Here is a 112260-nt window from a genome sequence, read left to right as displayed (position 1 = left end):
CCACGAAATATTTCGCGGCAGAGACGAACTGGTGATCCGCTTCCGGTTCGTTGACGACCACCGAGACACCCATGAGGTGAAGCGGATGTGCACGGTGCTCGGCATCCACCGGTCGAGCTACTACAAGTGGCGAGCCGGAAAGGCGGCTCGGCGTGCCCGCCAGCAGGCCGATGCGGCGCTTGTCGACCGAATACGTGCCCACCACCAGGAATGGGACCACACCCTCGGTTACCGGCGGATGACCGCCGAACTGGCCGATGATGACGCGGTGCCGGGCACGGTCAATCACAAGCGGGTAGCCAGGTTGATGCGACAGAACAACATCGTCGGTGTGCACCTGCGTAAACCGAAGAACACGACGATCAAAGATCCTGGGGCGCAGGTCTTCGAAGACCTGGTCAACCGTGATTTCACCGCTGACGAGCCTGGACGAGTATTCGTTGGTGACATCACCTATCTTCCGCACAGCAGCACCGGTGAGTTCCTCTACCTGGCGACCGTGATCGACGTGTGTTCCAAACGGCTCGTCGGCTGGTCGATCGCAGATCACATGCGTACCGAGCTCGTGGAGAACGCGCTCGACAATGCGGCGGCGGCCCGAGGGTCGCTGGAAGGAGCTATTTTTCACTCCGACCACGGCCGTCAATTCACCTCCTCGGACTACCAGGCGACATGTCGCCGGCACGGCGTGCGGCAATCGATGGGCCGGATCGGGTCGAGCGCCGACAACGCGATGGCCGAGTCCTTCAATGCGTCGTTGAAGCGGGAGACGCTTCAGGGCGCGAAACGCTGGATCGACGAAGCGCAATGCCGCACCGAGGTTTTCCGCTGGATCACTCGATACAACACACGCCGACGGCACTCATCACTGCGGAACCGATCACCACTTGACTTCGAGGTCGACCATGGGTCTACCCTCGATCAGGCCGCTTGACGTACACACCCAGTGTCCACTATCCAGGGGCCACGCCCAACCTTGTCGAACCCTTGACGTTCTTCATCGGTTTGACCCGCGTCGTACCGAGGTCCGCCGACGCTGTGAGCATTGATGTGGCATACCTCGGAGACGACCGTCCCAGTAGTGGTCTCGACGATCTGAGTAGTGCATCCGGGAAATGCACAGCGATTCATCGACAGGGCATAGAGTCTCTTGATCACCGAGTCTCGCGGACGGGTGGTTCTGCTGGCCATCAGGATTCAGATCCTATCCGTCGAGTTCAGTTCACCAGAGACCATGTGCCGCAACGTTTGCTGGTGAAGGCAACATCGCTGGGCTGGATCGTCACAACCGCAGGTCCGCTCTCGTTACCGTTCGCGAGAATCTCACCGAATTCACCGCTGGTGCCGCTCGAACGCTGCCAATAGCAGCGTGAACCGCCGCTGTTCCGGTAGGTGCCGGGATTGATGTCGACGCCTACCAGGAAGATGCCGTCGCCCTGGATGATGTTCTTCGCTGCCTCGCGCTCCTTCGGCAGCAACTCTTGCTCTCGACGAGCCAGGTCGGCACCCTTCTCGTCCAGGGTTTTCCGTCTACTGTCGAGCGCTGCGTTCGAAGCCTCTTTGGCATCCACGAAATCTCGTTCACGTTGCTCGATCTCGGCGTCGCGCTGATCGGCCTCCAGTTCACGCTGGTCCAGTGCAGCCGAACGACTGTCGAGCGGATCGGAACCCACAACGAAGCCGATTCCACCGCCAACGAGTAGTGCAGCGACGAGAGCGAGAATGGCCGGCCAACGTCGGCGCTTCCGATGACTCGCCGTCGTCGTTGCGGCAAGGTCGGCAGAAGAAGGGATGTACTCGGACAAGACGGTTTCCTGTCAACGTCGTTACTCCGCGGATACGGGGTGTTCCGTACGGAGTGCACTCGCCTGTACGAGAGCCGGACAGATTGACACAACCCTCCGACAAGTTCGTGACGACTTCTCTACTTGCCGCGGGGAGCCGCAGGCGCGCGACCGTGAGGTGGCGAGATTCGCGTGTCGAAACGTGTGCTGGCGAGTCGGCGCTCGGCCAACCCCACCAAGTCGAGGATCTCTCGCGCAATGTATCCGGTGGTACCGCGCTCGACGCTCTTACGAGAGAGGATGCCGGCTTCGGCGAGTTCCTCCAGGGAACCCCGTGCCGCCGGAAACGAGACTTCGAGAATTCTCTCCACCGTTCTCGCCGTCAGAACCGGGGCCTCAGGGAGACGATCCAGAAGTCGCGAGGTCGCAGAACCTGCACGCGGTTCGGGACGCAATCCCCGACTGGCCCGGAATGCGGTCAACCGTTCGGACCATGCCGATTGAAGCTCTGCCACATCGTCGGCCAACCTTCGCGCCTGCTCGGTCGCGATGTGTGCGGCTTCGATGAAAAGGCTCAACCACACGGAGATACCCTCGATCGCCTCGGGCGCGATGGCTTCACCGAGGTATCGGTACGCGGTGAGACCGTCGACGTACCGTTCGCTGAGGGTGGCCAGCACCAAACTGATCGGGAGCACGGCGTCGGGTGAAAGTCCGCGCCGCGCGAGAACGGTGTGGATCAACGCGCGTCCGACCCGGCCGTTGCCGTCGGTGAACGGGTGGATCGTTTCGAACTGGGCGTGGATCAGACCCGCCTGCACCAACGGTCCGTGAAGCCCGCCGTTCAGGTACGCGACGAGATCCTCCATGAGGCCTGGCACCAGATCGGGAACCGGAGGAACGAACTCTGCGTCCAGCGGATGCCAGTTCGATCCGCCTATCCAGTTCTGGACGCGGCGCAATCCGTGATGTCGTTCGTCGGGTAGCAGCGCGGCGTGGAGCGATTCGATGTCGCCGACTGTCACTGCCTCTGTGGAGACGAGTTCGTTCGAGGCGCGGCGAAGGATCGTGATGTTGTTTGCGACGAGCCGTGCTTGCGCGCTGAATCCGCGCACGTCTTCGCTCTGGGCCAATTCGGCCAATGCCACTTGCTGGGGTGACGGTGCGATTCCCTCGATCATCGAACTTGCGATCGCCTCGGACCGCAGGAGCAAACGAGACAGTCCTGCCAAGCCGGCCGCGCCCGGCCCGGTGCTGAGACTGCGGATCTCTCGCTCTGTGACCGCGGCTCGTGCGGTCACTTCCGGGGGCAACACCACCGCGCGGGTGACGAGGAGGTCCGGTTGGTAGGTCTCGTAGGTGCCACCGCGGCGATCGCGCGCTACCAGACCCGATGCGAGGTCGGGCTCCCAGTAGTGCCTTCGGACGTCGGCCATGGCGTTGATATCCCTACATCGTGACGCGAGCTATCAAAGTTTGATGTATCAAAGTTTAACAGCGTGGGCGTTCGTTGAAGGTTGTGAACGGTGACGGTCTCGCAGAGCATTGTCGGATCTGCCGTGTAGCGTCACCCGGCTCGGCACCGATAGAGGCACGATGGGTCGAACAGGTGCGACCCGACTACAAGGAGGACCAGAGGGCATGGTGGGGAACTTCGACTTCCTTCAGGCCGAGTGGCCACAGCTGCACGCCGAGGCGAAGAAAGCCGAGCGCGACGCCCTGTTCGACCCGCGCACCACCTGTTTCTACGCACGCCGCACCGTCGAACTCGTCGTCAAGTGGCTGTACCGAGTCGAAGAGATCCAGGTCCCCTACAAGAGCGACCTCGCGGCTCGCCTGCACGACCCGGTCTTCAAGACGGTCGTTCCTCCGCAAGTGCTTCCGAAGATGAATCTGATCCGGGAGTACGGCAATAAGGCCGTTCACGAAGCCAAACCGGTTTCGCAGGATGTCGGCCGCCGAGTGCTCGCCGAACTCTTCCATATCCTGTCGTGGCTCGCGCGCACCTATGCCACTCAGCCCAGCAGCAAACCGTCCCCGACCGCGCAGTTCGACCCGGCACGACTTCCCAAGCCCGGCGGCGGGGCAGTGGTGGCGAAGTCACTGGCGCAACTCAAGAAACTTGAAGACCAGCTCGCCGAGAAAGACCAGCAGCTCGAGGACGCCGAAGAGCAGCGTCGCCTGCTCATCGAACAGCTCGAAGGGCGCAACGCCGAGATCGAGGCGAAAGAACTCGTCACCAAGAACCTCGAAGAGCTCGTCGCGCAGCTTCAGCAGCAGGTCGCCGCAGCGCAGGCGGCGGCCCGTGCTGTACCCGACACCCACGACTACGACGAAGCGCAGACCCGCCGCGACATCATCGATCTGCTCTTGGCCGAGGCCGGATGGTCGGACGACAGGGTGGGCAAGGAAGTGCCCGTCACCGGCATGCCCGACGGCAAGAACGGATTCGTCGACTACGTGCTGTGGAGCGCGGACGGTCTGCCCCTGGCTGTCGTCGAAGCCAAGCGCACGTCCAAGGACGCCGTCGTGGGACAACAGCAGGCTAAACTGTATGCCGACCGGCTCGAAGCGCAGTACGGTCAGCGTCCGATCATCTACTACACCAACGGGTTCGAAACCTATATCTGGGACGACCTGCACTACGCTCCTCGTCCGATCGAGGGTTTCCACACGCGCGACGAGTTGACGCTCGAGATGCAGCGCCGTCGTACCCGTAAACCGCTCGCATCCATCGAAATCCCCAAGCATATCGCCGGCCGCCCCTACCAGGAAGCGGCGTTACGGCAGGTGACCGAACACTTCGAGAACGACCGCGAGCGTGCGGCGCTGCTCGTCATGGCAACAGGGTCCGGTAAGACACGAACTGTCATCGCGCTCACCGACATGCTCATGCGCGCCAATTGGGTCAAACGGGTTCTGTTCCTCGCCGACCGTGTGGCTCTGGTCAAGCAGGCCGTGAATGCTTTCAAGACCCACCTGCCCGACTCGGCACCGGTCAACCTGCTCACCGACAAGAGCACCGAAGGCCGCGTCTACGTCGCGACGTATCCCACGATGATGGGTCTGATCAACGAGATGGAGGACGGCCGACGACGTTTCGGGCCGGGGCACTTCGATCTCGTCGTGATCGACGAGGCGCACCGCTCGGTGTATCAGAAGTACCGGCGCATCTTCGAATACTTCGACTCGCTTCTTCTCGGCCTCACCGCCACTCCCAAAGACGAGGTCGACTACAACACCTACAAGTTGTTCAACCTCGAAACCGGCGTCCCCACCGGCAATTACGAACTCGACGATGCCATCGCCGACGGCTATCTCGTCCCGCCGCGCGCCGTGACGGTCCCGCTCGCGTTCCCGCTGAAGGGAATCAAGCGCAGTGAGCTGTCCGAAGAAGAACGTCAGCGGTGGGAATCCACCGACTGGGGCGACGATGCCGACGAAGACGAACTACCGGACGCAGTGGCCGCCGAAGCCGTCAACAAGTGGCTGTTCAACACCGACACCGTCGACAAGGCACTCGAAGTACTGATGACCCGCGGGCACAAGGTCGCGGGCGGGGATCGGCTCGGGAAGACGATCATCTTCGCGAAGAACCAGAAGCACGCCCAGTTCATCGCCGACCGATTCGACCACAACTACCCGCAGTACAAGGGTAGCTTCGCGCGGGTCATCACCCACGCCGTTTCCCACGGCCAGGACCTCATCGACAAGTTCTCGCAGCCCGACCAGGAACCCCACATCGCCATCTCGGTCGACATGCTCGACACCGGCATCGACGTCCCCGAAGTGGTGAACCTCGTCTTCTTCAAACCGGTCCGGTCGAAGTCGAAGTTCTGGCAGATGGTGGGACGTGGCACGCGTCTGTGCCCGGACCTGTACGGGCCGGGACAGGACAAGGAAGACTTCTTCATCTTCGACCTGTGCGGCAACTTCGAGTTCTTCGATCAGTACCCCGATGCCTCCGAAGGCGCCCTTGCGCGTCCCTTGTCTGCGCGGCTGTTCGAAGCACGAACGGAAATGCTCGTCGCGCTCGAGAAAACTGCCGACTATCCGGTTCTCCGGACCGAGACGGCAGACCGGCTCCACCGCACCGTCCTCGGCATGAACACCGAGAACTTCCTGGTGCGGCCCAGGCGCCGCGAGGTCGAGAAATACTCGGATCGCAGCGCCTGGGATTCGCTGAACGAACAGAAGGCAGCGGAGATCGTCGAATCACTGGCCGACCTTCCCACCGCGGTGCGGGACAGCGACGAGATGGCCAAACGTTTCGACCTGGTCATCCTGCGGGGGCAACTCTCGGTGCTCTACGGCGACGGAGCCTTGCCGAAGTACGAGACGTCGATCCGGGAGATCGCGGACGGACTGCTCGAACAACTGTCCATTCCGAAGGTGGCTGCCAAAGAACCATTGCTCCGCGAAGTGGCGTCCGACGAATGGTGGCAGGACATCACCCCGCCGATGCTCGAACACGCTCGTAAGGAGATGCGGTCGCTTGTCGGCCTGCTGGAGAAGAAGAAGCGCACCATCGTCTACACGGACTTCCAGGACACCCTCGGCGAGGTCGTCGAACGCGACATGCCCGAGTTGCGATCGGGGACCGACACCGACCGGTTCAACGCCAAGGTGCGCGACTACCTCCGCTATCAGCCCGACAACCTGGCACTGCAGAAGCTTCGGTCGGGCAAGCCTCTCACCGAAGCAGACCTCGCGTCCCTCGAAGAACTGCTCGTCCGTAGCGGCGCGGGGGAGAAGGAGGACCTCGAGCGCGCAGTCGAGAACGCGAAGGGCCTCGGTCGCTTCGTGCGGTCACTGGTCGGTCTCGACAAGCAGGCCGTTCAGCAGGCGTTCGCGGACTTCCTGGAGGGACGGACAGCGACCGCCAGCCAGATCGACTTCGTCAACCTGATCGTCGCGCACCTCACGAAACACGGGGCGATGGATCCCGGTCTGCTGTACGAGCCGCCGTTCACCGACTACGCCCCACAGGGTCCGGATCAGGTCTTCGAACCCGAGCAGGCTCTGCGCCTCGTCCAGACCATTCGCGCGGTCAACGACTCGGCGGACGTGCAGAGCGCATAGACTGCGTTCCCTGTCCGCAGCTGCCGGGACTACCCACCTCGGCCGGGCATCCCGAACGGCCGCGCGATCGCCGCGACCCACCCCCGCCATGCTGGGCACGGCGGAGGAGGGTGATTGTTCAGGAAGCGGATGGCTGTGTCCTCGAAGGCCGGTGACAACGGAAGGTTGGGGTGGGCAGTCCGGGCCGGACATCCGTTTCGTTCGACGTCGAATTGCCTGTCGCCCGTCAAGGGTAGGTCGGTGACCGACGGGAGGGTGATTGCCCGCACTCTCACGGGAAGAGATTGGGCAAGAATGGATTCGGCCGCTCCCGCGGTGCCGAGCAGTTCCCGGGCGGCCGGTGTCTCGGGGTCGAAATGCAGGCGGAACAGGTCGGTGACGGGGACGGCGGCCCGCAGCAGGTCGCCCACGACCCGCCCCGGCTCGTTCACATGTGGTGGAGGGTATCCGGTCGGGGTGCTCGGAAACGGTCCGATCAGCAGGAGCACGTCGGCGTCGACCCGCCCGGTTGCGACCGCTTCCCACACCACCCATACGGCATGCGAATGCGCCGCGACCGTCAGCGGTCGAGGAAGCGCGGACGCCTGCTGGGCGAACAGGTCGACCTGCTCGCCGAACGGACGCTGGGTATCGCTCGGCCCGTAGGGGGCGCCCGTGCGGATCGGGCAGGTCGCGTTGTGTTGCGGCTGTCCGTCGCCCGGTCCGGCATACGAGAAGTAGTGCACCTGCTCGCAGTCGTAACCGAGGCGGTGGACGTCCGTCGCGTGGATCCTGCCCTGTCCCGAGGCCGAGTTGATTCCGGACAGGATCATCAGCGAACCCGGCTGCGGCGGGCCGGGTTCGGGCCTGCCGGACTCGTGGGTCGTGACGAACGTTATCGACACGGCGACGAGCACCGCGACGAACGCGGCCAGGACCGACCTCGGTCTGCGCAGCGAGGGACGATCCATCATCGCGATCGCCAGGCCGGTCGCGAGGGCCGAGACCGGTACGAGCGGCACCGTGAGGGCGGGAAGCCGGTCTGCCACTACACCCAGCGTCGCGACGACTGCGCAATACGGCACCATCACTTCGATTCGCAGTCCACGACGCCACGTCAGTGCGCCGGCCTCCCGCAACCGGAATCGACCCTGCCAAGGGACCGGTCCGAGGACGAGCGCCATCATCGCAATGAGGGCGACGGCGGGCCAGAACATCCGGGCATAGAGCACCGCGTATGCGGTGGCGTCGGCGCACGCTGCCACCAGCACCGGCCCGAATGCGACCGCATAGAACAGAGCCGCACAGCGCAGACGCCGGACGTCGAGGCCGCCCAGGAGCCACGCCATGAGCACGACCCGGGCTACGGCGACCAGAGCGAACAGGATTAGGAAGGCGGGCCACGACGGTGCCCGTGACATCAGGACCCGCAGGTCGGTGAACTGATCCAGGGGCGGCAGGGCGACCAGGTGGAGCAGTCCGGGCCAGGTCGGGATCGCGTTCGTCGCGGCGAGCAGCACGACGAACGCCGTTGCGACCGCGAGCGGCCACCACCGCGTCCACTGTCCCTGTCGCATCCGCGGGACTCCCGTTGCCGACTGCCTCGAATGTAAGGGATGCGATGGTGGACGAGAGACCGAGGAAACTTCTCGTGAGCACCCGTACTGACAGGAGGACCGCATGGCCGAGGTAGCGAAGGGGTCGAAGACCGATCTCACCGATCTCCGATACGAGGTGAGGCTCGGTGCCGCCGTGGACGGAGCGGTCGACCTGATGGCCGTCCTCCTCACCGACGCCGGCCGGGTACGCAGCGACGACGACTTCGTGTTCTTCAACAACCCGAAGGCGCCGGGCGTCCACCTCACCTCCGACACCTCCGTCACCGTCGATCTGTCCGCGGTGCCGGCGGACGTCCAACGGGTGCTCGTCGCCGCGAGCACCGAGGCGCAGGGACGCACCTTCGGTGAGGTGCCAGGGGTACGCGTCGAGGTTCGCGGCCCGGGTCAGATGCTGGAGTTCGTCCCGCCCGGCCTGGCCACCGAAACGGTCCTGCAGGTCGTCGCGCTGTACCGGCGCGGGAGCGGGTGGCGTCTCGACGCCGTCGGCCAGGGTTATCAGGACGGTCTCGCGGCGTTCGCGACCGACCACGGGATCGTCGTCGACGATGCGGACGACGATCCCGAACCGACCGTGTCCGCTCCGAAGGCGTCCCCTGCGGCGAGCCCGATCTCGTTCGAGAAGGTGCAGATCTCGCTCACCAAGGATTCGCCCACGCAGACGGCCCGGATCGATCTGCGCAAGTCGCAGGGCGATCCGAACTGGGTGCTCACCGTCGGACTCGAATGGGACGGTCGCGGTGCGACATACGACCGGAACGGCAATGTGAAGAAGTACGGCACCGGAGATCTCGACGTCTACTTCTACTGCCGCAACGAGCACACGAACGACTACATCGTCGTCAGTGGAGATCCCGGTCATCGCGGAAGTCTCGACACGTGGCCGCATATCCACCACTACGGCGACAGCAAGGGTCCGGGCAACGGGAAGAGGCCTGCGGTCGAACAGGTTCGGGTACTGCCGAACGAGAACGGTGATCTTCTCGTCAACATCTACCAGAGCATCGACAACGGCGCGGGCGCGATCGACACGTTCGGGAAGCCGCGTGTGGCAATTCGATACGGTCGTGCCGGGCACGACGGTCTGCCCGGGTCCGACGCCGACGAGATCCTCGTGTACGTCGGCAACGGGAAGAACTCGTACTGGGCGACCGTCGCGCACATCGACGTGCAGGACGGTGTGCTGACCGTCGACGGCGAGACCCGGTACAGCAGGTTCGGGAGCGAACGCATGCCCGGGCTCGACTCGTCCGGCAACTGGGTGCGCTCCCCGAAGGGCGGCCCGACCGGTCGCAGCAAGAAGCGGAACAACGGCCTCGGTCTGGACCGCTACGCCGGAGCGTGCCCGAAATAGCCGATCTGCTGCCGACACGCCGTTCTCTCCCTCCCCGACGAACCGCCACCACCGGCCCACCTGGGGAAAGGAGGACGCATGTCCTCCATGTGGCGTCGTTCTGCGCGATATCGGGGGAGAATGACGGCGGGCGGGACGTACCGGAGATGGGAGTGACGGGGCATGAGGGCGACAGCCGAGTCGGGAGAGGCGTGGTCGGCGGAACGCCTGTTCGCGGGGCCGGGAGAATGCCTGGAACGGTTTCGGAAGACCGACTGGTCGGCCACCCCTCTGGGGCCGGTGGAGTCCTGGCCGGCGGAACTGCGCATGGCAGTGCGGACGGTATTGCCGTCCGAGGTGCCGATGCTCCTGTGGTGGGGGCCGCAGCTGGTGCAGATCTTCAACGACGCGATCATCCCCGTCCTCGGCGACAAGTACCCCGCGGCGGTCGCGCAACCGGCGCCGGAATGCTGGCACGAGGTGTGGGACGAGGTGGGCGCGCGCGTCGAACGGGCGATGGCCGGTACGGCCACCTTCGCCGAAGAGGAACTGCTGTTCATGCAGCGCCACGGCTACGAGGAGGAGACCTACTGGACCTTCTCCTACAGCCCGATCTGCGACGAGTCCGGCGAGGTGGCCGGGGTGTTCGTCGCGACCACCGATGTCACCTCGCGGGTGCTCGGTGAGCGTCGTCTGGAGGCCTTGAGCAGTCTCGGCACGGTGGCGATCACAGATTCGGGAATGTCGGTGATCGAGACGTGCCGGAACGCGTTGGACGCGCTCGCTCCGAGTCATCAGGACATTCCGCTGGCTGCGCTGTTCCTCGACAGTCGGGTGGTGGATCCCGATGATCCGCAACCGAACTGGAAGAAGCTCGCCGTAATCGGGACGAAGCCCGGCTTCTCGGGTTCCCTGCTCGGACCGGATGAGGACCAGCTGCTGTCGAAGGCCGCCAGGGCCTCCGAACCGATCGTCGTCTCCGGCGTCGCCGAGCGTTCCCCGGATCTGCTCGACCCGCAGCGAACCCTCGGAGACCATCCGATCGGCACCCTCCTCCTCGTGCCGTTGACGGCGTCGGGACACGACTTCCCGCTCGGTGTCCTCGCCGTCGGATTGAGCCCGTACCGGGTGTTCGACGCTGCGTATTCCACCTTCGTCGAGCTCGTCGCCACCAAGATCTCGGGACTGCTGCGTGATGCGTCGGCGATGGATGCCGAGCGTCGCCGGGCCGATGCGTTCGCGGCGCTCGACGCTGCCAAGACGCGGTTCCTCGAATCGATCAGCCACGAGTTCCGCACGCCGCTCACGCTGCTCCTTGGTCCGTTGCAGAGCGTGCTCGACGAGGCCACGACGTTGACGGACGCGCAGCGGCAGTCGCTGGAGGCCTCTCAGCGCGCCGCGATCCGGTTGCGGCGGCTCGTCGACGCGTTGCTCGAAGCGACGCGTGCCGAGACCGACCCGTCGCGGAAGCCCCTGAGGCCGACCGATCCGGCGGCGCTCACGGCCGAATGTGTGGACCTGTTCGCCGACGCGGCTCAGCGTGCGGGCCTGGACCTGCGCAGCCGGATCGCCGACGCGGCGGCCGAGCAGACCCGGCTCGATCCCCAGACGTGGGCTCATATCGTGCTGAACCTGCTCTCGAACGCGATCAAGTACACCCCCTCGGGAACGATCGATGTGGATCTGGACGTCGAGGACGATCTGCTGGTCCTGAAGGTCGCCGACACCGGTCTCGGCATTCCGGAATCGGAACTCGGTCGCATCTTCGAACGGTTCCATCGCGTCGAGAGCGCCGGCGGACGCAGTCAGGAGGGCATCGGGCTGGGTCTGTCCCTCGTCTCGGACTGGATCCACACGCTCGGCGGAAGTGTGACCGTGTCCAGTGAGCTCGGGGGCGGCAGCACCTTCACCGTGTCCGTTCCCCGTGTCCTCGACCCGACGTCGGAGTCGCCTGCGGGAACCGTCCCGGGGGATCTGAGCGCCATGTACATCGGCGAAGCGCAACAGTGGGACAGGGTCACTTTCGACGAGGACGAATCGTCCACGCAGGGAGAGGATGTGGAATCGTTGCCACGGATCCTCGTGATCGAGGACAACGCGGACATGCGTGACTACCTGACGCAGTTGTTGCGTCGCCAGAGCTGGCACGTGGATGCGGTGGGGGACAGCGATGCCGCACTCGAGCGGATCCGATCGCGACCGCCGCATCTCGTCCTCAGCGACATCATGCTCCCCGGCCGGGACGGGGTGGAGCTGCTCGAGGAGATCCGCCGCGACCCGGCGACCTCCCGTCTGCCGGTCATCCTCCTGACGGCACGTGCCGGCGCGGAGGCCACGATCGGTGGTCTGCGCACCGGCGCCGACGACTACATCACCAAACCGTTCCACCCCGATGAACTCGTCGCCCGCGTTCGCGTGAACCTCGAATTGTCGTGGCTGCGTGAGCAGATGCTCGTCGCGCGGGAACGTGAATCCGACCAGTTGAAGACGGCGTTGGAGACCCGTTCGACGCTGAGCAAGGCCGTCGGATTGATGATGGCTACGTTCAAGTGCGATGCCGACGCGGCCTTCGACAAGCTCGTCGCCTTCTCCCAGCACCGCAACGTCAAGGTGCGTGAGATCGCTGAGCAGATCGTCGGCGACTACACCGTCTCGCTCAGCGATTCGTCGAGGTAGGGCGCGATCAACGGTCCTGCGAACCGGTCGGCGCGGTGACGGATCAGGCTCCCGCGTACAACTTGTCGATCTCCTCCGCGTATTTGGCATCGATGGGCTTGCGCTTGAGCTTCATCGTCGGGGTCAGCTCGTCGCCGGAGGGTTCCCAGATCGTCGGCAGCACCGTGTACTTCTTGATCTGCTCGACCCGCGACAGCTTGCTGTTCGCCTCCTCGACCGACTTCGCGATCGATTCGAGGACCACCCGATGTTGGGTGAGTTCCTCGTGGGTGCCGCTGAGACCGTGCTGTTCGGCGAAGACGGCCAGGGCGTCGGGGTCGAGTGCGAGCAGGGCGACGTTGTAGGGGCGGTCGTTGCCGATGGCGACGGCGCCACCGAGCATCGGGCACGCGGCACGCAGGGCGCCTTCGATGTTGGTGGGCGACATGTTCTTCCCCGCCGCGTTGACGATGATCTCCTTCTTCCGGTCGATCAACCGTAGGTAACCGTCCGCGTCGATCTCGCCGATGTCGCCGGTGTGCAACCAGCCGCCGGAATCGATTGCGTCGGCAGTCTTCTCGGGGTCGTTGCGGTAGCCCTTCATGAGCAGCGGGCCGGAGACGAGCAGTTCGCCGTCTTCGGCGATCCTGATCTGCGCGCACGGCACGGCCTGGCCGACGGTACCGATGCGGATGGCGCCCGGCCGGTTCATCGTGACCACGCACGAGGTCTCCGACATGCCCCACACCTCGGAGCACGGAATGCCGAGGGCGAGAACGAACTCGAGGACCTCCGGCGAGATCGCCGCGGCGCCGGTGACGGCGGCGCGGACCTGGTCGAGACCGAGCTTGCCGCGGATCGCGGACAGCACCAGCCTGTCGGCCACCGTGTGCTGCACCTCGAGGGACCGGGGGACCGGTTTGCCGTCGGACTGCAGCCGGGCGCGCTTGCGTCCGACCTCGATCGCCCACAGCGCGAGCTTCTTCTTGATCGGGCTCGACTCCTCGGCGAGGGTCTTGTCGATCGCGGCCTTGAGCTTGTACCAGACCTGGGGGACGGCGCCGAAGAGCGTCGGTCGCAGGCTCGGTAGCACGGTGATGGCCTGCTTGAGGTCGTCGAGCGTGGTGATCTGCATGCCGCTGTACAGGCTCGAGTAGTGCGAGCCCCAGCGGTTGGCGATGTGCGCGTCGGGCAGATACGACAGGATCCGGTCGTCCGGACCGATGGGCAGATACGAGCTCGTCGCTTCGAGTTCGGCGAGCAGGTTGGCGTGGGTGAGTTCGACACCCTTCGGCGGGCCTGTGGTGCCCGAGGTGTAGATGAGGGTCAGCAGGTCGGGCGGTTGCACGGCCTTCCACGAGGCCTCGAAGTCGAAGGACGGATCGGTGGCGGCCTCGAGGCCGTCGAGGGAGATGGTGCCTTCCGGTGTGCCGTCGATGCACACCAGGTGCTCGACCTTCGTGTCGCCGATCGCCTGCCGCAGGACGGGGACGAACTGTTCCTCGGCGATCATCACGTGGTTGCCGGCATTGCCGAGCACGTACGAGATCTGTTCGGCGGTCAGCGAGTTGTAGATCGAGAACGGCGCCGCGCCGAGGTGGATCGCGGCGGTGTCGAGAAGGTGGAATTCGGGCCGGTTGGTGAGCATGAGGCCGACGGTGTCCCCGCGGTTCACGCCGAGCCCGGCGAGTCCGGCGGCGAGGCGTTCGACGCGCTGCGCGTACTGACGCCAGGTGTAGGAGACGGAGTCGTCGGGGGTGCGCAGCGCGACCTTGTCGGGGTACGCCGCGGCGGTGGTCTGGAAGGCTTCGCAGAGGGTCGACGGTGAGGTGGCACGAGGGGTCATCACTGGCTCCCGAGGTCGAGGGTGGCGAAAGTGTAGGACGAAGTGCGTACATCCGCGGTCGGATCTGCCGGATTGTGTTCCGAGATTTCGCGCGCGTGTCCTGATGGGATGGACTGAGGAACAGGCAGAGTCAGATCTCGGCTGTAGTGACTCCTGTCTGTACGATTCGACCTATTTGACGTTCGTTCCGGTTTCGTGGAACCGGCGAGGGGAGAGGAACCACCGATGACCGGACCGGCAGGAAACTGGGAACCGCAACCGAAGTACCAGAGGGATCTCGAGCCAGGGGAACTCGAGGAGTTGAACCGTCTTCGCGCCTGGAAGGAAGAGCAGGAGCGCGAGGCCGAAGCTCAGTGTCTTCGAGACCACCATCAGCAGATCGCGCTCGAAGAACAGCAACGGAGAGTCGCCGAGCACCAGCAGAACCTGTATGCACAGCAGCAGAATCAGCAGCCGTATCCGCACGCGCAACAGCAGTACCCGCCACAGAATTACGCGCATCAGCAGTTCCACGGGCATCCGCAGTCTGCGTACCCGCCCCCGCAGCCGTTCGCGCCGATCCAGCAGGTCACCGTCAATAATGTGAAACGCGCGGACTGCCCCCCATCTCCTGCATCTCGTCCTCACATTGATCACGTGCGGCGCGTGGCTGCCGGTATGGATCATCCACGCCATCATCGTCGCTGCGAGGAACTGAAGGTCCGGTCGTGTGGGGGTGCAACGTTGGAGCACTCCCACCCCGGGTACTGCCGGGAACATGACCACCGTGGATCGCATCGCGGATCCGTGGGGTTCGCGCACACCCTACGGACGCGGGCAACGCTGGCCCACCCGCGTCGACACCTATCTCGCCCTCTCCGAACGCTGCCATCCGCAGACCCTGCGCCAACTGCGCTGGGCGAACGCGAAACTCGAGGAGATCGCAGCGCAGACGGTCATCACCGACTGAGCGACGGCACCGTCAGGGGCGTTCGAATCTCTCCTCGCGCCCGAGTCTGCGCAACCGGATCCACTCGCGCAGACCGGCCGGGTCGCGGCGCGTGATCAGGAAGTACCAGCCGAACCGCACCCATTCCTGGGGCAGCAACCGGCGCAGTCCCGGCTGCGACAGCAGGTAGCCGCGGTTGCGGTAGGTGAAGAAGCGCTTGGTGTCGTTGTCCGGATACTGCGTGTGCATCCGGCCGCCGAGAATCGGCTTGAACTCGTCGGCACCGTCCGGGTGCAGATAGGCCGTCTGCAGGCAGGTGCCGAAGGGCAGTCCCGAGCGGACGAGACGCCGGTGCACCTCGACCTCATCGCCACGGACGAACAGGCGCAGGTCGGGCACACCCACCGCGTCGATCGCCGCGGCGGTGAAGAGCGCACCGTTGAACAGCGAGGCGATGCCGGGCAACAGGTCCTCGTCGCCGAGTTCGTGCCGCCACCGCCGCCACACCACACCGCGACGCAGCGGGAAGGCGAGGCGGTCGGGTTGCGCGATGTCGCACACGACCGGCGACACCTCGGCCAGGCCGTTGCGTTGCGCGCAGTCGAGCAGCGTCGCGAGCACGTCCGGTCCCTCTGGGCGGCCGTCGTCGTCGGCGAGCCACACCCGGTCGGCTCCCAGCGACAGCGCGTACAGGATGCCGAGGGCGAAGCCGCCTGCTCCACCGAGATTGTGCTTCGAGCCGAGATAACTCGTGGGCAGGTCCACCGCGTCGACGAGCTCACGCACCGCGTCCTCGTCGCCGTTGTCGACCACCACGAGATGGTCGAGCGGACGGGACTGCGAGGCAAGAACTTTCAGCGAATCCGCCAGCAGTTCGCGTCGGCGGTGTGTGACGACGACGCCGATGATCCGTTCGTCAGCCACCGTTCGAACCCGTCGAGGCCGCGGCGTCGGGGGCGGACTTCGCGATCCGCTCACGCTCGAGCTCGTGGAGGATCGTGCGCACGTGATCGCCGGCCTCGTCGCCCTCGTAGGCGCGCACCACGTGCTCGATGTCGCCCTGCTCGCGGATCTGGCCGTGGTCGATCCACATCGCCTGGTCGCACAGTTGGGCGAGGAACTCGTTCGAATGGCTGGCGAACACGAGGATGCCCGAGCGCGCGACGAGATCCTGCAGACGCACCCGCGCCTTCTTCATGAACTCCGCGTCGACCGCGCCGATGCCCTCGTCGAGCAGCAGGATCTCGGGATCGATGCTGGTGACAACGCCGAGCGCGACACGCACCCGCATACCGGTCGAGTAGGTGCGCAGCGGCATGTTGAGGTAGTCGCCGAGCTCGGTGAAGTCCGCGATCTCGTCGACCTTGGCCAGCATCTGCTTGCGGCTCATCCCGAGGAACATGCCGCGGATGATGATGTTCTCGTAGCCGGAGATCTCCGGGTCCATGCCGACGCCGAGGTCGAACACCGGCGCGACGCGACCCTTCACCCGAGCGTGGCCGCGCGTGGGCTCGTAGATCCCGGAGAGCAGACGCAGCAGCGTGGACTTGCCGGCACCGTTGTGGCCGACGAGCCCGACGCGGTCGCCTTCCTTCAACGACATCGTGATGTCGCGCAGAGCCTCGACGACCACGACATCGGAGTCGTTGCGGCCGATCGCCCCGCCCGCCTTACCCAGGAAGGCCTTCTTCAAGGACCGGGTCTTGGCGTCGAAGATGGGAAAGTCGACGCACGCGCCGCGCGTTTCGATGCTGACCCGACTCACGATGCTGCTCCAGACGCTGACACGGGACCCGAGCGTACCCGTCGCGCCGATACCCGAGTCCCGGGGCGTACCCGGTGGGACTACAGGTACTGGCCGGTTCCGGGGTGGGTCTGACCGGGAAACGATTGATCGTTCTGGCCGCGACCGCCCTGCGCGACGCCGGGAGGAAGCGCTCCCTGACGCATCTGCTCGAGCTGGGCACGAGCCGCCATCTGCTGAGCGAACAGCGCTGTCTGGATGCCGTGGAACAGACCTTCGAGCCAACCGACGAGCTGAGCCTGCGCGATGCGCAGCTCGGCGTCGGAGGGCACCGCGTCCTCACCGAAGGGCAGCGCGAGCCGCTCGAGTTCCTCCCGCAGATCGGGGGCGAGGCCCTGACCGAGTTCGCGGATGGACGACAGGTGGATGTCCTTGAGCCGGGTGCGGCTGGCGTCGTCGAGCGGCGCGGCCTTCACCTCTTCGAGGAGCTGTTTGATCATGGTGCCGATCCGCATGACCTTCGCAGGCTGCTCGACCATGTCGGCCAGGGATTCGCCGCCGTTCTCGGTCTTCTCCTCCTCCGGCCGGCCGTCGGCCTCCACGCGGGCCGCCTCCTCGCGGGAGACACGGATGGGCCGGCCGTCGGGGCCGATCACGAGAACCTGGTCGTTGTCCGGATGCGTCATGGCTCCATTCTCCCTTTCCCACCTCGGGGGTGCCCGGTTACCCGAGGGACCCGGAGTGCCGGGTACCCCGATCGAGCCTACCGAGAGGACAACGCCGAGTGCAGGTACGGCGCGTCCCATTGACATCGGGACCTAGAGTGTCTGCCATGGCTTACGACGTTGCCCGGATCCGGGGGTTGATCCCCTCGCTCGGGGACGGGTGGATCCATCTCGATCCACGGGCCGGTATGCAGATCCCCGATGTGGTGTCGCGCACCGTGTCCACTGCCTTCCGCAACTCGGCCGCCTCGTCGACCGGACGGCACCTGTCGTCACGTCGCAGCGCCGCGATCCTCCAGGAGGCGCGCGTCGCGGTCGCGGAACTCGTGGGTGCCGATCCGGACGGGGTCGTCCTGGGCCCGAGCCACGCGGTATTGCTCGCCTGGCTCGCCGAAGCACTCAGTTCCCGCCTCGGGCTCGGCACCGGCATGGTGCTCTCACGGCTCGACGACGAGGCGAACATCGCTCCCTGGTTGCGGGTCGCGAGCCGCTACGGCGCGCAGGTGCGCTGGGCCGAGGTCGAGATCGAGACGTGCGAGCTGCCCACCTGGCAGTACGAGGAACTCATCACGCCCACCACCCGGCTCGTCGCGCTCACCGCGGCGTCGTCGATCGTCGGCACCGCGCCCGACGTGCGGGTCGTCGCGGATCTCGTCCACGAGGTCGGTGGGCTCATGGTCGTCGACGCCGCGGGCGCTGCCCCCTACGCCCACGTCGACATCGACGATCTCGGCGCCGACGTCATCACCGTCGACATCGCCTCGTGGGGCGGCCCGCAGATCGGTGCGCTCGTCTTCTCCGACCCCGCGCATCTCGAACGGGTTCCGGCCATGTCGCTGAACCCGCACGCGCGCGGCGCCGAACGCCTCGAGGTGGGCGGTCACCAGTTCGGTCTGCTCGCCGGTATCCCCGCGTCCATCGACTTCATGGCCTCACTGGACGACGACGCCACCGGTTCGCGCCGCGAGCGTCTCGACATCTCGATCAGCTCGATGCAGAACTACCAGGACGTGCTGTTCGACCGTCTGATGCGACAGCTCGACAGTCTCACCGGCGTGATCGTGCTCGGCCGCGCGTCGAGCCGCGTCCCCACCCTCAGTTTCACCGTCGACGGGGTCCCGGCCGAGAAGGTCGCCGCGCATCTCGCCGACCGCCGCATCGCGACGGTGGCGAGCACCCGCGGATCGAGCCGGCTCCTCGACTCCCTCGGCGTCAGCGACGAAGGGGGAGCGGTGAGCATCGGCCTCGCCCCCTACACCACGAGCTTCGAGGTCGATCAGCTCGTCCGTGAGCTCCGCAACCTCTAGTTCCGTTCGATCCGCAGCACGACCTTCCCGACGGTCTCGGGGCTGTCGAGCAGTTCGTGCGCCTGTGCCGCCTCGGTGATCGGCAGCTCGGCGTGCACGACGGGATGGACCTTCGCCTCCTCGATGAGCGGCCACAGATCGGCGCGCACGGAGTCGATGATCGCGCTCTTGCCCGAGGGCCCCGAGTCCGGACGGCCGCGCAGACCGGTCGCGATGACGTGACCGCGCTTGGCGAGCAACTTGCCGAGGTGCAGTTCACCCTTCGTGCCACCCTGCATGCCGATGACGACGAGCCGTCCGTCCGGAGCGAGGACGTCGATGTTCCGGGACAGGTACTTCGCACCCATGTTGTCGAGCACCACGTCGGCGCCACCGAAGGCAGTGCGCACCTCGGAGACGAAGTCCTGTTCGCGGTAGTCGATCGCCAGGTCGGCGCCGAGTTCGCGGCAGCGGTCGAGTTTGCCGGCCGAGGCCGTCACCGCCACCTTCGCGCCGAGCGCCTTGCCCACCTGGATGGCATGTGTGCCGATGCCTCCGCCGCCACCGTGGACGAGCAGGACGTCGCCGCGCTTCAGGCCGGCGGTCATCACGACGTTCGACCACACCGTGCACGCGATCTCGGGAAGCGACGCGGCGACCGCGATGTCCATGCCCTTCGGGACGGGCAGCAGCTGGGAGGCAGGGACCGCGACCTTCTCGGCGTAACCGCCACCGGTGAGGAGGGCACAGACCTTGTCGCCGATGTTCCAGCCCGTCACACCCTCGCCGAGTTCGGAGATCACTCCGGAGCATTCGAGGCCCAGGATGTCGCTCGCCCCCGGGGGCGGCGGGTAGAGGCCGCGCCGTTGCAGCAGGTCGGCGCGGTTGACCGCGGTCGCCGCGACATCGAGAAGTACGTGCCCGGGAGGCAGGTCCGGGTCGGGCTGCTCGGTCCACCGGAGAACTTCTGGACCACCGGGTTCGGTGGCGACGATTGCATACATGTGTTCGACGCTATCGCGTGCGGGGCAGTGAGGAGACGATCACGCCGCTCGCCGCGCGCTCACCTGCTCGAAGCTACCGTGCGGTAACCGGATCGGGCCGTCGGCATTACACTCCCGGCGTGACCAGCGAACGAGACGAACCCAAGTGGCTGACCGCAAAGGAGCAGGAGGCCTGGCGTCTCTACATGGACGGCAACAACCGTCTCATGAGCGCCCTCAGTCGGTCTCTCAACGACCGACACGACCTGTCGCTGGCGGAATATCGGATCCTGGTCATGCTCTCCGAAGCCCCCGAGGGCGCCCTGCGCATGAGCGATCTCGCCGACGGTGTGCTCTCCTCACGCAGCCGGCTCACCCATCAGATCCGGCGGATGGAGCAGGAGAAGATGGTCGTGCGCAGCTCGTGCCCCGACGACGGTCGCGGTGTGCTCGCCACCATCACCGACGAAGGCAGGCGGCGTCTGGCGGAGGCCGCCCCCACCCACGTCGACGACGTGCGCAACTACCTCATCGACCTGCTGTCGGCCGACGAGCTCGACATGCTGGCGCGGGTCTTCGCGCGCGTCGAGCACACTCTGGCCGACCGCTGAGGTCGCGAATCGGTTATGCCCTGCTTGCGCGGAGCGGTTAGGATCTGCCACGGAAGCGTGGCAGAGCGGCCGAATGCACTCGCCTTGAAAGCGAGCGACGTGAGAGCGTCCGGGGGTTCAAATCCCTCCGCTTCCGCCCTTGCCTCTCATCTGTTTCGGCAGGTGAGAGGCTCTTTGTTTTTCGTGGCCGATCAGGGCCGTGAGCTGCGCGAATGTGGGGTTGCGGCTGAGTTTGTCACCGGTTGTCACAACTCATGAAGAACTCGCGTCGAGTACTGCTGCTGCGCTCTTGAGGCGGTCCGGCGTCGTATGCGCATAGATCGCCAGTGTCACTGCCGCGCTGGCATGTCCCAGCCATGCCGCGACGGTCGCGGCGTCGACACCTTCCGCAAGCAAACGGCTCGCGCAAGTGTGACGAGCATCATGCAATCGAACATGCGGAATTCCATGGCGGGCGAGCATGGCGCGCCACGATTGCGAGAGGTTGCCAGGATGCAACGGCCGGCCCCATCGGTCTGACGCGAGGTATTCACCGTCACCCACCCACGACTCGCCGGCAGCCAGCTGCTCCTCCTTCCGTCGTGTCCGTGCACGGCGCAACAACGCGACGACGTCATCAGGGAGGGGGAGCACTCGCGCCGAGGTTCCCGTCTTCGGAGTGCCCTCGATGACACGGCCACCGACCGAGATGCGATTGCGGGAGATTGTCAGCATCTTCTCCTCGAGGTCGACCGAGTCCCACTTAAGGCCGGCGAGTTCGCCGCGACGCAACCCGAGCAAGGCGAGCCGCCACACGTGCTCCATCCGGTCCTGCTTAATCGCTGTGTTCAGCGCGGACACCTGGGCGTCGGTCAGGATCTTGTACTCGATCCGTTCCTTCCCCAGGGGCTTCACAAGGGCGGCAGGATTCCGAGCCAACGTGCCCTGTGCCTGCAAATCAGCCATGACAGCCCGGAGTCGGGCAAGCATCGGATTGATGCTCGTTGCTTTCCACGTCTTCGCACCGTCGGCCCCGACGCGTAGGTCATGGACGAGTCCTTCGATGTCCGCCTTAGTGACTTTCTGAATTGGGGTATCACCGAACCGCTCGACGACGGGGCGCAGCGCCGCGGTATATGCCGCGAGCGTCGATGGCTTCACGCGTTGGGTCTGCAACCAGTCCTGAACCGCGTGGCCGACCGTGAGTTTCGACGGTGACACGTGCAGACCGCGAGCTACATCGGCGGTCGTTGACGACAGATAGTCCCTCGCCTCCTTCTCTGTGCGGAACCGTTTTCGAGTTTGTCGCCGCCGGCCAGTTTCCGGATCGACCCCGGCGTCGGTCGTCACTTGATACCGGATCGCGAGCTTGCCGCGCTCCTTCGTCGCAAGTTCAATCTTCTTGATTTGCGGCGGTAGCTGTTGTCTTCGTGCCACGTCCTCGTCCTTCGTTCAAGCTCCCCATTCGGGGCCGTCGGGGTCGGGCGCCTCGACCTCGGTATCCCATATATCGCGAGAGTCGGGTTCAAGACGTAGGCGGCAAGCCGTATAGACCTGGTCGCCGTTGAGCTTGGGCCACTCCTTGTTTGGATCCGGCATCTGTTGCGTCACCGTCAGTTCCTCCTGCTCCATGCGTCCCGCCATGCCTGGACGATCCGTGTGGTCACGCCGAGATGGTGTGCGATCGCACCGTCATGCGGGCCGTAGAGGCTCTCGGCCGCCTTGTACTCGGCAGCCGAGATGAGTAGCTCCGCGGCGTACTCATCGGCCTGTCTTTCCTGACGCACCTGGGAGAGATCGTCGGGCGCGCAGCGGTGCCCATAATGGTGGTGGCCGAGCTCGTGTGCGAGCACTGACACGGTCTCGTCGCGGCGCATGCCGGCGCGAAGCACGATGCAGCGGTGCGAGGGGTAGTAGCGCGCAGGCTCGCTGCTGGGGATGTCGCCCTCTACAACGATCAACCCAGCAGCGGCCACAGCCTGGTGTAGCCGCTCCAATTCCGACCTCCTACGGGATGTAGTCGTGGTCGGTCGCGTCGTCATCGCCTCGCTCGTCATCACGCTTCGTGTACGCGACATACTCTTCTCCTTCGAGATCATCGAGAGTGGGAGCCTGCATCCTCGGCTTCAAGGCATGAACCTTGCCCACCCCTCCGGCTGCGTTGCCAAGGAGCATTACTACTTCGGTCATCACTGCGTTGCGCGGTGGCTGAGGAATGGCCTGAATCAGCGGTGCAATGACAGCGATCCACTCGCGGACAAACTCGGGGTACGACTCTTCGGGTTCTGGACCGAGGTCGAGGGCGATCATCAGCTTTCGCAGGTTCGCCGCCTGGGGAATCATGCGGCCGGACTCAATGTTGCCGATGGTGCGGCGGGCAACTCCGGAGAGCTCGGCGAGCTCTTCTTGCGTGAGGTGTTTTGCCATGCGAGCGGGGCGAATCTTGCTCGCCCACTGAGCGCGGGCGGCCTCATCCATGGGTAGATGAGAAACAGATTCTTGCCTGCTTTGGTCGCGATTCATGCCCGAAAATGTATCACCCTTGCCCATTGGTTATCCACCCTCCTGCGCAAGATAACTCCAATTGCTTGCCATTTTTGGGCAAGAATGGTTAGTGTCTTGCCTATGACCACGGCAGCCTCCACCGGACAAGCGTTACGGCGACTCCGCGAAATTGCCGGTCTGACCCTGGACCAAGTGGCAGAGCTGGCGGATGTCAGCCCGACCTATCTGTCTCGGGTCGAGACCGGCCAATGCAACCCCTCGATCAAATGGCTCGGTGTCGTCTCGAAGGCGCTCGCCGCCAGTATTGCCAGCAAGGCGGACGGAGGCAGTGATATGGGGCTGACGGCATGAGTGGAGCCGAAAAGCTTCTCTTGAGTGGTAGCGAAGCCGCTGAACTCCTTGGGATTAGCAAAACGACCGTCCATGACCTCTGGAACTCCGGAGAACTTGCATTCGTGCGAATCGGTCGGGGTCGCAAGGTATCTCGAGCAGAGCTGCACCGGTTCATTGCAATGCACGAGGAAAAGGCGCACTCCGAATAGAGAAGGGCCGTCAGCTGATCCACCAGCTGACGGCCACCGACACCGAATAGACAAGGAAACCCGATGTCGAACACTCAGGCTACCGCCCCCGAACTCTTCACCGTCAACCCCGAACCCAGCTACACCCCGATCTTCGACGAACTCGACGCCCACTACGCGAGCCTCCCGGTCAACGTCTCCTCCGCACCGACCACCATCGACGCGCCTGTCGTCACCGTCCGCGACACCGAGCCCCGCTCGACCGAACCCGCACTCGCCCTCGAAATCCGCGGCGTCCTCTACCTCCTCGCCGTCGGTGGCATCGGCTACGCAGGCCTCCGCGCCGTCAGCTTCCTGCAGTACGGAGCGTGAAAACCATGGCACCTCAGATCCGCACCGTCGGCGAATCGAAAGTCAACGACCTGCTGAGCTGGGCGTCCGCCGTCGTCACCCTCGCCATCAACCCTGACAACCCGGACCGAGCACTCGCCGCGCACGTCCAGCTCGCGCACCGCCCGGCCCTCGCCCTGAACATCCAGGCGCAGATGCTCCGCGACACCGCCGACCAGCTCGACGCCGCCCATGCAGAAGAACGGAGTTGACTGTGGAATCTTCCGACGATGCCCGTCCGGCCGAAGTCACGTTCGCGGACCTTCTCAAGGACAGTGAGTTTCAGCAGCAGCCGAGAACGTCGGAGACGAGCCTGGTGCTCGCCGGCCACTGGTTCGAGGTGCGGCTGAACCAGTGGCCGACTCTCGGAGAGCTCCGAATCAGTGACCTGTTCGGCAACCAGTGGACCCAGCACTCACCGTCCCTCGGGTACCTCAACGGTGGCCAGGGGCTGCAGCCGGGTCCCCTCGCTCCGCGTTTCCGCGAACAGGTCGAGGCGTTTCGGGCTGGTGCCAGCGGGGCGAACGAAGATCTGGCTGACGTCCGACGGACGACCGTCGATGTATCCGCCACTTCCTCCACTGGAGACGGGGTACTCGATCCCGCTGTCGTCGAACAGCCGCATCATCATCCCGTCGAGGGGACCACTGATCCGGCCGCCAACCGCCTTGATCACGTGAGCAGTCACGATACTGTTGAACACTCCGATCGCGACGACGATGTACCTGTCCCGACCGACGTACGTCTCTCGCTGGGCCGGGACGAGAACGTGCTCGACGTCGAGAATCGTGGGCATGAGCGGTTCGTTCATGATGCTTCTCCTTCTGCTGAGGATTGTGGCGATCACAGCGTAGGAGAAAGGCAGGTCGCGGAGCCGTCCCAGAACGGCTCCGCGACCCCCGCCGCCGGACACAGCAACGCAATTCACGGTGCCGTCTACGCCTTCGGGCCATCGCTGATCCTCATCCTGGTGGTGGGACTGCCATGAGCTGGAAAAACGCGAACCTCACGTACGAGGCCGGCACCGGTGGGGCACTGCGCACCGAACCCGTTCAGATCGAGATGTCTGAGATGTTCTCCGGCTACCTCAGACAACGCGATGGATTCCTCCGCGTCCGACGCAACAACGTGATCTCCCACGTCAACGTCGCCCGAATCCTGGCCATCGACGAGATCCCCGACCCCGATCCTCCCGAAGCTGTCCGCGCCGCCGACGGGGAATAAGGCGAGCCGCGGATCCCCCGGGCGCCGAACCCACCCCACCCCCTCGAGTGGGTTCGGCGCCACCCCGACTCCGGTGGCGGCGTGTGACACGGAGTCCTGATCCGGCGCACCAGATGTGCGCACCGCGTCGCCACCGGACTCACCATCTTCGAAAGGACCGACCACGATGACCGAACAGCCCGAACCCAACATCACCGACACGCTCCGCGGCCACCGCGACCTGCTCGCCCTCAGCGGCCACGAGCAACTCGACGCCATCGAAGCCGCCGCCTCCCAGGGCAAATGCAGCGACGTCCACGACGCCGTCGACAAACTCCACACCCTCCTCGACATCCTCGCCGGCATCGTTATCGAGCCCGACTTCGAAGAAGTCACCCGCCGACTCGACCGGCACGCCATCGAACTCGCCGAGAACGACGACTACGAAGGCGCCCGCCTAGTCGTCGAAACCGCCGAGGCGTTTGGCCGGCGCCAGATGCAGCTCGCATACGACGTGTTCCGTCCGCGTGCCGCTACCCGCTCCGATCAGTTCATCACCCCCGCGGCAGACGCAGACCAGGAGTACCGGGACCGGCGGCAGCAGCAGATGCGTACCTACAGGCGGCGGTGACTCGATGAGCCTCCTGCTCCGCCGCCAGCTGGACAACCCCTTCCAGTTCGACAAGGCACTCGAAGGCCAACTAGCCGGAGAAGCCCTGTCCCCGTACGACCGCCGCGTCCTCATCCACGTCCTCCACGAACGCGGCTTGAGCGACCGGCAGATCGCCGCCCACACCGGCTGGACCCTCTACACCACAGCCCGGCTCCGCGACGACATCGGTCTCACCCCCCAACCCCACATCGACCCACCGGAGGTACTCGCCGGATGACCGCGACGTGCAGGGACTGCCACACCGAGATCACCTGGGCCCGCTCGTCCGCGAGCGGCCGCATGATCCCACTCGACCTGTACCCCGACACCGGACTCGGGTCAGTGCGCAAACGCGAAACCCGCGACGAGACCGGCCGCATCTGGGCCGACATCCTCACGGGCGAGTCCCTGCACCACGCCATCGCCAACGGCGAACGCCTCTACGTCCTGCACCGCGAAACCTGCCACGCCCGCCGGCCACCGAACCCGAAACCCGCGCACGTCCAGCTCGACCTGCCTCGTAGACGAGGGCGACGCCGATGAACGCGGCCGACCTTGCGGACATCTGGTGGAACGAACAACCACCGGAACGCCGCATCGCGATCCACGGCTGGCTCTCCAAAGACGCACCCGCCCACCACCCGATCGAAGGCCAACTCGAAATGTTCCCCACCGACACAGACAGGACCAACCGATGAGCATCCGAGACGAACTCGCGCTCGAAATCTGCAAGGCGCAGTGCAACGGAGGCCGACCAGGTGGGATCGACTACGCCGCTGCCGACGCCATCCTCGCCCGCTTCGGCGTCGTCGAACTGCCTGAGCCGGAGAAGGACGAGTGGGGTAACCCCGACTTCTCCAACGAGCACATTCGCCTGGCCGTGTACTCGGACGGCTGCACTCAACTCGAGGTCCCCGAGTACTTCGGCGTCAACGCCGGCGTCCACCCGTTCCAGTTGCGGGACCTGGCTGCTCGGTGTCTCGCCGCCGCGCACCGAGCGGAGGCACAGTCATGAACGACCCATGCCATCGGATAACCCACGAAGCAATGGTATGGCTCGCGCCTGCCCACGGGTTCGCTGATCGAGCGGAGGACCAGGCATGAGCGATCCGACGACACCGGAAGGCCGCGCCGAGATGCGGGCGCGCGCCGAACGCGCTCAGGTAGCTCGGAGCGACATCGCTCGATGTGAGTTTCTCCGACTCACTCCCTCGCGTCATTCGCACCGGCAGGTCGCGGCGAGTCAGTCTGATGTCCCGGCACTCCTCGACGCACTCGATCGGGCCGAGGATTACACGAAGGCCAACCAGCAGATCGTCGATCAATGCGTCGCTGCCCTCGACCGCGTGCGCGAATTGACCTACGCATCCGACGACGGCACCGAATACGAACACGACCATCCGGCAGGACAGGGTTCCCCGGAGTGCCCTGCGTGTTGGGCCACCGCCATCCGCCGCGCCCTGGACGGCACCTCGTGACCCGCCTGCGGGTTTGCGCCGCCCTCGCCGCGCTCTACACCCTCGCGCTCCTGCTCACCGGCTGCCACGACGCGCCGGCCACCTACACCGCACCCACCAGCACCTGGGAGAACCAATGACCGACATCGAAATCACACCGAAGGTTCTTCGGGCGCTCCTCGCGGTCGCGATGAATGACGACAGGCTGTCCGACGATCTGTGCACCGAGATCGCCGTATGGGCCAAGGACCTCGATCCGATCGAGACATGGGCAGAGTTCCTCCACAATGCAGCGGCACCCATCGGCGGCGCTTGGGTCGACTATGAGGAAGCGCCGACGGGAATGCGAGAGACAGCACGCCGACAGGCCCGTGCCGTTCTCGCGAAGCTGGAGGCGGACAGCCTCACCACCCCGTGCGCCGACGACTGCGGCGACCCGAGCCCGCACGATGCTCATCTCGCACCGGGTGCTCTCGACCGGCTCTCCTCCGCATCCGAGGATCGCGTAGGCGAGACGGACTCCGATCCCGAACCGACCTTTCCACCGTGCCTCAAGCTCCGACCCACCGTCCTCGGCGATCCGTTCCGATGCTCACTCCGAGCAGGCCACGCGGGACCCCATGAAGCATGGTTCGGCCCCGCCACCGACCGCACGTTCCTCGCCGCGTGGGAGGACCAGTGACCACCGTCGTGATCGGCACCCACGACCTCCGTGCCGCCCTCACCGCGGTTCGGCCTCACGCCGAGAAGAACGCGGACTTCGAAACGTTCCGCCGCGTCCGCCTCGAGATCACCGCGGAGAACATCACCGTCGTCGCCACCGACCGCGTCTCTGCCGGCCTCGCCGTCGTCTCCGTGTGGGAAACCGAAGACTCCCTCGCTGACGAGTCGATCCTCGATCTCACCCCGGAGCAGGTCGACAAAATCCTTCAGATCTTCAAGGCCCCGAAGGACAAAGGTGACGAGCCGTCCGCCATCCTGCGTCTCGAGGTCGGCGACAATTTCTTCACCCTCACCGACGTGTCCGGCCTGCCCGGTATCGACGGCCAGTCGATGACGCAGCCGCGCACCGCTACCGACGATGCTTTCCCCGACGTTCCGCACCTGGTCGCCCGGTCCCGGTCCGGCGAACTTCGCTGGGTCGAACAGTTCGCCGCCAACGGCGACCGGCTCGCCGCGTTCCGCATCGCCGGAGTCGTCTACCAGCAGCCCGTCATCATCGAAGCCCGCACCACCACCCGCGCCTTGTCGATCACCGTGGGGGAGAGCTTCCTCGGTGTCCTCATGCCCATCACGATCGGCGAGGACCGCGACGTCGAGATGAAGGAATGGAACGCAGCCTGGTCGCGGCGCCTTCCCGACCCGACGCAGCCGCCCCGCGGTGCGATCAAGCCGGAAAACGAGGCGGCATGAGCGAGTCGTACATCCTCACCGGCCGCGCCCGAGACGACATCGACCGCATCCTCGCCGGCACCGACGCCGTCCTCGTCACCGACACCACCCCAGTGTCTCCAGCTTCCGCCAGCGCGAACGTCAGGCAGCTCGAGGCGCTCGCCGACTCGTGGGAGAACGAAGCATTGTCCAGCTCCCACAGCGTCGCCACCGCCTACCGCGTCTGCGCTGACGAACTACGGAAAACACTCCGCGAGCCCAACACCCAGAAGGACCAGAACGCATGACCGACCGCCCGATCGTCTTCCTCGACACCGAAACCACTGGTCTGCATGCTGACCGCCGGCCGTGGGAAATTGCCTGGATCCGCCGCGAACCCGACGGCACCGAAACTGAGAGGCTCCTGCAGATCCGCGACGTTGATCTCTCCAACGCCGAACTCAAAGGCCTGCAGATCGGTGGTTTCTACGACCGCTGGTACGGAGCCCAGCTCTCGCCGTTCGAGTGGGGGAGGGGAGGCCCGGGCATACGCGAAGGGGACCCGACCGAGTTCACGGACGAGTACCACGCCGCTTACGAGGTGGAGCGTGCCACTCGTGGCGCGATCATCGTCGGCGCGGTCCCGAACTTCGACACCGAAACCCTCGCCCCGATGCTCCGCCGGTATGAAATGTGCCCGGCCTGGCACTACCAGCTCGTCGACATCGAGACCCTTGCCGCCGGATGGCTGACCGGGCACCAGACACTCATCCCCGGCACCGAAGCCCTCGACGAAGCGCGCCTTGCTCGGTTCGAAGCAGAGCAGTTCCTCCGTCAGGCCCGAGAACCGTTCTCCGGTTGCTCCACCCGCGAGGCCGAGGCGGAACTCATGCGAGCAACGAGAGCCGAAGCGCACGAACAGCGGAAGGCTGTGGCCGAGTTCATCGCCCCGCCGTGGCGCTCGGACGACCTCTCACGGGCGTGCGGTGTCGAACCACCTACACCGGAGGAACGGCACACCGCGCTCGGTGACGCCCGCTGGGTGAAGCGCTGGTACGACCACCTCATGGGCGGTGCCTGATGGCCTTGAGCACCTGGACCTGCTCCCGCTGCGGTGATCGCCGCAGCGCACCATGCAGCCGCGTCTGTCTCGACGGTGACCAAATCGACCCCGTGACCGCCCGCTCGTGGCAGCGATCCGCCGACCGCGCAGCAGAACTGGAGACGGCACAGTGACCGACACCGAGCCCTTGAGCACCTACGACGCCCCGATTGTCATCGACCGTGACGGCATCACCGTCGGTGGCGAACGCATCCCCGGCATCATCACGGCCGGGGGAGTGGTCGTCCACAAGTCCCGTAGTGTCACCGACCACTGGACCGTCACCGTCCAGCTCATGACCGGCCGCGAACCGATCCTCGGCGACGGTGCGATCCGCGCCGCTGACGGAACCATCTGGAGCGACGTCAACCCGCCCCATGAGACCACGACATGAAGCAATTCCTGACCGTCGCCGCCGCATTCCTCGTCACGGTCGGCGGCCTCACCACCGCCGCCCTCATCGCTCTCACCGTCACCTTCGGAGGAACCCACTGATGCCCAGCAATCCGCACTACCGGGCCGTCCGGAAGACCCGGCGCCTCGCCGCTCAGATCGGCGCAATCAACCAGCTCCACTCCGACCGCGACGGAACATGCGCATATTGCGCAACGCCGTTTCCGTGCGACACCCGCCTCGTGATGCGTACCGCCCGCGAAGCCATCGACACCCCCGCCAGCGACCGCGACGAGGCCATGGCCGCCTCACGCGCCACCGTCGACTCGATCCTCACAGTCCGCGAGGCATACAGGTACAGCGTCCCCGTCCGCTGGGTCGCGGGGACCGACCAGGACGTATTCCCCCACGACAACGGAGAACAGCGATGACCGTCAGCAGCCTGTACGAGGCAGACCAGCGCGAGGACCGTCGCCGCCATCGTGAAGAAGCACGCGAAGCCCGCACCACCACACCCGCGTTCCGAATCGTCGACGACCTTCCTGACAGTGGTGCATTCGCGGGCCGACAGATCCCCGAGCAACGCCGCCAGCTGATCGACTTCGCGAAAGCCAACCCCGGCAAGTGGATCGAATATAGGTCCACCGAAGACGACCCGTACAAGCATGCGTCGCACTTCGTGGGGAACGTGCGCCAGGGCCGGTGCGGCTTCGGTCCGAAGGGATCGTTCGAGGCGGTCACCCGCGACAAACTCGTCTACATCCGCTACATCGGAGAGGACCAGTCATGAAGTTGAACTGGGATTCGAAATACCACCTTGAGAAGCTGGAGTTTTCCTCCGGGCGCAAGTGGCAACCGGTCGTCAGGGAAACCGATCCCACCAAGCTGTTCCACAAACTCGAAGGCGTCCGCCGCCGCCGCGACACCATCGCCGGATATCACAAGTCGTTGGTCGTAACGCGTCGTGCGGGAAGCGCAGCCGTCACTGCCGGACTGCTGCTCGCGGTGATCTCTTCGCTCGTCGGTGTGGACGCAGGAGTCGCGGCCGGCGCACTCATCGTCCCCGGCGTCGTTGCACTCATCATTGGGTTCGTGGCGGGCTTTTCGATCTACCAGCAGTACCTCCAACCAATGGACGTCCTTGTCGTCGAATACGAAAACCTCTACAACGACGCGCTGGACCGATCCGTTCGTGACACAGACCGCACGGAGAAACCATGAAGCGCCTCACCTCGCTCCTCGGCGTGACCTCCATGTGCACCGCCGGACTGTTCACCATCGCCGCCATCGCCTGCGATGCCGCCGGCAAGGCGCTCTACGAATGGAGCGACGATGCCTGACCGATTCGAATCAGCGAAGCTGCACATCGATACCGGAGGCAGCATCGAGGCTGCACTCGGCATGACCGGCGACCAGATCATCAACGCGATCGCCCACCGGGACAAGCTCGATGGGCAGATCCGCGCCATCAACGACGGTCTCGTGAGCTACATCAAAGAGCGCTTCCCGACCATTCCGATCGGAGTCCTGGACGACCGCGAAAGCGGCGTTATCGAGGGACTCTCGATCGCGCAAGAGATTATCCGGAACATCCTGATCGGAGACCGTCCGTGACTGTCGCCGACCTGATCGAGAAGCTCTCCCAACTGCCACTGTCCACCCTCGTCATCGCCGACGGCGAGTTGGACTACCGCGAGGATCCGGCCGTGTACCGGTTCCAAGCCAACGTCCACCGAAACGAGTACGGGCACGTCCACGTCACGGACGACAACGGTCGCGACGACGTCGAAACGGTCGTGCTTATCACCCCGTACGGCCACGACGACAAGGAGGAGCTTTGACCGATAGCCGCAACATCATCGACGAGATCGACGCCCTCGTCGACGAGCAGATGGCCGGCGGCGAACCTGTCGGTGGTTACGACTACGGCGATCCCGACTACCCGCGATGCCCGCACTGCTACGACGACTGGCACGGTCTGCCCATTACGGAGCGGGTCCGCGAGATGCGGATCTTCTACTGCGGGTGCGGGGCATGTGTGGCTCAGCTCGAGAGGTACCGGACCGATGAGGACGACTCGCCGATCTGGTGCCCCGGCTCCGAGTTCATCGGCCCGTGGGCGAACCAGGCGCAACTCAGGCGCATCCGTGAAGGCATGACGAGCGTCGAGTGGGGACCCGCTCTCGGGACTTGGACACTCGACTCCTTGGAGATCACCCGTCGATCGACCGTCGGGAACGCGGCAATTGCAGCGGTGCAGTCATTCGCTCAGAGCGTCGCTGGACTTCCGTACGTCTGGACCTCGTATGACGCTGAGGACGGCGAGCGGGAGGACTTCCGCGTGTACATGCTTCGCGCCAATGGCGAGAGGACAGAGATCGGCGTTATCGACGACGAAGTGACCACCTCGACCGACGAATTCGGCCGGGAAGTGTACTCATTCACGGTGCAGGCGCAGCGCGTAGCCGAGAACCTCGGCGGGGTTGCCGCGTCGGTATCGGAGGCGATGGCGCGTCTGCGGTGCCGATTCGACGACATATCGACCTCGGCCCGGCTCTTGCTTTTTGGTGACCTCACCGAAGCAGCACCTGAGCTCCCTACGCCGCAGGAGCGCGCTCTGCCGCACCCGTCCGAGGAGCGGCCTATGTGGGCCGTCCAACCGAATCGTCAACGACGCAGGAGGAATCGATGAGCGCCGAACCGGCTACACCCGAAGCGCCGCGCAGCATCACCGACAGCATCCCCGTCGCTGCCGCAATCCAACAGGCACAGAACCCGATCCCACCCATCGAACGGTTCTGCTCCGTATGCGACGAGAAACTCCCGGCCGGGTACATCCGCCACCCACAGTGCCGAGGATTCACCACGCCATGACCCACAGACGAGGGCCACCCCTCCTCGCTTACCTAGCCAGCATCACCGCGCTCACAGAAGGACAACCGAATCATGGACACCACGCCCGGCCCCGCGCACCGCCCGGGGCCGCACTAATGCCATGGCTACGAACCGGGGACACCGCCGCCACGCACCCTCGATACCTCGCGCTGTTCGAACTCGATGACGTTGACGCCACCATGCGCATCGCCGCATTCGGGTTCGTGTCCCTGTGCGCGACCCTGTCGGCGGCCCACACCTCGGACTACCTCGTCTCCTTCGGCGTGGCCTGCCAGGTCGGGCACGGCGCCGAGCGTGAACTGATCGACATCTGCGTCCGCGCTGGCCTCATGGAAGAAGTCGAGGTCGACGGCACCCGCATGTGGAAGATCGTCGACGACCCCGAGTTCCTCCACATGCGCACCAGAGACGAAATCGAGTGGGAACGCCAACGCAAGGCCGACAACTCCCGACCCGATCTCGTCATCCCCATTCGGCTCCGTGACGGTGATGCCTGCCGCTACTGCGGCAGAGTCGTCAAGTTCGAACCCGGAGCGCGCAAGGGTGGCTTCGTCGGAACCTACGACCACCGCGTCCCGAAGCAGGCCGCCACCGTCGACACCCTGGTCGTTGCCTGCACCGCCTGCAACGCCGGCCGCAAGGACGACCCCCTCGCCGACGACCGCTATCCGCTGCTGCCGCCGCCCTCGAAGCCCTACTACTCGGCTCACACCCGAAAGTGGATCGCCGAGCATCCCTGGGCCAAGGCCAACGGCTTCAGCATCACCAGCCGCCGCGGGAAGACCCTCCCGCCCGGTACCGTGCCCGACGACCGCAAGCCGGTCGTCGAGCACACCCAGCGACCCGGCAGCCAGCCGGACAACGCGAACCAGCGACCCGACACCCAGTCGGACAACGCGCCCACTTCGACCCGCCATCCCGGCGGACAACGCACTCCCACGAACACCCAGCGGACCGGCAGTCAGCCGGAGAACGCGACCACGCGACCCGACATCCACTCGGACAACGCGAACCCCCAGCGACCCACCAGCCAGGCGGACAACGCGAACACGAAACAACCCGCACCACCAGCACAAACACCCGATCTGCTGAATCCAGCAGATCCAGCAGAACACCAGCCTCCAACTTCTGGAAAGTCCGGGTCGGGTCGGGACGGGTCGGGTCGGGTCGGTGACCAGACCTCCCCCCCAGACCGCAAACCTCCCTCCCGATCTCGATCACTGCCCAACTCTTCTCCTCCCCGCCGCGGACGAAGAGGGAAGAACCGAAAGACAGGTACCTGATGTCGTCCTCACCGACCAGTCACCAGTGCAGAGCAGGAGCAGGCTGCCGCGGCCGCACCCGCGACCCCCACACCCCGCAGTGGATCCCGGCACTGACCATCCGACCCAACTACCTGTGCCCGAGCTGCATCCGATCAGCAGTCGCCGCGGCCGAGAACCTGTGGCACGACTACCTCGAGCTGTACCGATCAGTCGGAGACACCACCGTCACCGCGCCGGCCACGGGTGTGCGCGCACCGTCGCCGGACCCGGCAGCCCCGATCAACATCCACATCGAGGCACTGATGACCGACATCGCCGACTCAGCCCACCGGTGCGCAGTGCTCATCGCTGAACGGCTCGGTGTCGCCGAACCCGACGAACGCGCGGTCACGCTCAGCCTGCAGATGGTCGAGTCGAACATCGATGTGCTCCTCCACGTCCCCGAGCACCCGGCGATGGGGTGGCTTCCCGGGGGAGAGAATTGGGGACCGATCACCCAGGACGGAGTCGGTCTCGCTCTGCGGCTGATCGAACTGCACCGATCCGCACGGGCGACACTCGGCGTCACGCGCGGCCGCGACCGGATGCCGCTGCCGTGCCCGCGCTGTGAGGAACAGCGCCTGGGTCGGTGGCACGGCGCCGACGTCATCGACTGCGGCGCTTGCGGATCGACATGGACCGAAGCCAACTACCGGAGCATGACCTCCATCCTCGCCGACGATTACAAGGAATTCGCATGACAAATCCATCGTCCGACCCGAGCGAGAACCCTTTCCAGTCGGTACTCGACCGACCGGAGCTGTGGACGAAAGTGATTGTTCGGAAGATCTCGGGGTCCTGGATTCCATGGCGGGTATTCGTCCCGATCCTTATCAGGGACGATGGTCCCGTCTGGACCGTGCACAGTTTCTGGTCTTATTCCCTGGCATTGAAGTGCGCTACCGAAGTAGGCAATCCGATGCCCATCGACTTCCGGTGGTCCACCGATGACTGACCCGTGGCCGTGGCCAGCCGACACCCAACTCGACCGTGCCCGTCGCATCGCCCAGTCGTATCGCGATGCCCTCGCCGAGATCGCCCCCGAGTACTGCTCGCAACTCGACGACCGCGCCCGCAAGTTCGGACAGGAGTGGGTCGCCCCGGAACTCGTCACCGTCGACGTCGACGACCTACTCCCTGCAGCAGACGTCGCCAAGCTCGTCGGGGTCCAGCGCCAGACGATCTACCAGTGGGCACACCGACGCTTCATCCCGACACACCACGAACCGAACTCGAACCGGTCGCTGTACCGCGTCGGCGACGTCTTCGACCACATCGCCGCGACCAGGCGGAAACGCGCTGCGAACCGGCGATAGTGCACTCGCCGCTGTCATCTGTTAGATTCGTGCCACTGGCCGAGCTGTGCGCATCGCACACTCGGCCACTGTCATATCCGCCCACCGCGCACCGCATTCGGCACGCGAGCGGACCCCCAGACTTCCCGGGTCAAAGCCCATCCCCGCGCGAGCACGACGGCTCAGGCGTCGCGGGACGGCCAAAGCATTCTCACGACGGGCGAAACGAATCTGGCGCCCGAGGAACAGCTGCCCGGGATCACCATCCCCCACCCCGAGCGAGTCGCCATGGTGCTCCGACTGCGCTACCGCATCCTCATCCGACTCCTGCGCATGCGGAGGTGACACGATGCCCAGCCTGTTCGACCAGATCATCGACACGCTCGCCCAGCTCCGAGCCGCTCGCCGACATGCCCATCCCGATCGGCCCCGCAGCCTTACCCGAGTAGAAGCGCTCGAGGACAACCTCAATCGTCTCCTCGACCGAGTGCCGCGAACGGTCGAAGCGCCTGCTCATCCGACGCGAGGTGGATGGCGTTGACCCGAGCACGCATGCGGGTGTGCAGCGAGCCCGGATGCCCGAACACCCAACGCGAGCACAGATGCCTCGAGCACAGGCGACAGGTCGAACAGGCCCGAGGCACCACCGCCCAACGCGGATACGGATCCGCACACCAGCACACCCGCAAGGCATGGCGCCCCGCCGTCGAGGCCGGCCGAGTCCGCTGCGCCAGGTGCCGGCGACCCATCCGCCCCGGTCAGGCCTGGGACCTCGGGCACGACGACCGCGACCGCAGCCGCTACCGCGGCCCCGAGCATGTGGCCTGCAACCGCGCCACGGCCGGACGAGCAAGCCCCTGACCTGCGGAAACGCAACTCGTTACCTAATGCAACCAACGCTCTGACCTGCGGTTATGCACCCCAGGGGGGTACCCCCGAAGGGGCCCATTCCCCCTGACCGCGGGTGAGGGCTCTCTTTGGTGCGGAGGGTTCAAGACGTCCGGACCTGCAGGTTTGCCGACCCGGACCCGGCGCCCCGATCCGAAGGAGGCCCTCGTGCGAGACGCCCTGCAGTCATGGATCGGCCGCGGCATGTGCCGGACCCTTCGGCGCCACAACGACAGCTGCCGAGGTCGGCGGGACTGCTACGAGGACCTCCGCCGGCGAGCCCATGCGGGGACCAACGCGTGAGCCGGACCGATCGCACACCAGAACAGGTCGCCGCTGACGAGGCACTGACCGCGGCGATTGAACAGACCTGGGCTGCCTACTACCCCGACACCGAGCCTGGGATCCTGCTCGAGTACGTCGTGCTCGCCCGCCGGCGGTCGTTCGACGACGACGGTGAGGCACTGACCGCGCACGCACTGATGCCTCGGGACGGCGACGTTCCCCTCGATCTGATGCTCGGCATCACCGAGTACGCCTCCACACGACTCCGGAAACGAATCGCGGAGGACTGAACGCGCGGCGACCCATGGTCCCGCCGTCGTGGAACAACACCGGCATGTCCGGTCCGGCGCAACGCTGGTCCGGCCTCTCGATGTGGCGCAACGCCGCGAAGGAGATGGAAGATGACAACACATGGTGGAGCCCGCAATCGGTCCGGTCCTCGCGCTGCGATGTTCTCGGCGCGATCGGACCAGCGGCAACTGAAGGAGACCGTCCTCAGCGCCGCGGGATACCTCGGGAAGATCCCGGAGTTTCCGATGCCGGACCCGACAGATCGTGAGATCGAGGTCTGGAAGGAAGCGTGGCGCACTCCGCAGGCAATCCAGTGGATCCAGGAACCGTGGCGGTGGCGCACCGTCGGACTCTGGGTTCGGTGGACCGTGAAGATGGAGGATCCCGAGGCGCCGGCCGCGGTGGCGGCCGCGACGACTCGGCTCGCCGATCAGATCGGACTTACCCCGGCCGGATTGAAGGAGAACGGCTGGGCGATCGGCACCGTCGAGGTGTCGAAGTCCGAGCAGAAGCAGATCACCACCCCTAAGCCAGGGCAGACTGAGGAGCCGACGAACGTCCGTCGGCTCCGTGCGTGAGCGCGCCTCGATCCTCCGATTCGTATCTGGTCGACTTCCCGACGCTGACCGATCTGCAGGACCCGTGGATTCAGGCGCACTGCTCGATCCCGGATGGGTTCGACAAGGGTCAGCCGTTCAAGATGGCCGACTGGCAGTTCTGGTGTACCGCCAACCACTACCGGGTGCGCACCACCGCGAAGTGGCAGCCGCGTAAACCGCTCAAAAGCCAGGCGTTCGTCTACCGCCGCTCGCAGATCATCGGTCCGCAGAAGTCCGGGAAAGGCCCATGGGCTGCAGCGATCACGTGTGTCGAAGCGGTCGGACCCTCGCTGTTCGCTGGCTGGGCCGAACCCGGCGACGGGTATGCGTGCGAGGACTACGGCTGCGGCTGCGGGTTCGAGCACGAGTACATGCCCGGCGAACCGATGGGAATGCCGCATCCGACTCCGCTGATCCAGTTGACCGCGACGTCGGAGGATCAGGTCGACAACATCTACCGGCCGCTCAAGTCGATGATCCTGAATGGGCCGCTGCAACAGCAGATGCTCATCCGCGAAGGATTCATCCGTCTGCCTGGAGACGACAACCGCATTGACCGGGTGACCGTATCGGCGAACTCCCGGCTCGGAAACCCGGTCACATTCGTGATCAACGACGAAACCGGGTTGTACACGAAGAAGAACAAACTCATCGGCGTAGCCGAGACGCAACGCCGTGGTTTGGCCGGCATGCAGGGCCGCGGCATCGAGACATCGAACATGTGGGATCCGTCCGAAAACTCCTACGCGCAGCAAACTTACGAATCGAACGTAACTGACGTGTTCAAGTTTTTGCGACGTCCACCGAAGGGCCTGTCATGGGGTGATCGGCGACAACGCCGCAAGATCCTCAAGTACGTCTACGAGGGCTGTGACTGGATCGACCTGGACGCCATCGAAGCCGAAGCCCTCGAGCTGATGGAGAAAGACCCGGCTCAGGCCAAGCGGTTCTACGGCAACTTCGAAGAGTCCGGTGCCGGCGCGTGGCTGCCAGCGGGCATGTGGGAGTCGGCGTATGCAGGCGCGTGAGATGAAATGGCGCAACAACCCAGCGCGCGGAACCCTCATCACCGTCGGTTTCGACGGATCGGAGAACAACGACTGGACCGCGATCCGGTGCGAGACGAAGGACGGATTGTCCTTCACTCCGCGCTACGGGCCCGACCGCCGGCCGACGATCTGGTCCCCGGATCAGTGGGGCGGCGAGATCCCACGCAACGAGGTCAACGTCGCAGTGTCGGAGATCTTCGACCGGTGGCAGGTCAAGCGCATGTACTGCGACCCGCAGTACTGGACCACCGAGATCGGGGAGTGGGCCGTCGAGTACGGCGAAGAGATCGTCTTCGAGTGGGCCACCAACCGTGTGGTGCAGATGCACGCAGCGCTCGAACGGTTCCGGATGGACCTGAAGAACCGCCGTATCACTCACGACGGTTGCCCGATCACCGCGAAGCACATGGACAACGCACACAAGGTCGCTGCGCGCGGTGACCGCTACGTGCTCGGCAAACCCGCCGGCGCTCACCACCGCAAGATCGACGCCTCGATGGCCACCGTCCTCGCCCACGAGGCCGCGGCCGACACCTCGACGTCGAAGGACGGCTGGAGCGACGACGCGGACACACGCATGTTCTGTTTTGGATAGGAGGTCAGGGTGACTGCACCCGTGCTGCGCACTCAGCTCTCCGACGACGAGCGCACACTGATCAGCCGGTTGAACGCCAAGCTCAGCAAGACGAGCCCGAAGGACAACCTGAACGAGGCGTACTTCGAAGGCGAACACCGGCTCAAGCAGATCGGCATCGCGGTTCCGCCGGAGCTGCAGATGTTCGAGCTGGTCGTCAACTGGAATCGCATGTACCTGCTCGAGATCGCGCGGCGGCAGAAGATCAAGTCACTGATGATGCCCGGCGGGAAGAAGAAGCAGAACCGGGCACTGCAGGAAGGGTACGAGGTCAACAACCTCTCCGCCGAAGTCCCGCTGCTCAACGTCGACACCATGATCTTCGGCCGGTGCTTCGGAACAGTCGGCACCAACGCCGATGATCCGGACCATCCGAGGATCGCGTTCGAGTCGCCCCGGCAGATGTCGTGCCTGATCGACCACGGTCGCCGACGCATGGACGCGGCATTTCGGCAGTTCCTCACCGAGGACGGTCAGCGCGTCGGAACCCTGTTGCTGCCGGACAAGACGATCCAGGTCGTCGCCGGCCGCCGCGGCTGGGAAATCGACCAGGTCGGCGGCGACGACGACATCGACGAGCACGAACTCGGCCGGGTACCGGTGGTGCTGTTCCTGAACCGCCGGCGGTTGGCGCGGTGGAACGGCTCAACCGAGATGGCGGACCTGATCCCGCTCGTCGATGCCGCTGCTCGCGCCTTGACGAATCTGCAGATCGCGGTGGAAACCCACTCGGTGCCGCAGAAGTGGGTCCTCGGCATGTCCAAGGGCGACTTCGTCGACAAGAACGGGCAACCGATCCCGGTGTGGCAGGCGTACTACACCGCCATCTGGGCGAACCAGGCCAAGCCGGACGAAGTCAAGGTTGGACAGTTCTCCCCGTCTGACCTGAAGAACTTTCACGACACCACCAACCACTACGCCGCATTGGCGTCGTCGGTCACCGGTCTTCCGTTCCGGTTCTTCGGACAGAACACGGCCAATCCGGCCGCCGAGGGTGCAATCCGTGCCGACGAGTCGCGGCTGATCTCCAACGCCGAGGACAAGAACGAGTCGCAGGGCGTCGGCATCGGCTGGCTGATGGCACTGTACGAGCGGTTCCGCACCGGCCAGTGGCCGGCCGGCAACCGAGCGATCCGTGTGGAGTGGCGCAACCCGGCCACGCCGACGAAGGCCGAAGAGGCCGACTTCATCCAGAAGCTCAACGGCGGTGTCCCAGTGCTCTCCCGCGAGGGCTCGTGGGACGAGATGGGCTGGGACGATCCCCGCAAGGACCGCGAACGCCAGTACTTCAAGGAAGAAGACCAAGATCCGCTCCTCGAACGGCTGACCCGTCCGCTGAACAATGGCAACGGAGACGACCGTGCTGCCGACAGCATCGGTTGAGTACTACAGCGCCCAGCGTGAGGTCATGATCTCCGTGCTCGGCGCTGCCCGCCGACTGTGGGGGACTCGCCCTCCACGCGACTTCGACGCCTGGTTCGAGAAGAACCTCGACCGGCTCATGGCGGTGGTAGTCACAGGACAGCGAGCTGCAGTGGCCGACGCGAACGAGTACGTGGCGAACGTACTCGACGAGCTCGGCACCCCTGCTGCACCCGAGGTCGAGGTGGTCACCGATCCGCTGATCGGCGTTGCCTCCGACGGCCGCGGCCTCGACTCGCTGATGTACGGCGCGGTGATCACCGCGAAAAGCTCGGTCGCATCGGGACTTCCGGTCGAGGTGGCCTGGGATGACGGGCTGACCGCCTTGATGCTCAGGGCACAAACACAGATCGCGGACGCCTCCCGATCCGCTGTCGGCCTGGGGATCGCATCTCGACGCGACGTCGGCTACGTGCGGATGCTCAACCCACCGTCGTGCCCGAGGTGCGCTGTCCTGGCCGGCAAGTTCTACGCGTTCAACCGGGGCTTCCTGCGGCACCCGGGCTGCGACTGCCGGCATATTCCCAGCAGGGAAAGCCGAGCCGGTGATCTGACCACCGACCCGCAGGCGTACTTCGGCAGTCTCACCGCCGAGCAGCAGGACAAGCTGTTCACCAAGGCCGGTGCCGAAGCGATCCGCGACGGTGCCGACATCACGCAGGTGGTCAACGCCCGCCGCGGCATGTCGACCGCACAGCAGAACGTGGCCGGCTGGATCCCGAAAGGCCGACTGTCCCGCACCGAGGTGTACGGACAACAGATCGCCACAACGACCGAGGGCGTCACTCGCCGCGGTGCCGCCTACCGGGCGATGAGCCAGGCCGGGTATGCCCGGCGACAGACCGACGTCCGCAACGGGCGCCGGTACTTCCGCGCCCGGGCGCCGCGACTGATGCCAGAAGGCATCTACGAGATCGCCGAGGACCGCGAGGACGCACTGCGATTGCTCCGGCTCTACGGCTATCTCGACGACCGGCCGAGTCGATCGCGTGGCCGGGCTGCGTAACCCCTTCCCGACCTCGTCGAGACGACGCGAGGTCACTTCCGAACTTCTCTGCCCGCAAGGGGCAGGGACCGACCTCTCGCAAGGAGAGACGCTCACCATGAAGACCACCCGTGTTCCCCTGTGGCTGATTCTCGGCGCCGGCTTCGGTGTCGGCCCGTTCGCACGAGCACCTCGAGCGACCAGACTGCATCCCCGCCGCGACGACGACGGCCACGACAACGGAACCCGCACCGACAACGGAACCGGCCACGACGATGACGGTGACGATGGCACCGACGACGGCGACGGGACCGATAGCGGTGATGACGGTGCCGACGGCACGGATGACGGGGACGAAGGCGCCGATCAGCTCGGTGACCCCGGGAAGCGCGCGCTGTCGCGCATGAAGGACAAGTGGAAGTCGGAACGAGCGAAGCGTATTGCCGCAGAGCAGCGCGCGAACCAGCTCGAGACTGACGGCGACGACGACGCTCAGAAGCGTCAGATCGAAGCGGCAGCGCTGGCCAAGGCCAACGACCGCATCGTCCGCGCCGAGGTTCGCGCTGCAGCAGCCGGCAAGCTCGCCGATCCCGCCGATGCGATCGGCTTCCTCGACCTGTCCCAGTTCGAGGTCGGCGCCGACGGCGACGTCGACCAGGACGAGATCGCCGATGCCATCGACGATCTGCTCGAACGCAAGCCGTACCTGGCCGCGCAACGCGGCGACAAGAACGGCGAGAAGAAGAAGGCACCGAAACCGGATCGCCGTCAGGGCGGCGGCCAGCAAGTGGCATCGGGCTCGGTCGACTCCGGACGTGCCCTGTACCGGGCACGCAACGCGAAGAAGAACTGACCTCCCGAAGGAGAGGCCCCACCATGGATCTGAAGATCACCACCGAACGGTTCGGGCAGGACGACCAGTCCTGGCTCGCATCCGCCCACGGCACCGACGCGACCCGCTCGATCAACGTCGACGTCTCCACGTTCACCGCCGGCACCCACTACCCCGAGGGTTACCTCAAGTCCGGTTACCCGCTGAAGAAGGTGGCCGACAACAAGTACGGGCTGTGGTCCAACGGTGACACCGACCCCATCGAGGGTCACCTGTTCACCGCGCTGCGGGTACGTCCCGGCACCACCGTCGTCGTCGGCGCGCTGCTGTGGCACGGCGCCGTGGTCGCGGCGAAGCTGCCCTCGTCCGTCAACACCGCGGGACAGGCCACTGCTCGCGACATCCGCTACTTCTGAGGAAGGTCTGAGCAATGGCACTTGTCATCAACAGTGACTACATCACCCCCGCGGACCTGACCGGTTACGTGCGCGAAGCGCTCGCCGATCAGCCCATCAACGACCTCGCACTGATCGACAGCCTGCTGCCCGACACGGTCGTCGACGACGTCGACTTCCGGGCGAACATCACCCAGCACGGTCTGCGCCGGGCGGCGAAGTTCCGGGCCTGGGACACCGAAGCGCGGATCACCCCGCGTAAGGGCGTCGCCCGGATCTCGGGTGAGCTGCCTCCGCTGTCGGAGAAGCGGCTGCTCACCGAGTACGACCGGCTGCGGCTGCGCAACGCCAACCAGGCGATCGTCGATTCCATTCTCAACGACGCGGTCGAGCTCGCCGATGCGCTGCGCACCCGCATGATCGTCGCCAAGGCTCAGGCACTGGTGACCGGTGCGGTCTCGCTGGCCGAGGACGGCCTGCAGATCGAGGCGGACTTCCAGCGCGACGCCGCCCACGAGGTCACCGCGGCGACCCTGTGGTCGGGCGCGGCCGACCCCGTCTCCGATCAGGAGTCGTGGTTCTCGACGTTCCGCACCCGCAACTCCGGCAACCCCGCACGGGCGGTCACCTCGCAGCGGGTGATGTCGACGCTGATGCGCAATCCGCAGATCCGCGCCTACTGCCTGCCGCCCGGCTCGACGCAGGGCATCGTCACCCGGGAGCAGGTCAACGCCCTGTTCACCTCGTTCGGCCACCCGCCGTTCGAGATCTTCGACGCCCAGGTCGAAGACGCCAACGGTGACCCTGTCCGTCTGATCCCGGACGACAGCGTCCTCTACGTCGGCGCGACGGCCAAGCTCGGTGAAACCCTGTGGGGCATCACCGCCGAGGCCATCGAACCGAAGTACGAGATCGAAGCCAGCGAGGCCCCCGGCATCGTCGTCGGCTCGTACATCAACGAGGACCCGGTCCAGCGGTGGACGAAGGCCAGCGGCATCGGCCTCCCGATCCTCGGCAACGCCAACGCCACGATGATTGCGAAGGTGCTGTGATGGCTCGCCTCGCGACGTTCGTGCACGTGCACGGTAAGGACGGCACCTCCCAGGTGTTCGGCCCCGACGACGAAGTCCCGAAGTGGGCGCTCGCGCAGATCACCAATCCGAGGGCCTGGGCCGAGCAGCCCGAGGTCGAGGATCTGGGGCCGGCCTACCCGGAAGGGGAGCCGTCCGAGTCCTGGAAGGTGCCCGCGCTCATCGCGTACGCCCACGACAAAGAGATCGATCTGGGCGATGCCAAGCGCAAGGACGACATCCTGAAGATCATCCTCGAGGAGCACGATGACGGGGCCGGTACAGACACTGATCAGCAGGACTGACGTCGCGAACCTGCTAGGGGAGACCCTGACAGACGTCGAGGTCGGCCAGGTCGATGCGCTGATCGACTTCGCGTCGGAAAAGCTGCGGGCACCCGAGCAGCGGGCGGTCGTCGGTGACATCGACGACCGCCTCGCCGACGGCAGTCTCCGCCCCGGACTGCTGCGAGGCGTCCTGGTCACTGTGGTGTGCCGGGCATTCGACGCACTGCGTGTCGGGCTTCGGGTGCGCTCGGAGCAGTACCCGGAACTGCAGACCACCTACGCCGACAGCCTCCCGGAGTTGGTGTACTTCACCGAGTCCGAACTCGCCGACCTCGCCCCGGAACCGGAGACAGGCGCAACCGGCAGCGGGGCCTTCACGATCCGGATCGGCTGATGCCGAAGCTTCCGGAGAAGTGGACGCTGCTGGTCGACAACCCGGCGGTGCAGGACCCGTCGACGGGCAACTGGTTTCCGGTGTCTCCCACGCCGATCCCGTGGACCGGTCTGCTGCAGCAGCGGCAACTGTCGGCAGCCTCGGTGGACGCCGGCAACACCGAGTTCGCGCCCGGGCACGTCGTCTCGTCCTACGTGTTGCTCCTCGACCCCGGGATACCGGTGATGCCGGGGTCGAAGGACCGGTTCAGGGACGAGGACGGCGTCGTCTATCAGGTCGAAGGCAAACCCCGGCAGCGGAAGAAGACCCGCGGGTCCCGCCGCGTGACCTACATCGCCGCGAACGTGCGGTGCGTATCCGACATGAAGGAGTGAAAAAACCATGGCTGAGAACGAAACCGACGTCGAGACCGAATCGAGTGTCGTCAAGTTCACCGACGAGCATGGCCGCGTCAACTACGCAGGCCGCCACTCGAAGGCCTACCAGAAGCACCTCGCCCGCCAGAAGACCACCGACGCCGAGACGGCCGCACCGACCGAGTCCCCCGAAGCGGCTGCAGAACCGGTGCCCGAGGCGCCGGCCGCGCCCGAACCGGCCGCATCCGTGCGGGTCGTCGGCACCGACCCGGCCGGGCCCGAGGCGTCTCTCGCGGACAAGCCGGCGCGCACCGTGCGTAAGGCCGACCCGAAGAACTGACGATGGCTCGCGTTGTCATCTTCCCTCGTCGGGTACGTGAGCGGGCGTGGCAGATCTCCCGCCAGGAACGCATCGACATCGCCCAGCAGGCGGCCCAGCAGGCGCGAGCCGCGGCGCCGGTGGTCACCGGTGCGTATCGCGACGGAATCGGCGTCGTGGTCGAGGACAACCGTGTCTACCTCGTCGACGACGACCCGGACGCGGTGTTCAAGGAATACGGCACGTCCGACACTCCGGCCATCGCGTCGCTGACCGATGCGGCCCGCCGGCACGGCCGTTACAGCGGCTGGCGGCCGCGCTGACGAAAGGCCCCACCGATGCCCATGCCGTTCGCGCCCGGCGCCATTCGTGAGTTCCTCCTCGCATCCGACGAGGTTCTCGCGCTGGTCCCGGCCGGCAACATCACCACCCGCGATCTGCCCAAGGTGATCGAGGCTCCGTTCATCACACTGCGGGCACCCGGAAACGTCGGTGTCGATCCCATGCTGCGGCGGCCGATGGTGCAGGTCGACGTGTGGTCCCCGAAGATCGAGATCCTCGGTGGCACTACGGATCCGGAAGAACTGTCGTGGAACATTGCGGCATTGGCCGGTGAACTGATCGGTCGTGCCCGGATGCAGTCGTTCCGCAATTCCACGTGGAAGGCCCAATGGACCGACGGGCCGATCACGTTCGTCGACACCCAGCGCGGTGCGGATCTGCCGCTGTATCGAGCGACGATCCGCGTCGAGTTGAAGATGACGGTCCGCTGACGCCCCGGCCTGGGGCGTCTCTCACACGTCCTACCGCGGGTGCCGCGCCGGGCACGCCCGCGGTAGGACATCCCATTCGCTCACGGCGACCGTGAGCTTCTCTCTGGAGGTACATCCGTGAGTAACATTGCCAATCCCGAAAAGGCCTACGTGTGGCTCGACGGCGACGGTTTCCGTGCCGTGCGAGGCACCGGTTTCCCCACCGATCCGCTGTCCGACACGCCCACCAGCGGCACCAGCCCCGCGGTGACGTGGGACGGCTACGGCGGCATCGAGGCCGGTTTCGACATCACCCCGCAGCAGGACGTGAAGGTCCACAAGGTGTGGAACCGCCGTCACGCCCCGTACCTGGTCACCAAGGGTCCGATCGAGGAACGCATCAAGTTCCGCGCGACGGACTACAGCAAGGCCACCGTCCTGACCGCGCTGACCGGCGGCAGCATCGTCGAAACCACCTCGGGTTCGGGGATCTGGCGGTGGGAGCCCGGCGCGGACGAGGACTTCTCGATCTTCTTCCGGGTCGTCGACGAAACCGGCGAGGCCTTCTTCCATTCCGAAGCGGTCACGCTCGTTACTCCGCCGCCGCGCACCTTCGGTGGTGAGAACCTCGACGGCTTCGAGTTCGAGCTGATGGGCCTGTCGCCGATCTACCGCTACACGTCCTTCAACCCCCTGGCCTGATAGGAGCACCACCTGATGCCCGGCACCTCAACTCGTAAACCATCCAGTCGCGCCAAGGCAGCCGCCGCGGCGCCCACCCCCGAGCCGACTCCGCCGGCCGAGCCTGCCGTCGAACGGTTCGACATCGTCGAGGAACTCGCCGTCGACGGCGGACCGCCGCAGCCGATCGTGCTGTTCGGTGTCGAGGCCGACGTCCGGCGCACGTTCACCGGTGAGGAAGCTGCAAAGTTCCACGGTCACCTCGCCAAGAACCACGTCCGCGAAGCTCTCGACGTCATCACCGACGGCGCCGGCCAAGCGCTATGGGATGCAACCAAGCACCTGACGCCTGAGGTCGTGGCACGACTGCTGAACAAGGTCATCGCGCTGTCGGGGCTGAACGCGGGGGAACTGCGGCCGCTCTCGCCTCCCTCGTCCGCGAGGATGGCTGGCGCGGTGCGCTCACAGGCTTACGCCGATGGTATGGCCTCGATCTCCGACAAGCCCTCCGCGAACTCGACTGGCGAGACTGCGGACAACTGATCCGCCGAGCCGCCGAACTCGACGCTCAAGCCACACGCGACAGCGAGAACCTCGCGATGCTCGTCGACCGCGAGAACTACTGGCTCAACTCCGAGTACACCTCGTGGATCACCGACCCCGACGACCCCGAGGTCAAACACGAGCGGCTACGACGCAAACGGCTCGGCATCAAACCACCGCCGGCGCCGCTGCTGCCACCCGTGGCGATGCGGCCACCCGATCTCGCCGAGATGAGACGCAGCCAGTACGACACAGCGCTGGCCGAATACTCGACCGCGACCTCCCCGGTCCGGACCGGCGGCGGTGGCGACATCAAGGCAGGTTCCGTTCGGGAACTCCTGCAGATCCTCGACGCCCGCGACCGCGCACGATAACCGGCTCGCGGACAACACAACTCAATAGGAGGTGACCTGTGCCCGGAGGACGCATCGATATCGAGGTGGCCCCCGATCTACGGGATTTCCCGGCGCGACTCGAATCCGGCACCAAGGGCGCCCTCGGCGTTGCCAGCAAGATCGGTAGCGCACTCGGGCTGGCGATCGGGGCAGGCGCGGTAGGCAAAGCTGTCATCGATCTCGGCAACAGCTTCACGACGGAGCTGAACACTCTGCAGGCCGTGTCGGGTGCGACCGCCGAACAGCTCGAGGCAGTCAAGAACGCTGCGATGGGCCTGGGCAACGACAACGCCCTCGCCGACACCTCCGCGGTCGATGCCGCCGCAGCGATGACCGAACTCGCCAAGGGCGGGTTCACGGTCGAGCAGTCGATGACCGCGGCTCGCGGTACCCTGCAGCTCGCCGCCGCAGCGCAGATCGACGCAGCCTCCGCCGCGACGATTCAGTCCCAGGCATTGCAGGCATTCGGTCTCGACGCCGATTACGCGGCCAAGGCCGCCGATGTGCTGGCCAATGGCGCGAATGCGTCGTCGGCGGAGATCACCGATGTCGCGTCGGGTTTGCAGCAGGCCGGCGCGGTCGCGAATCAGTTCGGCGTCTCGCTCGAGGACACCGTCGCCGGGCTCGGCATGCTCGCCAACGCCGGTATTCAAGGATCCGACGCCGGCACTCTGCTCAAGTCGACGCTGCTCGCATTGACAGATCAGTCCAATCCTGCCCAGGGGGCGATCGAAGACCTCGGACTGACGATCTACAACGCGTCGGGCGAATTCGTCGGATTCCGGGAACTGTTCGGTCAGCTCCAAGAGGCGTCCGCCTCAATGACGCCGGAGATGTACCAGGCCGCGACCGCCACCCTGTTCGGTTCGGACGCGATGCGCCTGGCCGGTGTCGCCGCCGAGCAGGGGACAGCCGGCTGGGACGCTATGCGCGGCGCTATCGAACGTGAAGGCGCCGCCGCGGATGTCGCCGCCGCAAAGACGCAAGGACTGCCGGGTGCTATCGCAGGCGTTCAGAACGCCGCCGAAGGACTGGCCCTCGAGGTGTACGACCTGGTCGACGGACCGCTCGAAAATCTCGCGACCAAGGCCGGCGAATTCGTCACCAACGCCACCCCCGGATTGATCTCCGGACTCTCGGGCGCCGCCGATATGGCGATGTCAGTGGGATCGAGCCTGTCCCCGGTGGCCGACATCGTCGGTGACCTCGTCGGGGCCTTCATGGATCTGCCCGCGCCGATGCAGGCCGTAGTCGCAGGGTTCGCTGCGATCAAGGGGTCAGGCCTCGATGACAAGATCGGTGGCTGGGTGGAGAACGCCCAGGGTGGACTCGAAGAGTTCCTCAGTCAGATGGACGAAGTCCGTCAGGTCCTGGCAGAGAACATGCTCGAAGCCGAGAATCCGGAGGTCGACGCGAGCACGTTCGAGGGATCCCTCGAACAGGTCAACGGTCTGCTCGAGGAAAACGAAGAGCAGATCTCCGAGGTGGCCGCAGCGTGGGGCACGATGGAGGCCCGATCCCCGGCGATCGCCCGCATGGGTGACTCCTACCGTGACGTCACCCGCCGCGCCAGCGACTTCGCTACCCGCCAGCGAGACGCGGCAACAGCAACCGGTGGATTGTCGGGTGTCCTGCGCAACGCCGGTGCTTCCGTCGCTACATTCGGCGGCCAAGTCGGCGGCGTCGCCGCTGCCGGAATGTCCGGCCTGAAGTCTGCCGCAGGCGGTGTGATCTCCGCGTTCGGCGGACCGTGGATGGTCGGGCTGGCCGCGGCTGGCATGGCTGTCTCCTCATTGGTATCGAACATCCAGGCAGCCAAGCAACTTTCGGAACAATACGACGAATCGTTGCGGGCGGTCGCCGAGTCCCAGACCGACACCTTCAGCACCCTCGTCAGCAACGGCGGCGTCATCGACGACACCGTGTTCGGTCAGCTCACCCAGCAGATCGACGGTGTCTCGGCCGCGTTGTCCGCCGCAGCTGACAACGACGCGAAGTGGAACAACGTCGCCTCGGACATGATCGGCGATTTCATCAAACCGTGGAAGGGCGCGGGTGATGACATCTCGTTCGAGATGGACCGGGTCGCCCTGGCTAACAGGCAAGCCCAGGAAGCCATCGAAAGCCTGGGTATGTCCAGCGATCAAATCGCACGGAAGGTGGGCGGGACGCAAGGCGAATGGAACACCTTCCGCGCGACCTTGGCCGGCTCGGGTGAAGGCGGCAAGGACGCTGCCAACAAACTGGAGGACCTGCGGAGAGTTCTCCTCGAACAGCAAGAGGCATCGCAACGCGTCACCCCCGGCACATACGAGTTGTCCGACGCGTTCGCGTTGCTGGCCGACGAAGCGGCGAATGCGGACGCCAAGTCCTCGGCGCTCAAGCGTGCACTCGATGCCCTGGCCGGTGTGCCGCCGGACCTGCAGGAAGCCACCGCAGCGTACAACGCGGTGGTCCGAGATACCGCTGAGGCGACGCAGGAAGTATGGGACCAGTCCAAGGGCTGGGGCGCTGCGCTTATCGGCGCCAACGGGGAGGTCAACACTCAGACCGAAAACGGTGCCGCGCTCTGGGAGCAGCTACTTGCGATCCGCGATGCTACCGCGGATGTGGCTGCTGCGGGAAAGGACGTTGGTCCCCAGCTTGCGCAAAACCGGGAGCAGTTCGAGCAGCTGGCAGGCGCAGTCGGGCTCAGCGCGGGTGAGATCGAGACGATGGCCAGGATGCTCGGCTACAACGAGAGCACCTTCACCATTTCGGCGCAGCTCGCCGGTGCCGACGGTGTCACGGCCGAACTCGGTGTCGTCAAGACCGCACTGGACGCTGTTCGACCGGGAGAGCCGAAGGTTATCGAACTCCAGGCGCTGACCGACGATGCTCGGGCCCGGCTCGAGGAGTTGGGTTTCAAGGTCGACGAGATCACCGAGGACGGTGTGACGACCTTCCGGGTGGAAGCCGAGACGAGTCTGGCTCAGTCTGGACTCGATGCGGTCCTGGCCAAGCTCCTCGAAGTCGGCGGCGTGGAAGCCGTCCCTGAGATCGACGCGGACGCAACACGATTCGCTGTCACTAACGAGGACGTCCTGGCCAAGCTCCGCGAGATCGACACCACCCAGGTCGATCCGGCTGTCGGTGCGGTCATCGACGATTTCCTCGCGGGCCGTGACGTCACCCTGGAAGAGCTGTCGAAAATCGACAACTCCGAGGCAGACGCGGATGTCAAACTGCTGATACAGCAGGCGATACGGGATGCCCAGGTGGTATCCGAAGCTATCGACGCTGCTGCGAAGAACCGGACCACGCAGATCGCGATCGAGTGGTCGAACCGCTACGCGGCAGCACGTGCAGCCAACCCCGACTTCCTCGGACCGCTCAGTGTCGCCCCATTGGCGACAGGAGGACAGATCGCCGCTGGAAGCCGGATGCCCACTACTGGGCCCGGCACCGAAGTCGTTGACGGGATCTATGCGGTCACGCCGGATGGCACCCCGGTCGCGCGGGTCAACGGTGGGGAATGGGTGGTCAACTCCCGAAGCTCGGAGAAGTACGACGGTCTGCTTGCCGCGATCAACCGCGACGATCCGCGACTGGCAGGGCTCCCTGGCTTCGCTGAAGGCGGCCCGATCGTGATGTCGATGGTCCGTGCCGTCCAATCGAAGTTCCCCGGTATGCAGTTCACGTCGGGTCTTCGCTTCACCGACAACGGGTATCACTCGAAGGACCAGGCGGCGGACTTTTCCGACGGGTTCGACTCGACCCCGACGATGCGGTCCCTGGCGGCGTGGATCGCCGACAACTACGCCGGCATCACCTTGCAGCTGATCCATCAGCCGTTCGACCGGAACATCGGTCAAGGGCAAGGCTTCGTCGGTGACGGTCTCGGCTTCTACGGCGCGGACACGATGGCTGATCACCGTGACCACGTCCACTGGGCAGTCTCGGAACCGGTCGGTGAACCGCGGCTGACGTCCTCGGATGGAAGCACCGATAGCCGTGGTCGGTCGCGGCGGGCGCGGAGCACGGAGACCTGGGACACCGAGGATGAGCTGAAGCTGGACTCGGCTCGGATCGCAGTGGTGCAAGCGATAGAAGACCGCGACAAGGCGCTGAACGATCCGAAGAAGTCGCAGGCCGACAAGGACCAAGCGAAGAACAAGGTCCTGCAGGCGGAGGAAAAGGTCCGCAAGCTCGAGGAACAGAAGAGCACCGCGGAACAGGGCGGCATGGCGATCCCGCCGGCGCCTGAGCTCACCACGTCGTACACCGATGAGGAACTTCGACTGCGGGACCTCGAACGCGCGGTGGATGAGGCGAAGTGGGACCGCGACGAGATCTACGCGGATCCCGAAGCGGCGCCATGGGAACGTGACGAGGCGGACGACAAGCTGCAAAGAGCGATCAACGCGCTCGCTGAGGAGCAGCAGGAACAACGTCTCGCGTTCGCACCGGAGGCGCCGGCCCTCACGGGCCGGATGACCGACGAGCAGTTGCGTCTCGCTGACCTCGAGGACGCGGTCGAGCAGGCCCGGCTGGACCGCAACGCGGTGTACGCCGATCCACGCTCGACGCAGCGTGAACGCGATGCCGCGGATCGAGATCTGCAGAAGGCGCTCAACGCTCTCGAGGAGGGCAAGCAGGGCGGCGAGGGAATCAGCGGATCGTCCATCGCGGAGCTGTTCGGCAACGCTGCCAAGGCTGCGGTGCAAGGCCAACTCGAGGATGCCTTCGGCACGATCGGACTGACCAACGGCGGGTCGGGTGCCATCGGGACCGCCATCGGTCTCGGTGTGGAAGCGCTGACGAAGCAGGCCCAGCAAGGGCCGGCCGCGGCCCCGCCCCCCTCGGTTGATGTGCGCAGTTCCGATGCGGACATCGGCCGGGACGGGCGCGCACGTGAGGACTGGCTCAAGACGCTCGTCGAGTCGCTGAAGGTGCCGGCGGTCCTGCGTGATGTCGGTGGTCCTGTCCCGCATGGGATGGCGGCACTGAACCTGTCGGGTGAAACCGAGTGGGTGCAGACCGCAGCCGACCGACGTCGCTACGACCGGGACATGGAAGAGCTGGCGGTGCTGCGCACAGAACGCACCGGCGCCAGTGGTGGTGTCGGCGCAGGGCAGTTGTCCGAGATCGCGGGACAGCTGCGGCAGTTGGTGGAACGCCCACCGATTCAGCACACCTCCCAGTACTACGGCTACGAGCAGGCCGAGGCCCACCGTCGCGAACGCGACCGAGTCGATCAGTACTCGCGTACGTACACCAGGAGGTGACTGTGGCGCTACGGCGCAGCGAGACCCTCGTCGAAATCGAGGGATGCAACGGTGACCTGGTCACCATCTCCGGCCCCGGCCAGGGCCGAGAAGGGTTCGAACTCCTCGAAGGCGGGCTGCAAGACGTCTACGACATTCCGTTCTCGACGATCTACACGCAGCACGCCTTCGAGGAGGGCGCCACCTACAACGGCATGCGCATCGAACGGCGCACGCCACTGATCAAGATTCTCGCCCATGCGACGTCGAGCCGGACCTGGATGGCCGTCGACGAACGGTGGGCGGAACTGTGGTCCCCACTGGCGGACACGAAACTGTGGGTGACCACCCCCGATTCGCGCCGGCATCTCCTGATCCGCCAGCTCGAGCACATGCGGGTCGACCTGTCGGTCGACCCGCACGGGGAGCAGGAAGCCGAGATCGAAACACCCGGGGTATCCGGTGACCCGTGGTGGTGGGAACCGTCGGTGTTCGACAAGTGGACCTCTGAGGTCGACACCACCGGTCTCGATTCGAACGGTCAACCCAAGATCGCCCGCGGGACGGTGACGGTGTCGAACCCGACGCCCTATCCGATCTGGCTCAAGTGGCGGCTTCAGGCCGGGCCGACACCGGGCACGAAATGGACGATCGCGGATTTCTCGTGGGGAAACAAGATCCACAGGCGTGCGGTCGAGGACGCCGACCGGGTCATCCATATGCCGGAGATGCTCGGCAACGAGCACGTCGATATCGAGACCGACGAGAACGCCAAGCGTGAGCAGACGCGTTCGACACTCGACACGCAGTTCTACATGCGTATGGACGGCAAGACGTTTCTGTATCCGCTCCGCCCGAGGCTCGATCCGGTCGAGATCCCCGTCGAGGTGACGGGAGCGCCGGCCGGTGTCGGGGTGCGGGTGGAATGTCCGCGGCCGTGGCCGCGTCCATGGGGGCAACGCCGATGACCACAGTCCCAACAATCGATTTCGATACCGAGTTCGAAGGTCTGGTCCAACAGCTCAAGGACGAGGCCGAACAACGTCTCGCCCCACCGGTGGTCCGCCTGTGGGACGGCGACTGGAATCTGCGCGGCGTCTGCAAACACGAGAACTCCGTCAGCGTCCAGTGGCTCAACAACGAGACCGGCACGGCGTCGATCGAGATGCCCTTGGACTACTACCTGTCCGAGTGGCTCGTCGACGTCGACGAACGTGACACCACGAACGTGCACCTGACCGTCGACAAGGACGGTGCCCGCTGGTCCGGGCTCATGGACGAGCTGCAGATCCACAAGGACGAACGCGGCGTCCGCTACGTGCGGGTGATCTTCAAGCACGACTACGAGCACCTCAAGCACATCCTCGTGTGGTCGAACCCGTTCCTGCCGGCCGAGATCCAGTTCCCGCGCCTGTGGGTTTGCTTTTCCAACCACGTCCGGTGGGCGCTGAAGACCACGCTGTTGTGCAACCTGATGCGTCTCGAGTCGTCGCTGTGGATGCTTCCGGATGACCCGATGGATCCGGCGCAGTGGTTCAACTTCGACCAGTCCACCTGGGGCATGGTCGTCAAACCGGATCTGACCCCCGACCGTTCTGTCGGTGGCATCGTGTACGGCCGGTTCAAGACGATGCACGAAGCCTCCCGCCGCATCGTCGAGGACGCCCAACTCACCTGGGAACCACGCCGCTACCTCGACGGTGATCCACCGCCGTGGCCCGGCGCCAACATCAAGCACGGCTGCCTCGTGTGGGACCTCGTCGACAACTCGGCGTTCAACACCGGAACATCGTTCGGCGGCAACCTCTTCGAAGGACTCGCCCACGAGTTCGTCAACATCGGAGGAGACGGCCTGACCGAGACCGTCGAAACCGTCTCGGATCCAAACATCCCCGAGCTGTACACCACACCCGGTGTACGGGGCACCGATCCGTCACGGCCCGGTGTGATCTGGCGCGACGGCGAGCACACCGGCATCCAGACGTCGATGTTCTCCTACCGACCGGCGCAGGACGTCGGCGTGGTCGGAGGCGGGCACTCGATGCCCGGCGTCAACGAGGGCATATCCGCGGCCATCATCGGCATCACCGGGTTCCTCGGCTCACTGATCGGCCAGTCCCAGATCGGCCCGGCCATCGACGCGGTGCTCAAACCGCTCTACACCGATGTGTTGCTCGCCTTCGGTAAGTGGAAGAGTCCGGCCAGGGCGCAACGGTTGGGGTGGTCGCACTACCACGAACGGTGGGCGGAGGGCAGCGACCGCGCCTACACCCTGTCGTGGCTGCTCGCGATGCGCGCCGCCATGTGGGCCACGCGGGAGCAAACCCGCTGCACCATCACCGTCGTCGACGGCGCACCGTGGCGCATCGGCCAGAATGGCCTCGGCCACTGCTTCCTCGGCTCCCGTGTCGGCTTCACCGTCCTCGGCATGAAGCCCGGCCGGATCTTCGTCGAGCAGATCTCCGAGCTGACCCTGTCGTGGGACCGCGCCACCGCTCCGGTGTGGAACTTGCAGATCGGGCAGCGCGAGCCGCAGGACCCGGTCATGAAGGCCTTCCAGATGCTGCAGGACTTCTTCGGAATGCTGCAGGACCTCGGCGTCTTGTGACGCCGACCGATTCGAAAAAAGGACACCAGCGATGCGGCTACCGCTGCAATCCACGTGCGACCAGTCCGATCCACGAACAGCCCACCAGTGGCTGTTCGTGGATCTGCCGTTCGCCGAGAACCAGCCCTACACCCCCGACGTCCGACTGCTACCCGACTGGTCCCAGCGGGTCAACGACGCCGGCTACCGGCACGTCGACCAGATCCGCGCCCTCGCCAACGAGGACGGATTCATCCACGTCGACCAGCTACCCGAGCAGCGCAAGCGCTACCGGCCACCGCATCGCGGTCAGCAGCACTACCTCAACACCGGGGTGTGGGTGGATATGAACGCCGAAGATCCCGAACCCGTGATGATCCCGGACATGGAGCGCCACACGCCCCATGAGCAGGCGGTGGTCGCCGAGCAGCTCTACCACACCGGTGTGATCAAACGGCAAGAGCCGCAGCCGGATAAGGCAACCGTCGGCAAAGCCCGCCCGGTGTTCAACCCGAGCGACTACTCCCCGTCGATGGTCAACGGCTACCTCATGGGCGTCGACGACACCGAACGCCGGCGAGTCCTCGCCGCGGAGATGACCGGCAAGAAACGCCAGCAGATCCTGCGCAACCCGCTGTGGAAGGGACTGTGATGCCGAAGAAGGTCAAGCCGCTCGCACGCGGCAGCTACGTGCCGGGGTCGATGTACCGCAGCCCGCAACGCCCCGACCACCGCGGCGTCGACTTCGAAGCACCGCTCGGCACACCGATCTACGCGCCGGTCGACATGCTCATCATCGAAGGCGCCGACCGCAAACCCGGCACCGTCGACGGCTTCGGGAACTGGATCTGGGGCGACGCCCAGGACGAACACAAGGTCGACCTGATCTTCGGGCACATGCGGCACGCCGACATCTACGTCCGCGGCGGCCAGCACGTGAAGGCCGGCCAACTCATCGCCCGCGTCGGCTCCGAAGGCACATCGACCGGACCGCACCTGCACTTCGAAGTGTGGACCCCGCCCGGCCGCATCGGCGGCAAGGACCGCGACCCCCTCGCATGGCTGGCCGGCGCCACCGATCCCGTCGCACCCGCAGCATCTTCTCCTGCGCCCCCCAAGAAGGACCCCATCGTGCCCGCGTACACCATGAACGAAATCGACCTGACCGGCACGCACGCCAGTCACAGCAGCCGCCACGGCGCCAGGCCGTGGCTGTTCGTCCTGCACACGCAGGAAGGAGGCGGCAACGCCGAAGGACTGCACAACTACTTCAAACGCGCGCAGGTGTCGTACCACTACACCGTCGACAATGCGACGCTGATCGGCTCGGTCAACACCGACCGTGCCGCATGGTCGGTGCTCGATGCCAACCCCTACACCCTGAACCTGTGCTTCGCCGGATCCCGCGCCGCCATGTCCCGCGAAGAGTGGATCGGCAAGTTCGGCAACGCCATCGACCTCGCCGCCCAGGTCGCCGTCCGCGACTGCATCCAGTACGGCATCGATCTCAACGTGCACGGTCGCGACTACGACAAGATCCGCCGGCGCATCGAAGGGATCTGCGATCACTCCGGCATCACCTACGGACTGTCGATCGGAGACCACACCGATGTCGGAGCGAACTTCCCCTGGGACGTCTTCGCCGACCGCGTCCGCTACTGGGTGCACGGCAGCGGCGCCGCCACCCCGGCCCCGGTGCCGACGGTGAACGCCATCGACGCCGAAGCGAAGTCGGCCGCCGAATGGATCGGTGCCCGCATCACCGACGGTGAGGGCGACGCGATCGACGGCGGCAAGTACGCCCACTTCGAGAACGGCTCGATCTACTGGCATCCCACGACCGGTGCGTTCGCCATCCCGAAGGCAATCTTCGAGAAGTACGAGCAGCTGCGGTGGGAGCAGTCCTATCTCGGGTTCCCGATCGGCCGGCACACCGTGCTCACCAACCCCACCACCGGCGAGCCGTGGGGTGATGTGCAGGGCTTCCAGGGCGGGGCGATCTACCGCCGCTACGGCCAGCCCGGGTACGCCGTCACCGGCATGATCCGCGCCTACTGGAACCGCGCCGGATTCGAGAACGGACGCTTCGGGTGGCCGATCTCCGACGAGATCTGGGCCGACGATACCGGCACCGTCCGCTACCAGAACTTCGAGCACGGCCGGATCACGTGGTCGGCGGACGGCTCGGTCGGCACCCACGAACGCCCCGGCTTCGACGCCATCAGCACCGAGGAGAACTGACCATGCCCGAGACCCTCACCACCGCCCGCACAGTCCGCATCTGGGACCACGACTTCGCGTTCCTCGAAGCCCGCGACCTCGACATCGAGTACCGCCGCGAACGCACCGTCGTGCGTCTCGCGTTGCCGATCGCCGACGAGCTGGCACAGAAGATCGTCGAGGCCTCGTTCGACGGATCCGGTTACGGCGCCCACATCACCATCGACACCGACGGCGAGACATGGCGTGGCCGATTGGCCGAGGTCACCGTCTGCCGCGCCGCCGGTGTCCGTATCGCCGAGCTGCTCTACGTCGACGTCAACAACAAGTCCGAGTTCGAGACCCTCTTGGAGAAGCTGTGAGCGACAACGTCATCGACATCATCACCCGCGAGGTCGTCGACAAGGTCGGACCGGAACTCGAGAAGAAGGTGCAGACCGTCGTCCACGACGTCCGCACCCTCATCGAAACCGAAGCACGAGAACGCATCGACGCCGCGGTCGCCGAGATCCCCCAGATCGCGATCCGCGCCGCTGTCCGTGCGGCCGAGCAGAACCAACCCCTGTCGGTCTCGGTCGAGGGGGAGCTGATGTCCATCGACCCGAAAGCCGACGCCAAGGAACGCGCCTGGCGCACCTTCCTACAGGGCGCGCTCGTCACGCTGGTGCTGGCCGTCGGCACCGCCTTCACCGCAGCGCTCTCCGCCCCCGGCTTCGACCTGCTCACCTGGGACTCGTGGAAGACCGCGGCGACCGCGGCGGGGGTCGCGGCGATGACTGCGGTCGTCGCCTATGTGCAGCGGTTCGTTCAGCCCCCGAAGGGCAGCTGATGCTGGGCGCACGACTGACCGCCGGCGCAACCGGAATGATGTCCTGCACCCTCGGCGTGCTGTACGTGATGCCTGAACAGCTCGTTCGCCGGCCACTGCAACCGGGGCAGGTCTCCGCTGTCGTCTGGATCGAGGGACTCGGACCATGGTGGACGGTGCTGTTCGTCATCTCCGGACTCATGCTGCTCGCCGCTGCATGGCGCCGCACCGGGTTCGTCACCGCACATCTCGCGGCGGTGTTCGCCTACACCTTCTACGCCTGCTGTGTGTTGTTCTCTGCCGTCATGACCGAACCACCCGTGCCGGTCGTCACCGGCACCCTCGCCGGATACATAGCCCTGACCCACATGTGCATCGGCCGCGGCTGTGCCGAACGAGGATTGAGGTGAGCGTGGACCCGAGTTTGATCGCTGCACTGAGCAGCCTCATCACCGCCATCGGCGGCACCGTCGGCGGCATACTGGTCACCCGCTCGAAAGTGCGACTCGACGACGTCGCCATCGTCCAGAGAGAACTCGACGAAGCGAAAGCCGACCTCGAACGAGAGAAGCAGGCCCGCGCCGCAGACCTCGACCGCGCCCGCAACCAGCACAAGACGGAACTCGACGAGCTCCGCGCACGGCACGACGCGGACATCAAGTGGCACGAGGGGCGCGTCGCAACCCTGCAGGAACAGCTCGATGCCCGCGACCGCCAGATCACCCGCCTCGACCGGTGGGTCCTCGCCGGTCGCGCCTACATCGCGCGCCTCACCCGATCGGTGATCGATCTCGGTGGGACACCACCCCCGCGGCCGACCGACCTCGACTGACCAGAAGGAGGTGGATTCGTGACAACACCCCACGGATCCGCGCCGGACGGCGCGTGGCAGTTCGCATCCGGGTTCGGTCAGGGCATGACCGAGGACGAAGCCCTCGCCCTGGCCACCGGTGGTGCGCGCGGGAACCTCGAACAGGCCGACGAAGAATGGGCACTGGTACGCGGCGATCTCCAGGCGCTCATCGATGAACAGGACCAGTTCAAAGAACGCCTCGATCTTCTCGAAGGCGTGTACGGATACTGCAACACCTTCATGTCCGCGAACTGGCTTGTCGCACAAGACCATTTGCTCGCGCTGCCGTTCGATACGCAGCTCGGCCCCAACGTCGGCGCTGTCCCATACGAGGGTGGGATCCGGCTGCAGACGCGGGGACTGTGGCGGGCGGACACGATTGTCACCTGCGACAAGATGACTTCGAGCAACTTTGCCGCGCAGGTGTACATCACCGTGCTGTCGGTGGCGACCGGCGCCGTGTACTCCGAAACCCGATTCGATATCGTGCTCACCCCGTCGGGTTCGGAGTCCGCGGCGTTCTCGAAAACGTTCGTGGTTCCTACCGACGACGACTACGTGGTCAAGGCCCGCATCCAGCACAACCGCACCGCACGACTGAGAGTCTTCGGTGGAACGCTGCGCAGCGCATTGTCCGTGAACAAGTGGTCGACGAATACCTCGAACAACGTCGACATCCCCGAGCCGGCCGATGGAGGGGAACTCGGATGACCACCCCAGGTGGATCTGCCCCGGATGGAGCGTGGCAACTCGCATCGAGTTTCGGGCAGGGCATGGACGAAGCGTCGGTCATGGAAGCCACGACCGGCGCTGCCCGCGCGAACATGCTCGAAGCGGTGGCGAAGTATGCGCTTCATCTGCAGCAGCAGAACGCGACGCGAGCAGATCTGATGGACGGGCAGAACGGTTTGAAGTCCCGCCTCGAGTTGCTCGCCGACGTCTCCGGATACGGCACCGCGGTGATGGCGTACAACTGGGACCTGCCCGACTCGACGTGGTGCGCGATCCCGTTCGATACCCAGCTCGGCCCGGTGAAGGGCGTCTCTGTCACAGCCCCGAGTACAGGTGTCGGTTACCTGACGCTCAAGCGGGGCGGGTTGTGGCGCGTCGACGCCCAGTTCGCGATCACCGGCTACTCGATGGGCGTGACTTGGTTCTGGTCTGGTGGCTCACCGGGCATGGGTGTGCTGGTGCCGCTGTACACGTACTCGCCGATCTTCCCGAAAGTCATGTTCGAAGTCCTCGACGCGAACGGTGATCTGATCTCAGCGCAGCAGTTCGACATGGTCTCCGACCTCCAACTCAACGCGCAGGGTCTCGGCTACCAGAACGCTCCACGATCCGGCGCGTTCTCCAAGACATTCGTCGTCGAAGACATGCCGGACGAATACGACCCGGCCGCGCCCGATCATTGGGTGCACGTGCGAATGTCGATCCGCTACTCGCCGATCTACACCGGGACGCTCAACGCAACAATGTGCAAAGTCCTTGGAGGAACGAAATATTCGTCCCTCAGCGCCACTCGCTGGTCGCGTGACTCCACGCACATCAACTACGCCGATGAGGTACCCGACGGCGGGGACCTCGGATAGGAGACCTACATGCTGTGGATTGCATGGTGGTGGCTCTGGACATTCGTGCTGATCGGAGGCGGACTATGACAGTGCTCACCGCGAAGGTCAAGGACATCGCCGACGCCGATGACCGAACGACGTTCACCTTCGAAATCCCCAAGGTGCGTGGAGCCACCGATGGTGGAATCGTCACAGTCCGGGAACGGCGCTACACCGCAGAGTACGGGCAGCTCACCACCGACGATCTCGAACCCGGTCCTGCCGTGTTGCATATTTCTGGTGGTGGTGGCGGATCGTTTACGATCACGATCCCTGACTCGGAAACGCCCGTCCAGCTTGCATCCCTACTCGACGCGACCACCGAGTACCCAGAACCGGTGGTCGCCGCCGCCCAGGCTGCCCGGAACGAAGCTATCTCGATGGCAGCGATCGCCGGTGCCGCGGCAACGATCTCAACAGACAAAGCAGAGGACGCGGCCGATTCGGCAGCCGCTGCCGCGGTTTCGGCGCAGCAGGCCGCGGATACTGCCGCAACCGGTGTCCCGGATGCCACATCTTCGGGCAAAGGCAAGATCCAGCTTGCCGGGGACCTCGGTGGCACAGCTGACGCTCCGACCGTGCCAGCGTTGCAAACCAAGGCCGATCTTGTCGACGGGGTGATTCCCCAAGCTCAGATCCCGGCAATCGCGCTCACCGATTTCCTCGGCACGGTCGCATCCCAGTCGGCGATGCTCGCCCTGTCGGGGCAGCGCGGCGATTGGTGCACCCGCACCGACCGCGGCACGGATTGGCAGTTGATCGCCGAACCGTCGACGATTCTCACGAATTGGCGTGAACGCACATATCCAGCATCACCGGTGTCGTCGGTGGCCGGCCGAACCGGCGCGGTGACCTTGTCAACTGCGGATGTCACCGACATGTCGTCGGTCGGGGCGAGCCTGGCGAAGGCTGCGGACAAGGCGGCAGCCCGTTCGGCAATCGACGCAGGAACTTCGAGCCTGCAGATCGGGACCACCGCATCGACAGCGATGGCAGGCAACCGTATCCAGTTGGTTGCGGATCTGCCTGCAACGGGAGTCGAAGGCGTGCTGTATCTCAAGCCGAGGACGTGAGGCAATGCAATACGGCTCGGTCCCGATCAGCGAAGTGCAGTACGGCTCGACCCCGATCGGCGAAGGCTGGATGTGGTCGGGTGGTGGCTGGGTGCAGGTCTTCCAGGCCGGTGCCCACTACGTCGACGAGTTCAACCGGCCCAACGGCGCACTCGGTGCGGACTGGCTCGGTTCCCCCCAGCCTACGATCAACTCCAACGCTGCCCAGAACTCCACCAGTTCCGGGAACGTCCCCCAGCTCACCGAGTACGCGAAGAAACTGAACACGGACCGCTACGGTGTGCTCGCCACTGTGAAAACTCCGGTCGGTACGAACCGCTCGGCAGAGACCTACTTCTACTTGTCCGGTCGGTGTACGGGCACAGGTGTGCAGAACGACGACATCGTGCTGCTCGTTGCTGCCGGCGCGGCCCTGGCCTCCGGGATCTACACCCGGTCCGCATCGGGGACCTTCACCAGTCGTGTGCCGATCTCTGGTGGGTGGACCTAGTAGTGCCCCATAGAGTGGTGTAACTCGGTGGCCGAGATCGTCTGCGATTCCGTGTTGTGCACGGGTGTAGAGCGGCCACCGTGTGATCCTTCGAGTCAACCTTCTACCGAATCCTCGAACGGAGTCATCACGATGACCGCACCTCATATTGTCGACCCTGCAGGCCTGCTTGGCCAAGCCCTCGCCGACGCGTCGCCGGATCTGATGCGCGAGCTACTGCAGACCATGATCAACGCATTGCTCTCCGCCGATGCCGACGCCGTGTGCGGCGCCGAGTGGAACGCCCGCTCGGAACAGCGCACCAACCACCGCAACGGCTACCGCCACCGGCCCCTGGATACCCGGGTCGGCACCGTCGACGTCGCCGTCCCGAAGCTGCGCTCGGGCAGCTACTTCCCCGAGTGGCTGCTCGAGCGCCGCAAGCGAGCCGAGTCCGCGCTGATCACCGTCGTAGCCGACTGCTATCTGGCCGGGGTGTCTACCCGCCGGATGGACAAGCTGGTCAAGACCCTGGGTATCGACTCGCTGTCCAAGTCGCAGGTCTCACGCATGGCCCAGGACCTGGACGAGCAGGTCGCCGCGTTCCGGCACCGCCGCCTGGACGAGGCCGGGCCGTTCACCTTCGTCACCGCCGATGCGTTGACGATCAAGGTCCGCGAGAACAAGCAGGTCGTCAAGGCTTCCGTGCTGCTGGCCACCGGCGTCAACGGCGACGGCCACCGCGAGGTGCTGGGCATACAGGTCGCCACCAGTGAGACCACGGCCTCGTGGAACACCTTCTTCGCCGACCTGGTTGCCCGCGGCCTGGGCGGGGTGCGGCTGGTGACCTCCGATGCCCACGCCGGGCTCATCGAGGCGATCGCGGCGAACCTGCCCGGCGCCGCGTGGCAACGCTGCCGCACCCACTACTCGGCGAACCTCATGGCCGTGTGCCCCAAGTCCATGTGGCCGGCCGTGAAGGCGATGCTGCACAGCGTCTACGACCAGCCCACCGCGGAGGCGGTCAACGCGCAATTCGACCGGCTGCTGGAGTACGCCGAGCACCGGCTGCCCGAGGTCGCCGACCACCTCGGCGACGCCCGCGAAGACCTGCTCGCCTTCACCGCATTTCCCGACGACGTGTGGCGACAGATCTGGTCCAACAACCCCATATCGGTTAACCGGCCCTCCCACGACACGATCACGGTTGCAGCGTGAGGTCCTGAGCCGACGACCGGTTGAGGCGCATGCTGGCGGTGTCGGCTCCGATCGAAAGGCGGCGGACAATGACCGTTCGGGTGCGCATCAGCAGCAACGGGCATGTGATCGACGGCCAATGGGAAGGATGCGCAGCAGCAAACGCGTTCCTGACGCATCTGGCCGGACGCGGATTCAGTTCGGCAACGGTGCGGGCATATGCGTTCGACGTGCTCAATCTGGCCCGATTCCTGCTCGATCGCGACCTCACGGTGGCTGCGGTGACGCCGGTGACGGTGTTCGAGTGGGTCGACTGGCAGAACGTGCACCGCAAACCCCGCCCAGGCATGGCGACACGAGGTGATCGGGGCACTGCGGCATCGACGATCAACCGACGAGTCGCGGCGATACGCGCATTGTTCGAATACCTGGTGATGACCGGGATACGCACCGAAAATCCGGTGCCCTCACCGCGGCGCGGACAGGGACTGCGACCACCAGCGCGAGGACTGCTCGGACACCTCGGGCCGGGCCGACCCCGAGCCGGAGGCAGGCTGGTACGCCAACCGCGGCTACTGCCCGAGTCCCTCGACGCCGACGCGATCGAGCAGTTTGCGGCGTCGCTGCGCACCCATCGGGATCGAGCGATGTTGTGGGCGATGCTGTTCGGCGGGCTGCGCAACGCCGAGGTGCGATCCCTGCGGTTGGCAGACGTCGATTTCGGCCAGCGACGACTCCGGGTGCTCGGCAAAGGCTGCAAGGAACGGGTGGTGCCGGTCGATGCGGTGTTCTTCACCGAACTGTCGGCCTATCTGCGCCTCGAACGGCCACCGGGGTTGGCGACCGAGGAGTGTTTCGTGGTGCTGCGCGGCCCCACCGCGGGGGCGCCGGTGACCGAGGCGGGACTGCGGTCGCTGTTCCGGCGGCACCGGGACCTCTCCGGTGCGACGAGGGTGCGTCCGCACCGATTGCGCCACACCTACGGCACCGAACTCGCTGCCGCCGGAATCGATCTGATGGTGCTGCGAGAATTGATGGGGCATGTGTCTCCGGACACCACTGCCGAATATGTGCATTTGTCGGTCGAGCAGCTCGCCGCCGAATACGGCGCGGCCCGCGCCAGTCTCGCCGGAACACGACAATGAGCACCGCGGTGGTTGCGACGGTCGTCCTGCCGGCCGGACCGGGTGCGGTGCTCACCGACTACCTCGAGCACGTCGCCAGCCTCGGGCTCAGCGACAGGTCGGTGCGCGCTCGCACCCTCATCGCGACCACCTTCCTCACCACGCATCCGGACTTGCGGGACTGGATGACCCGACCCGCTGCCGACCGGCTGGCCGAACTACGCCGCACCGGGGCCTGGCCACTGCTGTGTCACCTCATCGGACGCGGCAACCTGCGGCTCGACCTCGAACTCGCGGCCGTCAAGAACCTCACCGGACTCGGCCGGGCCGTCGAGGACCGCGACCCGGACGGGTTCGCCGCGGTCCGGGCCGCCGGCCTGGTTTTGGGGTGGACACCGCAATGGGTCGAGACCGTCCTCGGCGAGTGCCTGGCGGTGCTGCTCGCCTGGCACGGCGGTTCCGTCAGCGGTGTGAGCGCCGAGACCGTCGGCGAGTTCGACGCCGCATTGGCTGCCACACAGTCAATCCCGGATACATCGAAACGCGCCTACCGCAACCGTATCGCGGGACTGCGACAAATGCTGTTTCAGGCCCGCATCGTCGACACCCCACCACGGCGCCGACCGTGGGCCCGCACCTACGCCCAACGCTTCGCCGACGCCCCGATGGCCGATCCGATCCGCGAGGCCCTGTTGCGTTACGTCACCGTCCGGGCATCGGTGCTCCGCCCGAAATCGGCCGAATCGCTGATCAACGACCTGCTGCCGTTCGCGGACTACCTCACCACCAACCATCCCGAGGTCACCTCCCTCGAGGATCTCGACCGCAGTCACATCGAGGGCTTCCTCGTCTGGAATCGCACCCGCACCTGGCGTGGGCAACGCGCCGCTGCCGGGGCCGGGCGCATCATCTCCAAGGCCGTGATCCAATCGACGGTACTGAGCGTGCGCAACCTGCTCGAGGACATCACCGAATGGGGCTGGGAGCAGGCCCCACCGCGCCGTCTGGTCTTCGCCGCCGACGTCCCGAAACTCGACCAACCGCTTCCGCGGGCATTGCCGCCCGACATCGATGCTGCGGTGATGAATGCGGTTTCCCAGCTGGATGATTCGTTCGCTCGTATCGGGTTGACGGTGCTGCGCGGAGCCGGTCTGCGGGTCGGGGAGCTACTGGATCTCGAGCTCGGCAGCGTCATCGATTACGGCCCGGCCGGGACCTGGCTCAAGGTTCCGTTGGGCAAGCTCGCCACCGAACGCATGGTCCCGCTCTCGGCGACCACTATCGCCGCGTTGGACGAGTGGACCGGCGGGCGTGGTATCTGTCGGCCATTGCCGCATCCCCGCACCGGAGAGTTGACCGATTTCCTGTTCGTCGCACACGGCCGCCGTCTCAGCCAGACCCGGCTGCGCAACGGTCTGCTCGCTGCCGTCGAGGCTTGCGGACTGCGTGGGGCCGGGGGTGCGCCGTTGGTGGTGACCCCGCATCAGCTGCGGCATACTTGGGCCACCGAACTCGCCAACGCCGGGATGAGCCTGCAGGCGTTGATGGCGTTGCTCGGGCATGTCACTCCGCAGATGACTTTGCGTTACGCCACTTTGGCTTCACCGACGTTGCGGGATGCCTATGACCAGGCGATGGGCAAGATGCGGCGGCGGTTCACGCTCACTCCGGTCGGCAAACCGATCGTCCCCGACGCGGTGAGTTGGCTCGGCAGTGAGATGCTCAAAACGCGTGTTGCCCACGGTTACTGTTCCCGTCACGAGAGCGCGGGTGCGTGTCCCTATGCCAACATCTGCGAGACCTGCGACAACTTCGTCACCGGACCTGAGTTCCGCGGCGCGCTCGAGGCGCAACGCACCGACATCCAGGCTCTCGAGGTCGATGCTCGTGACCGTGGATGGCCCGATGAAGCTGCCCGGCATCATCGTGTCGCTGAGGCGTTGACCGACCACTTGCAGCGTCTCGATCGCTGATTCGATGTGAGATCAGGGTTGATCTCATCCCTGAGGGCCGGATAACCGAGCGGCTCAACCGCGAGATCCGCCGCCGCACCGACGTCGTGGGCATCTTCCCCAACCGGGATGCCATCGTCCGCCTCATCGGCGCCGTCCTGGCCGAGCAGACCGACGAATGGGCCGAAGGCCGCCGATACCTCGGCCTAGAAGTGCTCAGCCGCTGCCGGCTCACCCTGACCACCAACACCGACACCAGCCAGGCGACGGAGGTGAGCACCGATGAACTGATGCAACTACCCGCCTGACCACCAACGAAGGATCAAAAACGAGTTACACCACTACCAGGGGCTTGACCCCGCCGCGAGGCCGGCATCGAAGCGCGTTCGCTGCGGGCGGTCGTGCTCGACCGACTCGGTCGGGGTAAGCGCTGAACTCGGTTGGGGCAAGCACTGGGCTTCGATGCGTCCGGATGCCTCGATCGACGATCGGCGGGAGTCCTGTTCGAGTGGACCGTCTCGCATCACTGCAGGTCAGGGCGGTCAGAACCGCCTGTCGTGGTCGGACTGGCAGGCTCGATCCCGGAAGTGATCGAGGAGGAATCGAGTGAAGACGACGGTGGGCGAACCCGAACCGGGACTACCGACACCGGACGACGTGCAGGCACCGCTGGTCGCAGTGGAGCATCTCGCGCAGGATCTGCGACGCGCACTCATGGTGTACAAGTTCGGCATCGACGAGATGATGACGAAGATCAACATCCTGCGCGAGGAGTTCACCTACGCCCGCGAGTACAACCCGATCGAGCACGTGAAGTCGCGGTTGAAGAGTCCCGAGTCGATCCTCGCCAAGGCGGAACGGAAGGGTGCGCCCGCCTCGCTCGACGGCATCCGCGAGGCCGTCCGCGATATCGCAGGCATCCGCATCACGTGCAGCTTCACGTCGGACGTCTACCGGATCATCGACATGATCACGAGCCAGCTCGACGTGACGGTCGTCGAGATCGAGGACTACATCGCGCGCCCGAAGCCCAACGGGTACAGCAGCGTGCACGTGATCGTCCAGATCCCGGTGTACATGTCCGACCGGGTCGAGCGCGTCTACGTCGAACTGCAGATCCGCACGGTCGCCATGGACTTCTGGGCGAGCCTGGAACACAAGATCTACTACAAGCACGACCGCGAGGTACCGGACGAACTGCGCGAAGAACTCCGCCTCGCCGCGGAAACGGCGCGCGATCTGGACCTGCGGATGGAAGCACTGCACCGCCGCGTCCACGGCCCGAACAACGGGAACTGACCGAGGTACGCAACGTGGGGTGAAGGCTCGCAACGTGGTCGGTCACTGTCGGCGTTGCGAACCCACCACCGGTGTTGCGTGCCCATCACCATTCCCACTGTTGACGCGGAATCTTCCGCGCGATACGTAAGCGTTCACGCACAGGGAGGGGACGGAGGAGTTCTGGGGCCTCGGGTGTGGTGACGAGATGGCGATCTTCGGGACACCGATGGAGACGGTCGATGAGTCCGACCAGCGCGTTGGGTTCGCTGACGAGAACGTACGCCATCACGGTGAAGGCACCCGGCTGGTCGTGAGGCACGCGCGGACGTGTCACACGGAATCCCGGAACACGGAACCTCATGAGCGGATGGTGTATCTCCGCACCACGAGACGTCACTGTGTAGACGTCGGGCACGATCTGCTCGATGTCCTCCCACCGGACGAAAACATCCGACACTGCGCGACGGTAGAGCCAACTCGTGCGACGCTGAATGCCTTCTGTATAGAGGTACAGACCTCCACGTGGCCGCAACAGGAACGGAAGGGCACCCGCGAGGACCACGGCCAAGGTCGTCCACATCCAGAAAGAACCGTCCGGAGGGTGAGGGTCGGAAAGTTCGTTCATCCCTCGTCGCTCGTCGGCTGAACGGATGCCGATCGCCACTATCACAGTGAAGAAGGACAGCCAGAAGGCCGCGTGCGCGTAAAGCAACCGTTGATAGGGAATTTCGATTCCACGTCCATGGGTGTCGTCGTGACAGTGCCGGATCCCGGGGTGCAATCCGATCCGTTGGAATCCGGCCATGTGGAACATGTGTGCTGCGGGCAGCATGACCACTGCGGCGATGAACAAGGAGTCGATCATCGAGGTCGAATGATCCTCACCGGCGCCCCAGGCCAGCACCGTGACGGTGAGCCAGGCCGGAATGGCACCGAGGGCAAACAAGAACGGCCGGAAGCGTTGTGGCCATACAGGATCGAATTGGCGCTGTACAGAAGAGTTTCCGGCATAGTCACTCATGTAGCCTTCCCTCCTGCCGCATGATCAGACTTTCGTGGATTGTGTGAATGTGAACGTCGAGCGACCCGAGACTGTCGGAGCGTGCGGTTGCCGTCAGTTGCGTCAGGTAGCGGTCGTACTCGTGGTCGATCACGAGGTATCGCGTCACGGCGGTGTACTCGACGTCGTCCACTCGATAGGAGCCTTGGATGATCACCGATCGGTGCCCGCGGAAATCGGATGTGTCGCGGAGCGTCTCCCTCCACGCGGGCAGTTCGCGAGCTTCACGCGCCGCGACCTCCAGCAGTTCGTCCGTCGGCCGCCATTTCGACAGTGCGCAGTGGAGGAGGACGGCGTTGGGCACCCAATCGTCCGCGACGTGCTCGGGAGCCACGAGAACCGTATGTGCATGCGGAAAGACATCGCGAGGGAGAACTATCCAACCCTCCGGCGCCTGGAGTTCCGGTTGCGGATGCCGCGGGTCGTCCGGGTCGCAGGGGCTCAGTTCGACTTCGCGTGCTGCGAGGTAGTCGGAGAGCGTCGTCTGAAGCGAAGCGGTCATCGAGATGCCTTCCGGCGGCGTGCTGTGCGGAACCGTTCGCGCAGCGGTGGGGGACGAAGAAGATCTGCGGAATCGGGCCTTTCGACGTCGGGGCGCTTCTCTGGATCCTCTTTCATGTCCTGTAGTAGTCGTACGAGAGTGTTGGGCTCCGCGGCCAGAGCATGCGCCAGCACCGCAATCCTGTCGTCCGAGTCATGAGGGGTTCGTTGGCCTTCAGGAATCGGACCTGTGGTCCGTAAACCGATCAAGGGGTGCCGACCCAGGTCGGCATTGATCTCGGCATCGACACTTGTGATGTCCGCCCACGGAAGGAAGATCCGAAATTCTATGTTGCTGAAGAATATTCTCCTACGCGTATGCCGTTCGATTCCTTCCCGGAAGATCCTCACCGCAATCTCGATCCGGATGGCAAGCAGTATCGATGACAGGAGGAGCGCAACGGCGGCGAGAACTGCGACCAGGAGCGCGTTTCGAGGAGTGTCCCGTCCCTCGGGAAGGAGCGATGTATTTCCGGCAACGATCCAGAGGGCCGAGGCGGCAACTCCGTATACAGCTCCCCCCAGCAGAACGATCATCACCGGAGCGGTGAGACCACGGCGCATCGGAACGATGATTCCGTCCCCGTGTCGTGGATCGTGTATCCGATGAATTCGCGAGGACCGTCGAACGTGTCGGAAACCCGATTCACGAAGTGCCGTAAGCGACAACAGTGCCATCATCGACAGGCCACCTACGTAACCTGTGAATTCCAGTGCGTGATGGGCATTTCCGGCTCGGATGGCGAGAGTAATCATGACCATTGCCGACAATGCGAATGCGACCGCCATCAGAAAGATCACCGGTCGGAAAGCTTGTGGCCAGTAGGGGCGCTGGTCGTTGCGAGGGTACGTCCCGAAGCTTTGGGGCTCGATTTTCGAACTCATCTCATGTGTCTCCGCACTGGTTGCGCTGATGGAGGGTTTCGTCATGTGTCAGTCCCAGAGCGCTTGGAAGCCCTTCGACGAAATATAAGTGGTCAATCCACCCGCCAGTGCGCCTACGGCGAGTCCCACTGCCGTGCCTACACCCGGAGCGATCATCGTTCCGAGGGCGGCGCCCCCTTTTGCTCCTGCCCATGCTGCTACGCCTCCCAAGGCCGAAGCCGTGGATTCCGTGACGATCGCCTTGGTGGGATCCATGCCCGACTCGATGTCGTTGACGATGGCGGGCACCGTACCGAGAGCGATAGCGGCAGGGTTCATTCCTCGGCTGATGTTTCGGGCCAGATCGTCACCGGATGAGATGGCGGCTTCTTTCAGACCTTCCTTGGTGGTATCGGCCATGATTCCGATAGTCGAAGCTGCGGTCGTCGCTGCCCAGTCAGGCCACCAGGAGAACTCGCCGTTCTCGTTCTGCACGACCTTCCCCGGCGCCGCGGCATCCCTGGCTGCTTCGAGTACCGCAACGGCGGCGGTGATGCGATCGGCTGTTTCGGTTGCGGCTCGCGACGCTTGTTCGAGAGCGCCGGTGACGGCGTGGGTCAGGTCCGTTGCTTCGTGTTCGAGGCGGACGCGGGTCTCTGCGACGGCTTCGCTCGGCAGTATCGCCGAGAGGATGTGGATCTGGTCGGAGGGGTTGACGGTGCCGTCGTCGTGCACGGTGAACCCGGACTGTTCGGCGCCGCCCACGACCGACCGGAGGTGCAGGCGGGTGCTTTCGACGAGCCACGCGCCGGTGCGGTACGCCTCCGCGATCTGCAGGAGGGCTTCGGCGATGGCGCTGCCCAGCGAGCGTTCGCGGACCACTCGCGCGGCGGCGGCACGCGCGGCGTCGCCGGACCATCGCTCGGCGAGCACATCTTGCTCGGTGAGCAGACCTTTCATGCGGTCGTCGAGTGTGTCGACGAGCACGTCGAGGTGGTCGGCGGTGATTCGCAGAGCGTCGGTATTCCAGGACCGGACCGCAGCGACTCCCGGTCTCATCCGTGCTGATCCATCGCCGAGAGTGCAGCCACGAAGTCTGTCTCTGTGACGACGTAGTCGTTCGCGGCGCCGTCGGTGATGTCGACGATCTCGCGCAGGCGACTGCACACGTTGCCGAGTGCTTGATCGGTGGCGGTGAAGGCTCGTGCGCAGACGGCCGTGAATTCTGTTCCGGGAAGTGCTGATTGCGACACGGCATACGGTTCGCCGACGTCCCAGTCGTCGATCGCGTCGGCGGTGTCCGCCACGAAGATTGCGAATGTGCGCAGCGCTTCAGGATCTACGTGCAATGTCACGACTGCCCCCCGACAGAATCCCCCGATACGTCCGGGTCGGGACGATAGCAGACGGCGCCCTCGCGGAGCCGGAGCGGACCGTCGGGCGACTTCGAGCGGGGCATCGGTCGTACCCGAGGTACGCAACACGTCGTGAAGGTTCGCTACGCCGGCAGTTGCTGGCCGTGTTGCGAACCCGGAACTGTTGTTGCGTACCTCCCGGCTGTCCGGATGCGCAGACGCCCCCGCCGTTCCGAGAAGGAACGGCAGGGGCGTCCGAGTGAGGCATACTTGTAGTCGTCTGAATCGAAGCGTTCATCGAGACGCCTCCTGGTGGCGTGCCATCCGGAATCGTTCTCGCAAAGTCGGTCCCAGAAGGTCGGTTGTGTCCGGCTGTCACTACAACTCCCTGAATCATTTTGAATGTGTACGGCGTGGCGGCGCTGTCTCTGGGGTGACGAACCGGTCGTCACTTGCTGCGACAGGGGATCGAGGTACGCAACATGCAGTGAGGGTTCGCAACGCCGTCAGTTACTGGCCGCGTTGCGAACCCGATGTTGCTGTTGCGTACCTACCGGCTGTTCCCGTGCTGACGCGACGGCTGGCGTGCTGCGCGGAATCGTTCCCGCAGCCGCGGAGGGCGCAAAAAGTCGACTGCACCGGATTTCGTGAGGAGTCCACGATCGCACGGATTCTCTACCAGACGTTTCATGAGTGTGAACAGAGTGTTGGGCTCCACAGCGAGTTGATGAACCATCACCGCAAACCTGTTGACTCCGTCGTGACGGGTCCGGAGGTCTTCTGCCGTCGGTGAAACGGTGAAAAGGTCGACTACCGGATACTGTGCGGACCCCAAGCGGACGCCGAGATCTCCGACCTCGATACGCTCGATCTCGTTCCAGGGAATGAAGTGATCGATCACCTGCGCATGAGTCAGAACTCGTCTACAGACCCGCCTCCGGATACCCCCGCGATATATGTCGAGTCGCGTGTCCGATCGGACGGCCAGAAGAAGCACCGCCGTCGCAAAGCAGACGAATACCAGAACAATCAAGAAGGGAAGCCCCTCGCTCTCGGTTCGACCGTGTGGGAGAAGGCTTTCGCCGGACCGATGTGAAACCGCGATCGCTGCAGCGAGACTGTAGGTTCCGAGCGCGAGTGCGGTACCGACGACAGTCGAGATTCCCCAACGACGTGTCGGTATCCGGATTCCAGCACCGTGCTCGGGATGATGGTGATGAACCACCAGCCGGGACAAGGCGAGATGACGGATTCCCGCTTCGTGGAAGCAGATCGGACTCGATAGGGCGAGTCCGAGCGTGATTCCTGCGAAACCGACGGCGGCTAGGACATCATCCTGTGTCCACTGTTGCAGCGTGAGTGCAGCGAAGACAGGCACCAGCGCAATCATGAGTACTGAGATCAACATTGCCACAACATGAAAGTGCTGTGGCCACGGCCAATGGATGGCACACGCATTTTCGGGTGGCTTGTCCGGCTTCATCATGCGTGACCTGAAGAGCGCTGAGCGCCAATTGAATAGATTGCTCAACGCCATAGTCCTTGTAATCCTCTCGAGACACCCAGCCCAATCGTGGCACCGAGCACGGTCCCGGCAACAAGACCTACGCCGGTTCCCACGCCCGGTGCGATCAATCACCCTGCCACTCCTCCGACAAGTTTGCCCAAACCGGAGCCGATCCTGTATCCAAATGCAGCGCCAATACTCTCGGTAACGACTGCTTCGGCCGGGTCCATTCCGGTCTCGATGTCGTTCGAGATCGCGGGGATCACTCCTAATGCTGCTCCCACGGGCCCAATTCGAGACGCAATACGGCCGGCAACGTCGTCCCCGGACGCTGTCGCAGCACTCTTCAGTCCCTCCTTCGTCGAGTCTGCGGTCAACCCGATAGTGGCTCCCGCTATAGAGGCCGGCCAATCCGGAGGCCAGAACGAGAACTCACCGTTCTCGTTCTGCACGACCTTCCCCGGCGCCGCGGCATCCCTGGCTGCTTCGAGTACCGCAACGGCGGCGGTGATGCGATCGGCTGTTTCGGTTGCGGCTCGCGACGCTTGTTCGAGAGCGCCGGTGACGGCGTGGGTCAGGTCCGTTGCTTCGTGTTCGAGGCGGACGCGGGTCTCTGCGACGGCTTCGCTCGGCAGCATCGCCGAGAGGATGTGGATCTGGTCGGAGGGGTTGACGGTGCCGTCGTCGTGCACGGTGAACCCGGACTGTTCGGCGCCGCCCACGACCGACCGGAGGTGCAGGCGGGTGCTTTCGACGAGCCACGCGCCGGTGCGGTACGCCTCCGCGATCTGCAGGAGGGCTTCGGCGATGGCGCTGCCCAATGAGCGTTCGCGGACCACTCGCGCGGCGGCGGCACGCGCGGCGTCGCCGGACCATCGCTCGGCGAGCACATCTTGCTCGGTGAGCAGACCTTTCATGCGGTCGTCGAGTGTGTCGACGAGCACGTCGAGGTGGTCGGCGGTGATTCGCAGAGCGTCGGTATTCCAGGACCGGACCGCAGCGACTCCCGGTCTCATCCGTGCTGATCCATCGCCGAGAGTGCAGCCACGAAGTCTGTCTCTGTGACGACGTAGTCGTTCGCGGCGCCGTCGGTGATGTCGACGATCTCGCGCAGGCGACTGCACACGTTGCCGAGTGCTTGATCGGTGGCGGTGAAGGCTCGTGCGCAGACGGCCGTGAATTCTGTTCCGGGAAGTGCTGATTGCGACACGGCATACGGTTCGCCGACGTCCCAGTCGTTCATCGCGTCGGCGGTGTCCGCCACGAAGGCTGCGAATGTGCGCAGCACTTCAGGATCTACGTGCAATGTCACCACTGCCCCCCGACAGAATCCCCCGATACGTCCGGGTCGGGACGATAGCAGACGGCGCCCTCGCGGAGCCGGAGCGGACCGTCGGGCGACTTCGAGCGGGGCATCGGTCGTACCCGAGGTACGCAACACGTCGTGAAGGTTCGCTACGCCGGCAGTTGCTGGCCGTGTTGCGAACCCGGAACTGTTGTTGCGTACCTCCCGGTTGTGTGCGCGCTGGCGTGACGAGGTGCGTGCTGCGCGAAATCGTCTACCCTTCCGACTGAATTCTCCGATACGCCGCGCGTGACGGTAGCAGCGATCGGTCGGGGTGCCGTGGAAGGAGCCGAGATGTCCTACGTCCGTCTCAGGGGAGAACTGCTGTGCCACAGCGAGGCCGAGCGTGAGATCATGCTCGGCCATCTGCAGTGTCATATTGACCTGACGCGCGCCGAACCCGGTTGTGTCTCGTTCGAAGTCCTGCCGACCGACGACCCTATGGTGTGGCGCGTCGAGGAAACCTTCGTCGACGTCACCGCGTTCGAGATGCATCGAACGCGGGTGGCCCGCAGTGAGTGGGGACGGCTGACCGTCGGTATCGGGCGCCGGTACGAGATCGAGGGTGCGGATACACAGACGCCCCCGCCGTTCCGAGAAGGAACGGCAGGGGTGTCCGAGTGAGGCCTACTTGTAGTCGTCTGAATCGAAGCGTTCATCGAGACGCCTCCTGGTGGCGTGCCATCCGGAATCGTTCTCACAAAGTCGGTCCCAGAAGGTCGGTTGTGTCCGGCTGTCACTACAACTTCCTGAATCATTTTGAATGTGTACGGCGTGGCGGCGCTGTCTCTGGGGTGACGAACCGGTCGTCACTTGCTGCGGCAGGGGATCGAGGTACGCAACATGCAGTGAGGGTTCGCAACGCCGTCAGTTACTGGCCGCGTTGCGAACCCGATGTTGCTGTTGCGTACCTACCGGTTGTTCCCGTGCTGACGCGACGGCTTGCGTGCTGCGCGGAATCGTTCCCGCAGCGGCGGAGGGCGCAAAAGGTCGACTGCATCGGATTTCGTGAGAAGTTCGCGATCGCGCGGGTTCTCTGCCAACCGTTCCAAAAGCGCGAACAGAGTGTTCGGCTCCGTCACGAGCTGGTGGGCCATGACCGCCACTCGACACTCCGAATCATGTCGAGTCCGAGCTTCTGGTGGAATCGGTTCGTTCGTATGAAGATCGATTACCGGGTGGACCGTAGTTCCACCACCGACTCCGAGGCTACCTACCCCAATCCGGGCAATACCTTCCCAGGACAGGGAGATGTCGAATACCTGTTTCTTGAAGAAGACTCGACGACGTACGTAGCGGCGTACACCGCGTGGGCTGATGTACAGGGTCGTCTCGAAACGGATGGAGACGATCAGGACCGCGATCAGGCCCATGCCGGCGGCGCATACCGCTATGAAGAGGGCACTCTCACTGTTGTCTCGGTTGATCGGCAACAGTGCTTCGCCGAGGCCGCTGTGCCATGTGAATGCTGCTGCGGAACCATAGGCGGCCAACCCCAGCATGACTGCGACTGTTGTCCACACTTCGGTTCTTCGTGTTGGGATGCGAATACCCGGACCGCGGTCGCGATCGTGACGAAATTTGATGTCCCGGTGCGGTCGAAGGTCCCGAAGACCCGCACGCCGAAACGAGGATCGGGCGATGACGAACAGCGCAATCGAGCCGCCTGCCGCACCGAGTGTGACTTGGAAGTCGTTCGTTCGGATCGTGTCCTGGACGAATGCGAAGCTCACGCAAGCTGCGATAAGCAGCGCAATCGACAGAACTAGTGGCACTATCCTGAGCGGTTGTGGCCAGGTCGCTTCGGATGGGGTCGATCGGATGTTGTCGACGAGTTCGTCAGGTGTCCGAACTTTTTTTCTTCGCTTCAACAAGCACCTCGCTCGTACGTGAGGGGTGAGATCATTTCCACACCTACTGGCCAAGACCTGAAACCGCGAAATGACCTGGGACTCCGGCCGGTGGATTCTCTGACGCGTCCGCGCGCAACCTACGTGTTTCCTCACCGCGTCGTGTGAGCAATTCTGGCTTCACGAAGCCGTTTTCGAAGCGGGGGAGGGCGGAGCAGTTCGACTGCCCCCCCTTTGTCCTACATAGCTCCGCTGATCCGGATTCGTCCGTAGGTGTTCGAGAAGCGCGAAAAGTGTGTTCGGCTCCGCCACCAGTTGATGCGCTGTAATGCTTACGGGGTGGGTCGAATCATGCCCGGTGCTCGAAGTGTCGGCTCCAGTTGCGCTGTAAAGGTGGATGATCGGCCGACCCGCGGATCCTGTACGTGGTGGTAGTTCCCTGGGTTCTATGCGACCGATATCGTCCCAGGGTAGGAAAGTCGAATCATCTCGTACAGAGAGGAATGATCGTCGCCTCCGAATTCGCTCCACCCCGGACGGAAAGATCCTTAATTCGGTTGTTGCGCGGAAGGCGAAGACAAAGAGCGCAAGAGCGGTCATGACGATTGCACCGGCGAGTAGAAGCACGGCACCGGGGAGTGTGTCGCGACCGGAAGGCATCAGGGACTCGCCGAATCCCAGGAACCATCCAAGTGAAGCGGAAGCACCATATGCGGCGGTGCCGAAAAGGATTCCCGAGAGGATCCGGGTGTTCGATTTTCGAACCGGGATCGCCAAGCCGAGTCCTCGCACGGGATCCTCATGAACCGTAATCGACCGGGATAACCCGAGATATCGGATTCCGGCATCACGGATGCCGATGATGAAGAGCGAAATTGCTAGTGCTGTTCCACCTGCGAAGCCGACGAAGTAGGTAGCGTCCCCACGCTCGGCGCCCTGGAAAGACGAGTATGCGAGAAGGATTGCAAGACTGAACATGGCGACGGAGAAAACGGCATCTGTGCAGCGAAGGCACTGAGGCCATGCCTGGTTGTCGTCCGGAAGGCCGACGGGCATCGTTGGGTGCTGGTGTTGCATAAGTCTGGCCCTGTTCCTTTCAACGCGGTGGACGACTCGAATCAATGCAGTGCTGCTTGTAGAACCTTGGAGGTCAACCAGGAAATGGAAGCGCCGGCCATCGCGCCCGCCACCAGTCCGACTGCGGTTCCGATCCCCGGCGCGACAAGGGATCCAACAAAAGCTCCGGCCTTCAGGCCGCCCCAGTAGCCGAGCGCAGCGCCGGCGCCTTCTGTTACGACTGCCTCGGCAGGATGCATCCCACCTTCGATGTCGTTGACTATCGCTGGGACCACTCCGAGTGCCGCCCCAGCCGGCCCGAGCTTTTGCGCGACTCCACGGGCGAGGTCGTCACCGGACGCTGTTGCTGCCGCTGTAAGACCCTCTTTCGTTCCGTCGGCCATCACGCCGATGGTGGAGGCTGCCGTCGTAGCTGCCCAGTCAGGCCACCAGGAGAACTCGCCGTTCTCGTTCTGCACGACCTTCCCCGGCGCCGCGGCATCCCGGGTTGCTTCGAGTACCGCAACGGCGGCGGTGATGCGATCGGCTGTTTCGGTTGCGGCTCGCGACGCTTGTTCGAGAGCGCCGGTGACGGCGTGGGTCAGGTCCGTTGCTTCGTGTTCGAGACGTGCACGGGTCTCTGCGACGGCTTCGCTCGGCAGTATCGCCGAGAGGATGTGGATCTGGTCGGAGGGGTCGACGGTGCCGTCGTCGTGCACGGTGAACCCGGACTGTTCGGCGCCGCCCACGACCGACCGGAGGTGCAGGCGGGTGCCTTCGACGAGCCACGCGCCGGTGCGGTACGCCTCCGCGATCTGCAGGAGGGCTTCGGCGATGGCGCTGCCCAATGAGCGTTCTCGGACCACTCGCGCGGCGGCGGCACGCGCGGCGTCGCCGGACCATCGCTCGGCGAGCACATCTTGCTCGGTGAGCAGACCTTTCATGCGGTCGTCGAGTGTGTCGACGAGCACGTCGAGGTGGTCGGCGGTGATTCGCAGAGCGTCGGTATTCCAGGACCGGACCGCAGCGACTCCCGGTCTCATCCGTGCTGATCCATCGCCGAGAGTGCAGCCACGAAGTCTGTCTCTGTGACGACGTAGTCGTTCGCGGCGCCGTCGGTGATGTCGACGATCTCGCGCAGGCGACTGCACACGTTGCCGAGTGCTTGATCGGTGGCGGTGAAGGCTCGTGCGCAGACGGCCGTGAATTCTGTTCCGGGAAGTGCTGATTGCGACACGGCATACGGTTCGCCGACGTCCCAGTCGTTCATCGCGTCGGCGGTGTCCGCCACGAAGGCTGCGAATGTGCGCAGCGCTTCAGGATCTACGTGCAATGTCACCACTGCCCCCCGACAGAATCCCCCGATACGTCCGGGTCGGGACGATAGCAGACGGCGCCCTCGCGGAGCCGGAGCGGACCGTCGGGCGACTTCGAGCGGGGCATCGGTCGTACCCGAGGTACGCAACACGTCGTGAAGGTTCGCTACGCCGGCAGTTGCTGGCCGTGTTGCGAACCCGGAACTGTTGTTGCGTACCTCCCGGCTGTCCGGATGCGCAGACGCCCCCGCCGTTCCGAGAAGGAACGGCAGGGGCGTCCGAGTGAGGCCTACTTGTAGCTGTAGAAGCCCTCGCCGGTCTTGCGACCCAGGCGACCCGCGTCGACCATGCGACGCAGCAGTGCCGGGGGTGCGTAGTGCGGCTCGGCGAACTCGTCGTACAGCGACTGCGCGGCGTTGAGGGTGATGTCGAGGCCGACGGTGTCGATGAGGGTCAGCGGACCCATCGGGTAGCCGCAGCCGCCCTTCATCGCGGCGTCGATGTCTTCTTTCGTCGCGTAGCCCGACTCGAGCATGCGCACTGCCGAGCACAGGTACGGGATGAGCAGGGCGTTGACGATGAAACCCGCACGGTCGCCTGCGCGCACGGCCGTCTTGCCGAGGGTGTTCTTCGCGTAGTCGAACACCGTGTCGGCGGTGGCCTCGTCGGTGGTGAGCGCCGAAATGATCTCGACGAGCGGCATCACCGGCACCGGGTTGAAGAAGTGCACGCCCACGACCTTGCCGGGCCGCTGCGTCGCCTGCGCCATCTTGATGACGGGGATCGACGACGTGTTGGTGGCGAGGATGCCTTCGGGCTTTACGATCTTGTCGAGCTCGGAGAAGATCTCCACCTTGAGAGACTCGATCTCGGGGGCGGCCTCGACGACGAGGTCGCGGTCGGCGAACTCCTTCAGGTCGAGGGTGACGCGGATCCGTCCGAGGACCGTGTCGGCGTCCTCCTGCGTGATCTTGCCGGACTTGACGCCACGTCCGATCGACTTCTTCAGACGCTCGCGTGCCGCGGCGGCGAACTCCTCGGTGGTCTCCTTGACGAGGACGTCGCTACCGGCCTTGGCGCACACCTCGGCGATACCGGCACCCATGGTGCCGCCGCCGATCACGCCTACCTTTTCCACTGCCACTGCGGTAACTCCTGATCGCTTCGATGTTCCGGGGGTAACCTACGCGACCGATGTCAGCGCAGCAGCGCGCGCGACATGACGACGCGCTGGATCTGGTTGGTGCCCTCGTAGATCTGCGTGATCTTCGCGTCGCGCATCATGCGCTCGACCGGGAAGTCGGTGGTGTAGCCGGCGCCACCGAACAGCTGCACGGCGTCGGTGGTGACCTCCATGGCGACGTCCGACGCGAAGCACTTCGCGGCGGCCGAGATGAAGCCGAGGTTGGGCTCGCCGCGCTCGGCGCGAGCGGCGGAGGTGTAGACCATCAGGCGTGCGGCCTCGACCTTCATCGCCATGTCGGCGAGCATGAACTGCACACCCTGGTTGTCGGAGATCGGGCGGCCGAACTGCTTGCGGTCCTTGACGTAGGCGGTCGCCGCGTCGAGGGCGCCCTGGGCGAGGCCGACGGCCTGCGCACCGATGGTGGGGCGGGTGTGGTCGAGGGTCGCGAGAGCGGTCTTGAAGCCGGTGCCCGGCTCGCCGACGATGCGGTCGCCGGGGATGCGGCAGTTCTCGAAGTACAGCTCGGCGGTGGGGGAGCCCTTGATGCCGAGCTTCTTCTCCTTCGGTCCGACGACGAAGCCCTCGTCGTCCTTGTGGACCATGAAGGAGGAGATGCCGTTGGCGCCCTTCTCGGGGTCGGTGACGGCCATGACGGTGTACCAGGTGGACTTACCACCGTTGGTGATCCAGCACTTGGAGCCGTTGAGGATCCAGTCGTCGCCGTCGGCCTTGGCGCGGGTGCGCATGGAGGCGGCGTCGGAGCCGGCTTCGCGCTCGGACAGCGCGTAGGAGGCCATCGCGCCGTTGACGATGTCGGGGAGGACCTTGGCCTTGAGTTCGTCGGAGCCGCGGAGGATCAGGCCCATGGTGCCGAGCTTGTTGACGGCGGGGATCAGCGAGGAGGAGCCGCATACTCGGGCGACCTCTTCGATGACGATGCAGGCGGCGATCGAGTCGGCGCCCTGGCCTTCGAACTGCTCGGGCACGTGGATGGCGTTGAAGCCCGACTTGTTGAGGGCGTCGAGGGCTTCCTGCGGGAAGCGGGAGTTCTCGTCGACGTCCTTGGCGTAGGGCGCGATCTCCTTCTCGGCGAGCGCGCGGATGGCCTCGCGCAGCGCGTCGTGCTCCTCGGAGAGCTTGAACAGATCGAAGTCGGGATTGAGGGCCATGACGGCGGACTCCTAACGGCACGCGGTGCCAGATTTGCGAACGTAGCTCCCTCGACGATATCGGGGCGAGGGTTCGCGACGTGACGGAATGAGTCGATTGTAACCACGGCACTCAGTGCCAGGTCAACGGCGCTGCTGTGCGCCTTCGAGTTGGAGCCGAACCTGCTCGGCGATCTCGGCCGGTGTCAGGTGGGCCGGATAGGTCACCACCGCGACCGCCGGCGGAGCCGGCGCGACCTTCCCGTTCGTCGCGCCTTCGGGCACCGGAACCACCCCGTACGTGCGGCGGAGCTCGAGCAGCTCCTGCTCGAGGCGTTCGGCAGTGGCGGTCTCGTCGCCGCGGATCATCGCGCGCAACACGAAATTGTGCGTGGCGGTCATCGCCGCCGCGAAGCTGACGGTGCGCACCGGCTTCTCCGTCGGGACGGCGGCGCGCAGGAAGTCGGTGAACAACCGCTCGTAGCGGTAGGTGGTGACGAGTTCGCGCTCCCGCAGCGCCGGCACCCGCTGCACCACCCGATACCGCCACACCGCCAGCTCGCGCCGGTCCCGGAAGTGCCCGAAGACGAGCTTGGCCCCCTCGCAGGCCGCCGCCCACGGATCGTCGAAATCCTGCGAGAGGTACTCGGCGACCTGCTCGAGCAGCGACTCGTGATCGGCGAAGATCACGTCCTCCTTCGACCGGAACTGCCGGAAGAAGGTCCGCCGCGACACCCCTGCGGCCGCGGCGATCTGCTCGACGGTGGTCGACTCGTAGCCGAACTCGGAGAACAGACGGATCGCCTGCGTGACGACATGCACCCGGAACTGGGCGGGATCGGGGCCCGTCGAATCGAGGCGACGGGTGCTGTTACCGGTACCGGATGTCATGGCGTCGAGTATCCAATGCAGTCGTGAGGGGTCGGCTCACCCCTCGGCGGCTTCGGCCGATCGCAGCTCGAACTTCAGGATCTTGCCGGTCGAGGTGCGGGGCAGCTCCAGCGGGAAGACGATGTCGCGCGGCACCTTGTACCCGGCGAGCAGCGTGCGCGTGTAGTCGATGATCTCCTCGGCCGTGACCGATTCGCCCTTCTTCAGGATCACGAACGCCTTGGGACGCTCACCCCACTTCTCGTCCGGAACGCCGACGACCGCGACGTCGAGCACCGCCGGGTGGCTGACGATCGCCTGCTCGACCTCCACGGTCGAGATGTTCTCGCCGCCGGAGATGATGATGTCCTTCGCGCGGTCCTTGAGCTGGATGTATCCGTCCGGGTACATCACGCCGAGGTCGCCGGTGTGGAACCAGCCGCCGCGGAACGCCTCCTCGGTCGCGTCCGGGTCCTTGTAGTAGCCGAGCATGACGTTGTTGCCGCGCAGCACGATCTCGCCCATGGTCTCGCCGTCGGCGGGCACGTCGTTCATGTCCTCGTCGACGACCCGCGCGGTCTCGGCCTGCAGCATGCCCACACCCTGGCGGGAGAGCAGCGCGGCGCGTTCGTCGGCCGGCTTGTCGTCCCAGCTGTCCTGGTACTCGCAGATCGTGTACGGGCCGTACACCTCGGTGAGTCCGTAGACGTGGACAACCGTGATGCCGATCTGTTCGAGCTGGGCGATCACCGTCGGCGACGGCGGCGCGCCGGCCGTGGTGATCCGCAACGGACGGTCGAGTGGATGAGCCTGCTCGGCGTTCGCGATGGTCGAGCACACCGCGGGCGCACCGCACAGGTTGGTGACACCGAGGTTGTCGATGGCATCCCAGATCGCGTCGGCCCGCACCGCCCGCAGGCAGATGTGGGTGCCCGCCGCAGCGGTCACCGCCCAGGGCGTACACCAGCCGTTGCAGTGGAACATCGGCAGTGTCCACAGATACTTGCTCTGCCCGTCGAAGCTGTTGTGGAAGGTCTCGCCCAGCGAGTTCAGGTACGCGCCGCGATGGGTGTACATCACGCCCTTGGGTTTGCCGGTCGTGCCCGAGGTGTAGTTGAGGGTGATGACGCCGAGCTCGTCGTCGACGCTCCACGGCAGCGGCGTCGCATCGAGCGAGTCGGCCTGCGCGAGGAACTCGTCGTACCGGGCGGTGGCCACCCCGGCGGGTACCTCGGGAGCGGGCACGGTGGAGTCGGGGACCTCGATGATCTCGGCGACGCCCGGAACGTTGTCGCGGACGTTCGCGACCGATCCGAGCAGTTCGGAGTCGACGAACAGCAGCTTCGTCTCGGAGTGGTCGAGGATGTACTCGAGTTCCGGCCCGGCCAGGCGCGAGTTCAGCGCGACCAGCACACCGCCTGCGAGCGGAACCGCGAAATGCGCGATGAGCATCTCGGGCACGTTCGGAGTCAGGTACGCGATCTTGTCGCCCGGCTCGATACGGCTGCGCAGCACGCGCGCGAGCCGCTGCGCCTCGTCGGCGAACTCGGCGTAGGTGTACGTGCGGTCGCCGTGGATGATCGCGGTGCGATCCGGGAACACCGCCGCGGACCGTTCGAGGAAGCGCAGCGGGCTCATCTGGCTGTAGTTCGCGGCTCCGGTCGAGCCGGGACGGACGGGGGCGATGGACACGGATACCTCCGGGGTGGCCTACTCGGATTCCGGCGTCTTCTGTGATCGTTGCAACACCGGGCGATGTGCAGGTTACAAATCGTGGAACTGGCCCCTCTACCCTCGAAAGTGGGTGTTCGGAGGGAAGAGCAGGAGCAATCGATGGATGTCGCCGTGCCGGGTGTGTTGCGTCCCGACGATCTCGACACCCTCCGCGCCACGCTGCGCGACCTCGAGGCGACGACGGAACTACCGGTGCTCTTCGGTGGCGCGGTGCAGGGCTCGGACGTCGTCCTGTCCGGATTCGTCGGAACCCGCGGTCGTGCCCTGCGCAATCTGGTGATCGCCGCCGAACGCGGACTCGGCGGGCGGGTGGTCGTCGAACAACGTCCCGGCGCGGTCGCCGACTACTTCACCTCCCCGCACATCACCCACCACTACGACCGGCAGGTCGCCGGGGAGGGAATCGAGTCGTTGCTCGCCGTGCCGGTGGTGGTGCGCGGACGCACCCGGGCGGCGATCTACGGCGGGCTGAGGGTCAACCGGTCCATCGGCGACGTCGTAGCGGAGAAGGTCGTGCGGTCGGCCGCGGAGCTCGCGCGGGAGATCGAAATCCGCGACGAGGTGGACCGTCGCGTGTCGCTGATCGGGAACACGCGGGCCGCGCACGGCGCCACCGTGCCTGCCTCCGTCTCCGAAGCGCTGACGGAAAGCCTCGTGGCGCTGCGGGCGATCGCGGCGCGCACCGACGACCCGGTGATCAGGGAACAGGTGCGGAACGTCGAGGAGACACTGGCCCGGGCGCGCGACGGTGCGTCGCAGCCGCGGACGCATCTGACCGCGCGCGAGCACGACGTGCTGAGTCATGTGGCGCTGGGCTGCCGCAACGCGGAGATCGCCGACAGGTTGTCGCTGCGCGTGGAGACGGTGAAGACCTATCTGCGCAACGCCATGGACAAACTCGATGTGCGCAGCCGGCACGAGGCGGTCGTCGAGGCGCGACGGCAGGGACTGCTGCCCTGATCGACTGCTCTCCTGATCAGCGTCGGCGCAGTCGCCGGAAGAACTCGCGGATCGCGCGCAGCGCGCGCCGGAACCTGGTCTCGGTCGCGGGACGCTCGAGGACGTCGGTACCCACCGGGGTGGGGAGCCGGAGGGGCCAGCTGTCGTCGACGTCGACGACCTCGCGACCCAGCCCGCGCAGATATTCGGCGAAGCTGCGTTGCCGTTCGGCGTGCCAGGCGGCCTGATCGGCCATGATGTCGAGTTCGGCGAGCTCGGGGAATCTCGCCACGAGCGCGCGGGTCAGGTGGCCGGCGGCGAGCGCGTCGGCCTCGGCCTCGTGCGGATTCGGCAGCGACACCCCGTACGCCTCGCACACCGCCTGCAGTGTGCGCCTGCCGGGCCGGCTGCGGTCCATCTCCCGGTCGATGACGTACGGGTCGACGACCGTGCCGACGTCGAGCCCCGTCAGGCCGAGCCGGCGTCCTTCGGCGTCGAGGACCGTCAGGTCGTAGCTGGCGTTGAATGCGACGACGATGTGGCCGCGCGCCCACGCGTCGCTCACGGCCTGCCGGATCTGCTCGTATCCCTCGAGATAGTCGAGTCCTTCGGCGCGGGCGTGGGCGGTGGTGATGCCGTGGATCGCGGTGGTCTCCTCGGGTATCGCGATACCCGGGTCGAGCAGCCACGAGCGTGTGTCGATGCGGTCGCCGTCGAAGGTCGCGACGCATGCCGTGACGATGCGGGCGTTGCGGGGATCCCGGTCGGTGGTCTCGAGATCGAACGCGCAGATCGGTCTGTCCGGCCAGTGCGTCATGTTCCGTCCTCGCGTCCGTCGGATGATGATCTGTCGAACGCATTGTTGCGGGAGGCACCGACATGCTCCGTCGCGGCCGCGACGGGCATCCGCACAAGGAGAGAACCTCAGATGGTGTCGGTGCAGACCACGAAGTTGCGTTCCCGGTACACGAACCCACCCTCGGACGTCGAGCAGGCGTTCACGTCGGAGGTGTCGAGCAGGATCTCGGTGACCTCCTCGCCCTGGACCGCGGGCTCACCGCAGTCGATGCGCTGCGGATCCTCGCCGCCGAGGTCGATGCAGTCGCCCACCACCCAGTCGATGTCGAGACACAACGCGCCGACCTCGATGCCGCCGAAGGACTCGTAGTAGGTCTGGTCGATGTCGCCGGGGCACATGGCACTGGCATCGACGACGTCGACGACCTTGTAATTCGAGCTCGGGCTGCCGCACACCGCGTAGTCGATGGTCGCGTCGTCGACCGTGCCACCGAGCGCGACGCATTCGCCGGCTGCGACGTCGACGCTCAATTCGGTCGACGACGACGCCGACGGGGTCGTGGTGGGTAGGGAGAAGGACGGCGCCGTGGACGTGTCCAGGGCGTTCGCGGCGGGCACGGCCTGCCCTTCGACCTGGGTCGCGCATCCTCCAAGCACCCCTGCTGCCGCCAACGCCATCGCGGCACCGGCCGCCCCTCGGAGAATGTTCATGGTCGAAGAGCCTACGGAAGTGCTGCCGGTACCCGTACAGGGTGGAACGATGTGCCGCATGGACCTGCCTGTGGTGCCGCCGATCGCCCCGATGCTCGCCAAGGTCTCCTCCACCGTCCCCTCCCAACCCGAAGACGGTCCCGACGAGTGGTCCTACGAACCCAAATGGGACGGTTTCCGGGCGATCGTCTTCCGCGACGGTGACGAGGTGGTTCTCGGCTCGCGCGGAGGCAAGGACCTCGTGCGCTACTTCCCGGAACTCGCCGACGCCGCGCGCGCCGAACTGCCCCGCAGGTGCGTGGTCGACGGGGAGATCGTCGTCCCGCGCGAACACGACGGCCGCACCCGACTCGACTGGCAGGCGCTGTCCGAGCGGATCCATCCGGCCGACAGCCGGGTCACGATGCTTGCCGAGCAGACACCGGCCGTGTTCGTCGGTTTCGATCTGCTCGCTCTCGGCGACGAGAATCTCATGGAGACCCCGTTCGCGGAGCGGCGCGCGCGGCTGCGGTCCGAGATCGGCGGGGGTAAGAGCTGTCATGTCACGGTGGCCACGACCGACACCGATACCGCCCGCCGCTGGTTCGAGGAGTTCGAAGGGGCCGGCCTCGACGGCGTGATCGCCAAGCGACTCGACGGGCTCTATGTGCCCGACAAGCGGGAGATGCTCAAGCTCAAACATGCCCGCACCGCCGACTGCGTCCTCATGGGCTACCGCATGCACAAGAGCGTCGAGGGCATCGGGTCGTTGCTGCTCGGGCTCTATCACGACGGCGAACTCGCGATGGTCGGCGGAGCCTCGGCGTTCACGCGGGAGCGGCGCGAGGAACTGCTCGCCGAACTGCAACCGCTGCGACTCGGGGACGACGTCGTCGAGCAGGGCGAACCGACGCGGTGGCGTTCGGCGGTGGACCGCAGCTGGGTGCCGTTGCGTCCCGAACGTGTCGTGGAGGTCGCGTACGACCAGATGGAAGGTGTGTCGGGAGCGGGGATGCGGTTCCGGCACGCAGCGAAGTTCCTGCGGTGGCGTCCCGACCGTGACCCCGAGAGCTGCACGTTCGACCAGCTGGAGGTGCCGGTGCGCTACGACCTGTCGGATGTGCTCGACCGGACGGAGGACTGACATGGCCACGAAGCGTTCGCCCGCGGAGGAGTTGGACGTCGACGGCACGCCCGTGCGGTTGTCGAACCCCGACAAGATCTACTTCCCGCAGCTCGGCGCCGCAGGTGGCACGAAGCGGCACCTCGTGGAGTACTACCGCAGGGTCGCCACCGAGTTCGACGCACCGATCCTGACGGCTCTGCGCGATCGACCGACGCATCTGCAGCGCTTTCCCGACGGCATCGAGGGGGAGGAGATCTATCAGAAGCGGGCACCGGTCAAGCGACCCGACCACGTGGCGACCTGCGAGATCACGTTCCCGTCGGGGCGTACCGCCGATGCGCTGCGTGTGTGTTCGGCTGCCGACGTGGTGTGGGCGGCCAATCTCGGGTCCGTGACCTTCCATCCGTGGCCGGTGCGCTGCGGCGACACCGACCGTCCCGACGAATTGCGCATCGACCTCGACCCGCAACCGGGAACCGATTTCGGCGACGCGCGGGCGGTGGCGCTGGAGGTCGTGCGCCCGCTTCTCGACGAACTGGGACTCGCCGGATATCCCAAGACGTCCGGTGGGCGGGGACTCCACATCTATCTGCGGATCGTGCCCGAATGGGATTTCGTCGGAGTCCGTCGTGCGGGGATCGCGCTCATGCGTGAGATCGAGCGGCGCAGCGACGGGCGGGCGACGACGGCGTGGTGGAAGGAGGAGCGCGGAGAGCGGCTCTTCCTCGACTACAACCAGAACGCGCGCGACAAGACGATAGCCTCGGCCTACTCGGTCCGTCGCACCCCGATCGCGACCGTCTCGACTCCGCTGACCTGGGACGAGCTGGTCGACGCCGAACCTGACGACTTCACGATCGCCACGGTGCCGGATCTGCTGGCGAAGCGCGGCGATCCGATGGCGGATCTCGATGCGCATGCGCACTCGCTGGACGTTCTGCTCGAGATGGCCGAACGGGACGAGGCGAACGGTATCGGCGACCTGCCGTATCCGCCGAATCACCCGAAGATGCCGGGGGAGCCGAAGCGCGTCCAACCGTCCCGCGACACCGACCGGGCAAAGGACACGTGAACCGGAACGTTCGGGGAATCGCGTCCCTGTCGTGACCTCAAGTATGAGTCCTCCCGAGGTGCGAGTCCATAAACTGTCCGAGAGAACAGTCACTCGAGGTTCGGAAGGGTCGATGTCGTGATTCGCTCGTGGGCGTCCGGTCGGGTTCTCGGCGTCGGGGCAGTATTCGCTGCCGCCATCGGGGTCGGTTTCCTCATTCCTCAGACCGCGTCCGCGGCCACGACGTGCACGGCACCGCCGGGTGCCCCGGCCGAGATCGTGCAGATCGACGGGGGCGAAGCGTGTGGTGCGTCCACCGACGGCACCGCCGAGGCGTGGAGCTATGCCGAGCGGGGCGTGGGATTCGCCGATGCCCGCAGTGCCGCACAGGTGGTGGCCGCCGGATTCGACGGCGGTGTCGGCGCCGGGGAAAGCACGTCGGGACGGCTGTTCGCGATCGGCGTGGGGGAGGAGGCCCTGGCGCTCGGTGTGCTCGAAAGTCCGGGCACGGCGGTCGTCGCCGCGGGTCCGCAGTCGCAGGCCTATGTGGGCGACGCCGACGATCCGGTGTTGTGCGAGGGCACGGCGGCGGCCGCGTTCGAACTCGAGGCCGCACGCGGGTGTGTCGTGCTGGGCGACTTCCGGTACTTCACTCCTGGCGCGCAGACGCCGCCGTCGCCCCTGCCGTAGATTCGACGCGTCTCGCCGGGATCCTCGACAGACAGACTGTACGTAAACCCTTCCTTTACGTTCCGTGTCGTCGTAGCCTGTCGCACATGCCGATGGAGGTGTCGCGATGACGACCGGAGCAGTCTTCGAACCTGCCGGGGCGACAGCGTCGTTCGCACCGGTGCACGTCCCGGGGCGGATCGACGCCCGGCCGGGCCCGGCGGCGCCGACCGAGATGGTCGTCGATCCGCGATTCCTGCGGCTGGCCGACGCGTTCTTCTCGCTGTACAAGCGGCCCCGGGACGGCGGCGGCGCACTCACCGCCTATCTCCACGGTGAGAAGGTCCTCGACATCTGGTCCGGCTGGTCGGCCCCCGACAAGCGGTGGAGCCGCGACACCATGGCGTTGTCGTTCTCGACCGGCAAGGGCGTGGCGTCGACCGTCGTGCACCGTCTGGCCGAGCGCGGAGTGATCGACTACTTCGCGCCCGTTGCGCAGTACTGGCCGGAGTTCGCCGCGAACGGCAAAGATGACATCACCGTCGCGGACGTCATGACCCACCGATCCGGCCTGCACCGGGTGCGCGGTCTGGTTCCGGGGACGCGCGGGATCCTCGACTACGAGACGACCGTCGCGGCACTCGAGCAGGCGGCACCGGATCGACGGCGGCGACGCGGCTCGGGCTACCACGCCGTCACCTACGGATGGCTCGTCGCCGAACTCGTGCAGCGGGTGACCGGTCTGCCCTTCGTGGAGGTCGTGGAGCAGGAGATCGCCCGGCCCCTCGGCGATCCCGATTTCTGGTACCGCGTGCCTCATGACGAACGGGGCCGTATCGCGAAGCTCTTCCCGCGGCTCGCCCCGGTCGGCCTGCACTGGGGTGCGAGCGCCGCGGTCCTGTCGCGACTCGAACCGACCCGCGGTCTCGCCGAGGCCGCGATGCCCGACGGCTTCGACAGGCTCGTCGGCGACCCGGCCGTGCACGACTCGGTGATGCCGGGCTGGAACGGTGTGTTCACCGCCCGCTCGCTCGCGCGTATGTACGGGGCGATAGCCGCCGGCGGGACGATCGACGGCGTGAAGTTCCTCGACGCCACCACGATCGACGAGATGTCGCGCGTGCGGGTGCGCAGCCGGGACTACGTGCTCGGTGTGCCGATGGCGTGGCGGCTCGGCTACCACCAGCCCATCTTCGCGAGCATCCAGCGTCCGCGCGGTGCGCTCGGGCACTACGGAGTGGGTGGCTCGGGGGCGTACGCCGATCTCGACACCGGTCTGTCGCTCGCCTTCGTCACCAACCGGCTCGGTGCCGGCGCGATCCCGCTCGGGGACCTGCGTCTGGCGCGGCTGGGCGAACTCGCCCGGTCGCTCGCGCGTCGTGCCTGAATCTTTCTGTCATTTTCGTGGTTCCGGGGACGGGGGTCCCTCGGGGGCGGGACGATCCGAATCGGAGCATCGTCGATTCGAGGAGTTCAGCCATGAGCCATGTCTACCGGGTGATCGAGGTCGTCGGATCGTCGACGACGGGAGTCGACGACGCGATCGCGAAAGCGGTGGCGCGAGCAGCGGAGACCACGCGGCATCTCGAGTGGTTCGAGACGGTCAACATCCGGGGCCACATCGACGACGGCCGGGTGGCCCACACGCAGGTCACTCTCAAAATCGGTTTCCGCATCGAATCGAGCGCCGAAACGGACATCTGAGGCACCTCGACAGCCGAAAATTCGATGATATCGTTTCGAGAACGTGGTTCTCGACCGAAACTGGAACGTGTACTAGTCTGAGGCCCGTTCGTTGTCCGGAATCGGCACTGTAGGCAGGTACAACTGTGGCTTATGTAATCACCCAGGCGTGCTGCAACGACGCCTCGTGTGTCGAGGTCTGCCCGGTCAACTGCATCCACCCGACACCCGACGAAGCACCCTTCGCGACCACGGAGATGCTCTACATCGATCCCGACACGTGCATCGACTGCGGGGCCTGTGTCGACGAGTGCCCGGTGGATGCGATCGCCGCAGACAACGAACTCACGCCGGCGCAGGAGCCGTATCTCGAGATCAACGCCGAGTACTACCGTCGCTACCCGATCGGACCGGACTGGCCCGAGCTGCGCACTCGCCGCAAGCTGCCCGCCGAGCTGGGCACGCTGCGGGTGGCGATCGTCGGCTCGGGTCCTGCGGCGTGCTATGCCGCGATGGATCTGGTGACGCACTCGGCGGTGCAGGTCGACATCTTCGACCGCCTGCCCACCCCCTACGGGCTCGTGCGTGCCGGTGTGGCCCCCGATCATCAGAGCACCAAGGGAGTCGGCGACCTCTTCCGCAGCGCCATCGGCCACAAGAACACCCAGTGCTATTTCAACGTCGAGGTCGGCACCCACATCACCCACGAGGAACTGCTCGCGCACCATCACGCCGTGATCTACGCTGTCGGTGCCGCAGGCGACCGCACGCTGGGCATCCCGGGAGAGGACCTCGTGGGCAGCCGCGCCGCAACCGAGTTCGTCGCCTGGTACAACGGACACCCTGATTTCGCCGACCACACCTTCGATCTGTCGGCCGAACGCGCGGTGATCATCGGCAACGGCAACGTCGCCCTGGACGTCGCGCGAGCCCTGGTGATGGACCCCGACGAGCTCGCGCGCACCGACATCGCCGAGCACGCGCTCGAGGCGCTGCGGAAGTCGAACATCCGCGAGGTCGTGGTCGTGGGCCGGCGCGGCCCGGCGCAGGCCGCCTACACCAACCCGGAGCTGCTCGCGCTCGGCTCGCTGCCCGGTGTCGATGTGGTCGTCGACCCGGTCGAGGTCGAACTCGACCCGGTCAGCCGCGCGCTGATCGACGATCCGGAGGTCGAACCCCGCCTGACGCTGAAGGTGCGGCAGGTCGAGGGCTTCGCGCAGCGCACTCCCACCGAGGGCAACAAGCGGATCGTGCTGCGCTATCTCGCCTCGCCGGTGGAGATCTCCGGCGACGGTGTTGTCGAATCGATCACCCTCGAGCGCAACGAACTGGTCGAGGTCGACGGCCGTCTCGAGGCCCGCCCGACCGGACAGACCGAAATCCTCGAGGCGGGATTGGTGCTGCGTTCGATCGGTTACCGCGGCACCGCGCCGGCCGGTCTGCCCTTCGACGAGCGGCGCGGGGTCATCCCGAACGAGGGCGGCCGGGTGATCGACGCCGAGGCCGGAGCACCGGTGCCCGGTGTCTACACCGCCGGTTGGATCAAGCGTGGTCCCAGCGGCGTGATCGGCACCAACAAGCAGTGCTCTGCCGAAACGGTCGAGAAGATCCTCGACGATTTCGTCGAGGGCAAGCTGCCCGAGCCGGTCGCCGATCGGGAGAAGTTGGCGGCGCTGGTCGCCGAGCGGCGTCCGGAGCACATCGATTACCGGGGCTGGCTGCAGATCGACAAGCAGGAGAAGGCCCGCGGTTCGGCGGCGGGACGCTCGCGCCTGAAGTTCGTGTCGATCGAGGAGATGCTCGCAGCATCCCGTATCGAGTAATCCCGCCCGGTAGCGGGAACCCGGACCCATGGCTCAGCACACCAGGCCTGCGGTCGCTGCGTCGGGGCGATGGACCGATACCGACGGGATCCGCTACCCGTCCGGCGACACCCACGCATGGACGCCCGGCACCAACCAGACCCTGTGCGGGGTGCAACTCTCCCGCGCCCGCCTCGATCGCTTTCCGCACGTGCCGTGGAGCGACGCGCTGTACCTGGCGGAACTGGGCGAGCACGGAGTCGTCCCGTGTCGTCGGTGCACGGCTGCCACCCGCAGCGACCGGCCGCGGTGGACCCGGAAGAACCCGCGGCCGTGAACAGTTCGTCCGGGACGCCGAGTGGGTGGCGTCGTCAGGTCGGGTAGCGTGCCGCCATGGCGATCTCACTGTGTGTCCTGTTGTGGGCGAAGCCCGGTATGGATGAGGCGATGACCGCGTACGAGGACGCGGTCCTCCGGCTCGTCGGCGACCACGGAGGTCGCGTCGTGCAGCGGGCCGTCACCGACGGTGCTGTGCAACGGTCCGTCACCGACGGCCCCGATGGCCGACCGCGCGAAATCCAATTCTTCACCTTCGAATCGCAGGACGCGTTGGACGGCTACATGTGCGACGAGCGTCGTCTCGCTCTTGCCGACGAGCGTGATCGCACGGTGGCCCGCACCGAGATGATGGATATCGAATTGCGCTGACCAGCAATCTTTCGTACACGAGAGTGCATCTCCGAGCGGGTGATGCCCGCGACCAGGTCGTCGCGGTCGGAGACGCGATCGCCGATCTCCTGCTGTACCTCGCCGATGCACACGGTGTCGCCGCGGCGCAGAAGGCCTCGGAGCACGGGCAACTCCAATTCCACGGGGACTGGATCGCAGCCGGACGCGCTTGGGGTCCCGAAGATCCCTGACCTGCAGGGAAGATCCGGGACGGTCGCGGTGTTGAGACGACCGTGCAGGTGGCGTTGTCGTTGCTGGACCGCTCCCGGACCCGGGAGGGGCAGCCGGACGCTGCCGCATTGCACCAGACCCTGCGTCGCGCCGAACTCGCCGAGGCGGCCGGCTACCACCGCTTCTGGGTGGCCGAGCACCACGCCGTCCCAGGCATCGCGTCGGGAGCTCCACCGCTGCTCATCGGCACGATCGCGGAGCGGACGAGCCGGATCCGAGTGGGATCCGGCGGCGTCATGCTGCCCAACCATCAACCGATCGTCGTCGCCGAACAGTTCGCGATGCTCGAAGCGATGCACCCGGGACGGATCGATCTGGGTGTCGGTCGTTCCCTCGGATTCACCGCGCCTGTGCGCGATGCGCTGCGGACCCACAAGGCCGACGCGGACGACTTCGCCGCCGACATCGAGGAACTGCGCGGTTATCTGCACGGCACCGCCGAAGTGACGGTGCGTCCTCGACTGTCCGAGCCGCCTCCGATCTTCGTCCTCGGCACCGGGCAGGGTATGCGGCTGGCGGCGCGTCTGGGCCTGCCCGTCGTCGCCGGACCGCTTCTGCGGCAGGGATCGGAACCGTTCGACCGTTATCGCGCCGACTTCCGCCCGGCCACACCCGGCGCTGAGCCCTATGTTGTCGTCGGCCTGGACATCCTCATCGCCGACACCGAAGCCGAGGCTCGGGAACTGCAGCTTCCGGAGGCCTGGGCGATGGCCGTCTCACGCGAAGAGGGGGCGTTCCCGCCGCTGTCCCCGATCGAGGAGATCCGCCGGCAGCCGATGACCGAGCGGCGCCGCCGCATCGTCGACGAGACCGCGAAGGGTTCGCTGGCCGGCACCGAGGACCAGGTGGCCGAAGGGCTCGAGAAACTGCTCGCCTCCACCGGGGCGAACGAGGTGCTCAGCTCCGCATCCACTTTCGACACCGACGCCCTGTACGACTCCGATGCGCGACTGGCGAGGATCTTCGGTCTCTGAACGGAGGGTGGAACAGATTGTCCCGCTCAACGATTCAGATCGATCAGGCGAGCGCTGCCCTGCGCCGCCGCACACATCTTCTCCGTCCCGTCCTCGGTGACGGCGTAGATCTCGCAACGACACAGTGCCTGCCTGCGACTGGTGCTGACGATCGTGGCGACCGCGCGTAGGAGTGCGCCCCCGGCGGGCCGCAGGTAGTCGAGGCTCATGCCGGTCGTCACGATCGACGGCCCGAGGGCCGTGCCTGCGGCGAACGTGAGCGCATTGTCGGCCGCGTAGGCCAGAACACCTCCGTGCGCGAAGCCGAACTGCTGGAGCAGTTCCTCCCTGAGCGGTATTTCCAGGACTGCCCGGCCGCGCTCGTACTCGGTCAGACGGGCTCCGATCAGGACGCTGAACGGTTGCGATGCCAACACCTTCCGGGCATCGGCGAGGGTACGGATCTCGGCGATCTTCTCCGACATGCACAGCAAGGTACTCCGCTCCTCGGTTCCCGACCGCCACATCGGAGCGGCCGGCAGTCACTGTGCGGAGGCGACGATCGAGCGGAACTGTTCGCGCAGGGCCTCCGTGAGGTCACGGTGTTCGGGGACGAGATCGGGGTCGACGACGACCGCCACGGTCAGCGTGCCGGCATAGGACAGGGCCGCGAAAGCGACCGCGACGTTGCCCGTGGTGACGATCATCGGCACCATCGACGCGACAGGCACTCCGGCAACGGTGAGCGTCGACGACGGTCCCGGCAGGTCGGACAGGAACGAGTTGACCCGGCGCTGCCGGTCCACGAACCGGCGGAACGCCCCGACGGCCGCAAGGGCGCGGAAGACCGGACCCAGTAGTTCGGCAGACAGGCCCCGCACGTTCGCCTTCTGCAGTCGGGTCGTGCGGGAGACGGATACCGACCGGTGCTCCGGGGTCCCGTCCAGCGGTACCCGGACGGGCATGACGCCGACGCGATTGCCCAGTTGCCCACCCGTGGCAGCGGTGCGGGCGGAGACCGGCACCGAGATCATCAGCTCGGACGGGAACTCGCCGCGCTTGTGCAGGATGGTGGCGAGGGCGCCCCCGACGGCGACCAGCAGCACATCGTTGATCGTTGCGTCCCACTGCCGTCCCGCCCGACGGAGCGTGTCCAGATCCACCTCGACGGTCTTGAGCGCCAGACGAGACCCGATGGGCGCGTTCAACGAACACCGCGGGGCACGTCCGCCGGCGCCCCTCCCGAGTTCTGTCCATGCTGCAGGAAGACGTGCGACGGCTCGCGGTGCCCGGCGGAGCGCCCGAAAGTGACCGATTACATTGTCGTAGAACAACTCTCGTCTGGTTGGTTGCGTTGAAGCGCGCTGTTCGGGCATGGGCGGTGTGCTGTCCGTGCCGTCGACGAGATGCGCCAGGATCGACAGACCACCGATCCCGTCGGCCAGGACGTGGTGCAGCACCATCACCAACGCCGTGTGCCCGTTCGGGTCCGCGATGTCGGTGACGAGCAGCGCGCGCCACAACGGCTGCGATCGGGGCAGCGGCCGGGTAAGGGCGTCCGCGGCGAGCGTCAGTGCGGCGTCCCTGTCGCGGGGACCGGGGCACCGCACCTGGGAGAAGTGGGCATCGATGTCGAAGTGGGCGTCGTCGAGCCAGTAGGGACGCCCGAGTCCGAAGGCCGGCTCGATCAGGCATTGCCGCAGGCGTCGAATCCGGACGAGGCGTTCGGCGAGCACGGTCATCAGTGTCGTGGGGTTCGTCAGGTTCTCACCGGCGAAGAAGATCGCAGCACCGACATTCATGGGTACCCGTCCCACGTCCGAGACGAGTTCGATCAGGTCTCCGGGACCGATGCGGTCGATGCCGTTCGAGGCCGCCACCCTTCGAGGATGACAGACGCACGCTGTCCGTCTATTGCCTACGGCCGAGTAGGGGAGCAGTGTGAACACGGGTGGTTTCGGGTGGGGGGTCGCCCCGAAACGACCGGCGACGCCGCGTCGGCGCCGCCCTGAGGAGAGGGGTGCCGATCGTGTTTGCACGCTCCACCACAATTCATGCGCATCCGTCGTACATCGACGCCGGGATCAAGCACGTACGCGACATCGTGATGCCTGCCCTGGCGGACATGAACGGTTGCCTGGGGCTGTCCCTGCTGATCGACCGCGGCTCGGGCCGATGCATCGCCACCAGCTCCTGGCGGGACGAGGACGTGTTGCGCTCCAGCGAAGGCATGGCCCGCATGCTCCGGGACGAGGCGGCCCGGATGTTCCATGCCACCACGGACGTGGCCAACTGGGAGATCGCCGTCATGCACCGCGATCACCACTCGACCCGTGGGTCCTGCTGCAGTGTCACCTGGGTCGACATCGATCCCGCGCAGGTGGATCGCGGTGTGGACATGTGGAAGATGGCCGCGCTGCCGCGGATGGAGGAACTCGAGGGTTTCTGCAGCGCCAGCCTGATGCTCGACCGTGCCGGTGGTCGCGGGGTGACCTCGTTGACGTTCGACAGTGCCGAGGCGATGGACCGCACCAGAGCACATGTCGACGACATCCGCTCCGAGGTGACTCGGGCAGCAGGCGCCAGGGTGCTCGATACCGGTGAGTTCGAGCTCGTCATCGCCCACCTCGACGTCCCGGAAACGGTGTGACCGCGGGTCTGCGGCGCGGGTGATATCCGTTCACCCGCGCCGTGGCCGTCCGCATTCGTAATAGACCACTCGGTCCGCTGACCTGGGAAAACGCCGAGACCGTCCGCATTCGAATTGCCCGTCCGTAACCGTCCTGTGTCTAATGAACGGGTACGAGCACGCCGCGCAGGGGAAGTAAGGCGCGGCGCACCGCTGAACGATGGGTTGTGGAATGTTCGAAAAGCGAGCTTTGTCGAACGGTCGCCGCACGGGCCGCCGATCTGCGCGGAGCGGTGCTGCACTCGTGGGCGCAGCCGCCGTGGCACTGGCCACCGCCGGTCCTGCGAGCTCGGCACCGCTGTGGCCCGGTGGGCCCGAGGTGCCGAGTGTCCAAGAGCTGATCGAAGGGCTCACGCCGCCCGGGGTGACGCCGCCGCAGCTTCCGCCCCAGCTCGCTCCCGAGCCGGCCGCCCCGTTCTCCGCTCCGTCCGTCAACCCGTCGAACGGGGAGACGGTGGGTGTCGCGCAGCCGATCATCATCCGCTTCAACGAGGCCGTCGGAGATCGTGCAGCCGCCGAACGCGCCATCCGCATCACCACACAGCCGCCCGTCGACGGGCACTTCTACTGGGCGTCGAACACGCAGGTCCGCTGGAAGCCGTTCGAGTTCTGGCCCGCGAACACCGCGGTGACCGTGAAGGCCGGCGACACTCAGTCGTCGTTCACCATCGGTGACGCTCTGGTGACGGTCGCCGACAACAACACCAAGACCATCACCGTCACCCGCAACGGCGAGGTCGTCCGCACCATGCCGACGTCCTTCGGCAAGCCCGGCCACGACACCCCGAACGGCACGTACATCGTCGGTGAGAAGTACCGCGACATGTACATGGACTCGTCGACCTACGGGGTGCCCGTCGACAGCCCCGAGGGATATCGCACCTACGTCGAGTACGCGACGCGGATGTCAAACAGCGGCATCTTCCTCCACGCCGCACCGTGGTCGGTCGGCGCGCAGGGCAACACCAACGTCAGCCACGGCTGCCTCAACGTGAGCACCGAGGACGGCAAGTGGTTCTACGAGAACGCCAAGAAGGGCGATCCGGTGATCGTGCAGAACACGGCCGGTGGAACCCTCAACGGCTGGGATGGTCTCGGCGACTGGAATCTCTGACACCGACGCACATCTCCGACGCCCCCTGCTTCCGGTTCGTAACGTTCGTCCGGAATAGCAGGGGGCGTCGCCCTTTCGTAACCCATGGTTCGTTCTGTCGGCACACACTGCTCCGGTGTCACCGAGTCCGGAACGAACCCTGCCGCAACACGAACGCGGCCTCCGCCACCGCCCGTGGCGCGATTACGCGCTCTTCGCGGCATTGGTCGGGCCCAATCTCGCGCTGTTGATCCTGTTCACCTACCGGCCTCTCGCCGACAACATCCGGCTCTCCTTCTTCGAGTGGAACATCGCGAGCCCGAACTCGACCTTCGTCGGACTCGCCAACTACCGAGAATGGTTCACACGTCCCGACAGTTGGGAGATCGTCGGCAACACCATCGTGTTCACCGTGGCGACCGTTGCCGGTTCGATGGCACTGGGACTCGGGCTCGCACTGCTTCTGGACCGTAGGCTCCACGGACGCAATCTCGTCCGGTCGGCGCTGTTCGCACCGTTCGTCATCTCCGGTGCAGCCGTCGGAATCGCCTTCCAGTTCGTCTTCGATCCGAACTTCGGTCTGGTGCAGGACGTCCTGACCCGGGTGGGACTTCCGACGCCGGACTTCTACCAGGACCCCAACTGGGCGTTGGTGATGGTGACCCTGACGTACATGTGGAAGAACCTCGGCTACACATTCGTCATCTATCTCGCTGCACTGCAGGGACTCCGGCCCGAGTTGAGCGAAGCCGCCGCCATCGACGGTGCCTCCCGGGGAACGACCTTCCGGCGCGTCGTCCTTCCGCAATTGCGGCCCACCACCTACTTCCTGTCGATCACCGTGCTGCTCAATTCGTTCCAGGTCTTCGACATCATCAACGTCATGACTCGTGGGGGTCCGTTGGGGACCGGCACGACCACGATGGTCTACCAGATCTACGACGAGTCGTTCCGCAACTTCCGTGCCGGCTACGGCGCCACCGTTGCCACCATCATGTTCCTGGCACTGCTCGCGGTGACCGTTTACCAGGTGCGCATCATGGACCGAGGAGGTCACTCGTGACCGCTGTCGCGGAGAAGTCTGTCGTGCACCTGGTCGCACCCGCGGACGAAACGCGTTCGCACCGAAGACGAGAGCGCGCCGTCACGGCTCTGGCCTATGTCGCCATGGTGCTCGTGCTGCTGGTGGTGGCTCTGCCCTTGTACTGGATTGTCGTGACATCGTTCAAGGAGCGGCCCGACATCTACACGCTGCCGGTGACCTGGTGGCCGAGCGTCTTCCATCCGCAGAACTACACGGAGGCAACCGAATCTGTGCCGTTCGGGTTGTTCCTGCGCAACTCGATCGTCATCACGACGATACTGGCGACGGTGAAGTTCGTCCTCGGAGTGTTCAGTGCGTTCGGTCTCGTGTTCCTGCGGTTCCCCGGCAAGAACATCGTCTTCCTCGGCATCATCGCCGCGCTGATGGTGCCGAACCAGATCACCGTCATCTCCAATTATGCGCTCGTCGCGGACTGGGGTTGGCGCAACACCTTCCAGGGCATCATCGTGCCGTTGGCAGGCGTGGCCTTCGGAACGTTCCTCATGCGCAACCATTTCCTGTCCATTCCGGCCGAGATCATCGAAGCCGCACGGATGGACGGAGCGGGCCCGTTCCGGCTGCTGTGGCGCGTGGTCCTCCCCGTATCCGGCCCGACCATGGTCGCGTTCGCGCTCATCACCGTCGTGAACGAGTGGAACGAGTATCTATGGCCGTTCCTGATGGCCGACGACGCATCCGTTGCGCCGTTACCGATCGGGCTGACACAACTCCAGAACAACGACGGTGTCACGAACTGGGGTCCGGTCATGGCCGGCACCGTGCTCGCGATGCTGCCGATTCTCGTGATTTTCCTTGTGCTGCAAAAGCACATGATCAAGGGCCTCACCTCCGGTGCGGTCAAGGGCTGAATCCTCAGGGAGCTGGGAATGGACATCAGGAACATCGACAGGCGTCGTTTCCTCGGGCTGACCGGTCTCGTGGCTGCGAGCGCTGCGCTGACCGCATGTGCAGGGACGGGCGGTGGCTCGTCCCAGACTTCGGGAACGGGATCGGTATCCGGCGATGCATCGCGGATCAGCTTCTGGTCCAACCACCCCGGCAAATCCCAGGACGTGGAGAAGGAGCTGATCCGGCGGTTCCAGGACGCGAACCCGGGCATCACGGTCGATCTCATCGACGGTGGCAAGAACTACGAGGAGGTCTCACAGAAGTTCAACGCCGCGCTCTCCGGCGGCGACCTGCCCGACGTGGTCGTGCTGTCGGACGTGTGGTGGTTCAACTATGCGATCACAGGTGCGATCACCCCGCTCGACGATCTGTTCCGCGAGGTGGGAGTGGACACCGGCGACTACGTCGATTCCCTGCTCGCGGACTATCTCTACGAGGGGAGTCACTTCGCTCTTCCGTACGCGCGGTCGACTCCGCTGTTCTACTACAACAAGCAGGTGTGGCAGCAGGCCGGACTTCCCGATCGCGGACCCGACACCTGGGAGGAGTTCGACGAGTGGGGTCCCCGCATCCAGGGGGTGGTCGGCGACGGCAGGCTCGCGCACGGCTGGGGCAACGCCAAGGATTACCTCGGATGGACCTTCGAGGGCCCGATCTGGACCTTCGGTGGTGCCTATTCCGACGGATGGGACCTGAAGTTCACCGACGAGAAGACAATTGCGGCAGGTGAATTCCTGAAGCGCATGATCCACGACAAGAAGTACGCCGCGGTGACGACCGATATCGCGAACGACTTCTCCGCCGGTCTCATCGCCTCCACGATCGCGTCCACGGGAGACCTGTCGGGTATCACGCAGAACGCGTCCTTCGAATTCGGGACGGCCTTCCTGCCGGCTCCCGAGGGCGTCGCGGGATGCCCCACCGGTGGTGCGGGTCTGGCGATTCCGTCCGGTATCTCCGACGAACGCAAGCGCAATGCCCTGAAGTTCGTCGAGTTCGTCACCAACGGCGACAACACCGCGTACTTCTCACAGAACATCGGTTACATGCCGGTCCGGAAGTCCGCGGTGGACAACCCCGCCATGAAGGAGTACCTCGAGGACAACCCCAACGCACGGACCGCGGTCGACCAGCTGGCCGTCACGCGCTCCCAAGACTACGCCCGGGTGTTCGTCCCCGGTGGCGATCAGATCATCGGGACCGGCCTGGAACGGATCGCACTGCAGAACGCCGACGTCGCAACGACCTTCGCCGACGTGCAGCAGCAGCTGCAGGCGGTCGTCGACAGGCAGATCACCCCCAACCTGAAGTAGAAGGAACACCATTGGCTGCCATCGCCTTCCGCAACGTCACCCATCGGTATCCCGGTGCCGATCGTCCTGCCGTGGACCGACTGGACCTCGACATCGAGGACGGGGAATTCCTCGTCCTCGTCGGGCCCTCGGGATGCGGCAAGTCGACGAGCCTGCGCATGCTCGCCGGTCTCGAGGCGGTCGACTCCGGGCGCGTGGAGATCGGTGGTCGTGACGTCACAGGACTGCCACCGAAGGCCCGTGACGTCGCGATGGTTTTCCAGAACTATGCGCTCTACCCGAACATGACCGTGGCGGAGAACATGGCTTTCGCTCTGCAGAACGCGGGGATGAAGAAGGACGAGCGCACGGCCCGAGTGCTCGAAGCCGCCCGGATGCTCGAACTGGAATCACTGCTGGACCGCAAGCCCGGAAAGCTGTCGGGTGGTCAGCGTCAGCGTGTCGCGATGGGGCGCGCGATCGTCCGTCACCCGGCAGTGTTCTGCATGGACGAGCCGCTTTCGAATCTCGATGCGAAACTGCGGGTCAGCACCCGCGCGCAGATCGCCGAGTTGCAGCGGTCGCTCGGCACCACCACCGTGTACGTGACCCACGACCAGGTCGAGGCGATGACGATGGGAGATCGTGTCGCCGTCCTGGAGAACGGCCGCCTTCAGCAGGTTGCGTCGCCTCGGAAGTTGTACGACGAGCCGGTGAACACCTTCGTCGCCGGGTTCGTGGGGTCGCCGGGGATGAACCTCGTCGAGGCAGCTGTACACGACGGGTACGCCGAACTCGGAGCGCTGCGAATCCGCGTTCCGCGTTCGGTGGATTCCGATCGCGTGGTGATCGGGGTCCGTCCGGAATCGTGGACGACCGTGGGGGCGTGGCGATCCGACTCCTGGTCGCTACGGACGGTCCTGGTCGAGGAACTCGGTGCCGAGTCGTTCGTGTACGCGGTGCCGAAGGACACCGTGGACGGAGATGCCGACAGGATCGTCGTCCGGTGGGATCGGCATGTGCCCGTCTCATCGGGTTCCGAGATCCACGTGATCCCGAAACCCGACGAGGTGTACTTCTTCTCCGCACGGACCGGGGTTCGGCTCGGTGCTACTGCTCCGCTACCAATGCGTCGATCTGGTTGATGGCGGACGAGGCGCCCTCGACCACGCCCATGTCCAGAACCTGCTGGAGCGCTTCGGCGCTCTCGTAGGTGCTGACATAGGTTGCGCGCGTGCCGCCCTCGAACTCCTCGAAACTGTAGACGCACCGTGAGACGGGTAGTTCCGGTTTCGGGGTGAAGTCCGGCTCCGCGAAGCCGTCCAGGAACGAGAAGCCCGTCGGTTCGTCGACGGTCGTGATATCCCAGTAGCCGGCGTACTTCTCACCATCGGGGCCGGTCATGAAGTAGGTGGTACGGGTGCCGGGCTTCAGATTGTGGTCGACCACCGTCGCGGGGAAGGTCGGGGGTCCCCAGATCTTCTCCAGCTGACGGGGATCGGCGTAGACCTGCCAGATGCGGGACACCGGGGCGGCGAACTCCGCGGTGATGGTCAGGGTCGGCTGGTCGGAGTCGTGCCGGACGTCGGTTACAGGCATTTCTCAGCCTTCCTCGGAGGATTCGGATGCGATGAGTTCGTCGATGCGCGCGATGCGACCGCGCCAGAGCTGCTCCATCTCGGTGAGCATGGACGCCACCGACCGCACTGCCGCCACGTCACCACTGGCCAACTGCTTGCGACCGCTGCGTCGCTTCACGAGCAGACCGGCCTTCTCCAGCACGGCGACGTGTTTCTGTACTGCGGCGAAGGACATGTCGTAGTTCGCTGCGAGAGCGGACACCGAGTGCTCCCCGGCCAGGACGCGTCGCATGATGTCTCGTCGGGTCCGGTCGGAGAGCGCGTGGAACAGGGCATCGGCCCGGTCCTCGTCGTCTCCGCTCACATCCCAAATGTACAACCGAATGATTGTATGTCAAGAGTTCGAAGCGATCACGAGTCGGTCGCCGTAGGCTGCCCGCTTCTCCTCGTCGAAGCCGCCGTCGGTGACCATGCACGAGACCTCGTCGAGGCTCGCGACCCGGGCGAGCGCGCGCTCTCCGAACTTCGAACGATCCGCCACGACGATCGTCTTCTCGGCCGACCGGATCATCGCCCGCTTGATCGGGATCTCCAGCGTGTTGGTGTTGGTGATGCCGGCAGTGGGGTGCACGGCGTCGGCACCGAGGAACGCCCAGTCGGCCGAGTAGTCCGAGAGGAACTGCACGGCATGGTCGCCGACCAGGGTGTAGACCGAGCCGAGGAGCTCGCCTCCGGACACGAGAAGCCGGACATCGGGAAATGCCGCAACGTATTTCGCGATACGCAGGTCATTGGTGAGGACCGTCAGTGACGCCTTGTGTCGCAGTGCGACCGCTACCTCGTAGGTTGTGGATCCACTGTCGAGCACCACGCTGTCGCCGTCGGACACCATGGCGGCCGCTACCGCCGCGATCGCCACCTTCTCCTCACGGCGTACGTCCTTCTTGAGGGCGTACGGCACCTCGAGGCCCGCGCCCTCGACCGCTCGGGCGCCCCCGTGCGTGCGCTCGACCTTCCCTTCACGGGCGAGCGAATCGAGGTCGCGACGGATCGTGGACGCGTCGACGCCGAGATCGGCCGAGAGGGTCTTCGCATCGACATATCCGTCGGCGAGGATTCGGTGGAAGATCTCACGTCGCCGTGCGGTCGCTGACACGATTGCTCCTAGGGCTCTGGGCACTCGAATTTCTGGGTACTCGGACGCCGTGGTCGGGGGTCGGTGCACGACCATAACGCACGGGCGACACACCTTTGCGTGGATATTGACACTGTCTGCGCTCAGTGTGCATGATTTCGTGCAGGATTTGCGCGATAGTGCGTGATCGTTTCGCTGGCACCACGTTGTTCGGAGGTTGCACGGTAATGCTGAAGTTGGGATACAAGGCGTCGGCGGAGCAGTTCGGGCCGCGCGAGTTGGTGGAGTTGGGTGTGTTGGCCGAGGCGCACGGGATGGATTCGGCGACGGTGTCGGATCATTTCCAGCCGTGGCGGCACAACGGTGGGCATGCGCCGTTCTCGTTGGCGTGGATGACCGCTGTGGGGGAGCGCACCGAAAGGTTGCAGCTGGGCACGAGTGTGCTCACGCCGACGTTCCGGTACAACCCGGCGGTGATCGCGCAGGCCTTCGCGACGATGGGGTGTCTGTATCCGGGACGGATCTTCCTCGGGGTCGGCACCGGTGAAGCACTCAACGAGATCGCCACCGGCTACGCCGGCCAGTGGCCGGAGTTCAAGGAACGTTTCGCCCGGCTGCGTGAATCGGTGCGGTTGATGCGCGAGCTGTGGCGCGGAGACCGGGTCGATTTCGAGGGCGAGTACTACACCACCAAGGGCGCGTCGATCTACGACGTGCCCGAAGGCGGCATCCCGGTCTACGTCGCCGCCGGCGGTCCGGTGGTTGCACGCTATGCCGGACGCGCGGGGGACGGGTTCATCTGCACCTCGGGTAAGGGCATGGAGCTCTACACCGACAAGCTGTTGCCGGCCGTCGCCGAGGGGGCGGAGAAGGCGGAGCGGGATGTCGCGCAGATCGACAAGATGATCGAGATCAAGATCTCGTACGACACCGATCCGGACAAGGCGCTGGAGAACACCCGGTTCTGGGCACCGTTGTCGCTCACGCCGGAGCAGAAGCATTCGATCGATGATCCGATGGAGATGGAGGCGGCGGCGGATGCGTTGCCGATCGAGCAGGTCGCCAAGCGGTGGATCGTGGCGTCGGATCCGGACGAGGCGGTCGAGCAGGTCAGAGCGTATGTCGATGCGGGGTTGAATCATCTGGTGTTCCACGCGCCGGGTCATGATCAGAAGCGGTTCCTGGAACTGTTCGAGCGCGACCTCGCCCCGCGCCTGCGCGCACTGGCGTGACGAAAGGCGTTGGCAGAAACATGGATACGGAAACACAGGATGTGACGACCACGGAGGCCTGGCGAGCCCTCGATGCCCATCGCGACGAGATCGCCGCGGTGTCCCTGCGGGAGCTGTTCGCGATCGAACCGCAGCGCGCGCAGGCGTTGACCTCGCACGCCGGGGATCTGGTGGTCGACTTCAGCAAACAACGTCTCACCGGTCGCACTCTCGAACTGCTCCTCCAGCTGGCGGAGCAGACGGGTGTGGCCGCGGCTCGGGAGGCGATGCTCTCGGGTGCGCACATCAACGTCACCGAGGATCGGGCGGTGCTGCACACCGCCCTGCGCCTGCCCCGCGATGCGCAGTTGATCGTCGACGGGGTCGATGTCGTCGCCGATGTCCACGCCGTGCTCGACCGGATGGGCAAGTTCACCGACCGCCTCCGCAGCGGCGACTGGCGCGGCGCCACCGGGCAGCAGATCACCACGGTGGTCAACATCGGCATCGGCGGCTCCGATCTCGGCCCGGCGATGGTCACCCGCGCACTGCGGCGCTTCCACGACGGGCCGGCGACGCGGTTCGTCTCCAACGTCGACCCCGCCGATCTGACCGCGGCACTGGCCGACCTGGACCCGGCGACGACCGTGTTCATCGTCGCGTCGAAGACGTTTTCCACCCTCGAAACCCTCTCCAACGCCACCGCCGCCCGCCGCTGGCTCGTCGACGCCCTCGGGGAAGACGCCGTGGCCAAGCATTTCGTCGCGGTGTCGACGCACACCGAGCGGGTGGTCGAGTTCGGTATCGACCCGGCGAACATGTTCGAGTTCTGGGACTGGGTCGGCGGCCGTTATTCGGTGGGCTCGGCGATCGGGCTGGCGGTGATGTGCGCCATCGGACGCGAGCGGTTCGCCGAGTTCCTCGCCGGCATGCACACCATCGACACCCACTTCGCCATCACCGCCCCGGCCCGGAATGCGCCGTTGCTGGCGGGGGTGATCGGGGTGTGGAATGCGAGCATCCTCGGTTATCGGTCGCGCGCGGTGGTGCCCTATGCGCAGGATCTGGCGCGGCTGCCGGCCTATCTGCAGCAGCTGACCATGGAATCGAACGGCAAATCCGTGCGCGCCGACGGCACACCGGTGGTGTGTCCGACCGGGGAGGTGTTCTGGGGTGAGCCCGGTACCAACGGTCAGCACGCCTTCTTCCAGCTGCTGCACCAGGGCACCGAGATCGTCCCCGTCGACTTCCTCGGCCTGGCCCGTAGCGGCGACGACCTACCCGCCCGCGACGGGCAGACCAGCATGCAGGTGTTGTTGCTGGCGAACATGTTCGCCCAGGCCAAAGTGTTGGCCTTCGGGCGTGATGCCGACGAGGTGCGCGCCGACGGCGTCGACGAGGCGTTGGTGGCGCACAAGGTGATGCCCGGGGATCGGCCGTCGACGACGATCCTCGCCCCGGAACTGACCCCGTCGGTGGTCGGGCAGATCATCGCCTTCTACGAACATCAGACCTTCGTCCAAGGCGTCGTGTGGGGGATCGACTCGTTCGACCAGTGGGGCGTCGAACTCGGCAAGACCCAGGCCACCGCCCTGCAGTCGGTGCTCGCCGGCGACGAGATCCCCGACACCGGCGACGCGTCCACCGACCACCTGATCGAGGTCTACCGCACCCTGCGCAACGGAGGGAGGTAGGACATGCCCGCGCTGAAGTTGCTCTATCTGCCGCCTCCCGTTACCGAGGAATGGGATTGGCAGATGGACGCGGCTTGTCGCGACGCAGACGGATCGTTGTTCTTCCACCCGGACAACGAGCGGGGCGACGCGAGGGAGAACCGGATGGCTTCGGCCAAGAAGGTCTGCGCTCGTTGTCCGGTGCGGGAGAAGTGCCTGCAGTACGCCCTCGATTCCGGTGAACGCTACGGGATCTGGGGTGGGCTCACAGAGGATGAACGCACCCGGGTGAGGAAGGCCCGCCGGCGCCGCACGAGCCGGTGACGTCCGCTCGCCCTCACCCGCCGGAGACGACTTTTCCGATGACCCGCGCGGCCTCCCGGAAGGCCGCCGGATTCGGTCCTGCGTAGTTGAGCCGGAGGTACTGACCGGTGGGCTCCGCCGGGAACCACTCGTCACCTGCCGCGACGAGCACCCCGGCGGCCTCGCACTCGTGCGCGACGGCCTCGGCGTCGACGTCGTCCGGGAGCCTGCCCCACAGATTGAGCCCACCGGACGGTAGCCCGTCGACAGCCACATCCGGTGCGAGCTCACGAAGTTCGCTCACGAGAAGGTTGCGGCGCGATTCGAGCTCGCGCCGCACCGCCCGCAGATGGGTCTGCCATGCCGGCTGGGTGACGACGTCGAGCGCGACCGTCTGGAGAACGCCGCTCACATAGACGGATTCGGCCTGTACGTCGGCGAGGATGCGTTCGCGAGCCGGTCCACGCGCGACGATCGCCGCGACCCGCACCGACGGCGCGACACTCTTGGTCAGGGAGCGGACATAGACGACGTGGCCCGAATCGTCGCGGGCGAACAGCGGAACGGACGGGGCCGAGATCCCGAAGTCGTGGGCCCAGTCGTCCTCGATGACGAACGCTCCCGCATCGCGCACGACGTCGAGGACCCGCTCGCCGGTCGACGACGACCATTGCGCCCCGGTGGGATTCGCGAAGTTCGGTTGTGCGTAGAAGGCGCGGGCCCGGGTCCGATCGAAGGCGCGGGCCAATTCGTCGGGATCGGGCCCATTGGGTCCGCTGGAAACCGGTACGAGCTGCACGCCGGCCTTCGTGGCCGCGAGGATTGCACCCCAATAGGTCGGTGACTCCACGATGAGGGGATTACCGGCGCCGACGAGTGCGCGGAAGATCGACCCGAGCCCGCTCTGACTGCCGGGGGTGATGATCACGTCGCCCGCGGACGGCGGGGCCGTGCGCGCGTTCGTCGCTTCCGACAGCTCCGCGGCGAACCACTCCTGCAGTTCGGGAAGTCCTGCAGCAGGTGTCCGTCCTACGGCGGCGTCGCTGCGGGCTGCGCGTGAATATGCTCCGCGGACAAGGCGTTCGGGAAGCAGCGTGCGGTCGGGATAGCCGGAGTGGAGTGAGACCACATCGTTGGACACGGTGCGCAGGGCGGCGGAGGCGCGAGGCAACGAGGGAGCCGTTCCGAGCGCTTCCGTCTGCCAGCTGTGATCGATCGTGTTCGACGTGCGGATCCGGCGGACGAAGGTTCCCACACCGGTGCGACTCTCCACGAGACCCCGGATCTGGAGTGTCTTCAATGCTTTCTGCACCGTGACGGGGCTGACGCCGTACTGCGCGACGAGCGATCTCGTCGACGGCAACCGGGCGCCGGGTGCTGCGGTGGCGATCCACCGGGTCAGTTCCGCCACGAGCTGGGAACTGCTACTGTTCGACATGAGATTGAAGAGTAGCGCTATCGTGTCGGCCGGGCCAGTGCTATCGCCCGATCCTCGCGGGCTCGCCTGGGGTCTGCTCGGCGTCGCAGGCTTCTCCCTGACCGTGCCGCTCACCCGCATCGCCGTCGAGAACGGTGCGATGTCACCGCTGTTCGTCGCCGCCGGCCGCGCGGTCGTCGCGGCGGTTCTCGCCGCTCTGGCGCTCGCGCTCACGGGGCAACGACTCCCGAACACGCATCAGTGGCGCAGGATCGCCGTCGTCACAGGTGGGGTGGTGATCGGATTCCCCATGCTCACCTCGTACGCCCTGACCATGGCACCGGCGAACCACAGCGCGATCGTCATCGCGATCCTTCCGGCTGCGACCGCGGTGGTCGCGGTGTTGCGGGCCCACGAACGGCCGCCCACCCCGTTCTGGGTCGCGGCGGGTGCGGGGACGGTCGCCGTCATGGCCTTCGCGGGCCTGCGTGGCGGAGGTGCCGCGGGATTCGGTCGAGCCGATCTGCTGTTGCTCGGCGCGGTGGTCGCCGCCGCCGTCGGTTACGCAGAAGGCGGGCTGCTGGCGCGGGAGATCGGTGCGTGGCAGACGATCTCGTGGGCACTGGTGCTGGGGTCACCGTTGATGGTGACACTCACCCTGGTCTCGCTCGCCGACGGACCGCCGCAGGGTGGGGTGACGCACTGGGCGTCGTTCGCGTACCTCGGCATCGTCAGCATGTTCCTCGGGTTCTTCGCGTGGTACCGAGGTCTGGCCATCGGGCCGATGGCTCGGGTCGGGCAGGTGCAACTGACCCAGCCGATCATGACGGTCGGCTGGGCCGCCTGGCTGCTGGGAGAACCATTGACATGGGCAGTGTTTGCGGGCGGTGCCGTCGTCGTGCTGTGCGCCGGCACCGCCGTCCGCGTCCGTCGGAATTGAACGTCGGTCCTTGTCGAGGAAGAAGTCCCCAGCGCGGGTTGTCGCCGACGACGGGTTCCGTGTTTTCGCTCGGAGCCACGATCTCCTCCGTAGCCTGGACGTACCACGGGCGCGGTGGGGTGACGATGAAACAGGCAGTCCTTGTGATGGTGTTGCTGCTGGTCGCGGCCTGTTCGAACGCGGGAGAGCAGGAACAGCGGACGAACGTCCCGGCGGTCGAAGCGGACTGCGATGCCGCCGACCACCGCTTCGTCTCGTCCGTCGGCGCCGATGGCCGCCATTTCGAGGATCAATACGGTGATCCCGTCCTCGTCCGCGGCGACTCGCCGTGGTCGGGGATGGCCGACTGGTCGCCCGAGCAGGCCGAGTTGTATTTCACCGACCGCGAGATCAACGGGTTCAATGCCTCGATCATGTCGGCGATCGTCGTGCCGGTGAACGGCGGCCCGAGCTACGAAGGCGCCACCTTCGACGGCATCGAACCGTTCGTCGACGGCGACATCACGCAGTGGAACGAGGTGTACTGGTCGCGTGTCGACGACTACCTCCGGATCGCGTGCCGCCACGGGAACACGGTATTCCTGTATCCGATGGACGGGTGGAACCTCACCCACGTCTTCGCGTCGACCACGCCGGAACAGGCCTTCGAGTACGGACGGCGGTTCGCGCAGCGGTACGCGGAATTCCCGAACATCGTCTGGATGACCGGCGGGGACTACTCACCGGAGGCGGAGGATCTCGCGGCCGGTGCCGAGTCGGATCTCGTGCTGCACGCGATGCTCGACGGGATCCGTGATGCCGGCTCCGACGCACCGTTCACGATCCAACTGGGGTGGGACAAGCTGCTGTCCACGGATCACCCGTTCTGGGAACCGGTCGTGGACTGGAACTTCGTCTACACCTACGCGCCCACCTATCAGGCCGTCCTGCAGGCCTACGAGCGTGCCGACGGAACCCGCGACCCGCGACCCGCACTGTTCTCGGAGGGCAACTACGAAGGTGAGAACAACCAGGAGGACACGGCACCGACCACCGACGAGACACTCCGACGTCAGGCGTTGTGGGCACTGACCTCCGGTTCGCCCGGCGAGTTCCGGGGTTCCGACGACTGGGAGTTCCCGGACGGGTGGGAAACCCGTCTGGATACTCCCGCTGTCGCACAGCTGCGAGCGATACGTGAACTGTGGCAGTCGTGGCCGTGGTGGGAGCTCGTGCCGGATATCGACGAACCGCTCGTCGTCGCAGGTCGCGGCACCCCGTGGACGAGTGACGAGATGATCGACGTTCTCGACGACGAGTACGTCACCGCTGCCCGGACACCCGACGGTTCACTCGCCGTCGTCTACCTTCCGACGCAGCGCACGATCCGGCTCGATCCTGCGTTGGTACCGGAGGAGGCGACCCTCGAGTGGGTCGACCCCGCCGACGCGACCGGGCCTCGGCAGCCGGCGACTTCCGACGAGAACGGCGACATCCCTATACCGGGGCCGAACACGGATGGAGACGGGGATTGGCTTCTCGTGATCACCGAGCGAGAGGGATGAACTTTGCTGTTCGAGAATGCTGCTCTCGTCAGCGGGCGGCGAATCCCTGCGAGCAGAAACTCCATACCTCGTCGGCCGAGATGAGAAGGGTCGTGGTGTCGTCGCCACCGCTCGACTGGGCAATGGACATCACGGTCTGCATTGTCATGGCGGCCATTCGCTTCGCGTTCGTTCCCTCGCGAAGGCTGCCCTCGGCATCGACCTTCTCCATCAGCTCCGTGAACAGCGTGAGCATCGGTGCGTGTGCGACCTTCACCTCGGCAGGATGGGTGAGCACCAGCTGCGGCGCGAGGTCGGTGAACAGGGGTCGCGGGGCCGCCGGATCGGGTCGGGACGACTCGAACAGCAGTTCCACTGCGACGCGCAGCTGATCGAGAGGATCCTTCTCGTCGGCGGCAGCGGCACGGATCTGATCGGCAGAGCGGCTCAGAGCATCCTCGAAGAGTGCCAGCAACAGCTCGTGCTTACCGTCGAATTGTAGGTAGAAGCTGCGAAGCGACTGCTTCGACCGGTCGACAACTTCCTGAACCGTGAAGTCGGTGCTGCCCTTTTCCGCGATGATCGCCTGTGCGGCATCGAGAAAGCGCTGAACGCGCTGCTCGGCGCGCAGCTTCGCGGTCCGGATGGAACGCTCCACCGCGCGCTGCTT

131 protein-coding genes, 1 tRNA gene and 2 pseudogenes (2 of these 134 only partly in view) are annotated in these 112260 nt (G+C 65.6%); 97 read left to right on the top strand and 37 right to left on the bottom strand.

From position 1 onward, the window contains the following. Window positions 1–934 (top strand): IS3 family transposase gene (locus BO226_RS18090; protein WP_153008490.1). Its coding sequence is split into 2 segments (ribosomal slippage): window positions 1–15 and window positions 15–934, totalling 1251 coding nucleotides; it begins 316 nt to the left of the window's first position; the frame shifts between segments, so codons are not numbered across the junction. A gap of 283 nt (window positions 935–1217) precedes the next feature. Here BO226_RS18090 and BO226_RS18085 read toward each other — a convergent pair. After that, a complete protein-coding gene (locus tag BO226_RS18085; RefSeq protein WP_156666165.1) occupies window positions 1218–1805 on the bottom strand; it encodes a hypothetical protein in 588 nt (195 codons plus the stop codon). A 119-nt stretch (window positions 1806–1924) separates the two neighbouring features. Continuing rightward, complete coding sequence (locus BO226_RS18080; RefSeq protein WP_064257199.1) at window positions 1925–3220, bottom strand: Fic family protein; 1296 nt, start codon at window positions 3218–3220, stop codon at window positions 1925–1927. 205 nt (window positions 3221–3425) lie between these two features. On the opposite strand from BO226_RS18080, the gene BO226_RS18075 reads away from it, so the two are divergent. Then, a complete protein-coding gene (locus BO226_RS18075; protein ID WP_064257198.1) occupies window positions 3426–6866 on the top strand; it encodes a DEAD/DEAH box helicase family protein in 3441 nt (1146 codons plus the stop codon). Window positions 6867–6895: 29 nt separating this feature from the next. On the opposite strand, the gene BO226_RS18070 is transcribed toward BO226_RS18075, so the two are convergent. Beyond that, the gene (locus BO226_RS18070) at window positions 6896–8422 is read right to left on the bottom strand and encodes a hypothetical protein (protein ID WP_064257197.1); all 1527 of its coding nucleotides are present in this window, start codon (window positions 8420–8422) and stop codon (window positions 6896–6898) included. A 103-nt stretch (window positions 8423–8525) separates the two neighbouring features. Here BO226_RS18070 and BO226_RS18065 point away from each other — a divergent pair, with 103 nt between their 5' ends. Next, complete coding sequence (locus tag BO226_RS18065) at window positions 8526–9815, top strand: TerD family protein (protein ID WP_024102712.1); 1290 nt, start codon at window positions 8526–8528, stop codon at window positions 9813–9815. A 162-nt stretch (window positions 9816–9977) separates the two neighbouring features. After that, window positions 9978–12470: a response regulator gene (locus BO226_RS18060; protein WP_064257196.1), complete on the top strand. Its 2493-nt coding sequence runs from the start codon at window positions 9978–9980 to the stop codon at window positions 12468–12470. Window positions 12471–12513: 43 nt separating this feature from the next. On the opposite strand, the gene BO226_RS18055 is transcribed toward BO226_RS18060, so the two are convergent. Both BO226_RS18055 and BO226_RS18050 read right to left on the bottom strand, forming a co-directional pair. Beyond that, window positions 12514–14295, bottom strand: a complete 1782-nt coding sequence (locus tag BO226_RS18055) for an AMP-dependent synthetase/ligase (protein ID WP_064257195.1) — start codon at window positions 14293–14295, stop codon at window positions 12514–12516. A gap of 171 nt (window positions 14296–14466) precedes the next feature. Then, window positions 14467–14961 (bottom strand): hypothetical protein, encoded by a 495-nt coding sequence (locus BO226_RS18050; protein ID WP_156895267.1) that lies wholly within the window; start codon window positions 14959–14961, stop codon window positions 14467–14469. Between the two features lie 91 nt (window positions 14962–15052). On the opposite strand from BO226_RS18050, the gene BO226_RS18045 reads away from it, so the two are divergent. Then, complete coding sequence (locus BO226_RS18045; RefSeq protein ID WP_198040679.1) at window positions 15053–15244, top strand: hypothetical protein; 192 nt, start codon at window positions 15053–15055, stop codon at window positions 15242–15244. A 12-nt stretch (window positions 15245–15256) separates the two neighbouring features. Here the strand turns inward: BO226_RS18045 and glfT1 are convergent, their stop codons facing one another. The 3 genes from glfT1 to BO226_RS18030 all read right to left on the bottom strand — a co-directional run bounded on the left by glfT1 (window position 15257) and on the right by BO226_RS18030 (window position 17653). Continuing rightward, window positions 15257–16147 carry a galactofuranosyltransferase GlfT1 gene (gene glfT1, locus BO226_RS18040; protein WP_016692663.1) on the bottom strand — a complete coding sequence of 297 codons (891 nt, stop codon included), beginning with the start codon at window positions 16145–16147 and terminating at the stop codon, window positions 15257–15259. Next, window positions 16140–16991, bottom strand: a complete 852-nt coding sequence (gene wzt, locus BO226_RS18035) for a galactan export ABC transporter ATP-binding subunit Wzt/RfbE (protein ID WP_085989319.1) — start codon at window positions 16989–16991, stop codon at window positions 16140–16142. Before wzt ends, glfT1 begins: the two co-directional genes overlap by 8 nt. A 77-nt stretch (window positions 16992–17068) precedes the next feature. After that, window positions 17069–17653 (bottom strand): bacterial proteasome activator family protein, encoded by a 585-nt coding sequence (locus tag BO226_RS18030; RefSeq protein WP_006553480.1) that lies wholly within the window; start codon window positions 17651–17653, stop codon window positions 17069–17071. 146 nt (window positions 17654–17799) lie between these two features. On the opposite strand from BO226_RS18030, the gene BO226_RS18025 reads away from it, so the two are divergent. After that, the gene (locus BO226_RS18025) at window positions 17800–18999 is read left to right on the top strand and encodes a cysteine desulfurase-like protein (RefSeq protein ID WP_024102719.1); all 1200 of its coding nucleotides are present in this window, start codon (window positions 17800–17802) and stop codon (window positions 18997–18999) included. Here BO226_RS18025 and BO226_RS18020 read toward each other — a convergent pair. Further along, window positions 18996–19982 (bottom strand): NAD(P)H-quinone oxidoreductase, encoded by a 987-nt coding sequence (locus BO226_RS18020; RefSeq protein ID WP_006553482.1) that lies wholly within the window; start codon window positions 19980–19982, stop codon window positions 18996–18998. The genes BO226_RS18025 and BO226_RS18020 overlap by 4 nt on opposite strands. A gap of 119 nt (window positions 19983–20101) precedes the next feature. Here BO226_RS18020 and BO226_RS18015 point away from each other — a divergent pair, with 119 nt between their 5' ends. Together BO226_RS18015 and BO226_RS18010 are read left to right on the top strand one after the other, a co-directional pair. Further along, window positions 20102–20572: a MarR family winged helix-turn-helix transcriptional regulator gene (locus tag BO226_RS18015; protein ID WP_006553483.1), complete on the top strand. Its 471-nt coding sequence runs from the start codon at window positions 20102–20104 to the stop codon at window positions 20570–20572. 51 nt (window positions 20573–20623) lie between these two features. Continuing rightward, a tRNA-Ser gene (locus BO226_RS18010) sits at window positions 20624–20708 on the top strand. Window positions 20709–20824: 116 nt separating this feature from the next. Here BO226_RS18010 and BO226_RS18005 read toward each other — a convergent pair. Genes BO226_RS18005 through BO226_RS17995 form a run of 4 tightly spaced genes read right to left on the bottom strand, consistent with a single transcriptional unit; the run spans window position 20825 to window position 23101 of the window. Continuing rightward, window positions 20825–21988, bottom strand: a complete 1164-nt coding sequence (locus BO226_RS18005) for a tyrosine-type recombinase/integrase (protein ID WP_071935879.1) — start codon at window positions 21986–21988, stop codon at window positions 20825–20827. A 15-nt stretch (window positions 21989–22003) separates the two neighbouring features. Next, a complete protein-coding gene (locus tag BO226_RS27185) occupies window positions 22004–22183 on the bottom strand; it encodes a hypothetical protein (protein ID WP_156895266.1) in 180 nt (59 codons plus the stop codon). Beyond that, window positions 22165–22512: an ImmA/IrrE family metallo-endopeptidase gene (locus BO226_RS18000; protein WP_198040575.1), complete on the bottom strand. Its 348-nt coding sequence runs from the start codon at window positions 22510–22512 to the stop codon at window positions 22165–22167. The genes BO226_RS27185 and BO226_RS18000 overlap by 19 nt, the downstream gene beginning before the upstream one ends. Before the next feature lie 46 nt (window positions 22513–22558). Further along, on the bottom strand, window positions 22559–23101 hold the full coding sequence (locus BO226_RS17995) for a helix-turn-helix domain-containing protein (RefSeq protein WP_083543682.1): 543 nt from the start codon (window positions 23099–23101) through the stop codon (window positions 22559–22561). 75 nt (window positions 23102–23176) lie between these two features. Here BO226_RS17995 and BO226_RS27780 point away from each other — a divergent pair, with 75 nt between their 5' ends. The 66 genes and pseudogenes from BO226_RS27780 to BO226_RS17675 all read left to right on the top strand — a co-directional run bounded on the left by BO226_RS27780 (window position 23177) and on the right by BO226_RS17675 (window position 68257). Continuing rightward, a complete protein-coding gene (locus tag BO226_RS27780) occupies window positions 23177–23407 on the top strand; it encodes a helix-turn-helix domain-containing protein (RefSeq protein WP_071935877.1) in 231 nt (76 codons plus the stop codon). Further along, a complete protein-coding gene (locus tag BO226_RS17985; protein WP_071935876.1) occupies window positions 23404–23598 on the top strand; it encodes a helix-turn-helix domain-containing protein in 195 nt (64 codons plus the stop codon). The genes BO226_RS27780 and BO226_RS17985 overlap by 4 nt, the downstream gene beginning before the upstream one ends. A gap of 63 nt (window positions 23599–23661) precedes the next feature. Continuing rightward, a complete protein-coding gene (locus BO226_RS17980; RefSeq protein ID WP_071935875.1) occupies window positions 23662–23949 on the top strand; it encodes a hypothetical protein in 288 nt (95 codons plus the stop codon). 5 nt (window positions 23950–23954) lie between these two features. Then, a complete protein-coding gene (locus tag BO226_RS17975; protein ID WP_071935874.1) occupies window positions 23955–24179 on the top strand; it encodes a hypothetical protein in 225 nt (74 codons plus the stop codon). Window positions 24180–24181: 2 nt separating this feature from the next. Next, window positions 24182–24955 (top strand): hypothetical protein, encoded by a 774-nt coding sequence (locus tag BO226_RS27180; protein ID WP_156895264.1) that lies wholly within the window; start codon window positions 24182–24184, stop codon window positions 24953–24955. Beyond that, complete coding sequence (locus BO226_RS17965) at window positions 24952–25191, top strand: hypothetical protein (RefSeq protein ID WP_071935872.1); 240 nt, start codon at window positions 24952–24954, stop codon at window positions 25189–25191. The genes BO226_RS27180 and BO226_RS17965 overlap by 4 nt, the downstream gene beginning before the upstream one ends. A 166-nt stretch (window positions 25192–25357) precedes the next feature. Continuing rightward, window positions 25358–25801, top strand: coding sequence for a hypothetical protein (locus tag BO226_RS17960; RefSeq protein WP_071935871.1), 444 nt, complete (start codon window positions 25358–25360; stop codon window positions 25799–25801). Window positions 25802–25805: 4 nt separating this feature from the next. Beyond that, window positions 25806–26060, top strand: a complete 255-nt coding sequence (locus tag BO226_RS17955; RefSeq protein WP_071935870.1) for a hypothetical protein — start codon at window positions 25806–25808, stop codon at window positions 26058–26060. Beyond that, window positions 26057–26365, top strand: a complete 309-nt coding sequence (locus tag BO226_RS17950) for a hypothetical protein (RefSeq protein ID WP_071935869.1) — start codon at window positions 26057–26059, stop codon at window positions 26363–26365. The genes BO226_RS17955 and BO226_RS17950 overlap by 4 nt, the downstream gene beginning before the upstream one ends. Beyond that, complete coding sequence (locus BO226_RS27175) at window positions 26362–26520, top strand: hypothetical protein (RefSeq protein WP_156895262.1); 159 nt, start codon at window positions 26362–26364, stop codon at window positions 26518–26520. Before BO226_RS17950 ends, BO226_RS27175 begins: the two co-directional genes overlap by 4 nt. Next, window positions 26517–26837, top strand: coding sequence for a hypothetical protein (locus BO226_RS17945; protein WP_071935868.1), 321 nt, complete (start codon window positions 26517–26519; stop codon window positions 26835–26837). The genes BO226_RS27175 and BO226_RS17945 overlap by 4 nt, the downstream gene beginning before the upstream one ends. 85 nt (window positions 26838–26922) lie before the next feature. Further along, window positions 26923–27300, top strand: a complete 378-nt coding sequence (locus tag BO226_RS17940) for a hypothetical protein (protein WP_071935867.1) — start codon at window positions 26923–26925, stop codon at window positions 27298–27300. Continuing rightward, a complete protein-coding gene (locus BO226_RS28445; protein WP_269666614.1) occupies window positions 27297–27419 on the top strand; it encodes a hypothetical protein in 123 nt (40 codons plus the stop codon). Before BO226_RS17940 ends, BO226_RS28445 begins: the two co-directional genes overlap by 4 nt. Beyond that, the gene (locus BO226_RS17935; protein WP_071935866.1) at window positions 27416–27961 is read left to right on the top strand and encodes a hypothetical protein; all 546 of its coding nucleotides are present in this window, start codon (window positions 27416–27418) and stop codon (window positions 27959–27961) included. The genes BO226_RS28445 and BO226_RS17935 overlap by 4 nt, the downstream gene beginning before the upstream one ends. Next, complete coding sequence (locus BO226_RS17930; protein WP_071935865.1) at window positions 27958–28692, top strand: hypothetical protein; 735 nt, start codon at window positions 27958–27960, stop codon at window positions 28690–28692. The genes BO226_RS17935 and BO226_RS17930 overlap by 4 nt, the downstream gene beginning before the upstream one ends. Then, window positions 28689–28958: a hypothetical protein gene (locus BO226_RS17925; RefSeq protein WP_064257139.1), complete on the top strand. Its 270-nt coding sequence runs from the start codon at window positions 28689–28691 to the stop codon at window positions 28956–28958. Before BO226_RS17930 ends, BO226_RS17925 begins: the two co-directional genes overlap by 4 nt. After that, window positions 28955–29731, top strand: a complete 777-nt coding sequence (locus tag BO226_RS17920) for a hypothetical protein (protein ID WP_064257138.1) — start codon at window positions 28955–28957, stop codon at window positions 29729–29731. Before BO226_RS17925 ends, BO226_RS17920 begins: the two co-directional genes overlap by 4 nt. Before the next feature lie 151 nt (window positions 29732–29882). Continuing rightward, window positions 29883–30146, top strand: a complete 264-nt coding sequence (locus BO226_RS17915; protein ID WP_071935864.1) for a hypothetical protein — start codon at window positions 29883–29885, stop codon at window positions 30144–30146. Between the two features lie 100 nt (window positions 30147–30246). Continuing rightward, window positions 30247–30576, top strand: coding sequence for a hypothetical protein (locus BO226_RS17910; protein WP_071935863.1), 330 nt, complete (start codon window positions 30247–30249; stop codon window positions 30574–30576). Then, on the top strand, window positions 30573–30935 hold the full coding sequence (locus BO226_RS17905; protein WP_071935862.1) for a hypothetical protein: 363 nt from the start codon (window positions 30573–30575) through the stop codon (window positions 30933–30935). Before BO226_RS17910 ends, BO226_RS17905 begins: the two co-directional genes overlap by 4 nt. Beyond that, a complete protein-coding gene (locus tag BO226_RS17900) occupies window positions 30932–31366 on the top strand; it encodes a hypothetical protein (protein WP_071935861.1) in 435 nt (144 codons plus the stop codon). The genes BO226_RS17905 and BO226_RS17900 overlap by 4 nt, the downstream gene beginning before the upstream one ends. Then, window positions 31363–31485, top strand: a complete 123-nt coding sequence (locus BO226_RS28440) for a hypothetical protein (RefSeq protein WP_269666612.1) — start codon at window positions 31363–31365, stop codon at window positions 31483–31485. Before BO226_RS17900 ends, BO226_RS28440 begins: the two co-directional genes overlap by 4 nt. Then, entirely contained in the window at window positions 31478–31759 is a 282-nt protein-coding gene (locus BO226_RS17895) for a hypothetical protein (protein ID WP_071935860.1), read from the top strand. The genes BO226_RS28440 and BO226_RS17895 overlap by 8 nt, the downstream gene beginning before the upstream one ends. Next, window positions 31756–31986, top strand: coding sequence for a hypothetical protein (locus BO226_RS17890; RefSeq protein WP_071935859.1), 231 nt, complete (start codon window positions 31756–31758; stop codon window positions 31984–31986). Before BO226_RS17895 ends, BO226_RS17890 begins: the two co-directional genes overlap by 4 nt. Continuing rightward, window positions 31983–32837, top strand: a complete 855-nt coding sequence (locus tag BO226_RS17885; RefSeq protein ID WP_071935858.1) for a hypothetical protein — start codon at window positions 31983–31985, stop codon at window positions 32835–32837. The genes BO226_RS17890 and BO226_RS17885 overlap by 4 nt, the downstream gene beginning before the upstream one ends. A 382-nt stretch (window positions 32838–33219) precedes the next feature. After that, window positions 33220–34323 carry a hypothetical protein gene (locus BO226_RS17880; RefSeq protein WP_071935857.1) on the top strand — a complete coding sequence of 368 codons (1104 nt, stop codon included), beginning with the start codon at window positions 33220–33222 and terminating at the stop codon, window positions 34321–34323. Beyond that, entirely contained in the window at window positions 34323–35045 is a 723-nt protein-coding gene (locus tag BO226_RS17875) for a hypothetical protein (protein WP_071935856.1), read from the top strand. The genes BO226_RS17880 and BO226_RS17875 overlap by 1 nt, the downstream gene beginning before the upstream one ends. 246 nt (window positions 35046–35291) lie before the next feature. After that, window positions 35292–35660 carry a helix-turn-helix transcriptional regulator gene (locus BO226_RS17870; protein WP_071935855.1) on the top strand — a complete coding sequence of 123 codons (369 nt, stop codon included), beginning with the start codon at window positions 35292–35294 and terminating at the stop codon, window positions 35658–35660. Between the two features lie 328 nt (window positions 35661–35988). Beyond that, window positions 35989–36180, top strand: coding sequence for a hypothetical protein (locus BO226_RS27165; RefSeq protein ID WP_156895258.1), 192 nt, complete (start codon window positions 35989–35991; stop codon window positions 36178–36180). After that, window positions 36177–36500, top strand: a complete 324-nt coding sequence (locus tag BO226_RS17860; protein WP_083543750.1) for a hypothetical protein — start codon at window positions 36177–36179, stop codon at window positions 36498–36500. The genes BO226_RS27165 and BO226_RS17860 overlap by 4 nt, the downstream gene beginning before the upstream one ends. A 326-nt stretch (window positions 36501–36826) precedes the next feature. Continuing rightward, window positions 36827–37102 carry a hypothetical protein gene (locus BO226_RS17855; protein ID WP_064257128.1) on the top strand — a complete coding sequence of 92 codons (276 nt, stop codon included), beginning with the start codon at window positions 36827–36829 and terminating at the stop codon, window positions 37100–37102. Window positions 37103–37213: 111 nt separating this feature from the next. Beyond that, a complete protein-coding gene (locus BO226_RS17850) occupies window positions 37214–37681 on the top strand; it encodes a hypothetical protein (RefSeq protein WP_232237990.1) in 468 nt (155 codons plus the stop codon). Further along, window positions 37678–38730, top strand: a complete 1053-nt coding sequence (locus BO226_RS17845; protein ID WP_198040574.1) for a terminase — start codon at window positions 37678–37680, stop codon at window positions 38728–38730. Before BO226_RS17850 ends, BO226_RS17845 begins: the two co-directional genes overlap by 4 nt. Before the next feature lies 1 nt (window position 38731). Beyond that, window positions 38732–39346, top strand: coding sequence for a terminase (locus tag BO226_RS17840; RefSeq protein WP_156895256.1), 615 nt, complete (start codon window positions 38732–38734; stop codon window positions 39344–39346). Window positions 39347–39355: 9 nt separating this feature from the next. After that, the gene (locus tag BO226_RS17835) at window positions 39356–40768 is read left to right on the top strand and encodes a phage portal protein (protein WP_083543681.1); all 1413 of its coding nucleotides are present in this window, start codon (window positions 39356–39358) and stop codon (window positions 40766–40768) included. Next, complete coding sequence (locus BO226_RS17830; protein WP_071935851.1) at window positions 40728–41813, top strand: hypothetical protein; 1086 nt, start codon at window positions 40728–40730, stop codon at window positions 41811–41813. The genes BO226_RS17835 and BO226_RS17830 overlap by 41 nt, the downstream gene beginning before the upstream one ends. 97 nt (window positions 41814–41910) lie before the next feature. Next, on the top strand, window positions 41911–42645 hold the full coding sequence (locus BO226_RS17825) for a hypothetical protein (RefSeq protein WP_071935850.1): 735 nt from the start codon (window positions 41911–41913) through the stop codon (window positions 42643–42645). A 23-nt stretch (window positions 42646–42668) separates the two neighbouring features. Continuing rightward, the gene (locus tag BO226_RS17820; RefSeq protein ID WP_064257122.1) at window positions 42669–43040 is read left to right on the top strand and encodes a hypothetical protein; all 372 of its coding nucleotides are present in this window, start codon (window positions 42669–42671) and stop codon (window positions 43038–43040) included. A gap of 14 nt (window positions 43041–43054) precedes the next feature. Next, window positions 43055–44071: a major capsid protein gene (locus BO226_RS17815; protein ID WP_064257121.1), complete on the top strand. Its 1017-nt coding sequence runs from the start codon at window positions 43055–43057 to the stop codon at window positions 44069–44071. Continuing rightward, window positions 44071–44394, top strand: coding sequence for a hypothetical protein (locus BO226_RS17810; protein WP_071935849.1), 324 nt, complete (start codon window positions 44071–44073; stop codon window positions 44392–44394). The genes BO226_RS17815 and BO226_RS17810 overlap by 1 nt, the downstream gene beginning before the upstream one ends. Continuing rightward, window positions 44357–44770 (top strand): hypothetical protein, encoded by a 414-nt coding sequence (locus BO226_RS17805; RefSeq protein ID WP_071935848.1) that lies wholly within the window; start codon window positions 44357–44359, stop codon window positions 44768–44770. The genes BO226_RS17810 and BO226_RS17805 overlap by 38 nt, the downstream gene beginning before the upstream one ends. Then, window positions 44770–45144, top strand: a complete 375-nt coding sequence (locus BO226_RS17800) for a hypothetical protein (RefSeq protein WP_064257118.1) — start codon at window positions 44770–44772, stop codon at window positions 45142–45144. Before BO226_RS17805 ends, BO226_RS17800 begins: the two co-directional genes overlap by 1 nt. Window positions 45145–45151: 7 nt before the next feature. Next, window positions 45152–45466: a hypothetical protein gene (locus BO226_RS17795; protein WP_071935847.1), complete on the top strand. Its 315-nt coding sequence runs from the start codon at window positions 45152–45154 to the stop codon at window positions 45464–45466. A gap of 2 nt (window positions 45467–45468) precedes the next feature. Then, window positions 45469–45768 carry a hypothetical protein gene (locus BO226_RS17790; RefSeq protein WP_064257116.1) on the top strand — a complete coding sequence of 100 codons (300 nt, stop codon included), beginning with the start codon at window positions 45469–45471 and terminating at the stop codon, window positions 45766–45768. A gap of 15 nt (window positions 45769–45783) precedes the next feature. Then, window positions 45784–46218 carry a hypothetical protein gene (locus BO226_RS17785; protein WP_064257115.1) on the top strand — a complete coding sequence of 145 codons (435 nt, stop codon included), beginning with the start codon at window positions 45784–45786 and terminating at the stop codon, window positions 46216–46218. A gap of 117 nt (window positions 46219–46335) precedes the next feature. Further along, complete coding sequence (locus BO226_RS17780; RefSeq protein ID WP_071935846.1) at window positions 46336–46899, top strand: hypothetical protein; 564 nt, start codon at window positions 46336–46338, stop codon at window positions 46897–46899. A 15-nt stretch (window positions 46900–46914) separates the two neighbouring features. Next, the gene (locus BO226_RS17775; protein ID WP_071935845.1) at window positions 46915–47421 is read left to right on the top strand and encodes a hypothetical protein; all 507 of its coding nucleotides are present in this window, start codon (window positions 46915–46917) and stop codon (window positions 47419–47421) included. 56 nt (window positions 47422–47477) lie between these two features. Further along, window positions 47478–47795 carry a hypothetical protein gene (locus BO226_RS17770; protein ID WP_071935844.1) on the top strand — a complete coding sequence of 106 codons (318 nt, stop codon included), beginning with the start codon at window positions 47478–47480 and terminating at the stop codon, window positions 47793–47795. A 38-nt stretch (window positions 47796–47833) separates the two neighbouring features. Then, window positions 47834–53083: a phage tail tape measure protein gene (locus tag BO226_RS27775; protein ID WP_071935843.1), complete on the top strand. Its 5250-nt coding sequence runs from the start codon at window positions 47834–47836 to the stop codon at window positions 53081–53083. Between the two features lie 2 nt (window positions 53084–53085). Continuing rightward, a complete protein-coding gene (locus BO226_RS17760; protein ID WP_071935842.1) occupies window positions 53086–54030 on the top strand; it encodes a hypothetical protein in 945 nt (314 codons plus the stop codon). Next, the gene (locus BO226_RS17755; protein ID WP_071936510.1) at window positions 54027–55670 is read left to right on the top strand and encodes a Gp37-like protein; all 1644 of its coding nucleotides are present in this window, start codon (window positions 54027–54029) and stop codon (window positions 55668–55670) included. The genes BO226_RS17760 and BO226_RS17755 overlap by 4 nt, the downstream gene beginning before the upstream one ends. A gap of 31 nt (window positions 55671–55701) precedes the next feature. Then, the gene (locus BO226_RS17750) at window positions 55702–56301 is read left to right on the top strand and encodes a phage gene 29 protein family protein (RefSeq protein WP_064257109.1); all 600 of its coding nucleotides are present in this window, start codon (window positions 55702–55704) and stop codon (window positions 56299–56301) included. Beyond that, complete coding sequence (locus BO226_RS17740) at window positions 56301–57890, top strand: peptidoglycan DD-metalloendopeptidase family protein (RefSeq protein ID WP_083543680.1); 1590 nt, start codon at window positions 56301–56303, stop codon at window positions 57888–57890. Before BO226_RS17750 ends, BO226_RS17740 begins: the two co-directional genes overlap by 1 nt. Window positions 57891–57892: 2 nt before the next feature. Further along, on the top strand, window positions 57893–58231 hold the full coding sequence (locus BO226_RS17735; protein WP_071935841.1) for a hypothetical protein: 339 nt from the start codon (window positions 57893–57895) through the stop codon (window positions 58229–58231). Continuing rightward, a complete protein-coding gene (locus tag BO226_RS17730) occupies window positions 58228–58698 on the top strand; it encodes a hypothetical protein (RefSeq protein WP_071935840.1) in 471 nt (156 codons plus the stop codon). The genes BO226_RS17735 and BO226_RS17730 overlap by 4 nt, the downstream gene beginning before the upstream one ends. After that, on the top strand, window positions 58698–59087 hold the full coding sequence (locus BO226_RS17725) for a hypothetical protein (RefSeq protein WP_071935839.1): 390 nt from the start codon (window positions 58698–58700) through the stop codon (window positions 59085–59087). The genes BO226_RS17730 and BO226_RS17725 overlap by 1 nt, the downstream gene beginning before the upstream one ends. Next, complete coding sequence (locus tag BO226_RS17720) at window positions 59084–59509, top strand: hypothetical protein (RefSeq protein ID WP_156895254.1); 426 nt, start codon at window positions 59084–59086, stop codon at window positions 59507–59509. Before BO226_RS17725 ends, BO226_RS17720 begins: the two co-directional genes overlap by 4 nt. An 18-nt stretch (window positions 59510–59527) precedes the next feature. After that, on the top strand, window positions 59528–60241 hold the full coding sequence (locus BO226_RS17715; protein ID WP_071935837.1) for a hypothetical protein: 714 nt from the start codon (window positions 59528–59530) through the stop codon (window positions 60239–60241). After that, window positions 60238–61122 carry a hypothetical protein gene (locus BO226_RS17710; protein ID WP_156895252.1) on the top strand — a complete coding sequence of 295 codons (885 nt, stop codon included), beginning with the start codon at window positions 60238–60240 and terminating at the stop codon, window positions 61120–61122. Before BO226_RS17715 ends, BO226_RS17710 begins: the two co-directional genes overlap by 4 nt. A gap of 71 nt (window positions 61123–61193) precedes the next feature. Continuing rightward, on the top strand, window positions 61194–62216 hold the full coding sequence (locus BO226_RS26740) for a hypothetical protein (RefSeq protein ID WP_064257102.1): 1023 nt from the start codon (window positions 61194–61196) through the stop codon (window positions 62214–62216). Between the two features lie 4 nt (window positions 62217–62220). Continuing rightward, window positions 62221–62706: a hypothetical protein gene (locus tag BO226_RS17700; RefSeq protein ID WP_071935835.1), complete on the top strand. Its 486-nt coding sequence runs from the start codon at window positions 62221–62223 to the stop codon at window positions 62704–62706. A 132-nt stretch (window positions 62707–62838) separates the two neighbouring features. Then, a pseudogene (locus BO226_RS17695) lies at window positions 62839–63855 on the top strand (IS256 family transposase); the annotation flags it as partial. Between the two features lie 116 nt (window positions 63856–63971). Beyond that, the gene (locus BO226_RS17690) at window positions 63972–65027 is read left to right on the top strand and encodes a tyrosine-type recombinase/integrase (RefSeq protein ID WP_064257805.1); all 1056 of its coding nucleotides are present in this window, start codon (window positions 63972–63974) and stop codon (window positions 65025–65027) included. After that, complete coding sequence (locus BO226_RS17685) at window positions 65024–66979, top strand: tyrosine-type recombinase/integrase (protein ID WP_064257806.1); 1956 nt, start codon at window positions 65024–65026, stop codon at window positions 66977–66979. The genes BO226_RS17690 and BO226_RS17685 overlap by 4 nt, the downstream gene beginning before the upstream one ends. 47 nt (window positions 66980–67026) lie before the next feature. Continuing rightward, window positions 67027–67266 (top strand): annotated as a pseudogene (locus BO226_RS17680) (transposase); the annotation flags it as partial. Between the two features lie 298 nt (window positions 67267–67564). Beyond that, on the top strand, window positions 67565–68257 hold the full coding sequence (locus BO226_RS17675) for a GTP pyrophosphokinase (protein ID WP_024102151.1): 693 nt from the start codon (window positions 67565–67567) through the stop codon (window positions 68255–68257). An 85-nt stretch (window positions 68258–68342) separates the two neighbouring features. Here BO226_RS17675 and BO226_RS27770 read toward each other — a convergent pair whose 3' ends face one another. The 8 genes from BO226_RS27770 to BO226_RS17635 form a co-directional block, all read right to left on the bottom strand. Next, entirely contained in the window at window positions 68343–69260 is a 918-nt protein-coding gene (locus BO226_RS27770) for a hypothetical protein (RefSeq protein ID WP_198040572.1), read from the bottom strand. Next, window positions 69253–69801, bottom strand: a complete 549-nt coding sequence (locus BO226_RS17665) for an LpqN/LpqT family lipoprotein (protein ID WP_071935834.1) — start codon at window positions 69799–69801, stop codon at window positions 69253–69255. The genes BO226_RS27770 and BO226_RS17665 overlap by 8 nt, the downstream gene beginning before the upstream one ends. Next, window positions 69798–70376 (bottom strand): hypothetical protein, encoded by a 579-nt coding sequence (locus BO226_RS27150; RefSeq protein ID WP_156895250.1) that lies wholly within the window; start codon window positions 70374–70376, stop codon window positions 69798–69800. The genes BO226_RS17665 and BO226_RS27150 overlap by 4 nt, the downstream gene beginning before the upstream one ends. A 396-nt stretch (window positions 70377–70772) precedes the next feature. Then, complete coding sequence (locus BO226_RS17660) at window positions 70773–71762, bottom strand: hypothetical protein (protein WP_071935833.1); 990 nt, start codon at window positions 71760–71762, stop codon at window positions 70773–70775. After that, complete coding sequence (locus tag BO226_RS17655; protein WP_232237989.1) at window positions 71759–72058, bottom strand: hypothetical protein; 300 nt, start codon at window positions 72056–72058, stop codon at window positions 71759–71761. The genes BO226_RS17660 and BO226_RS17655 overlap by 4 nt, the downstream gene beginning before the upstream one ends. 550 nt (window positions 72059–72608) lie before the next feature. Further along, window positions 72609–73544 (bottom strand): hypothetical protein, encoded by a 936-nt coding sequence (locus tag BO226_RS27145; RefSeq protein ID WP_156895248.1) that lies wholly within the window; start codon window positions 73542–73544, stop codon window positions 72609–72611. A gap of 149 nt (window positions 73545–73693) precedes the next feature. Beyond that, complete coding sequence (locus BO226_RS17640) at window positions 73694–74581, bottom strand: hypothetical protein (protein WP_232237988.1); 888 nt, start codon at window positions 74579–74581, stop codon at window positions 73694–73696. Next, window positions 74578–74853: a hypothetical protein gene (locus BO226_RS17635; RefSeq protein WP_232237987.1), complete on the bottom strand. Its 276-nt coding sequence runs from the start codon at window positions 74851–74853 to the stop codon at window positions 74578–74580. Before BO226_RS17635 ends, BO226_RS17640 begins: the two co-directional genes overlap by 4 nt. A 351-nt stretch (window positions 74854–75204) precedes the next feature. On the opposite strand from BO226_RS17635, the gene BO226_RS17630 reads away from it, so the two are divergent. Beyond that, complete coding sequence (locus tag BO226_RS17630; RefSeq protein ID WP_051121709.1) at window positions 75205–75534, top strand: putative quinol monooxygenase; 330 nt, start codon at window positions 75205–75207, stop codon at window positions 75532–75534. Window positions 75535–75821: 287 nt separating this feature from the next. On the opposite strand, the gene BO226_RS27140 is transcribed toward BO226_RS17630, so the two are convergent. The 7 genes from BO226_RS27140 to BO226_RS17595 all read right to left on the bottom strand — a co-directional run bounded on the left by BO226_RS27140 (window position 75822) and on the right by BO226_RS17595 (window position 83974). Further along, the gene (locus tag BO226_RS27140) at window positions 75822–76643 is read right to left on the bottom strand and encodes a hypothetical protein (protein WP_156895246.1); all 822 of its coding nucleotides are present in this window, start codon (window positions 76641–76643) and stop codon (window positions 75822–75824) included. A gap of 1235 nt (window positions 76644–77878) precedes the next feature. Then, window positions 77879–78859, bottom strand: a complete 981-nt coding sequence (locus tag BO226_RS17620; protein ID WP_071935830.1) for a hypothetical protein — start codon at window positions 78857–78859, stop codon at window positions 77879–77881. Further along, a complete protein-coding gene (locus tag BO226_RS17615) occupies window positions 78856–79155 on the bottom strand; it encodes a hypothetical protein (protein WP_232237986.1) in 300 nt (99 codons plus the stop codon). The genes BO226_RS17620 and BO226_RS17615 overlap by 4 nt, the downstream gene beginning before the upstream one ends. A 266-nt stretch (window positions 79156–79421) precedes the next feature. Continuing rightward, window positions 79422–80270, bottom strand: coding sequence for a 3-hydroxybutyryl-CoA dehydrogenase (locus tag BO226_RS17610; RefSeq protein ID WP_071935829.1), 849 nt, complete (start codon window positions 80268–80270; stop codon window positions 79422–79424). A 59-nt stretch (window positions 80271–80329) separates the two neighbouring features. Then, window positions 80330–81487: an acyl-CoA dehydrogenase gene (locus tag BO226_RS17605; RefSeq protein ID WP_006553691.1), complete on the bottom strand. Its 1158-nt coding sequence runs from the start codon at window positions 81485–81487 to the stop codon at window positions 80330–80332. Between the two features lie 123 nt (window positions 81488–81610). Next, window positions 81611–82357, bottom strand: a complete 747-nt coding sequence (locus tag BO226_RS17600; protein ID WP_006553690.1) for a TetR family transcriptional regulator — start codon at window positions 82355–82357, stop codon at window positions 81611–81613. A gap of 36 nt (window positions 82358–82393) precedes the next feature. Continuing rightward, complete coding sequence (locus tag BO226_RS17595) at window positions 82394–83974, bottom strand: acyl--CoA ligase family protein (protein WP_232238145.1); 1581 nt, start codon at window positions 83972–83974, stop codon at window positions 82394–82396. Window positions 83975–84169: 195 nt separating this feature from the next. On the opposite strand from BO226_RS17595, the gene BO226_RS17590 reads away from it, so the two are divergent. Continuing rightward, on the top strand, window positions 84170–85030 hold the full coding sequence (locus BO226_RS17590; RefSeq protein ID WP_071935828.1) for a LuxR C-terminal-related transcriptional regulator: 861 nt from the start codon (window positions 84170–84172) through the stop codon (window positions 85028–85030). A gap of 16 nt (window positions 85031–85046) precedes the next feature. On the opposite strand, the gene BO226_RS17585 is transcribed toward BO226_RS17590, so the two are convergent. Together BO226_RS17585 and lppU are read right to left on the bottom strand one after the other, a co-directional pair. Further along, window positions 85047–85826, bottom strand: a complete 780-nt coding sequence (locus BO226_RS17585) for a 3'-5' exonuclease (protein ID WP_071935827.1) — start codon at window positions 85824–85826, stop codon at window positions 85047–85049. Window positions 85827–85933: 107 nt separating this feature from the next. After that, window positions 85934–86518, bottom strand: coding sequence for an LppU family putative lipoprotein (gene lppU, locus BO226_RS17580; RefSeq protein WP_071935826.1), 585 nt, complete (start codon window positions 86516–86518; stop codon window positions 85934–85936). Between the two features lie 58 nt (window positions 86519–86576). Between lppU and BO226_RS17575 the strand changes: the two genes are divergently transcribed. The 10 genes from BO226_RS17575 (at window position 86577) to BO226_RS17530 (ending at window position 94762) form a co-directional block, all read left to right on the top strand. After that, window positions 86577–87641 (top strand): ATP-dependent DNA ligase, encoded by a 1065-nt coding sequence (locus BO226_RS17575; RefSeq protein ID WP_071935825.1) that lies wholly within the window; start codon window positions 86577–86579, stop codon window positions 87639–87641. Between the two features lies 1 nt (window position 87642). Next, complete coding sequence (locus BO226_RS17570) at window positions 87643–88695, top strand: DNA polymerase domain-containing protein (protein WP_071935824.1); 1053 nt, start codon at window positions 87643–87645, stop codon at window positions 88693–88695. 117 nt (window positions 88696–88812) lie between these two features. Beyond that, window positions 88813–89364 (top strand): DUF6764 family protein, encoded by a 552-nt coding sequence (locus BO226_RS17565; RefSeq protein ID WP_006553684.1) that lies wholly within the window; start codon window positions 88813–88815, stop codon window positions 89362–89364. Window positions 89365–89470: 106 nt separating this feature from the next. Beyond that, complete coding sequence (locus BO226_RS17560) at window positions 89471–90730, top strand: serine hydrolase domain-containing protein (protein WP_071935823.1); 1260 nt, start codon at window positions 89471–89473, stop codon at window positions 90728–90730. 92 nt (window positions 90731–90822) lie between these two features. Continuing rightward, window positions 90823–91047: a dodecin gene (locus tag BO226_RS17555; protein WP_006553682.1), complete on the top strand. Its 225-nt coding sequence runs from the start codon at window positions 90823–90825 to the stop codon at window positions 91045–91047. A gap of 125 nt (window positions 91048–91172) precedes the next feature. Further along, a complete protein-coding gene (locus BO226_RS17550) occupies window positions 91173–92849 on the top strand; it encodes an FAD-dependent oxidoreductase (protein ID WP_071935822.1) in 1677 nt (558 codons plus the stop codon). Window positions 92850–92877: 28 nt separating this feature from the next. Continuing rightward, window positions 92878–93165 (top strand): hypothetical protein, encoded by a 288-nt coding sequence (locus BO226_RS17545; protein ID WP_071935821.1) that lies wholly within the window; start codon window positions 92878–92880, stop codon window positions 93163–93165. A gap of 56 nt (window positions 93166–93221) precedes the next feature. Continuing rightward, entirely contained in the window at window positions 93222–93536 is a 315-nt protein-coding gene (locus tag BO226_RS17540) for a hypothetical protein (RefSeq protein ID WP_071935820.1), read from the top strand. A gap of 23 nt (window positions 93537–93559) precedes the next feature. Then, entirely contained in the window at window positions 93560–93748 is a 189-nt protein-coding gene (locus BO226_RS17535; protein WP_232237985.1) for a hypothetical protein, read from the top strand. Between the two features lie 48 nt (window positions 93749–93796). Continuing rightward, the gene (locus BO226_RS17530; RefSeq protein ID WP_071936506.1) at window positions 93797–94762 is read left to right on the top strand and encodes an MsnO8 family LLM class oxidoreductase; all 966 of its coding nucleotides are present in this window, start codon (window positions 93797–93799) and stop codon (window positions 94760–94762) included. Window positions 94763–94788: 26 nt separating this feature from the next. Here the strand turns inward: BO226_RS17530 and BO226_RS17525 are convergent, their stop codons facing one another. Further along, on the bottom strand, window positions 94789–95226 hold the full coding sequence (locus BO226_RS17525; RefSeq protein ID WP_064851699.1) for a PaaI family thioesterase: 438 nt from the start codon (window positions 95224–95226) through the stop codon (window positions 94789–94791). A gap of 57 nt (window positions 95227–95283) precedes the next feature. Then, window positions 95284–96621, bottom strand: a complete 1338-nt coding sequence (locus BO226_RS17520) for a wax ester/triacylglycerol synthase domain-containing protein (RefSeq protein WP_071935818.1) — start codon at window positions 96619–96621, stop codon at window positions 95284–95286. 140 nt (window positions 96622–96761) lie between these two features. Between BO226_RS17520 and BO226_RS17515 the strand changes: the two genes are divergently transcribed. From BO226_RS17515 to BO226_RS17490, 6 genes are all read left to right on the top strand, one after another. Further along, window positions 96762–97391, top strand: a complete 630-nt coding sequence (locus BO226_RS17515; protein WP_019290804.1) for a hypothetical protein — start codon at window positions 96762–96764, stop codon at window positions 97389–97391. A 211-nt stretch (window positions 97392–97602) separates the two neighbouring features. Next, window positions 97603–98544: a L,D-transpeptidase gene (locus tag BO226_RS17510; protein WP_071935817.1), complete on the top strand. Its 942-nt coding sequence runs from the start codon at window positions 97603–97605 to the stop codon at window positions 98542–98544. Window positions 98545–98659: 115 nt separating this feature from the next. Continuing rightward, window positions 98660–99586 (top strand): carbohydrate ABC transporter permease, encoded by a 927-nt coding sequence (locus tag BO226_RS17505; protein WP_071935816.1) that lies wholly within the window; start codon window positions 98660–98662, stop codon window positions 99584–99586. Continuing rightward, window positions 99583–100476: a carbohydrate ABC transporter permease gene (locus BO226_RS17500; RefSeq protein WP_006553672.1), complete on the top strand. Its 894-nt coding sequence runs from the start codon at window positions 99583–99585 to the stop codon at window positions 100474–100476. Before BO226_RS17505 ends, BO226_RS17500 begins: the two co-directional genes overlap by 4 nt. An 18-nt stretch (window positions 100477–100494) precedes the next feature. Next, complete coding sequence (locus BO226_RS17495) at window positions 100495–101829, top strand: ABC transporter substrate-binding protein (protein WP_082921143.1); 1335 nt, start codon at window positions 100495–100497, stop codon at window positions 101827–101829. An 11-nt stretch (window positions 101830–101840) separates the two neighbouring features. Continuing rightward, window positions 101841–102953, top strand: coding sequence for an ABC transporter ATP-binding protein (locus tag BO226_RS17490; RefSeq protein ID WP_006553670.1), 1113 nt, complete (start codon window positions 101841–101843; stop codon window positions 102951–102953). Here the strand turns inward: BO226_RS17490 and BO226_RS17485 are convergent. From BO226_RS17485 to BO226_RS17475, 3 genes are read right to left on the bottom strand one after another with little or no spacing between them, the layout of a single operon-like run. Then, window positions 102919–103407 (bottom strand): SRPBCC family protein, encoded by a 489-nt coding sequence (locus tag BO226_RS17485; protein WP_024102123.1) that lies wholly within the window; start codon window positions 103405–103407, stop codon window positions 102919–102921. The genes BO226_RS17490 and BO226_RS17485 overlap by 35 nt on opposite strands. Before the next feature lie 3 nt (window positions 103408–103410). Further along, entirely contained in the window at window positions 103411–103752 is a 342-nt protein-coding gene (locus BO226_RS17480) for an ArsR/SmtB family transcription factor (RefSeq protein WP_071935815.1), read from the bottom strand. Between the two features lie 30 nt (window positions 103753–103782). Further along, entirely contained in the window at window positions 103783–104544 is a 762-nt protein-coding gene (locus BO226_RS17475) for a DeoR/GlpR family DNA-binding transcription regulator (protein ID WP_071935814.1), read from the bottom strand. A 206-nt stretch (window positions 104545–104750) separates the two neighbouring features. On the opposite strand from BO226_RS17475, the gene fgd reads away from it, so the two are divergent. From fgd to BO226_RS17460, 3 genes are read left to right on the top strand one after another with little or no spacing between them, the layout of a single operon-like run. Beyond that, complete coding sequence (fgd, locus tag BO226_RS17470) at window positions 104751–105755, top strand: glucose-6-phosphate dehydrogenase (coenzyme-F420) (protein WP_071935813.1); 1005 nt, start codon at window positions 104751–104753, stop codon at window positions 105753–105755. Between the two features lie 20 nt (window positions 105756–105775). Further along, the gene (gene pgi, locus BO226_RS17465; protein ID WP_071935812.1) at window positions 105776–107428 is read left to right on the top strand and encodes a glucose-6-phosphate isomerase; all 1653 of its coding nucleotides are present in this window, start codon (window positions 105776–105778) and stop codon (window positions 107426–107428) included. Between the two features lie 3 nt (window positions 107429–107431). Then, entirely contained in the window at window positions 107432–107731 is a 300-nt protein-coding gene (locus BO226_RS17460) for a WhiB family transcriptional regulator (RefSeq protein ID WP_006553755.1), read from the top strand. Window positions 107732–107744: 13 nt separating this feature from the next. Here the strand turns inward: BO226_RS17460 and BO226_RS17455 are convergent, their stop codons facing one another. Then, window positions 107745–109148 (bottom strand): aminotransferase-like domain-containing protein, encoded by a 1404-nt coding sequence (locus BO226_RS17455; RefSeq protein ID WP_064257490.1) that lies wholly within the window; start codon window positions 109146–109148, stop codon window positions 107745–107747. Between the two features lie 37 nt (window positions 109149–109185). Between BO226_RS17455 and BO226_RS17450 the strand changes: the two genes are divergently transcribed. Both BO226_RS17450 and BO226_RS17445 read left to right on the top strand, forming a co-directional pair. Continuing rightward, window positions 109186–110067 (top strand): DMT family transporter, encoded by an 882-nt coding sequence (locus BO226_RS17450; protein ID WP_071935811.1) that lies wholly within the window; start codon window positions 109186–109188, stop codon window positions 110065–110067. A 125-nt stretch (window positions 110068–110192) separates the two neighbouring features. Continuing rightward, a complete protein-coding gene (locus BO226_RS17445) occupies window positions 110193–111611 on the top strand; it encodes an apiosidase-like domain-containing protein (protein ID WP_033096414.1) in 1419 nt (472 codons plus the stop codon). A 28-nt stretch (window positions 111612–111639) separates the two neighbouring features. Here BO226_RS17445 and BO226_RS17440 read toward each other — a convergent pair whose 3' ends face one another. Beyond that, window positions 111640–112260 carry the 3' portion of a TetR/AcrR family transcriptional regulator gene (locus BO226_RS17440; protein WP_175428025.1) on the bottom strand. 30 nt of this gene lie beyond the right edge of the window, so only the last 621 of its 651 coding nucleotides appear in the window; its start codon lies off the right edge, out of view; the stop codon is at window positions 111640–111642.

Origin of the sequence: Rhodococcus sp. 2G (assembly GCF_001886355.1) — a bacterium.
In the GTDB taxonomy this organism is placed as follows: domain Bacteria; phylum Actinomycetota; class Actinomycetes; order Mycobacteriales; family Mycobacteriaceae; genus Rhodococcus; species Rhodococcus pyridinivorans.
Note: the sequence above shows the minus strand (reverse complement) of the source record. Positions and strands in the feature narration are given on the sequence as shown.

Excerpts from the sequence above, each read along its gene's own strand:
- BO226_RS17795 (WP_071935847.1), top strand. The coding sequence starts at position 45,152 with ATGGCTGAGAACGAAACCGACGTCGAGACCGAATCGAGTGTCGTCAAG.
- BO226_RS17975 (WP_071935874.1), top strand. The coding sequence starts at position 23,955 with ATGGCACCTCAGATCCGCACCGTCGGCGAATCGAAAGTCAACGACCTG.
- BO226_RS18055 (WP_064257195.1), bottom strand. The coding sequence starts at position 14,295 with ATGACCCCTCGTGCCACCTCACCGTCGACCCTCTGCGAAGCCTTCCAG.
- BO226_RS17770 (WP_071935844.1), top strand. The coding sequence starts at position 47,478 with ATGCTCGTCGACCGCGAGAACTACTGGCTCAACTCCGAGTACACCTCG.
- BO226_RS17585 (WP_071935827.1), bottom strand. The coding sequence starts at position 85,826 with ATGACGCACTGGCCGGACAGACCGATCTGCGCGTTCGATCTCGAGACC.
- BO226_RS17925 (WP_064257139.1), top strand. The coding sequence starts at position 28,689 with ATGAGCGAGTCGTACATCCTCACCGGCCGCGCCCGAGACGACATCGAC.
- BO226_RS17455 (WP_064257490.1), bottom strand. The coding sequence starts at position 109,148 with ATGTCGAACAGTAGCAGTTCCCAGCTCGTGGCGGAACTGACCCGGTGG.
- BO226_RS17945 (WP_071935868.1), top strand. The coding sequence starts at position 26,517 with ATGAGCATCCGAGACGAACTCGCGCTCGAAATCTGCAAGGCGCAGTGC.
- BO226_RS17605 (WP_006553691.1), bottom strand. The coding sequence starts at position 81,487 with ATGGCCCTCAATCCCGACTTCGATCTGTTCAAGCTCTCCGAGGAGCAC.
- BO226_RS17955 (WP_071935870.1), top strand. The coding sequence starts at position 25,806 with ATGAGCCTCCTGCTCCGCCGCCAGCTGGACAACCCCTTCCAGTTCGAC.
- BO226_RS17850 (WP_232237990.1), top strand. The coding sequence starts at position 37,214 with ATGACAACACATGGTGGAGCCCGCAATCGGTCCGGTCCTCGCGCTGCG.
- BO226_RS17910 (WP_071935863.1), top strand. The coding sequence starts at position 30,247 with ATGCCCAGCAATCCGCACTACCGGGCCGTCCGGAAGACCCGGCGCCTC.
- BO226_RS17555 (WP_006553682.1), top strand. The coding sequence starts at position 90,823 with ATGAGCCATGTCTACCGGGTGATCGAGGTCGTCGGATCGTCGACGACG.
- BO226_RS27175 (WP_156895262.1), top strand. The coding sequence starts at position 26,362 with ATGAACGCGGCCGACCTTGCGGACATCTGGTGGAACGAACAACCACCG.
- BO226_RS18020 (WP_006553482.1), bottom strand. The coding sequence starts at position 19,982 with ATGTATGCAATCGTCGCCACCGAACCCGGTGGTCCAGAAGTTCTCCGG.
- BO226_RS27145 (WP_156895248.1), bottom strand. The coding sequence starts at position 73,544 with ATGATGAAGCCGGACAAGCCACCCGAAAATGCGTGTGCCATCCATTGG.
- BO226_RS17740 (WP_083543680.1), top strand. The coding sequence starts at position 56,301 with ATGCCGAAGAAGGTCAAGCCGCTCGCACGCGGCAGCTACGTGCCGGGG.
- lppU (WP_071935826.1), bottom strand. The coding sequence starts at position 86,518 with ATGAACATTCTCCGAGGGGCGGCCGGTGCCGCGATGGCGTTGGCGGCA.
- BO226_RS18075 (WP_064257198.1), top strand. The coding sequence starts at position 3,426 with ATGGTGGGGAACTTCGACTTCCTTCAGGCCGAGTGGCCACAGCTGCAC.
- BO226_RS17630 (WP_051121709.1), top strand. The coding sequence starts at position 75,205 with ATGTCCTACGTCCGTCTCAGGGGAGAACTGCTGTGCCACAGCGAGGCC.
- BO226_RS27150 (WP_156895250.1), bottom strand. The coding sequence starts at position 70,376 with ATGATCGTTCTGCTGGGGGGAGCTGTATACGGAGTTGCCGCCTCGGCC.
- BO226_RS17980 (WP_071935875.1), top strand. The coding sequence starts at position 23,662 with ATGTCGAACACTCAGGCTACCGCCCCCGAACTCTTCACCGTCAACCCC.
- BO226_RS17600 (WP_006553690.1), bottom strand. The coding sequence starts at position 82,357 with ATGACATCCGGTACCGGTAACAGCACCCGTCGCCTCGATTCGACGGGC.
- BO226_RS17460 (WP_006553755.1), top strand. The coding sequence starts at position 107,432 with ATGCCCGCGCTGAAGTTGCTCTATCTGCCGCCTCCCGTTACCGAGGAA.
- BO226_RS17640 (WP_232237988.1), bottom strand. The coding sequence starts at position 74,581 with ATGAGACCGGGAGTCGCTGCGGTCCGGTCCTGGAATACCGACGCTCTG.
- BO226_RS17735 (WP_071935841.1), top strand. The coding sequence starts at position 57,893 with ATGCCCGAGACCCTCACCACCGCCCGCACAGTCCGCATCTGGGACCAC.
- BO226_RS17875 (WP_071935856.1), top strand. The coding sequence starts at position 34,323 with ATGTCGTCCTCACCGACCAGTCACCAGTGCAGAGCAGGAGCAGGCTGC.
- BO226_RS17700 (WP_071935835.1), top strand. The coding sequence starts at position 62,221 with ATGCAATACGGCTCGGTCCCGATCAGCGAAGTGCAGTACGGCTCGACC.
- BO226_RS17540 (WP_071935820.1), top strand. The coding sequence starts at position 93,222 with ATGGCGATCTCACTGTGTGTCCTGTTGTGGGCGAAGCCCGGTATGGAT.
- BO226_RS18025 (WP_024102719.1), top strand. The coding sequence starts at position 17,800 with ATGGCTTACGACGTTGCCCGGATCCGGGGGTTGATCCCCTCGCTCGGG.
- BO226_RS17805 (WP_071935848.1), top strand. The coding sequence starts at position 44,357 with ATGACGGGGCCGGTACAGACACTGATCAGCAGGACTGACGTCGCGAAC.
- BO226_RS17755 (WP_071936510.1), top strand. The coding sequence starts at position 54,027 with ATGACCACAGTCCCAACAATCGATTTCGATACCGAGTTCGAAGGTCTG.
- BO226_RS17660 (WP_071935833.1), bottom strand. The coding sequence starts at position 71,762 with ATGAGACCGGGAGTCGCTGCGGTCCGGTCCTGGAATACCGACGCTCTG.
- BO226_RS18050 (WP_156895267.1), bottom strand. The coding sequence starts at position 14,961 with ATGATCCATACCGGCAGCCACGCGCCGCACGTGATCAATGTGAGGACG.
- BO226_RS17800 (WP_064257118.1), top strand. The coding sequence starts at position 44,770 with ATGCCGAAGCTTCCGGAGAAGTGGACGCTGCTGGTCGACAACCCGGCG.
- BO226_RS17750 (WP_064257109.1), top strand. The coding sequence starts at position 55,702 with ATGCGGCTACCGCTGCAATCCACGTGCGACCAGTCCGATCCACGAACA.
- BO226_RS17950 (WP_071935869.1), top strand. The coding sequence starts at position 26,057 with ATGACCGCGACGTGCAGGGACTGCCACACCGAGATCACCTGGGCCCGC.
- BO226_RS17790 (WP_064257116.1), top strand. The coding sequence starts at position 45,469 with ATGGCTCGCGTTGTCATCTTCCCTCGTCGGGTACGTGAGCGGGCGTGG.
- BO226_RS27780 (WP_071935877.1), top strand. The coding sequence starts at position 23,177 with ATGACCACGGCAGCCTCCACCGGACAAGCGTTACGGCGACTCCGCGAA.
- fgd (WP_071935813.1), top strand. The coding sequence starts at position 104,751 with ATGCTGAAGTTGGGATACAAGGCGTCGGCGGAGCAGTTCGGGCCGCGC.
- BO226_RS17710 (WP_156895252.1), top strand. The coding sequence starts at position 60,238 with ATGACCACCCCAGGTGGATCTGCCCCGGATGGAGCGTGGCAACTCGCA.
- BO226_RS17820 (WP_064257122.1), top strand. The coding sequence starts at position 42,669 with ATGGATCTGAAGATCACCACCGAACGGTTCGGGCAGGACGACCAGTCC.
- BO226_RS17995 (WP_083543682.1), bottom strand. The coding sequence starts at position 23,101 with ATGGGCAAGGGTGATACATTTTCGGGCATGAATCGCGACCAAAGCAGG.
- BO226_RS27165 (WP_156895258.1), top strand. The coding sequence starts at position 35,989 with ATGCCCAGCCTGTTCGACCAGATCATCGACACGCTCGCCCAGCTCCGA.
- BO226_RS17690 (WP_064257805.1), top strand. The coding sequence starts at position 63,972 with ATGACCGTTCGGGTGCGCATCAGCAGCAACGGGCATGTGATCGACGGC.
- BO226_RS18045 (WP_198040679.1), top strand. The coding sequence starts at position 15,053 with ATGACCACCGTGGATCGCATCGCGGATCCGTGGGGTTCGCGCACACCC.
- BO226_RS17620 (WP_071935830.1), bottom strand. The coding sequence starts at position 78,859 with ATGAGACCGGGAGTCGCTGCGGTCCGGTCCTGGAATACCGACGCTCTG.
- BO226_RS17880 (WP_071935857.1), top strand. The coding sequence starts at position 33,220 with ATGCGCATCGCCGCATTCGGGTTCGTGTCCCTGTGCGCGACCCTGTCG.
- BO226_RS18060 (WP_064257196.1), top strand. The coding sequence starts at position 9,978 with ATGAGGGCGACAGCCGAGTCGGGAGAGGCGTGGTCGGCGGAACGCCTG.
- BO226_RS17570 (WP_071935824.1), top strand. The coding sequence starts at position 87,643 with ATGGCCACGAAGCGTTCGCCCGCGGAGGAGTTGGACGTCGACGGCACG.
- BO226_RS27185 (WP_156895266.1), bottom strand. The coding sequence starts at position 22,183 with ATGGAGCAGGAGGAACTGACGGTGACGCAACAGATGCCGGATCCAAAC.
- BO226_RS17965 (WP_071935872.1), top strand. The coding sequence starts at position 24,952 with ATGAGCTGGAAAAACGCGAACCTCACGTACGAGGCCGGCACCGGTGGG.
- BO226_RS17935 (WP_071935866.1), top strand. The coding sequence starts at position 27,416 with ATGACCGACATCGAAATCACACCGAAGGTTCTTCGGGCGCTCCTCGCG.
- BO226_RS17810 (WP_071935849.1), top strand. The coding sequence starts at position 44,071 with ATGGCTCGCCTCGCGACGTTCGTGCACGTGCACGGTAAGGACGGCACC.
- BO226_RS27770 (WP_198040572.1), bottom strand. The coding sequence starts at position 69,260 with ATGAGTGACTATGCCGGAAACTCTTCTGTACAGCGCCAATTCGATCCT.
- BO226_RS17445 (WP_033096414.1), top strand. The coding sequence starts at position 110,193 with ATGAAACAGGCAGTCCTTGTGATGGTGTTGCTGCTGGTCGCGGCCTGT.
- BO226_RS17560 (WP_071935823.1), top strand. The coding sequence starts at position 89,471 with ATGACGACCGGAGCAGTCTTCGAACCTGCCGGGGCGACAGCGTCGTTC.
- BO226_RS17940 (WP_071935867.1), top strand. The coding sequence starts at position 26,923 with ATGAGCGATCCGACGACACCGGAAGGCCGCGCCGAGATGCGGGCGCGC.
- BO226_RS28440 (WP_269666612.1), top strand. The coding sequence starts at position 31,363 with ATGAAGCGCCTCACCTCGCTCCTCGGCGTGACCTCCATGTGCACCGCC.
- BO226_RS17575 (WP_071935825.1), top strand. The coding sequence starts at position 86,577 with ATGGACCTGCCTGTGGTGCCGCCGATCGCCCCGATGCTCGCCAAGGTC.
- BO226_RS17815 (WP_064257121.1), top strand. The coding sequence starts at position 43,055 with ATGGCACTTGTCATCAACAGTGACTACATCACCCCCGCGGACCTGACC.
- BO226_RS17485 (WP_024102123.1), bottom strand. The coding sequence starts at position 103,407 with ATGCCTGTAACCGACGTCCGGCACGACTCCGACCAGCCGACCCTGACC.
- BO226_RS18070 (WP_064257197.1), bottom strand. The coding sequence starts at position 8,422 with ATGCGACAGGGACAGTGGACGCGGTGGTGGCCGCTCGCGGTCGCAACG.
- BO226_RS17725 (WP_071935839.1), top strand. The coding sequence starts at position 58,698 with ATGCTGGGCGCACGACTGACCGCCGGCGCAACCGGAATGATGTCCTGC.
- BO226_RS18065 (WP_024102712.1), top strand. The coding sequence starts at position 8,526 with ATGGCCGAGGTAGCGAAGGGGTCGAAGACCGATCTCACCGATCTCCGA.
- pgi (WP_071935812.1), top strand. The coding sequence starts at position 105,776 with ATGGATACGGAAACACAGGATGTGACGACCACGGAGGCCTGGCGAGCC.
- BO226_RS17785 (WP_064257115.1), top strand. The coding sequence starts at position 45,784 with ATGCCCATGCCGTTCGCGCCCGGCGCCATTCGTGAGTTCCTCCTCGCA.
- BO226_RS17840 (WP_156895256.1), top strand. The coding sequence starts at position 38,732 with ATGAAATGGCGCAACAACCCAGCGCGCGGAACCCTCATCACCGTCGGT.
- BO226_RS17495 (WP_082921143.1), top strand. The coding sequence starts at position 100,495 with ATGGACATCAGGAACATCGACAGGCGTCGTTTCCTCGGGCTGACCGGT.
- BO226_RS17830 (WP_071935851.1), top strand. The coding sequence starts at position 40,728 with ATGGCAACGGAGACGACCGTGCTGCCGACAGCATCGGTTGAGTACTAC.
- BO226_RS17870 (WP_071935855.1), top strand. The coding sequence starts at position 35,292 with ATGACTGACCCGTGGCCGTGGCCAGCCGACACCCAACTCGACCGTGCC.
- BO226_RS17900 (WP_071935861.1), top strand. The coding sequence starts at position 30,932 with ATGAAGTTGAACTGGGATTCGAAATACCACCTTGAGAAGCTGGAGTTT.
- BO226_RS18030 (WP_006553480.1), bottom strand. The coding sequence starts at position 17,653 with ATGACGCATCCGGACAACGACCAGGTTCTCGTGATCGGCCCCGACGGC.
- BO226_RS17665 (WP_071935834.1), bottom strand. The coding sequence starts at position 69,801 with ATGACCGCTTCGCTTCAGACGACGCTCTCCGACTACCTCGCAGCACGC.
- BO226_RS17895 (WP_071935860.1), top strand. The coding sequence starts at position 31,478 with ATGCCTGACCGATTCGAATCAGCGAAGCTGCACATCGATACCGGAGGC.
- BO226_RS17510 (WP_071935817.1), top strand. The coding sequence starts at position 97,603 with ATGTTCGAAAAGCGAGCTTTGTCGAACGGTCGCCGCACGGGCCGCCGA.
- BO226_RS17590 (WP_071935828.1), top strand. The coding sequence starts at position 84,170 with ATGGATGTCGCCGTGCCGGGTGTGTTGCGTCCCGACGATCTCGACACC.
- BO226_RS17525 (WP_064851699.1), bottom strand. The coding sequence starts at position 95,226 with ATGTCGGAGAAGATCGCCGAGATCCGTACCCTCGCCGATGCCCGGAAG.
- BO226_RS17545 (WP_071935821.1), top strand. The coding sequence starts at position 92,878 with ATGGCTCAGCACACCAGGCCTGCGGTCGCTGCGTCGGGGCGATGGACC.
- BO226_RS17905 (WP_071935862.1), top strand. The coding sequence starts at position 30,573 with ATGACCGTCAGCAGCCTGTACGAGGCAGACCAGCGCGAGGACCGTCGC.
- BO226_RS17775 (WP_071935845.1), top strand. The coding sequence starts at position 46,915 with ATGCCCGGCACCTCAACTCGTAAACCATCCAGTCGCGCCAAGGCAGCC.
- BO226_RS17985 (WP_071935876.1), top strand. The coding sequence starts at position 23,404 with ATGAGTGGAGCCGAAAAGCTTCTCTTGAGTGGTAGCGAAGCCGCTGAA.
- BO226_RS17920 (WP_064257138.1), top strand. The coding sequence starts at position 28,955 with ATGACCGACCGCCCGATCGTCTTCCTCGACACCGAAACCACTGGTCTG.
- BO226_RS17595 (WP_232238145.1), bottom strand. The coding sequence starts at position 83,974 with ATGAGCCCGCTGCGCTTCCTCGAACGGTCCGCGGCGGTGTTCCCGGAT.
- BO226_RS17960 (WP_071935871.1), top strand. The coding sequence starts at position 25,358 with ATGACCGAACAGCCCGAACCCAACATCACCGACACGCTCCGCGGCCAC.
- BO226_RS17685 (WP_064257806.1), top strand. The coding sequence starts at position 65,024 with ATGAGCACCGCGGTGGTTGCGACGGTCGTCCTGCCGGCCGGACCGGGT.
- BO226_RS17825 (WP_071935850.1), top strand. The coding sequence starts at position 41,911 with ATGAAGACCACCCGTGTTCCCCTGTGGCTGATTCTCGGCGCCGGCTTC.
- BO226_RS18080 (WP_064257199.1), bottom strand. The coding sequence starts at position 3,220 with ATGGCCGACGTCCGAAGGCACTACTGGGAGCCCGACCTCGCATCGGGT.